102 protein-coding genes and 1 pseudogene (1 of these 103 cut by a window edge) are annotated in these 102,562 nt (G+C 40.2%); 80 read left to right on the top strand and 23 right to left on the bottom strand.

Annotated features, from left to right (window positions below; genetic code table 11):
• The first annotated feature begins 530 nt into the window (after positions 1-530).
• From B9T24_RS03830 to hisC, 7 genes are all read left to right on the top strand, one after another.
• The gene (locus tag B9T24_RS03830) at positions 531-1,991 is read left to right on the top strand and encodes an RNA polymerase factor sigma-54 (protein ID WP_086164555.1); all 1,461 of its coding nucleotides are present in this window, start codon (positions 531-533) and stop codon (positions 1,989-1,991) included.
• 174 nt (positions 1,992-2,165) lie between these two features.
• Positions 2,166-2,498 (top strand): ribosome hibernation-promoting factor, HPF/YfiA family, encoded by a 333-nt coding sequence (hpf, locus tag B9T24_RS03825; protein ID WP_086164554.1) that lies wholly within the window; start codon positions 2,166-2,168, stop codon positions 2,496-2,498.
• A gap of 136 nt (positions 2,499-2,634) precedes the next feature.
• Positions 2,635-2,886 (top strand): BolA family iron metabolism protein IbaG, encoded by a 252-nt coding sequence (ibaG, locus tag B9T24_RS03820; RefSeq protein WP_004650949.1) that lies wholly within the window; start codon positions 2,635-2,637, stop codon positions 2,884-2,886.
• Positions 2,887-2,892: 6 nt separating this feature from the next.
• The gene (gene murA, locus B9T24_RS03815; RefSeq protein WP_086164553.1) at positions 2,893-4,149 is read left to right on the top strand and encodes a UDP-N-acetylglucosamine 1-carboxyvinyltransferase; all 1,257 of its coding nucleotides are present in this window, start codon (positions 2,893-2,895) and stop codon (positions 4,147-4,149) included.
• Positions 4,149-4,844, top strand: coding sequence for an ATP phosphoribosyltransferase (gene hisG, locus B9T24_RS03810; RefSeq protein WP_086164552.1), 696 nt, complete (start codon positions 4,149-4,151; stop codon positions 4,842-4,844). Before murA ends, hisG begins: the two co-directional genes overlap by 1 nt.
• 218 nt (positions 4,845-5,062) lie before the next feature.
• Positions 5,063-6,352: a histidinol dehydrogenase gene (gene hisD, locus B9T24_RS03805; protein WP_086164551.1), complete on the top strand. Its 1,290-nt coding sequence runs from the start codon at positions 5,063-5,065 to the stop codon at positions 6,350-6,352.
• A 75-nt stretch (positions 6,353-6,427) separates the two neighbouring features.
• Complete coding sequence (gene hisC / locus B9T24_RS03800; RefSeq protein ID WP_086164550.1) at positions 6,428-7,516, top strand: histidinol-phosphate transaminase; 1,089 nt, start codon at positions 6,428-6,430, stop codon at positions 7,514-7,516.
• Between the two features lie 3 nt (positions 7,517-7,519).
• On the opposite strand, the gene pabB is transcribed toward hisC, so the two are convergent.
• Entirely contained in the window at positions 7,520-8,863 is a 1,344-nt protein-coding gene (gene pabB / locus B9T24_RS03795; RefSeq protein ID WP_086164549.1) for an aminodeoxychorismate synthase component I, read from the bottom strand.
• A gap of 259 nt (positions 8,864-9,122) precedes the next feature.
• Between pabB and B9T24_RS03790 the strand changes: the two genes are divergently transcribed.
• From B9T24_RS03790 to B9T24_RS03765, 6 genes are all read left to right on the top strand, one after another.
• Entirely contained in the window at positions 9,123-10,196 is a 1,074-nt protein-coding gene (locus B9T24_RS03790) for a DUF6160 family protein (RefSeq protein WP_086164548.1), read from the top strand.
• 208 nt (positions 10,197-10,404) lie between these two features.
• Entirely contained in the window at positions 10,405-11,238 is an 834-nt protein-coding gene (locus B9T24_RS03785) for a C39 family peptidase (RefSeq protein WP_086164547.1), read from the top strand.
• Positions 11,239-11,284: 46 nt separating this feature from the next.
• A complete protein-coding gene (locus tag B9T24_RS03780; protein ID WP_171264828.1) occupies positions 11,285-12,505 on the top strand; it encodes a hypothetical protein in 1,221 nt (406 codons plus the stop codon).
• 12 nt (positions 12,506-12,517) lie between these two features.
• Positions 12,518-14,182, top strand: coding sequence for an OmpP1/FadL family transporter (locus B9T24_RS03775; RefSeq protein WP_086164545.1), 1,665 nt, complete (start codon positions 12,518-12,520; stop codon positions 14,180-14,182).
• A gap of 14 nt (positions 14,183-14,196) precedes the next feature.
• On the top strand, positions 14,197-15,363 hold the full coding sequence (gene filE, locus B9T24_RS03770; protein ID WP_086164544.1) for a putative pilus assembly protein FilE: 1,167 nt from the start codon (positions 14,197-14,199) through the stop codon (positions 15,361-15,363).
• A gap of 22 nt (positions 15,364-15,385) precedes the next feature.
• Positions 15,386-17,338, top strand: a complete 1,953-nt coding sequence (locus B9T24_RS03765) for a hypothetical protein (RefSeq protein ID WP_086164543.1) — start codon at positions 15,386-15,388, stop codon at positions 17,336-17,338.
• 72 nt (positions 17,339-17,410) lie between these two features.
• Here B9T24_RS03765 and B9T24_RS03760 read toward each other — a convergent pair whose 3' ends face one another.
• The gene (locus B9T24_RS03760; RefSeq protein ID WP_086164593.1) at positions 17,411-17,959 is read right to left on the bottom strand and encodes an NUDIX hydrolase; all 549 of its coding nucleotides are present in this window, start codon (positions 17,957-17,959) and stop codon (positions 17,411-17,413) included.
• A 125-nt stretch (positions 17,960-18,084) separates the two neighbouring features.
• On the opposite strand from B9T24_RS03760, the gene B9T24_RS03755 reads away from it, so the two are divergent.
• The 7 genes from B9T24_RS03755 to fghA all read left to right on the top strand — a co-directional run bounded on the left by B9T24_RS03755 (position 18,085) and on the right by fghA (position 24,079).
• Positions 18,085-18,702, top strand: coding sequence for an NUDIX hydrolase (locus B9T24_RS03755; RefSeq protein ID WP_086164542.1), 618 nt, complete (start codon positions 18,085-18,087; stop codon positions 18,700-18,702).
• 17 nt (positions 18,703-18,719) lie between these two features.
• The gene (locus B9T24_RS03750) at positions 18,720-19,250 is read left to right on the top strand and encodes a gamma carbonic anhydrase family protein (RefSeq protein ID WP_086164541.1); all 531 of its coding nucleotides are present in this window, start codon (positions 18,720-18,722) and stop codon (positions 19,248-19,250) included.
• 131 nt (positions 19,251-19,381) lie between these two features.
• Positions 19,382-20,050 carry a tRNA (adenosine(37)-N6)-threonylcarbamoyltransferase complex dimerization subunit type 1 TsaB gene (tsaB, locus tag B9T24_RS03745; RefSeq protein ID WP_086164540.1) on the top strand — a complete coding sequence of 223 codons (669 nt, stop codon included), beginning with the start codon at positions 19,382-19,384 and terminating at the stop codon, positions 20,048-20,050.
• Positions 20,051-20,058: 8 nt separating this feature from the next.
• A complete protein-coding gene (locus B9T24_RS03740; RefSeq protein ID WP_004650967.1) occupies positions 20,059-20,880 on the top strand; it encodes an undecaprenyl-diphosphate phosphatase in 822 nt (273 codons plus the stop codon).
• Positions 20,880-21,686 (top strand): class I SAM-dependent methyltransferase, encoded by an 807-nt coding sequence (locus B9T24_RS03735; RefSeq protein WP_086164539.1) that lies wholly within the window; start codon positions 20,880-20,882, stop codon positions 21,684-21,686. Before B9T24_RS03740 ends, B9T24_RS03735 begins: the two co-directional genes overlap by 1 nt.
• 122 nt (positions 21,687-21,808) lie before the next feature.
• Positions 21,809-23,224, top strand: coding sequence for a C13 family peptidase (locus tag B9T24_RS03730; protein WP_086164538.1), 1,416 nt, complete (start codon positions 21,809-21,811; stop codon positions 23,222-23,224).
• Between the two features lie 18 nt (positions 23,225-23,242).
• The gene (gene fghA, locus B9T24_RS03725; protein ID WP_086164537.1) at positions 23,243-24,079 is read left to right on the top strand and encodes an S-formylglutathione hydrolase; all 837 of its coding nucleotides are present in this window, start codon (positions 23,243-23,245) and stop codon (positions 24,077-24,079) included.
• 114 nt (positions 24,080-24,193) lie between these two features.
• On the opposite strand, the gene B9T24_RS03720 is transcribed toward fghA, so the two are convergent.
• Entirely contained in the window at positions 24,194-24,469 is a 276-nt protein-coding gene (locus B9T24_RS03720) for a DUF2218 domain-containing protein (RefSeq protein ID WP_086164536.1), read from the bottom strand.
• Positions 24,470-24,658: 189 nt separating this feature from the next.
• Here B9T24_RS03720 and rpe point away from each other — a divergent pair, with 189 nt between their 5' ends.
• The 7 genes from rpe to B9T24_RS03685 all read left to right on the top strand — a co-directional run bounded on the left by rpe (position 24,659) and on the right by B9T24_RS03685 (position 30,747).
• The gene (gene rpe / locus B9T24_RS03715) at positions 24,659-25,345 is read left to right on the top strand and encodes a ribulose-phosphate 3-epimerase (RefSeq protein ID WP_004650972.1); all 687 of its coding nucleotides are present in this window, start codon (positions 24,659-24,661) and stop codon (positions 25,343-25,345) included.
• A gap of 390 nt (positions 25,346-25,735) precedes the next feature.
• Positions 25,736-26,191, top strand: a complete 456-nt coding sequence (locus B9T24_RS03710) for a hypothetical protein (RefSeq protein ID WP_086164535.1) — start codon at positions 25,736-25,738, stop codon at positions 26,189-26,191.
• A 45-nt stretch (positions 26,192-26,236) separates the two neighbouring features.
• The gene (locus B9T24_RS03705; RefSeq protein WP_086164534.1) at positions 26,237-28,060 is read left to right on the top strand and encodes a copper resistance system multicopper oxidase; all 1,824 of its coding nucleotides are present in this window, start codon (positions 26,237-26,239) and stop codon (positions 28,058-28,060) included.
• Positions 28,047-28,997 (top strand): copper resistance protein B, encoded by a 951-nt coding sequence (locus B9T24_RS03700; RefSeq protein WP_086164533.1) that lies wholly within the window; start codon positions 28,047-28,049, stop codon positions 28,995-28,997. The genes B9T24_RS03705 and B9T24_RS03700 overlap by 14 nt, the downstream gene beginning before the upstream one ends.
• A gap of 216 nt (positions 28,998-29,213) precedes the next feature.
• Positions 29,214-29,531 carry a quaternary ammonium compound efflux SMR transporter SugE gene (gene sugE / locus B9T24_RS03695; RefSeq protein ID WP_086164532.1) on the top strand — a complete coding sequence of 106 codons (318 nt, stop codon included), beginning with the start codon at positions 29,214-29,216 and terminating at the stop codon, positions 29,529-29,531.
• Positions 29,532-29,566: 35 nt separating this feature from the next.
• Positions 29,567-30,046: a methylated-DNA--[protein]-cysteine S-methyltransferase gene (locus B9T24_RS03690; protein WP_086164531.1), complete on the top strand. Its 480-nt coding sequence runs from the start codon at positions 29,567-29,569 to the stop codon at positions 30,044-30,046.
• Between the two features lie 50 nt (positions 30,047-30,096).
• Complete coding sequence (locus tag B9T24_RS03685; RefSeq protein ID WP_086164530.1) at positions 30,097-30,747, top strand: nuclease-related domain-containing protein; 651 nt, start codon at positions 30,097-30,099, stop codon at positions 30,745-30,747.
• 71 nt (positions 30,748-30,818) lie between these two features.
• Here B9T24_RS03685 and B9T24_RS03680 read toward each other — a convergent pair whose 3' ends face one another.
• The 3 genes from B9T24_RS03680 to B9T24_RS03670 all read right to left on the bottom strand — a co-directional run bounded on the left by B9T24_RS03680 (position 30,819) and on the right by B9T24_RS03670 (position 33,389).
• Positions 30,819-31,757, bottom strand: coding sequence for a tRNA dihydrouridine synthase (locus B9T24_RS03680; protein ID WP_213032945.1), 939 nt, complete (start codon positions 31,755-31,757; stop codon positions 30,819-30,821).
• A 156-nt stretch (positions 31,758-31,913) separates the two neighbouring features.
• Positions 31,914-32,375, bottom strand: a complete 462-nt coding sequence (locus B9T24_RS03675) for a hypothetical protein (protein ID WP_086164528.1) — start codon at positions 32,373-32,375, stop codon at positions 31,914-31,916.
• A 204-nt stretch (positions 32,376-32,579) separates the two neighbouring features.
• Positions 32,580-33,389: a cytochrome C assembly family protein gene (locus B9T24_RS03670; RefSeq protein WP_086164527.1), complete on the bottom strand. Its 810-nt coding sequence runs from the start codon at positions 33,387-33,389 to the stop codon at positions 32,580-32,582.
• Between the two features lie 138 nt (positions 33,390-33,527).
• Between B9T24_RS03670 and ffh the strand changes: the two genes are divergently transcribed.
• Together ffh and B9T24_RS03660 are read left to right on the top strand one after the other, a co-directional pair.
• Positions 33,528-34,937: a signal recognition particle protein gene (gene ffh / locus B9T24_RS03665; protein ID WP_086164526.1), complete on the top strand. Its 1,410-nt coding sequence runs from the start codon at positions 33,528-33,530 to the stop codon at positions 34,935-34,937.
• A gap of 210 nt (positions 34,938-35,147) precedes the next feature.
• On the top strand, positions 35,148-35,732 hold the full coding sequence (locus B9T24_RS03660) for an RBBP9/YdeN family alpha/beta hydrolase (protein ID WP_086164525.1): 585 nt from the start codon (positions 35,148-35,150) through the stop codon (positions 35,730-35,732).
• Here B9T24_RS03660 and B9T24_RS03655 read toward each other — a convergent pair.
• Both B9T24_RS03655 and B9T24_RS03650 read right to left on the bottom strand, forming a co-directional pair.
• Positions 35,708-36,454 carry a pantothenate kinase gene (locus tag B9T24_RS03655; RefSeq protein WP_086164524.1) on the bottom strand — a complete coding sequence of 249 codons (747 nt, stop codon included), beginning with the start codon at positions 36,452-36,454 and terminating at the stop codon, positions 35,708-35,710. The two genes, B9T24_RS03660 and B9T24_RS03655, sit on opposite strands and share 25 nt — an antisense overlap.
• A 9-nt stretch (positions 36,455-36,463) precedes the next feature.
• Positions 36,464-37,222: a biotin--[acetyl-CoA-carboxylase] ligase gene (locus B9T24_RS03650; protein ID WP_086164523.1), complete on the bottom strand. Its 759-nt coding sequence runs from the start codon at positions 37,220-37,222 to the stop codon at positions 36,464-36,466.
• Positions 37,223-37,252: 30 nt separating this feature from the next.
• Between B9T24_RS03650 and B9T24_RS03645 the strand changes: the two genes are divergently transcribed.
• The 6 genes from B9T24_RS03645 to B9T24_RS03620 all read left to right on the top strand — a co-directional run bounded on the left by B9T24_RS03645 (position 37,253) and on the right by B9T24_RS03620 (position 46,153).
• On the top strand, positions 37,253-38,062 hold the full coding sequence (locus tag B9T24_RS03645) for a sulfite exporter TauE/SafE family protein (RefSeq protein WP_086164522.1): 810 nt from the start codon (positions 37,253-37,255) through the stop codon (positions 38,060-38,062).
• 353 nt (positions 38,063-38,415) lie between these two features.
• A complete protein-coding gene (locus B9T24_RS03640) occupies positions 38,416-39,111 on the top strand; it encodes a GntR family transcriptional regulator (protein ID WP_086164521.1) in 696 nt (231 codons plus the stop codon).
• A 10-nt stretch (positions 39,112-39,121) separates the two neighbouring features.
• Complete coding sequence (smc, locus tag B9T24_RS03635) at positions 39,122-42,574, top strand: chromosome segregation protein SMC (RefSeq protein WP_086164520.1); 3,453 nt, start codon at positions 39,122-39,124, stop codon at positions 42,572-42,574.
• 1 nt (position 42,575) lies between these two features.
• Positions 42,576-43,502 (top strand): cell division protein ZipA C-terminal FtsZ-binding domain-containing protein, encoded by a 927-nt coding sequence (locus B9T24_RS03630; protein WP_086164519.1) that lies wholly within the window; start codon positions 42,576-42,578, stop codon positions 43,500-43,502.
• Between the two features lie 90 nt (positions 43,503-43,592).
• The gene (gene ligA, locus B9T24_RS03625) at positions 43,593-45,629 is read left to right on the top strand and encodes an NAD-dependent DNA ligase LigA (protein ID WP_086164518.1); all 2,037 of its coding nucleotides are present in this window, start codon (positions 43,593-43,595) and stop codon (positions 45,627-45,629) included.
• Entirely contained in the window at positions 45,626-46,153 is a 528-nt protein-coding gene (locus B9T24_RS03620) for a DUF6155 family protein (RefSeq protein WP_086164517.1), read from the top strand. The genes ligA and B9T24_RS03620 overlap by 4 nt, the downstream gene beginning before the upstream one ends.
• Positions 46,154-46,205: 52 nt before the next feature.
• Here B9T24_RS03620 and B9T24_RS03615 read toward each other — a convergent pair whose 3' ends face one another.
• Positions 46,206-47,270, bottom strand: coding sequence for an SDR family oxidoreductase (locus B9T24_RS03615; protein ID WP_086164516.1), 1,065 nt, complete (start codon positions 47,268-47,270; stop codon positions 46,206-46,208).
• Positions 47,271-47,610: 340 nt separating this feature from the next.
• On the opposite strand from B9T24_RS03615, the gene ftn reads away from it, so the two are divergent.
• Entirely contained in the window at positions 47,611-48,075 is a 465-nt protein-coding gene (ftn, locus tag B9T24_RS03610; protein WP_086164515.1) for a heteropolymeric bacterioferritin subunit Ftn, read from the top strand.
• 97 nt (positions 48,076-48,172) lie between these two features.
• Here the strand turns inward: ftn and B9T24_RS03605 are convergent, their stop codons facing one another.
• Positions 48,173-48,745: a peroxiredoxin gene (locus B9T24_RS03605; protein ID WP_086164514.1), complete on the bottom strand. Its 573-nt coding sequence runs from the start codon at positions 48,743-48,745 to the stop codon at positions 48,173-48,175.
• 134 nt (positions 48,746-48,879) lie between these two features.
• On the opposite strand from B9T24_RS03605, the gene B9T24_RS03600 reads away from it, so the two are divergent.
• From B9T24_RS03600 to bioD, 6 genes are all read left to right on the top strand, one after another.
• Positions 48,880-49,203, top strand: coding sequence for a DUF6176 family protein (locus B9T24_RS03600; protein ID WP_086164513.1), 324 nt, complete (start codon positions 48,880-48,882; stop codon positions 49,201-49,203).
• Positions 49,204-49,230: 27 nt separating this feature from the next.
• Positions 49,231-49,950, top strand: a complete 720-nt coding sequence (locus tag B9T24_RS03595) for a hydrolase (RefSeq protein WP_086164512.1) — start codon at positions 49,231-49,233, stop codon at positions 49,948-49,950.
• A 95-nt stretch (positions 49,951-50,045) separates the two neighbouring features.
• Positions 50,046-51,338: an adenosylmethionine--8-amino-7-oxononanoate transaminase gene (bioA, locus tag B9T24_RS03590; protein WP_086164511.1), complete on the top strand. Its 1,293-nt coding sequence runs from the start codon at positions 50,046-50,048 to the stop codon at positions 51,336-51,338.
• On the top strand, positions 51,335-52,504 hold the full coding sequence (locus B9T24_RS03585) for an 8-amino-7-oxononanoate synthase (RefSeq protein ID WP_086164510.1): 1,170 nt from the start codon (positions 51,335-51,337) through the stop codon (positions 52,502-52,504). Before bioA ends, B9T24_RS03585 begins: the two co-directional genes overlap by 4 nt.
• A gap of 24 nt (positions 52,505-52,528) precedes the next feature.
• The gene (gene bioC / locus B9T24_RS03580) at positions 52,529-53,308 is read left to right on the top strand and encodes a malonyl-ACP O-methyltransferase BioC (RefSeq protein ID WP_086164509.1); all 780 of its coding nucleotides are present in this window, start codon (positions 52,529-52,531) and stop codon (positions 53,306-53,308) included.
• Complete coding sequence (bioD, locus tag B9T24_RS03575) at positions 53,305-53,946, top strand: dethiobiotin synthase (RefSeq protein ID WP_086164508.1); 642 nt, start codon at positions 53,305-53,307, stop codon at positions 53,944-53,946. Before bioC ends, bioD begins: the two co-directional genes overlap by 4 nt.
• Positions 53,947-54,348: 402 nt before the next feature.
• On the opposite strand, the pseudogene rluB reads toward bioD, so the two are convergent.
• From rluB to B9T24_RS03560, 3 genes and pseudogenes are all read right to left on the bottom strand, one after another.
• Positions 54,349-55,245, bottom strand: a pseudogene (rluB, locus tag B9T24_RS03570) (23S rRNA pseudouridine(2605) synthase RluB); the annotation flags it as partial.
• 41 nt (positions 55,246-55,286) lie between these two features.
• The gene (gene scpB, locus B9T24_RS03565; protein WP_086164506.1) at positions 55,287-55,877 is read right to left on the bottom strand and encodes an SMC-Scp complex subunit ScpB; all 591 of its coding nucleotides are present in this window, start codon (positions 55,875-55,877) and stop codon (positions 55,287-55,289) included.
• A complete protein-coding gene (locus tag B9T24_RS03560) occupies positions 55,874-56,668 on the bottom strand; it encodes a segregation and condensation protein A (RefSeq protein ID WP_086164505.1) in 795 nt (264 codons plus the stop codon). The genes scpB and B9T24_RS03560 overlap by 4 nt, the downstream gene beginning before the upstream one ends.
• 296 nt (positions 56,669-56,964) lie before the next feature.
• Between B9T24_RS03560 and B9T24_RS03555 the strand changes: the two genes are divergently transcribed.
• Both B9T24_RS03555 and B9T24_RS17080 read left to right on the top strand, forming a co-directional pair.
• Positions 56,965-57,684: a GNAT family N-acetyltransferase gene (locus B9T24_RS03555; RefSeq protein WP_086164504.1), complete on the top strand. Its 720-nt coding sequence runs from the start codon at positions 56,965-56,967 to the stop codon at positions 57,682-57,684.
• Positions 57,685-57,787: 103 nt separating this feature from the next.
• The gene (locus B9T24_RS17080) at positions 57,788-58,336 is read left to right on the top strand and encodes a hypothetical protein (RefSeq protein ID WP_228145682.1); all 549 of its coding nucleotides are present in this window, start codon (positions 57,788-57,790) and stop codon (positions 58,334-58,336) included.
• Between the two features lie 34 nt (positions 58,337-58,370).
• Here the strand turns inward: B9T24_RS17080 and B9T24_RS03545 are convergent, their stop codons facing one another.
• Positions 58,371-58,988, bottom strand: a complete 618-nt coding sequence (locus tag B9T24_RS03545) for an L-threonylcarbamoyladenylate synthase (protein WP_086164503.1) — start codon at positions 58,986-58,988, stop codon at positions 58,371-58,373.
• A gap of 84 nt (positions 58,989-59,072) precedes the next feature.
• Positions 59,073-59,735, bottom strand: a complete 663-nt coding sequence (locus B9T24_RS03540) for an elongation factor P hydroxylase (protein WP_086164502.1) — start codon at positions 59,733-59,735, stop codon at positions 59,073-59,075.
• A gap of 97 nt (positions 59,736-59,832) precedes the next feature.
• Between B9T24_RS03540 and B9T24_RS03535 the strand changes: the two genes are divergently transcribed.
• The 13 genes from B9T24_RS03535 (at position 59,833) to B9T24_RS16775 (ending at position 70,551) form a co-directional block, all read left to right on the top strand.
• On the top strand, positions 59,833-60,390 hold the full coding sequence (locus B9T24_RS03535) for a YceD family protein (protein WP_086164501.1): 558 nt from the start codon (positions 59,833-59,835) through the stop codon (positions 60,388-60,390).
• Between the two features lie 78 nt (positions 60,391-60,468).
• On the top strand, positions 60,469-60,651 hold the full coding sequence (gene rpmF, locus B9T24_RS03530) for a 50S ribosomal protein L32 (RefSeq protein ID WP_004279227.1): 183 nt from the start codon (positions 60,469-60,471) through the stop codon (positions 60,649-60,651).
• Positions 60,652-60,809: 158 nt separating this feature from the next.
• Positions 60,810-61,796, top strand: a complete 987-nt coding sequence (gene fabD / locus B9T24_RS03525; protein ID WP_086164500.1) for an ACP S-malonyltransferase — start codon at positions 60,810-60,812, stop codon at positions 61,794-61,796.
• Positions 61,793-62,527, top strand: a complete 735-nt coding sequence (gene fabG / locus B9T24_RS03520; RefSeq protein ID WP_086164499.1) for a 3-oxoacyl-ACP reductase FabG — start codon at positions 61,793-61,795, stop codon at positions 62,525-62,527. Before fabD ends, fabG begins: the two co-directional genes overlap by 4 nt.
• An 83-nt stretch (positions 62,528-62,610) precedes the next feature.
• Positions 62,611-62,847: an acyl carrier protein gene (gene acpP / locus B9T24_RS03515; protein WP_004651013.1), complete on the top strand. Its 237-nt coding sequence runs from the start codon at positions 62,611-62,613 to the stop codon at positions 62,845-62,847.
• Positions 62,848-63,502: 655 nt separating this feature from the next.
• A complete protein-coding gene (gene rutD, locus B9T24_RS03510; protein ID WP_086164498.1) occupies positions 63,503-64,306 on the top strand; it encodes a pyrimidine utilization protein D in 804 nt (267 codons plus the stop codon).
• Between the two features lie 381 nt (positions 64,307-64,687).
• Positions 64,688-65,803, top strand: coding sequence for a pyrimidine utilization protein A (gene rutA, locus B9T24_RS03505; RefSeq protein ID WP_086164497.1), 1,116 nt, complete (start codon positions 64,688-64,690; stop codon positions 65,801-65,803).
• The gene (rutB, locus tag B9T24_RS03500) at positions 65,800-66,561 is read left to right on the top strand and encodes a pyrimidine utilization protein B (protein WP_086164496.1); all 762 of its coding nucleotides are present in this window, start codon (positions 65,800-65,802) and stop codon (positions 66,559-66,561) included. The genes rutA and rutB overlap by 4 nt, the downstream gene beginning before the upstream one ends.
• A 37-nt stretch (positions 66,562-66,598) precedes the next feature.
• Entirely contained in the window at positions 66,599-66,979 is a 381-nt protein-coding gene (rutC, locus tag B9T24_RS03495) for a pyrimidine utilization protein C (RefSeq protein ID WP_086164495.1), read from the top strand.
• A 200-nt stretch (positions 66,980-67,179) separates the two neighbouring features.
• Entirely contained in the window at positions 67,180-67,662 is a 483-nt protein-coding gene (rutF, locus tag B9T24_RS03490; RefSeq protein WP_416224346.1) for an NADH-dependent FMN reductase RutF, read from the top strand.
• A 33-nt stretch (positions 67,663-67,695) separates the two neighbouring features.
• Positions 67,696-69,051: a pyrimidine utilization transport protein G gene (gene rutG / locus B9T24_RS03485; RefSeq protein ID WP_086164494.1), complete on the top strand. Its 1,356-nt coding sequence runs from the start codon at positions 67,696-67,698 to the stop codon at positions 69,049-69,051.
• 9 nt (positions 69,052-69,060) lie between these two features.
• Positions 69,061-69,933 carry an NAD(P)-dependent oxidoreductase gene (locus tag B9T24_RS03480; protein ID WP_086164493.1) on the top strand — a complete coding sequence of 291 codons (873 nt, stop codon included), beginning with the start codon at positions 69,061-69,063 and terminating at the stop codon, positions 69,931-69,933.
• 204 nt (positions 69,934-70,137) lie between these two features.
• On the top strand, positions 70,138-70,551 hold the full coding sequence (locus tag B9T24_RS16775) for a TM2 domain-containing protein (protein WP_143223729.1): 414 nt from the start codon (positions 70,138-70,140) through the stop codon (positions 70,549-70,551).
• A 54-nt stretch (positions 70,552-70,605) separates the two neighbouring features.
• Here the strand turns inward: B9T24_RS16775 and B9T24_RS03470 are convergent, their stop codons facing one another.
• The 4 genes from B9T24_RS03470 to B9T24_RS03455 form a co-directional block, all read right to left on the bottom strand.
• Positions 70,606-71,211, bottom strand: a complete 606-nt coding sequence (locus tag B9T24_RS03470) for a DUF805 domain-containing protein (RefSeq protein ID WP_086164492.1) — start codon at positions 71,209-71,211, stop codon at positions 70,606-70,608.
• 191 nt (positions 71,212-71,402) lie between these two features.
• Entirely contained in the window at positions 71,403-72,686 is a 1,284-nt protein-coding gene (locus B9T24_RS03465) for a ribonucleotide-diphosphate reductase subunit beta (RefSeq protein ID WP_086164491.1), read from the bottom strand.
• A gap of 140 nt (positions 72,687-72,826) precedes the next feature.
• Positions 72,827-72,955 carry a preprotein translocase subunit YajC gene (locus tag B9T24_RS03460; protein WP_074945964.1) on the bottom strand — a complete coding sequence of 43 codons (129 nt, stop codon included), beginning with the start codon at positions 72,953-72,955 and terminating at the stop codon, positions 72,827-72,829.
• Between the two features lie 110 nt (positions 72,956-73,065).
• Complete coding sequence (locus B9T24_RS03455) at positions 73,066-75,900, bottom strand: ribonucleoside-diphosphate reductase subunit alpha (RefSeq protein WP_086164490.1); 2,835 nt, start codon at positions 75,898-75,900, stop codon at positions 73,066-73,068.
• A gap of 596 nt (positions 75,901-76,496) precedes the next feature.
• Between B9T24_RS03455 and bfmR the strand changes: the two genes are divergently transcribed.
• Both bfmR and bfmS read left to right on the top strand, forming a co-directional pair.
• Positions 76,497-77,213 (top strand): response regulator transcription factor BfmR, encoded by a 717-nt coding sequence (gene bfmR / locus B9T24_RS03450; protein WP_004651027.1) that lies wholly within the window; start codon positions 76,497-76,499, stop codon positions 77,211-77,213.
• A gap of 30 nt (positions 77,214-77,243) precedes the next feature.
• Positions 77,244-78,902: a sensor histidine kinase BfmS gene (gene bfmS, locus B9T24_RS03445; RefSeq protein WP_086164489.1), complete on the top strand. Its 1,659-nt coding sequence runs from the start codon at positions 77,244-77,246 to the stop codon at positions 78,900-78,902.
• Positions 78,903-78,942: 40 nt separating this feature from the next.
• Here the strand turns inward: bfmS and B9T24_RS03440 are convergent, their stop codons facing one another.
• Positions 78,943-79,299 carry a hypothetical protein gene (locus B9T24_RS03440; protein ID WP_086164488.1) on the bottom strand — a complete coding sequence of 119 codons (357 nt, stop codon included), beginning with the start codon at positions 79,297-79,299 and terminating at the stop codon, positions 78,943-78,945.
• A 641-nt stretch (positions 79,300-79,940) separates the two neighbouring features.
• Here B9T24_RS03440 and ndhC point away from each other — a divergent pair.
• The 16 genes from ndhC to B9T24_RS03360 all read left to right on the top strand — a co-directional run bounded on the left by ndhC (position 79,941) and on the right by B9T24_RS03360 (position 96,844).
• Entirely contained in the window at positions 79,941-80,489 is a 549-nt protein-coding gene (gene ndhC / locus B9T24_RS03435) for an NADH-quinone oxidoreductase subunit A (protein WP_086164487.1), read from the top strand.
• 6 nt (positions 80,490-80,495) lie between these two features.
• Positions 80,496-81,173 (top strand): NuoB/complex I 20 kDa subunit family protein, encoded by a 678-nt coding sequence (locus B9T24_RS03430; protein WP_074945961.1) that lies wholly within the window; start codon positions 80,496-80,498, stop codon positions 81,171-81,173.
• Positions 81,174-81,260: 87 nt separating this feature from the next.
• Positions 81,261-83,048: an NADH-quinone oxidoreductase subunit C/D gene (gene nuoC, locus B9T24_RS03425; RefSeq protein WP_086164486.1), complete on the top strand. Its 1,788-nt coding sequence runs from the start codon at positions 81,261-81,263 to the stop codon at positions 83,046-83,048.
• Positions 83,049-83,059: 11 nt separating this feature from the next.
• Positions 83,060-83,569, top strand: coding sequence for an NADH-quinone oxidoreductase subunit NuoE (nuoE, locus tag B9T24_RS03420; RefSeq protein WP_004651034.1), 510 nt, complete (start codon positions 83,060-83,062; stop codon positions 83,567-83,569).
• Positions 83,566-84,894: an NADH-quinone oxidoreductase subunit NuoF gene (nuoF, locus tag B9T24_RS03415; protein WP_086164485.1), complete on the top strand. Its 1,329-nt coding sequence runs from the start codon at positions 83,566-83,568 to the stop codon at positions 84,892-84,894. The genes nuoE and nuoF overlap by 4 nt, the downstream gene beginning before the upstream one ends.
• 11 nt (positions 84,895-84,905) lie before the next feature.
• Positions 84,906-87,587, top strand: coding sequence for an NADH-quinone oxidoreductase subunit NuoG (gene nuoG, locus B9T24_RS03410; protein ID WP_086164484.1), 2,682 nt, complete (start codon positions 84,906-84,908; stop codon positions 87,585-87,587).
• 3 nt (positions 87,588-87,590) lie between these two features.
• Complete coding sequence (gene nuoH, locus B9T24_RS03405; protein WP_074945959.1) at positions 87,591-88,607, top strand: NADH-quinone oxidoreductase subunit NuoH; 1,017 nt, start codon at positions 87,591-87,593, stop codon at positions 88,605-88,607.
• Between the two features lie 18 nt (positions 88,608-88,625).
• A complete protein-coding gene (gene nuoI / locus B9T24_RS03400; protein WP_086164483.1) occupies positions 88,626-89,168 on the top strand; it encodes an NADH-quinone oxidoreductase subunit NuoI in 543 nt (180 codons plus the stop codon).
• On the top strand, positions 89,168-89,686 hold the full coding sequence (gene nuoJ / locus B9T24_RS03395; RefSeq protein WP_171264842.1) for an NADH-quinone oxidoreductase subunit J: 519 nt from the start codon (positions 89,168-89,170) through the stop codon (positions 89,684-89,686). The genes nuoI and nuoJ overlap by 1 nt, the downstream gene beginning before the upstream one ends.
• Positions 89,686-89,994 (top strand): NADH-quinone oxidoreductase subunit NuoK, encoded by a 309-nt coding sequence (nuoK, locus tag B9T24_RS03390; protein WP_004651041.1) that lies wholly within the window; start codon positions 89,686-89,688, stop codon positions 89,992-89,994. Before nuoJ ends, nuoK begins: the two co-directional genes overlap by 1 nt.
• The gene (gene nuoL / locus B9T24_RS03385) at positions 89,991-91,886 is read left to right on the top strand and encodes an NADH-quinone oxidoreductase subunit L (protein ID WP_086164481.1); all 1,896 of its coding nucleotides are present in this window, start codon (positions 89,991-89,993) and stop codon (positions 91,884-91,886) included. Before nuoK ends, nuoL begins: the two co-directional genes overlap by 4 nt.
• Before the next feature lie 7 nt (positions 91,887-91,893).
• A complete protein-coding gene (gene nuoM / locus B9T24_RS03380) occupies positions 91,894-93,501 on the top strand; it encodes an NADH-quinone oxidoreductase subunit M (protein ID WP_171264841.1) in 1,608 nt (535 codons plus the stop codon).
• A 2-nt stretch (positions 93,502-93,503) separates the two neighbouring features.
• The gene (gene nuoN, locus B9T24_RS03375) at positions 93,504-94,997 is read left to right on the top strand and encodes an NADH-quinone oxidoreductase subunit NuoN (protein WP_086164479.1); all 1,494 of its coding nucleotides are present in this window, start codon (positions 93,504-93,506) and stop codon (positions 94,995-94,997) included.
• Between the two features lie 123 nt (positions 94,998-95,120).
• The gene (gene upp, locus B9T24_RS03370; RefSeq protein WP_086164478.1) at positions 95,121-95,756 is read left to right on the top strand and encodes a uracil phosphoribosyltransferase; all 636 of its coding nucleotides are present in this window, start codon (positions 95,121-95,123) and stop codon (positions 95,754-95,756) included.
• An 84-nt stretch (positions 95,757-95,840) separates the two neighbouring features.
• Positions 95,841-96,134 (top strand): cold shock domain-containing protein, encoded by a 294-nt coding sequence (locus B9T24_RS03365; protein ID WP_086164477.1) that lies wholly within the window; start codon positions 95,841-95,843, stop codon positions 96,132-96,134.
• Positions 96,135-96,250: 116 nt separating this feature from the next.
• Positions 96,251-96,844 carry a cold shock domain-containing protein gene (locus B9T24_RS03360; protein WP_086164476.1) on the top strand — a complete coding sequence of 198 codons (594 nt, stop codon included), beginning with the start codon at positions 96,251-96,253 and terminating at the stop codon, positions 96,842-96,844.
• A gap of 52 nt (positions 96,845-96,896) precedes the next feature.
• On the opposite strand, the gene gigC is transcribed toward B9T24_RS03360, so the two are convergent.
• A complete protein-coding gene (gene gigC, locus B9T24_RS03355) occupies positions 96,897-97,781 on the bottom strand; it encodes a LysR family transcriptional regulator GigC (protein ID WP_086164475.1) in 885 nt (294 codons plus the stop codon).
• A gap of 85 nt (positions 97,782-97,866) precedes the next feature.
• Here gigC and B9T24_RS03350 point away from each other — a divergent pair, with 85 nt between their 5' ends.
• Entirely contained in the window at positions 97,867-98,628 is a 762-nt protein-coding gene (locus B9T24_RS03350) for a ferredoxin--NADP reductase (RefSeq protein ID WP_086164474.1), read from the top strand.
• A 53-nt stretch (positions 98,629-98,681) separates the two neighbouring features.
• On the opposite strand, the gene B9T24_RS03345 is transcribed toward B9T24_RS03350, so the two are convergent.
• The gene (locus B9T24_RS03345) at positions 98,682-99,104 is read right to left on the bottom strand and encodes a hypothetical protein (RefSeq protein ID WP_086164590.1); all 423 of its coding nucleotides are present in this window, start codon (positions 99,102-99,104) and stop codon (positions 98,682-98,684) included.
• Between the two features lie 307 nt (positions 99,105-99,411).
• On the opposite strand from B9T24_RS03345, the gene B9T24_RS03340 reads away from it, so the two are divergent.
• From B9T24_RS03340 to B9T24_RS16865, 4 genes are all read left to right on the top strand, one after another.
• Positions 99,412-99,660 carry a hypothetical protein gene (locus B9T24_RS03340; protein ID WP_086164473.1) on the top strand — a complete coding sequence of 83 codons (249 nt, stop codon included), beginning with the start codon at positions 99,412-99,414 and terminating at the stop codon, positions 99,658-99,660.
• A gap of 232 nt (positions 99,661-99,892) precedes the next feature.
• Positions 99,893-101,590 carry a mechanosensitive ion channel gene (locus B9T24_RS03335; protein WP_086164472.1) on the top strand — a complete coding sequence of 566 codons (1,698 nt, stop codon included), beginning with the start codon at positions 99,893-99,895 and terminating at the stop codon, positions 101,588-101,590.
• Between the two features lie 75 nt (positions 101,591-101,665).
• A complete protein-coding gene (locus tag B9T24_RS03330) occupies positions 101,666-101,851 on the top strand; it encodes a hypothetical protein (protein ID WP_086164471.1) in 186 nt (61 codons plus the stop codon).
• 131 nt (positions 101,852-101,982) lie between these two features.
• Complete coding sequence (locus B9T24_RS16865) at positions 101,983-102,138, top strand: hypothetical protein (RefSeq protein WP_171264827.1); 156 nt, start codon at positions 101,983-101,985, stop codon at positions 102,136-102,138.
• 11 nt (positions 102,139-102,149) lie between these two features.
• Here B9T24_RS16865 and B9T24_RS03325 read toward each other — a convergent pair whose 3' ends face one another.
• On the bottom strand, positions 102,150-102,562 hold the end of the coding sequence (locus B9T24_RS03325) for an NAD(P)/FAD-dependent oxidoreductase (RefSeq protein WP_086164470.1). 787 nt of this gene lie beyond the right edge of the window; the window shows 413 of its 1,200 coding nt (coding positions 788-1,200); the start codon falls outside the window, past its right edge; its stop codon occupies positions 102,150-102,152.

Genomic DNA, 102,562 nt, shown 5'->3' with positions numbered 1-102,562 from the left:
CCCGAACTCAGAAGTGAAACCTCTTCGCGCTGATGGTAGTGTGGGGTTACCCATGTGAGAGTAAGTCATCGCCAGCTCATTATTCCTGAAAACACCCCAACTCAAACGAGTTGGGGTGTTTTTTTATGCGCGGAAGTTAATAAAAAAGTAGACCGGATTTAAACAGTTTAGATAAAATAGAAATAAAAATAGGCAACTGTGGGGAATGGATAATTACAGAACTTTTCTCTATTTAGTGAGTTGGGTGTGCTTCTGTAATGATTTATGCTTAAACTTATTATGATCTTTGACTGGAAAGACTTTTATTTTTTAGTGCTTTAATTATCTATCATTTTTGAAAATATAAAAAACAGGTTAGTGTTTGTAGTCTCTATATATTTTTATCAATATGGGTATCTATGTGAAAACTTATTAAATTTTTCTTTTAATCTATTTGTTAATTTATATTATTTTGAATGAAATTATGTTATAAAAATATAAAGCGGCATGAAAATTGCTTATAAGAAATATTGAAAAAGAGTAGAGGTAATATGAAGTTATCGGTTGGATTAAAAGTTGCGAACTCCTTGTCGTTGACACCGCAGTTGCAGCAGGCCATTCGTTTGCTTCAGCTCTCGAGTTTGGAACTTGAGCAAGAAATTCAGATTCAATTGGATAGTAACCCTTTATTGGAAAAAGTAGAAGAGCAGTCGAATATAGAGAGTTTATCTTCTTTGCAGGAGCAAGAAAAAGAACATGATAATAAAGATCTAACCAATGAATTGAATGCCAATACTTTACCTGATGATTTACCGGTTGATACGGATTGGGATGATATTTATAGCCATCAGCCAACAAGTCTGGGTTCACCTGAATATGAGGAGCGTGAGGATAATCGTCAAGGGCATTTGGGTTTAAAAGAGCACATGCTTGAGCAGATTAATTTATTGCATTTTTCACAAGTTGATTGCTTGATTGCGCATTGTATTGTTGATTCCTTAGATGAAAAGGGTTTTTTAGATGCAGAAATCGCTGAAATAACAACCTCAGTTCAGCATTTGCTGGAGTCTATGGATTACGATGATGAAGTTGAAGACGATGAAGTTATTGTTGTTTTAAAGCATATTCAGCATCTTGATCCGCCTGGGGTGGCATCACGTAATTTAGCCGAATGTTTGTTGGTACAATTGGAAAGTTTACCCGTACAAACAGCATGTCGTCGTGAAGCAATCATTTTATTAAACCATTATGAATTATTAATTTCTAATGAATTACCCAAACTGGTAAAACAGACTGGTTTAAATCCAGATCAATTAAAATGTGCTGTTGATTTATTGAAAACATTGAAAGCCTATCCGGGAATGGAGTTTGAAGAAAAAGATTCAGACTATCAAATTCCAGATATTGTAGTAATGAAAAAAAATGCGCATTGGCAAGTACAATTAAATCCAGACATTATGCCGAAATTACGCATTAATTCTTTTTATGCCAATATGATTAAACGTGCAGATCAAAGCAATGATAATCAATATTTACGCAATCAAATGTTAGATGCTAAAAATTTTATTAAAAGTGTGGATGAGCGACATAAGACCTTATTAAAAGTTGCCACATGTATTGTTGAGCATCAAAAGATGTTTTTAGAAATTGGTGCGGAAGGGATGAAGCCTTTGGTGCTGCGTGATGTTGCAGAAGAAGTGGATTTACATGAATCTACGGTATCACGTGTGACAACGAATAAATTTATGCTGACGCCACGTGGTTTATTTGAGCTGAAATATTTTTTCTCCAGTCATGTCGCGACAACGTCGGGTGGAGAAGCCTCCTCAATTGCAATTCGTGCGAAAATTAAAAAACTCATTTCTGAAGAAAATCCGCGTAAACCCTTGTCAGATAATATTATTGCTACTTTATTAAAAGAGGATGGGGTTGATGTCGCACGTCGAACCGTTGCTAAATATAGAGAGTCGTTACATATTCCATCATCTTCTGAACGAAAAGTGTTGATCTAAATTTTAAAGTGTGGCTATTCTAGAGATTCATTATGACAAAATAATGAATCTCTTTTTTACTTAAGGAATAGCCAGAATGATTTAATGTTGAATGTGCAGGATTTATTTTTTTGCTGTCATTAGATCGACTTGGCAATTCCTTTATTACCCTAAAAGAAGGTGAGGGATAGAACTATGCAAATAACAATCCGTGGTCATCATTTAACTATCACCCCTGCAATTGAAGAAGATATTCGGCTTAAATTTTCGCAAATGACCAAGCATCTAGATCAAATAAATAGCATGCAGGTGAAACTCTCAAAAGATCATCAAATTGATAAACATTCTAAAAAAGGCAGTGACAATCATATTGCTGAAGCGATTATACGTTTACCTGGAATAGAAATGTTTGCTCAAGCCAGTGCGGATGATATGTATACTTCGATTAAAAAATTAACAGAAAAACTAAAACGACAATTGCATAAACATCGGAAAATGCAGGTCGAGTATCAGCCTTTACTTGTATAGTTTGCTTTTTTAAATAAAAAGAGGTTTTTAGTGACCTCTTTTTTTATAGATAAAATGTTATACGTTAATGCTTTATTTTTCATATTTATAGTAAAATGGCAGGTTTACACCGTTGGTCCTATAAGAGGTCTTTGTGATGAATAGTGAACAGCTCACTGAAATTTTAAAAGCTGCTTTTCCAGAGGCTGAAGTTGCGGTTAGTGGGCAAGGCGGTAAGTTTGATCTTCGAATCGTTGATGAACAATTTGAGGGGAAACGTCCTGTCGCACGTCAACAAACGGTTTATGCTCCGTTAAATTCATATATTGCCAGCGGTGAAGTACACGCGGTAACTATTCGTGCAATGACCAAAGAAGAATGGCGTAAAGCAAGCTTATTCGGAGCTTAGAACTAAATGGATAAATTTTTAATTCAGGGCGGTGCTAAGCTCGAAGGTGAAGTACGCATCTCTGGTGCAAAAAATGCAGCATTGCCTTTACTTGCAGCCATGATTCTTGCAGATAGCCCAATCACTTTGACCAATGTGCCGAACCTTAAAGATGTCAATACTTTAGTTAAATTGATTGGCGGTTTAGGTGTTCAAATTTCTTATGAAGGTGACACAGTTAAAGCTGATGTTTCTACATTAGATAATCAGTTTGCACCCTATGAATTGGTGAAAACCATGCGTGCATCCATTTTAGTGCTTGGTCCATTATTAGCGCGTTATGGTAGTGCACAAGTGTCACTTCCAGGTGGTTGCGCGATTGGTTCACGTCCAGTGGATCAGCATTTAAAAGCATTAGAAGCTTTAGGTGCGCATATTGAAGTTGAAAATGGTTATGTGCATGCCAAAGTCGATGGTCGCTTAAAAGGTGGCGAAGTTGTCTTTGATATGGTGACTGTGGGTGGAACTGAAAATATTCTAACTGCTGCTGTATTGGCGGATGGTGTAACCACGATTCGTAATGCTGCACGTGAGCCTGAAATTACTGACCTTGCGCAAATGCTGATTAAAATGGGCGCAAAAATTGAAGGTTTAGATACAGATACACTTGTAGTAACAGGTGTGGAAAGTTTACATGGCTGTGAATATGCAGTAGTTGCTGACCGCATTGAAACGGGTTCATATCTTGCTGCTGCTGCAATTACTGGTGGTAAAGTAAAAACCACACATACGGATCCAAATCTTCTTGAAGCTGTTCTAGACAAATTCGAAGAAATGGGCGCAGAAGTGACGCGCGGTGAAGATTGGATTGAACTGGATATGATGGGCAAACGTCCGAAAGCAGTCAGCTTCCAAACGTTACCGCATCCAGAATTTCCAACCGATATGCAAGCACAGATTATGGCTGTGAATGCCATTGGTCGTGGTTTCGCAACGATTTCTGAAACGATTTTTGAAAACCGGTTTATGCATGTGCCTGAGCTTTCTCGTATGGGTGCAAATATTCAGGTTGAAGGTAATGATGCTGTTGTGACTGGTGTAGACAAACTTTCTGCAGCGCCAGTGATGGCAACCGATTTACGTGCTTCATTCTCTTTAGTTTTGGCTGCTTTAGCGGCAGAAGGAGAAACATTGATTGACCGTATTTATCATATTGATCGCGGTTATGAAGATATTGAAGCAAAGTTACAGGGTTTAGGTGCCCAAATTAAGCGAGTAAGTTAATGAGTGATATGAGAAACGATGATCCAAACTTTGACGTAATGGGCAATTTTGATCATGGTTTAACTTTAGCATTAAGCAAAGGACGTATCTTAAAAGAAACTTTACCGTTGCTTGAAACAGCAGGAATTAACTTACTGGAAGATCCAGATAAATCACGTAAGTTAATTTTTCCGACCACCCATAAACAGGTGCGTATTTTAATTTTACGTGCTTCAGATGTACCGACTTATGTAGAAAATGGTGCGGCTGATTTGGGTGTTGCGGGTAAAGATGTGTTGATGGAACATGGTGCACAAAATGTGTATGAGCCACTCGACTTGAAAATTGCCAACTGTAAACTCATGACTGCAGGTAAAGTTGGCATGGTTCGTCCGAAAGGCCGTTTAAAGATTGCCACGAAATATGTAAATCTGACGCGTCAATATTATGCGAGCTTGGGTGAACAGGTTGATGTGATCAAGCTTTATGGTTCGATGGAACTTGCACCATTGGTTGGTTTAGGTGATTATATTGTCGATGTCGTTGATACAGGTAATACACTTCGTGCCAATGGTCTTGAGCCACTTGAAGAAATTTGTACAGTTTCTTCTCGCCTCATTGTCAATAAAGCCAGCTTTAAGCGTAAGCAAATGCTGTTAAATCCAATTTTAGCACAGCTTGAAAAAGCAGTTGCTGAGCGTCAAAGCCAAAAATAAGTCTTGGTCTTGTTTGGATTATCAAAAACCGTCGTGAATCACGACGGTTTTTTTATGGTTAATGTTTGGCTGTTTAAAAATACCAATAAAATAATTTGCTGAATCATTTCAAAAGTTATTTTCTATGAAGCTTGAGCGATAGATGTGCTATTGATACCCAAAAATGCAACGAAACAAGGTAAACTAATCTTTTCTTCATTCACCTTGTAGGTAAATTGATGCGACGTTTATCGACTAAAGATCAAGACTTTCAACAAGTCTTTGCCGATTTATTGGCGTTCGAAACAGTCAACGATCCAGAATTGTTAAAAACAGTAGACCAAATCATTGCAGATGTTCGGGAACATGGTGATGAGCATGTTTTAAAACTAACACAACAATTCGATCGACATCCTGCGCATCAATTCTCAGATTTGGAACTGACTCAAGATGCATTAAAAGCGGCATTTGAGGGCTTAAATAGCGAAGTGCGTGAAGCTTTGGAGCTTGCAGCAAGTCGTATTCGTGAATTCCATCAAGTGCAAAAGCAAGAAGGCTGGACCTATGTGGATGCGTTAGGAAATACGTTAGGTCAGAAAATTACACCACTTGATCGTGTCGGAATTTATGTACCGGGTGGTTTAGCCTCGTATCCATCTTCGGTGTTGATGAACGCTGTACCTGCACATGTTGCGGGTGTGCCTGAAATTATTATGGTGGTGCCTGCGCCAAAGGGTGAGTTAAATCCATTGGTTTTAGCCGCTGCCTATTTAGCAGGTGTAAGCCGCGTCTTTACCATTGGCGGAGCGCAAGCTGTTGCGGCTTTAGCGTATGGTACAGAAACCATTCCATCGGTTGATAAAATTACTGGACCAGGGAATCGTTTCGTTGCTGCGGCAAAACGTGCGGTATTCGGTCAAGTCGGTATTGATATGATTGCTGGGCCATCTGAAATTTTGGTCTATGCGGAAGGTGAGAACAATGCGCAATGGTTGGCGATGGATCTGTTGTCACAAGCTGAACATGACACCGTTGCCCAAGCAATTTTCATCACCCCAGATGAACAACTTTTAAGTGACGTTGCACAAGCCATTGAAGCGCATTTAGCAAATTTACCCAAAGCTGAAATTGCACGTACTTCAATTGCCAATCGTGGTGCACTTATTTTGGTGAAAGATCGTGCTGAGGCAATTGAGCTGATTAACCAAGTGGCGGCTGAGCATTTAGAGCTGTGTTTAGATGAAGCTCAAGAAATGGCGGGAGATATTCGTCATGCTGGTGCGATCTTCATGGGGCGTTATACCCCTGAAGCGATTGGCGATTATTGTGCAGGGCCAAACCACGTATTACCGACATCGGGGACGGCACGCTTTTCATCGCCATTGGGTGTGTATGATTTCCAAAAACGTTCCAGCTTGATTATGTGCTCGCAAGAGGGGGTGAAAACCCTTGCGAAAACCGCGGATATTTTGGCACAAGAAGAAAACTTGGATGCACATGCACGTTCAGCACGTTATCGTTATCAATAAGCTTTGATTGATATAAAAGGCTGATTGATCAGCCTTTTTTTAAGCCTATAACAGATTTGATTGAGATATTAAAAGATGAACATTACAACAGAACAAATGCGATTTTGGAGTCCTGAAGTACGTGAATTAGAACCGTATGTACCGGGCGAGCAACCGAAAATCCAGAACTTACTTAAATTAAATACCAATGAAAATCCATATCCGCCATCACCAAGAGTAGTCGCAGCGGTACAAGCCGTTTTGGCTGATTCTGCCGATGTATTACGTTTATATCCAGATCCAGATGCTTCTGCGTTAAAGCAAGCGATTGCGATGCAGCAGAATGTTGATGTTGCAAATGTCTTTGTCGGTAATGGCTCAGATGAAGTTTTAGCTCATATTTTTAAAGCATTTTTTGTGCAACAGCAGCCTATTCTTTACCCTGATATTACCTATAGTTTCTATCCCGTTTATAGCCAATTTTTTGCAGTCAAAACCAAAATATTGCCATTGAATGATGATTTTGAAATTGTGCTAGACGATTATAAACAAGCCAATGGCGGTATCATTATTACCAATCCCAATGCACCAACCAGTATTGCGCTAGGGGTGTCTGCTATTGAAGAAGTATTACAAGCTAACCCGAATTCAGTGGTGGTGATTGATGAAGCTTATGTTGATTTTGGTGCGCAGTCTGCGGTTAGCTTAGTCGAAAAATACGAAAACTTAGTGGTGTGCCAAACCACATCGAAATCACGATCACTTGCGGGTTTGCGTGTTGGTTTTGCAATTGCGCAGCCCCATTTAATTGCAGCTCTTGAAGCGGTCAAAAATAGTTTTAATTCTTATCCAATGGATCGTTTTGCTATTGCAGCTGCGGTCGCTTCATTTGAAGATCAAGCTTACTTTGAAGCACAATGCCAAAAAGTGATCGCAAGCCGTGACAAGCTGGTGACTGAATTAGAAAGCATGGATTTTAAGGTTTTACCATCAAAAGCCAATTTTATTTTTGCATCATTACCTAGCAAAGATGCGGGTGAACTGGCTGCACAATTACGTGAACAAGGTATTATTGTGCGCTATTTCAATAAACCGCGTATCAATCAATTTCTACGTATTACCATTGGTACAGATGAGCAAAATCAACGTTTAGTAGATACTTTAAAAAATGACATCTTAGCTTAAGCGTTAAGTTTCAGATGATTTCTGCCATGTGTTGAGTAGCTCAAGCATGGCAGAAACTTTATCAAAACATTCTTGATATTCTGCGTCGCAATCTGAAGCGATTGTTACACCACCACCAGCCCATAACGACACATCTTCATGGTACTTTTGGATGGAACGAATCAAAATATTCCAAGAACCTGTACCATCAAAATTAAAATAACCAAGGCTACCGCAGTAAGCACCACGTGGAGCACCCTCTAGTTCATCAATAATTTGCATGGCACGAATTTTGGGTGCACCCGTAATTGAGCCACCAGGCAGTGCAGACATCAGGACATCAAAGGGATTGGTATCATCTTTGAGCGTGGCTGTGACTTCGCTGACCATATGATGAACTTGATTAAAAGATTCAATTTCAAAAAGTTGTGGGGTTTTTACCGAACCTGTTTCAGCATAAACACTCAGATCATTGCGTAGTAAATCGACAATCATCACATTTTCAGCTTGATCTTTTTGAGAATCAATCAAGCGTTGTTTTGATTGTTCATCTTGCTTTGGGTCAGCATAACGAGGCATTGTACCTTTGATGGGACGAGTCACAATTTTTCGATTTTCTTCAAAATCAATGAATAGTTCAGGTGAACAGCTTAACAGTTCAAAATCATCAATTTTGAGGTAGCCAGAATAGGGAGCATCGGTGAGTTTCCAAAAATCTTCAGCGATATCGAGTAAGCAACCTTGCGCTTTTGCTGTAAATTCTTGTGTTAAATTAATTTGATAGCAGTCGCCAGCTTTAATATATTCTTGCACTTGCTTAAATGCAGATCGATATTCATTTTTATTCCAACGTGCACTACATGTTTGAGTCAGTCGGAAAGACTGATGTTTTGTGTTGGTTAATGCAGCTTGAATCAATTGAAAAATTTCTTCAGCCTCATCTTCATCACTAAAAAAAGTCCAACCTTGCGGAGTCAATTTCAGATAGCTACGATAAATACCTAAAAATAAAGCCGGTTGTTTTTTTTCTTGCAGAGAGACTTGTTGTTGTGCAGCAGCATCATAACTGATGAAACCAATTATCCCCCCTTTAAAATCACTTTGATGCGTTTGAGTATTGTCTTTAAAAAAATGATTAAAATGAATAGGTGATGATTTTTCTTGATAGTGATGTAGAGAAACTCGTTTGAAACTTTGAATAATTTGATCTTGCTTCAACATATATTCGGAAGCAAAAAATGCGATCACAGGTTGGTTTACATTTTTTAAATAAACCAAATGTGTGAGATGTGATAAGGAGGAAAGTATTTGAGCGGGACTAAGCCATTGTTCAGTCAGCAATTTTTGAAAAACAATAGGATTATTCATACGGTGTTAAATTACAGCAAAGGATACAAGTGAGTACTATTCTATAACAATGTTTATGCATAAAAACTGTAAATACCGTTTGTCGGTAACATATAGATTGCGACCAACAGCAGTTGAACAAAAAATGACACAGATATAACTTAACTAGGGCAAATAGACTGCTCAAGGAAAAGATTCACTGTTGTCAGAAAACGAAAAACAATCGGTGATATCGAGTGGTTAACAATCAAAAAAATAATACTCTTGGGAGAGTACAAAGATGAAAAAATTTACTAAACTTGCTTTAGTTTCTTCATTGGCAATTAGTGCAAATGCGATGGCAATGCAAGCAATGGATGATGCTTCATTGGGCGCGACCACTGGTCAAGATGGTATTAACATCGGGATTGGTATTTCAAAAATTGAAATTGGAAAACTTTATATTCATGATAATGATGGTTTAAATAAATACTTAAATGGTGGTAGTGCAGCTGTGGGCACTGGTGATGGTAGTGCTGGTAATGATGCTGAAGTACTAGGTAGCTTAGGTGGTACAGGGACTGCCGGTGCAATTGTGATTAAGGGGAATGGTAAAACGGGTGACGTAAATAAAGATCACGGTATAGTCATTGGTGCAAACTATGACAACGCTGGTGCATATTTATTGGCATCACGTAACTTGGCAGATTTGCAAATTGATAGTGATGCGGGTACAGGCGCTAATGGTGCGTTTATCAATATTGCTGCTCAAGTGTCTGGCTTAGATATTAATATTGGTGAAATTGGTGTAACGGCATCTGGTGTAGCTGGAGCAGGGGCTAATGCGGGTACAATCCGCCGTGGTGGTAAAGATGATGCAGGTGCAGGTCAGAATTACAACGCAATCTTAAGTGGTTTATCGCTTAAAACAGGCCAAATGACTGCCAATATCCAATTGGGTGCAGCTCCTCAAGGTGCGATGATTAAATTGAATACCAAAATGGTGGGTGGTCTTGAAATTAAAAATCTAGGCATTTTGGATAATTCAACTAAACAGGGTACGGGTGATGGTACTGCTGGTAACCGTGCTGCTGGTGAAATTTTCGTTGAGAGCATTAAGGTTGCAGATGCAAATTCTACAGATTTAACAATCAAGCAAAGTGTTAGTGTGATCGGTAAAGAAGGCGCGAGTAATGGTTATATTCGTATGGTCAGTAGTTCAGGTCCAATTGATACCTATGTAAAAGGTGTTCATTTAGGTAGCCGTACTGCTGGTTCAATTGGTGACGTAGAGGTTCAAGGTCTACAAACTTACTTCAGCCCAGCTATGGGCACTTATGTTCCTGGTTCTATCATTACCATTTCTGGTCGTTAATTTTGAATCGAAAAAAGCGCGTGATTTCACGCGCTTTTTTTTACAAAAATAATGTGAAATTTTTCAAAAAAGCTTAAAAAAAGTAAAAAAAAGCTGTTTTTTTTTATAAAAAAAGGTATCTTCATTTTTACATGGATGTAGAGCATTTGCTCTAGAAAAATAATGAACATAGGCACGTCATGCCGATAACTAGAAAAGTTAAAAAGATATGTTAGAGATCGCATTAGGCTCGGCATTGATGTACTACTTTGCCACTGAAGCCTTTGAAATTAAGAAAAAACCAGCGGAAGCTGTCTATTACACAGAAACATTGGACTCTCGACAAGATTCTTTTAGTCGAATGCATCGTGAGCCTGTTCTCATCAAACCTGCTTTAGAGGATCAGTTTCGTGGCATTGTCCGTCAAGCATATGACTATAGTTGTGGGTCTGCCGCATTAACGACATTGTTAAATGGATATGTCGGTACGCAATTATCTGAACAACAAACCATGAATGGTCTGTTGAAATTTGGTGAAACTGAAAAAATTATTGAACGTCGAAGTTTCTCTCTTTTGGATATGAAGCGCTTTGTCGGTGCATTAGGTCTAGAAAGTGGTGGATATAAAGGCGAATTTTCAGATTTAGTCACACAGGCTCAGCCTGCTATTGTGCCAATTTCTTATGCAGGATTTAAGCATTTCGTTGTTTTTAAGGCTTATAAGAATGGTCGCGTCTATGTGGCTGATCCTGCATTGGGGAATATCAGCTTTGATGAACAGCGTTTTAAAGATATTTGGGAAAACAATACACTTTTTTTAATTAATGTCGCTCCTGAAAACAGAAAAAAATTCTTAGCACTTCAAGATTCAGATTTACGACATGTAGAGGATGCAACCGTGAATCGCTATGCTTTTGTTGATTTGCAATATCCACAATTTTATATGGATAAAATTGCAGATAAAGCATCAACAATTCGTTTAGATAAAAATTTAAATGAAGAATCCGAAAATTTTGGTAAACCTACCTATAATTTTTTACGTCTTTATTACAAGAGTAAATAAAGTTTAAAAGTGACAGATTAAAAAAATAAAAATGGTGAGATGGAATATGAATCGTAAATGGATGAACAAAACTTTATTGGCTTTGAGTATTCAAGTGGCAATAGGGGGGGCATATGCAGCAGAGGAACCAGCGCTGGGTGAGTATGATGTTGTTGAACAACAAGCAGATGTTGATTTAACTGCATCTCAAGCGACTCCTTCTCAATCTGAAGGGGGGGCTGTGGTAGAAGAGCCAGCACTGGGTGGGTATGACGATGTAGAGGAGCCAGCAGCAGCGGTATCTACACCTGCACCGTCTTCAGCAAATACGGCAACCCAACCTGTCAATGAACAATCACAAGCCTCTTCAGCATTACAACAGCAAGAAGGTGATGCGAGTAAGGAAGCAAGTTTACAAGAAGTTTTTACCTCAAATGAAAGACAGTATTCATTAATCAAAAAAGGTGATATTTCATCTTATTATGATATTGATTATACGTATTATCGTGATACGCAAATTGATGCTGAAATGGCCAAAGGTCAGCTTTATCAATTGCGTGTTCAAGAAAATGCAACACATTCAATGACGAATACTTTTACTGCGCAGTATGGTGTCCTCGATAATTTAACCTTTACTGCTTCTTTGCCATTAGTCGCAAAAACAGATTTATTAAAAGATACCTCTACAGCAGGTTTAGGTGATATATCTTTTGGTGCACGTTGGGAACCCTTCCCACTAAAAACGGGTCGATTACCGCTGATTTTATTTGGTAATGTATCGACTAAAACAGGTGATAGTCCGTATGAAGTAAATGCAGCCGATGACCTAGGAACAGGAAAAGGGTATTACTCAGCGGGTGTTGGTGCCAGTACACGTAAATATATAGACCCTGTCGTACTTTTTGCCTCTGTTTCAGCAAATTATGGATTTAAAGAAACGGAGCTTAATCAGAAACGTGGTTCACGTACTATTAATGAGTTTGAACCTGGGATTAGTGGCGGTTTTGCTTTTGGTTTTGCTTATTCGTTTAACTATGATGTTTCTATGACGATGTCATATCAGCAGAGTTTTAACACTGGATCAGAATTTACCTATAGTTCTGGTGAAAGTTATTCTCCCGCAGATCAGACCAGTTCTACTTTAGCAATTTCATTGGGTGTTCGTGTTTCACCAGAAACCATTGTAAATGGAACTGTGGGCATAGGTTTAACAGAAGATGCACCTGATGTCTCTTTAGGTTTGTCATTCCCACTTGATATTTTAGGTTTCGGTAAGAAACTACGCTAAGAGGGTGGTCGTATGTATAAGATTCGACTTCGCCCGTTAGCCGCAGCAATTATATTATCGGGCTGTTCAAGTGCAACATTTGCTCAGTTGGGGCAAAATTTATCGGTTGATATTCGATCACTCAGTATGGGGAATGCTGTTACGGCAGATCCTCCAGGCATTAGTGCTATTCATTTTAATCCTGCTGCTTTGACCAAGATTGAAGGTTTACAAACGGATGTGCAGGGTATTCTTGCTAATTTTGATATTAAAAGAGAGTTTTCGGTTCCAGCAGGTTACAACGTATTTGGTTACTCTGATGATCCAATGGTGTGTAATGATGGCCCTGAGGTTTCTTCAGATTTGTGTACGGACTTTAAGGGCACTGTGAATGGTGATGTAGAGTACGTCAGTTTATATGTACCAATATTGAAAAAAATGGTTGATCTGGGTGAAGGGATACCGATGGCTGCACCTACAGCAGGTATCGCCTATAAACCACCTGGTTCAAAAATGACGTTTGCGACAGCAATGTATGCACCTTTAGTTGCTGGTTTTGGTGCTGAAAATGGTAATGCTGGGAATTATATGGGGCAACAAGTTGCTCTGGAACGGATTACCTATTTATCACCATCAATTGCCTATGAAGTGAATGACGCTTTGTCGATTGGTGCTTCAGTCGGGATGTCTTATCAAGCGATTGGCTTAAAAACAGATTTGCGTTTTCCCAATGAATTGATTGGTATGCTCAGAATGATCGATGAGGTCGTTTGTACCCCTTTCAAGGAAAATCAGGACATTATTACCGACATCTTGCTTCTTGGTATGTGTAATACCGAAGAGGGGATGAATCCTTTTGGCCGTTTTGGACAAATGCAGCTGGCATTAGAGCAGTCGCTCAGTCCAAGTTATAACCTTGGTGTTTTGTGGGAACCGACCGAAGATTTTAGTTTTGGGATGGTTTATCAAAGCTCTGCAAAAATGCGTCTAAAAGGTAAATACCATATTGATAATGCTAAAGCACCGCAGGAGCTTATTAAAGGGTTAATGTCTTCGCCAACAGGACAAATTCTTGCCGCAATTTTAGGTTTCCCGAGTGTGGTTCCTGCCAGTGAGTCAGGTCTTGTTTCCATGGACTTTGAATATCCTGCACATTTTCAAGCAGGTGTAAAATATAAAGTACTACCTGATTTACAAGTTAATTTTGATGTTGGGTGGACAGATTATAAGGCTTGGGATAAGTTTAAATTTGAATTTGATCGACAAATTTCAGCATTAAAAATTGCCAAATTACTCTCGGCAAATATTGGGGATACCTCTTTAGCACTGCCGCTAGAGTTTACCTCACCATGGAATTTTGGCATAGGCTTGGAATATTCAGCGACAGATCGTTTGAAGTTGCGTGCGGGGTATGAGCCTCGTACCAGTGCAATTCCTGATAATAAACGCAATACGATGGTGCCGATTAACAATGCACAATTGTTTGGTTTAGGGGTGGGTTACCGTTTTGATGCAGATACAGATGTAGATTTGTCGATTGGTTTTCTGCGCAGTAAAGATAAAATTCCCGCAAATTCGAGTAGCCTAGCAAACCAAACAGGTGTGAATAATATTCTATTGAATCCTTATGCAGGTCTAAATGTTAAAACGGATACGAAAGTCACAATTCTAGGATTGAACTATAGAACCAGATGGTAGGTATATTGAAAATAATGAAAAAAAAATTATTGGTGAAATCGATACTGACATTATGCCTTTTAGATGTATCTTTTTCATATGCAGGTGAGTTTTATACCATTATTGGTCCAGATGGTCGACCGATGGTGGTACAACAAAGAAGTCTGCCGCCCAAAAACAAGGTTGCTGAAGTTTTAACGCAACAGCAACCACCTGCTCCAGAGCAAAAACAAGTGCCAGACATTCAGCAATCCATCGCTGTCGCTGAAATAAAGTCATCAAAGGGTTTAGGGGGGGCGGTTGATCAGCAATCATTGGCGAACATGACCGCAAAAACTTCTAATGTTGCGGATCAAGCTCTACAGCAGCATGTTGTACAGGTGGCATCTAAAAATGAAGAACAAAAGAAAGATGTTTTAAAGCCAAAGCCCGTGATTGAGAAAGTTGTACAGAAGCCAAGCCTCTCTGTTGTGGTAAAACAACCAGAAGCTGAAAATACCGACGCTTTTGTGAGTATCAATGGTGAAAAATATATTAGAAATGAATACTTAGAAGATAAGGAATTTAATCTAGAGGGTAAAAAGCGTTTTTATGCAATGCCTGAAGGGATCATTGATCTTAAGCATGGCGCAACGCGGCTGCAATTGGTAGAAAGAGAAAAAGGGGTCAGTAAATCAATCATACAGTCACTTTTTAAAAAGAATCAAAAAAAAGAGAGTGGCCCCATTACCTTATCATCGACGTACTATAGAATTTCACAAGCGGATGTGGTGGATGGCTTAGGACAACAATGTATTCAAGATAAAAAAATTAAAAATGCCAAAACCGTGAGTTTGGAGAAAGAGGTTAATTTATGGCCACGAGTACCTTTAAAAGATCAATTCGATTTTGAAATTGTGAAGGTATCCAATGCAATTCAAAACATTCAAATTAATTCTTACGCTTCACGTCAACAGGATCCTACTTTTTATTGGCCCTTTGTGGTTTTTTTAGATGCAAATGCTTGTGTCCTAGAAGGTGCAGGTGGTTTTAAAAATCATGATGCAGTGGCATCTTTTACTTCCCATGAAAAAATTGAAGGGGTGATTCATGTCCCACTTAAAAGCCAATATATATTACTCACACCTTTAGCCAGTGCCATCGACTTAGAGAACAGAGCACTGACCAATCAAGGTCAATTAAAGTTAATTGCCATTCGTTAAGAATAGAACAAGAGAATTCAGGATGAAAAATAAATATTTACTCCCTTTTACACTCACAACATTGATGGCTGCTTTGAGTGGTTGTGGTGGTGAGAGCGCTAATATTACTCCCGAGACGTATGATTCAAGTACAGCAAATGGTACATGTACGCCAAAAATGAACGGGTGTGTAGAGTTTGCTTTAGATTATCCATTGGATGGACTTAATTTTACTTGTAGTAGTGATACAACCAATAGCTTTATCTCAATATTAGATTTGAGCGATGGTGCTGCAACAGGAAGTTGTAGAACAGGTGATAAAGTTACTTTCTTTATCAAAGGTGAAAAAGATAAAAAAATTAATTTAGGTGTGGTTGATTTAAATAAAGTTGCACGACTCAGTGCTAATCAAGTCCCTCGTTTAACTATTTTAGATATGGCTGTGGGGATTACGCAACAAGATGCTCAAGCTTTAAATAAAAATGATCCCACTATCAGGGTGGCAATGAAGTTGGTGAAAATTTTCCAAGCTTTAGCTTTGCAAGAGAACAAAATTAATACGCCCACTGATATTCAAGCTTTATATATTACCGATGCAATGCGCTCAAAATTAGAACTTATTTTAAGTTCAGTCACTTCGCAACAAATTGTCAGTGATGAATATATAAATATTATTAAACCATGGGTTGATGTTTCAGTGATTGATGATGATCAAGCATTTAAAGTGGTCAGTAAATTAATGACGATTGCAACTGCCGCAGTCTATCAACCCGAGTTTTCATTATTTTCAACCAGTGGCGTATTGGGCAGTTTAATATCGGGTTCCGATGGTTTGATCGGCTGTAATAAAGAAGATTGTGATTTAAAGAAGAGTGATAGTTCGACCAAATATTTGTTCGGGCATTTTATGTTGATTACCGACCGACAGGGCTACACTTTTGGTAGCGGCTTACAATGGAAAGGTGCAGCTACAGATAATTTGGCTGCAATTAGTAGTGTCAATGCTGAATTAATTCGTAAGGTAAAACCTGTGCGTATGACCGCACTCGCACAAGGGCATTGGATTAACCCTATTAATAAAAAAATTGATCAAGATTATCAGCTAGATGTAGCAGATGTGAATTCACAGCCATTGATCATCAGTCAGGGTAAACTTTTTAATGACTATATGATGGCGGGTAGAGAACAATTTTATAAATTATTAACCAATAAGACGACAGTCAGTACGGAAGATTTAAAAGATTTAGGTCGTTGGAAGCAAAGTACCACTACAGATGAGTTTAAAGGGTCTTTAGATTTATATAAAATATTTCCAATCACTTATTTAGATAAACAAGTGTTTCAATCTGTCAGTAATGTGAGATCTGGGGATAAATATATTTTTCCAATGTATGCAGATTTAACCTTTAAATTTACAAACACTGCAGTCCCTGCTGTTAAGTTAGGGATCGTGATCGATCAAAATGGTGATATCCGTTCTAATATTAAATCAGGCTCTACCGAGACGGATATGTCTACATCCAATAATGCGTGTACTGAAAACTCATTTGATCAGAATACCTTTGTTGATCAGTATGGTGTACAACAGTATCGTTTAGGGACGGTTGCACGTGCATTTACTGCGAATAAATTACTCTCTATACGTATGATTTTAGCTCAGAACAAGTTTGCAAAAATTAATGGTGCTTTAGTTGGCATGAACTCTACCATTAGAACATCATCTGATTCATCGACTGAAAGCGTCGTTGTGGGTGGAGCATTGTTAGATTTAGCAAGTTTATTGGATCCAGCTTTAACCAGTGGACAAGCGCGTGTGACTTTTACAGATTCAGCTAAGCAGCCGGTCAGATGGGGGAACAGTTTAGCGAGTTTTCAACATGTTTATAATTTAGCGAATGCCAATACAGCAAGTGATGCAGATAAGGCACTTGCTCAGTTAGCGGGGGGAACACTCGATTTCACTTTAGCCCCGTGTTATAGCATTGCGATTAAGTAATCATTACGACCAGTATCAAAAAAGCCCATTAAGAAATGGGCTTTTTTGAGGCTTTAATTCTGTTCAAAAAAATTAGCCCGTATGATCTAAACGCGAACCCAATGTTTCTAAATGCATACTGAATGAATGGGTTTTACGATCTTCAAAATAGTGCTTTAACGTATGTTCTACACTCGGAAAAGCCAGCTCAGACCACGGGATTTCATGTTCTTCAAATAAACGGGATTCAATGGTTTCTTCACCTGCACCGAACATACCATTGACTAAATTGGCTTTGAATAAAACATAAATTTGACCAATTCGAGGAATGTTATACATACAATAGAGCTGTTCAATTTCAATTTCAGCTTCGGCTTCTTCGCGTGTTTCCCTTGCCGCACCTTGTTCCATGGTTTCAAACAATTCCATATAACCCGCTGGAAGTGTCCATAATCCATAACGTGGCTCAATGGCGCGTCGACAAAGTAAAACTTTATTTTCCCAGAGTACCAGCGCCCCACAAATAACCTTGGGATTGATGTAATGAATATTGCCACAATCTGTACAAACACGACGTAATTGATGATCGCCGAGTGGGGTTTTTACCGCTGTTTTATGTCCACAAATTACACAGAAATTCATATTCATCGTCAATGATCAAGGTGTGATCAGCATAACTGAAAAATTTAACTTTGGCATCATTTCTATCTTTTAGAATAAAAATTCAGCTATGATGAAATGAAGAAGAAATAAACAGAGAGTCGGCTATGGATGACCATTCGTTAATTCAATCATTACAGCAAAGATTACGGTTTTCCACACGAGTAAAATCTGCACAAGCGGCTGTATTAATTGCGATTACCAATGAGTCCAATCCCAAGGTTTTACTTACTCGCCGTTCACTTTATTTATCCAATCATGCTGGCGAGGTTTCCTTTCCGGGCGGTAAAAGAGATCCACAAGATACCAGTAATATTGTGGTGGCATTACGTGAAGCCTATGAAGAGACCGCGTTAAATCCATTTGATGTGCAGTTGATTGGTGATTTACCGATGCAAAAAGCACGTAATGGCATGCTGGTTAAACCTGTGGTGGGATTGATTCCGCCAGAAGTCAACTTGATTGCGCAACCGAGTGAAATTGATCGTATCTTTTTTGCATCACTGGATAGTTTAATTCAAGCACCACCGATCCCTTATGAAGTACGTTATGCACATCAGTCTTTATATTTTCCCAGTATGCGGGTGGAAAATGAAATCGTTTGGGGGCTGACTGCACGCATGTTAGTTTCATTGTTTCAGTATGGTTTGAACTATCAGAAAGAATGGCCTTTTTTATTAAATTCCCCCGCTTTTTATAGCAATAAGATTCAACGTGGTAAATAGATCAAGGAAGATAAAACATGATGTATAAATTTAATGGCTATGCACCGCAAGCAACGCATCAACCTTGGGATGGTTGGGTTGCTGAAAATGCAACCGTGCTTGGTCAAGTTGAAATGGGCAAGCAGGTCAGTGTTTGGTTTGGTGCCGTAATCCGTGGCGATAACAGTAAAATCAGCTTGGGTGATTTTACCAATGTTCAGGAAAATGCCGTTTTACATACCGATGCGGGCATTGAAATGCATATTGGCAATTATGTCACGATTGGACATCAAGCCATGTTACATGGCTGTACCATTGGTGATAACACCTTAATTGGAATTAATTCCGTCATTTTAAATCATGCTGTGATTGGTAAAAATTGCATCATTGGGGCGAATGCTTTAATTCCTGAAGGGAAGATCATTCCTGATAATTCTGTCGTGATGGGCTCACCAGGAAAAATTGTCAAAACTTTAGATCAGGCTGCTGAAGTTAAACTTAAAATGAGTGCTCTACATTACGCTGAACATTTTAAGCATTTTCAAAATTTGGAAGCTGTTGAACTTTAATTAGAATGGATTTATTGAGCCAAGTTGGTACTTGGCTTTTTTGTATCCCTCAGATGTAACATCTCGCCTAGCGTGCATGAGTGGAGTATGATAACACTCGTTTTTTATCGCCAAATAAATTAAGGTTGCGCATGAAATTGCTGGCACTGGAAACTGCCAATGAGCAGTGTTCCATCTGTATTGTAGATGAAACCCACGAATTATTTTTTCAATTAGATGCGCGAGCAAAAGCACAAACGCAAACCATTCTCCCCATGATAGATCAAGCATTTACTCAGCTTGCACTGTCTGCGTCAGAATTAACTGCAATCGCATTTAGCCGTGGTCCGGGGTCTTTTAGTGGCGTGCGAATTAATGCCGCTGTCACTCAGGCATTGGCATGGGCCAACGATCTGCCAGTTGTTCCTGTCTCGAGCTTACAAGCTTTAGCGCAGGCAGCTTATCGTATTTACGGTTTAACCGCAGTCACTGCAGTACTCGATGCACGTATGAAGGAAGTGTATATTGCAAGTTTTCAACTCGATCAACAGGGTATTATGCAAGCTGTTGATACAGAGCAATTGTTAAACTATAGTGATGCCACTGAAATCGTTAAATTTGAATTGGTCGGTTCGGGTGCAGCTTTAATTAAGCCAGAACAAATACAATACAAAGACTTAAGTGCGACTGCGCAAGATATTGCGACCATTGCGCGCACAGATGTTGAGCAAAAAAAATGGGTCAGTGCTGAACAGGCATTACCCGTGTATTTACGTGATAACGCTTGGAAAAAAATTCCAGAACAAATTAAAGCAACTTAAGGTTAGATATGGATCTTTTATTATTATTTAAAGCGGCCATAATGGGCTTGGTAGAAGGGATTACTGAATTTTTACCTATTTCCAGTACTGGGCATTTAATCTTAGCAGGTCAACTTTTAGATTTCTGGACAATTGAAAAAAGAGAAATGTTTGCAGTTGCAGTACAAATTGGTGCAATTGCGGCTGTGATTTACGAGTATTGGGGCAAACTTTGGGGCGCTTTAATTGGTGGTCTAAAAGGTCAAGAACAAGGTCGCCGTTTAAGTCTTAACTTAATTATTGCTTCAATTCCAATCGTGATTGTTGGCTTAACCTTTGGCGATATCATTAAGGCTTACTTATTTAATGCGATTACCGTCGCAATTGCGTTAATTGTCGGTGGTTTTATTATTTTGTGGGCCGAACGCCGTCCGCATAGCATTAAAACTCAAGAAGTCGATGATTTAACCTATAAACAAGCGACTTTAATTGGTCTGATTCAATGTTTAGCCTTATTTCCAGGGACTTCGCGCTCAGGCTCAACCATTATTGGGTCTTTATTTTTAGGTGTATCACGTAAAGCAGCAGCAGAGTTTTCTTTCTTTCTGGGTATTCCTGTATTAATGGGTGCTGGTTTACTCGATATGTACAAAATGCGTGCTGATTTGCATAGTAATGATATGGCTGTTCTAGCTGTGGGTATTATTGTGGCATTTATTTCTGCACTCATCGTGATTCGTGCATTAATCCGCTATGTATCGAAACATGATTTCACTGCATTTGCGTACTATCGTATAGGCTTTGGTTTGTTTATTTTGGTCACTTGGTGGACAGGTTGGGTTTCTTGGTAATGCATTTGTTTACAGAACCTCAGTTTCAAGCGCAAGCACAGCAGTATTCTGCTGTGCTTTCTTCTCGTGGGGTTCAGGTAAATTTAGAAATCATTGAAAAACTGAATGCTCGCTTTTTACGTTTTCATCCAGAATTAGCGTTGTGTGTAGATGAATTGGGTCTTTGGCTGTGCGCCAATGGCATGAAAATGCAACCTGATTGGAAAGCTGAAGTTCCACGATTAAAAAGAGCTTCACTCAAATCTGAAATGATTGCACGCGCATGTAATTTAGGCGAAAAACCCAGATTGATTGATGCTACAGCAGGCTTGGGTCATGATAGTTTATTGATGGCACATTTAGGTGCTGAAGTCACTTTGCTTGAACGACATCCTATTTTATTTACCTTGCTTGAAGACAGTAAAAACAATGCTGAACATGATCCTTTTTTAAGCTCGGTCGTGGCACGGATTGATTTAATTTTTTCTGATTCTGCTGACTATTTAATCCAGCAAGCTGAACAGCATAAGACGGTTGATGTGGTTTATTTAGACCCGATGTTTCCGCAGCGTGATCAAAATCAACAAGCGATTAAAAAACAAGCTCAAGTCAAAAAACAGATGCAATTGTTACATATGCTCTTACCTGAAGATGGTGAAATGGACTTGGGTGATAATTTATTGATTTTGGCACAAAAACTGGCAAAACGAGTAGTAGTGAAGCGTCCACGTCTGGCCGTCTATTTGGCAAATCAACAACCCAATCATCAATGGCAAGGTGATGCTTGTCGTTTTGATGCTTACTTTCAGTATCATCTTATAGAGTAGGTGGGTAATTGCTTCAATATTGTGCATTAATCTGTTATATAGTTAAAAACAGCATTGATAAAACTCCCATCAAGCATACACTTAGATTGTAAATCAGCGAGCTATAGCCAACCCGAAATCCTATGATCGACTTCAAACCCTCCATCAATTTTTGGCATGATTTTAAAAGTAACCAAACTGCAGGGATGTGGCTTTTTTTGGGGTCGCGTCGGTCTTTACAGATCGTTCGCCCCTCGATTTTGCAATTGATCTTTTGGGGAATTTTAGGCGGCAGTGCCAACAGTCTTTTTAGTTGGTTAAGTTCTGGTGAAGTCGGGGATTTCAATCCTCAAGGCTTGATTAGTTATGCGTTATGGCCTTTTATTGCTTTAATTGTTGGGATTTTCCTGTCACAACGGATTAATAACCCACGTTTAATGCTCGTACCCGCATTGTTGTGGTTGGTACTCGACACACATATCGCCTTATTACAAAGTTTCATTCAGTATTTAGGTTATATCGATGTATTGCCTTATATCTTCTATGATTATTTACCCACGATTTTCATGGTGTTGTTTGTTTGGCAAAGTTTGGCCGTGGTTTGGGTATTCTCACGTGAATTAAAGTGGCCTTGGTGGGAGCGAGCACTGATTGTTGCTGCAACCCTGTTTACCCTTGTAGTTTGGCAAATGTCAGTCAAAAGCCAACCCATTTGGAAAGTTGAAGAAATACCACCCACTTTTGCTGAAGATGCCTTTTATGCCCAAAATCAGGTACTGAATAAATCTCTGGAAGCCGTTCAGTATGGTGAGTTTGCGCAATCTCATTGGTATTTTTTAGGCGTGGCGGGCGCAGGCTATCAAGACGTGTTTAAGTCGGAAGTTGAACGCATTAAGGAACAGTTTGATACCCGTTTTGGAACTTTTGGGCGTTCATTGGTGTTAATTAATAATCCGACAACACGAACTAAAATTCCCATCGCTTCACGCACCAGTATGGATTTGGCGCTGCGTAGAATTGGACAGCAAATGAACCGAGAAAGTGATGTATTATTTTTATACATGACCTCGCATGGTTTGCCGAATCAGTTTGAAATGGAAAATGCCCCAATCGATTTAAATGATGTTGATCCGAAATGGTTAAAAGAGACGTTAGATAAGTCTGGGATTCGCTGGCGTGTGATCGTTATTTCTGCATGTTATTCAGGGAGTTTTGTTCCTGCATTACAAGATGATAACACCTTGATTATTACTGCATCTGCCGCAGATCGTGCCTCTTTTGGTTGTTCAAATGAAGCGGATTATACGTATTTTGGACGTGCTTTTTTTGATCAGGCGATGCGAGAGCAGACTTCTGTAACTGCGGCATTTGAGCAAGCGAAAGCAACAGTGGCACAGTGGGAGTCGGCTCAAGGTTTTGAAGCGTCTGAACCGCAATGGTCGATTGGTAAAAACATGGAATTTATGTTGCCGCAATTGGAACAACGCTTATTTCCAGTCGTAAGTAAGGCTGATAGCAAAACAGTAGAAACACCACAATTAAGTGTTCAAACCCAATAAAAGAAAGGAAATAAGCATATGGAATTAATTCAACATAATCGATGCTTTGATGGCGAACAGCGCATTTATGCTTTTAATTCTAAGGTGCTTAATGGTGAAGCAAAATTCGGTATTTTTTTGCCACCACAAGCTTTACTTGGACAAGCCTGTCCGACACTTTTTTATTTGGCAGGTTTAACCTGTACAGAAGACACTTTTGCGATTAAAGCCCATGCTCAACGCTTAGCCGCACAGTTGGGCTTTATTTTGATTAGTCCAGATACCTCACCAAGAGGTGAACATGTTGCACAAGGTGATTCTTGGGATTTGGGTCAAGGGGCAGGATTTTATATCAATGCCACCCAAGCACCGTGGACTGAACATTATCAAATGGAACGTTTTATTGTTGATGAACTTTATGAGTTGGTGAGCCATAATTTTCCAATTCAAGCGCATAAGGTCGGTATTTTCGGGCATTCCATGGGCGGTCATGGTGCATTGACGCTCGCATTGAAATATCCAGAAAAATTTAAATCGGTTTCTGCCTTTGCACCAATTTGTGCCCCGAGCCAATGTCCATGGGGTGAAAAAGCATTTTCTCATTATTTAGGTGCAGATCAAGCGGAATGGAAAAAACATGATGCCAGTGCTTTAATTCTAGAAAAAGGTGCTTTATTTAAAGAGATTTTGATTGATCAAGGACGGCACGATCAATTTTATGCACAATTGAATCCGGCATTATTTCAACAGGCTTGTGCGCAAGTGGGACAGCATTTAACTTTACGTGAACATGCAGGCTATGACCACGGTTATTATTTTATTCAAAGTTTTATTGATGATCATTTACAGTTTCATGCAGTGCAACTTGACGCATAGTTTTAAGATGATCGGTGACGCCGTTTAAATGTGCTGAAAATAAAGATCTTAAACGTCAGAAAAAAAGCATTTCATTCTAAGAATAAAGGGAGAATATCATTCTCCCTTTTTGATTTATTGATGTTGCCATGTCGCAGTAAATTCTTGTTGTGCCATACGGCTTAAATGATCTAGAACCACTTGTTCTAAACGACTGAGGTCTTCGAGCGTGCTGTCAATGGAGACCAATAAAGCATCGGGCTGTGGCATCAGTTGAATGGTCGCATCGGGCATAAAAATAGTGAAAACGGCTTCAGTTTCAGCCACTTCAAATTTATGTTTCCAATGATTAAGTAAACGCTTGGCAATGCGAGCGGCTTCAGCCGTGCTGATTTGAGTATGGCTTTTCATGTGTATTTACCTTGTGATGATAGGTCAAAGTAACAGATCCAGAAAATTGCTACAGTAAAAAAATAGAACACAATATTGCATATTTAGAACGCTGAATAAATCGAATCACATCAGGATTGAATCACAGTATGCAGGTTCAATTTGTTATAATGTGAAAAATCAATTTGCATACATAGTCAGGTTTTCCTTATGTCCAAGCCATATTTAATTGCACCATCAATTTTATCTGCTGATTTTGCTCGCTTAGGTGAAGAAGTCGACAATGTCCTTCTTGCAGGTGCAGATGTTGTGCATTTTGATGTGATGGATAACCATTATGTACCGAATCTGACTTTTGGTGCAGGTATCTGTAAGGCACTGAAAAAATATGGTATTCAAGCACCAATTGACGTGCATCTTATGGTTTCACCAGTCGATCGCATGATTGGTGATTTTCTGGATGCGGGTGCAGACATTATTACTTTCCATCCAGAAGCAACTCATCATATTGACCGCTCTTTGCAGCTCATCAAAGCGGGTGGTGCGAAAGCGGGTCTAGTTTTTAATCCTGCGACACCATTGCACTATCTTGATTATGTTTTGGATAAGGTCGATCAAGTGTTATTGATGAGTGTCAACCCCGGTTTTGGCGGTCAAAAATTCATTCCAATGACTTTAGATAAACTTCGTCAAGCACGTAAAATGATTGATGCCTCAGGTCGTGATATTCGCCTTGAAGTTGATGGTGGTGTCACACCTGCAAATATTCGTGAGATTGCTGAAGCTGGCGCTGATATGTTTGTTGCGGGTTCCGCTATTTTTGGTCAACCTGATTATAAAGTGGTGATTGATGAAATGCGTTCTGAACTGGCGAAAGTGGGTGCTGTGAATATCTAATTTATTTGGATAAATTGCAGTCATGCTATTGATAAAATTGTGGATAAATATATGGATATCTATGTAGATAATCATATGGATAACTTGGTTGTTTTGCAAACGATTAATGATCAATAGGTTGATAATTAGACGCTAAATGTATAAAAAGGACTCAATTGAGTTCTTTTTTACTTTGTTAAAGTACTGCTGGGTATGATTGTTTATTGATCGTTGTTTGGAAATAAGGCTGTTTGAAAAATAACTTTATTGTTTTGATGTGTATGAAATATAGCGTGCTGTTTTATTGCATTTAAATTTAAAAAATTGTGTATCACTGTATTGTTGGTTATGCTGTGCTATAGAATTCAACCATCATCTTATTATTGATCTTTGACGGAGAAGGAAGCATCTGTGTTGACTCAATTACGCAAACAAGCTTGGTTTGTGTTCCTGATTACTTTTGTGATCGGGTGGAGTAGTGCTGTCTTGGCTTCAGTCAAACCAATACATCAGCAAATGATGACTGAGTTGAGTGTTCAACAGAGTCACCGCGCAGAAATGTTGGCAATGTCCAATTGTCATGCCGCACAGACTTCACAAGCACAGGTAGAACACGATTCTTCATCGCATATTCAAATACAAGTTGATCAAGATTGTCATCCTTCAATCAAGGATCGGATGCAGCATACAAGTTGTAATGATTGCGCACAGTTGCACTGTCAGAGTGTAAGCACTTGGTTAGATGCACAAACGATAAAATTGTTCAGTGCAGCAGAAAGCCAACAATTACAACAGCTCAATTTTGAGTATTCAGCCCAGCATTTAACGGGCTTTTGGCAACAGATTTTACGTCCTCCTAAAGCTTAATCTCGATTTAAAAAACATTTTCATTTTTAAATTACAGGTTAAGTCATGTCTATTCAATTAAGTCAAAGCCTCCTTGTCGGTGTCTGTCTATTTTCATCATCTTGGGTATATGCCGCAGTTAAAGAATATCATCTGAATATTGATGAACAGATGGTCAATATTACAGGCAAGCCATTAAAACGTATTACCGTAAATGGTCAGTTTCCTGCACCCCTTTTAGAGTTTGAAGAGGGCGATGATGCTGTTATTCATGTGCATAACAAGCTAAAAAATAAAGATTCTTCTATCCACTGGCACGGTTTATTACTGCCCGGTTTAATGGATGGCGTACCCGGTTTTAACCAATTTAAAGGAATTAAGCCGCAAAGCGATTTTACCTATCGTTTTAAAGTGCGTCAGAATGGCACCTATTGGTATCACGCCCATTCAAAAGGACAGGAACAAGATGGTCTGTATGGTACTTTGGTGATTTATCCAAAAGATAAAAAGCCCGTTGCAGCGCATGAACAAACTGATCGTGATTATGTGGTGATGCTGTCCGATTTTCATGAATCGACCAGCGATCAGATTATGAAAAATCTGAAAAAATCAGCAGAATACTATCAAAACCAGCGTGAAACCGTAGCCGATGTTTTAAAGCAGGTGAAACGTGATGGTTTAAAAAGCACATGGCAGGATCGTTCCATGTGGAATCAAATGCGTATGTTAAAAACAGATTTGTCTGATGTGACCGGCTATACCTTTTTAATTAACGGTAAAACCCCTGAACAAAATTGGACAGGCATGTTTAAAGCGCATGAAAAAGTCCGATTACGTTTTGTGAATGCCTCCGCGATGTCATTTTATGATGTCAATATTCCAAATTTAAAAATGACGGTAGTGAGTGCCGATGGTCAGCCGGTTAAACCCGTTGTGGTTGATGAGTTTCGTATAGGCACTGCGGAAACTTATGATGTTGTGGTGGAGCCAAAAGCCAATCATTACCAAATTGAAGCAGAGTCGATTGACCGTAGCGGATTTGCAATTGGTACATTGCATAATGAAGCCATTGCACAGATACATGCGATTCATATGCCCAAAGCACGTCCACGTGCCGTGCTGACGATGGAAGATATGGGACATGGTTCTTCGGAGGATCATGGCAAGATGGATCATGAAAAAATGCAGCATTCCATGATGAAACATGAGCCTGTGCCAATGGATCATACGAAAATGAGCCATGCTGAAGTTACAGACCATTCACAACAGCAAGCCAAGTCTGATTCTAAGCCACAGCAGCAGATGGATCATTCAGCACATGTAGCAGCGAAACCAACAGGCGATGATAAGGGACAACTGGTCTATGGCTGGGCTAATGCTTCCACACCCGCAGGTCATAAAGCACTGCAATACAGTGACTTAAAATCTTTAACCCCGCAAAAAGACACCCGTCCAGCAGAGCGAGAGCTTGAGGTTCGTTTGGGTGGCACGATGGAGCGTTATATTTGGACCATTAATGGCAAGAAATTCACTGAAGTAGAACCTTTGCAGGTGAAATATGGTGAACGCATTCGTTTGAAATTTATCAATGACAGTATGATGGCGCATCCGATGCATTTACATGGCATGTTTATGCAGCTGGAAAATGGGCAAAGTAGCAGTGATATGCCGAATAAACATACCCTGATTGTACCACCGGGTAAAACGGTGACCGCGTTGCTCACTGCGGATGAGCTAGGCGAGTGGGCAATCCATTGTCATCTGCTTTACCACATGTCATCAGGCATGATGAGCAAAATGATTGTGGCGAATGTAGATGGAAATCAAGTAGCAACGGCACCTTCTAGCCCAAGCCCAGCAAAGCAAGGAGACTCACATGCGCAGCATTAATTTATTTGCGATGAGCACATTGAGTGCATCATTACTGGTGCTGAGCGGACAGAGTTTTGCTCACGAAGGACATCATGCCATGTCGATGTCTGAACAGCAGACACAGCCAGTAGAAGAAATCCCGAAGGATCATTCACAACATCAAAAAATGTCCGCAGCACCTCAAGTTTTTGTTGAGGAAAAGCAAGTGCAATCTATAGAACAGATGCATTCAAATTCAGATGATTTTGATCAAACTAATGATCATAAATCTGGTCATCAGTTTGATCATGCAGCGCATTTAAAAGAACATGGTGGACAGATTTATCAACAGACAACACTGGAAAGTAAATGGCTGCGTAATGACGATGGTCAGGGGGCTTTAAAGTCAGAACTTGAGACGCGAATCGGGACGGATGAAAATAAAATTTTTATCAAAGTGCATGCCGATAAAGCCGAATCACAGCAAGCTGAATATGATGCCAAACTGTTGTATAGCCGAAATATTGCTGATTTCTGGGATGTACAGGCAGGTATACGTTATCGTAATGACCCAAATCGTGAAATTGATCAAGATCAAGTCGATGCAGTATTGGGTCTTCATGGCATGGCACCGTATTTTTTTGAAACCGATGCATATTTATATATCGGACAAGACCGCCAAGTTTCTTTTAATGTAGCAACTGAACGTGACTTATTGCTGACGCAAAAATGGATTGTTAAACCTTATTTGGATATAAATATGGTGTTGAGTGATGATTCAAACTATGCCAAAAAGACCGGTTTAAACTCAGCACAAGTGGGTTTGGAAACACGTTATGAAATCAATAAAAAGATCATGCCTTTTATGGATGTGGCATATGGTTATAACAAAGGCGTTCAAGAAACGGCTTGGCAGAAATCATCGTCTTCTGAAAATGCATGGTTCTATGGTGCAGGGATTCGTTTTAAATTTTAGATAAACTTTTTGGGATTAAGAAAATACGATTGGTCAATGCCAGTCGTATTTTTTAACATGAGCAGTGAGTTAAAAGATGTAAAAATTGTCCCCATTGAAAGTCATCATTTATATAATGATCCATTGTAGGAGGAACGACCTCCCTTGGCGTATTTTTATTTAGCCAAGACAATTCGTCAGGACGACCTGACTCTAATGAACTGGAGTATAGTTGTCATGGCTTGGGTTTTACTGATATTCGCGGGACTTTTTGAAATTGTGTGGGCATATGCCATGAAACTTTCAGAAGGTTTCACCCGTCTCACGCCCAGTATTATTACCATCGTTTTTATGATTTTGAGTTTTGCTTTGCTGGCTTATGCGATGCGCACTTTACCGCTTGGCACTGCGTATACCATTTGGACAGGCATTGGTGCAGTTGGTTCATTTCTGGTCGGGATTTTTATCTTGGGTGAGCCTGCATCTGCCATGCGTATGTTGGCTGCCGTTTTGATTATTGCTGGATTAGTGCTGATGAAACTGTCATCATCATAAAATCTGAATTATTTATTGCACCGCAGGAGAAGACAATGAAACTCGCTTTTATGGAAATGCCTTCTCCTGTCGGTATTTTAAAATTAGTGGCGACAGAAAACGCATTGGTTGCGGTGCTGTGGGAAAATGAAAATCCAAAACGTGTTCGCCTAGCAGAATTGATTGAACAAGTGGATCATCCCATTTTGTTAGAAACGCAAAAGCAATTGTGTGAATATTTTGCTGGAACAAGGCAGCAATTTGATTTGCCTTTAGATTTTGAAGGGACTGTGTTTCAAAAGAAAGTGTGGCAAGCTTTACTGGGTATTCCTTTTGGTGAAACCCGAAGTTATCGTGATATTGCTGCGCAAGTGGGGAATATTAAAGCAGTTCGTGCTGTGGGTGCAGCCAACGGGAAAAATCCAATTTCAATTATTGCACCATGCCATCGCGTTGTGGGGGCGAATGGAAAACTGGTCGGCTTTGCTGGTGGTTTGAACAATAAAGAAATTTTACTTGGTTTAGAAAAACAATAATTTAAACAAAATGTTATGCTTCTGTATAAAATTTAATACGTTATAAAATTATGCAAACAATATTCGGTCAGTTATTTTCCACCTTTTGGTGGGTGATTCTTATTGCTGTTGGGCTAGGCATTTTTAAAGCTTACAAGCCTGTTCTAAAAGGAAAATTGGGTGAGTTTACTGTAAGCATCCATGCAAAGAAATATTTAACGGAAGATTATATTTTACTCAATAATTGTACGTTGCCCGATGAACAATTGGGAACTACACAAATTGATCATATTTTACTGAGTCCGTATGGCATTTTTATTATCGAAACCAAGAATTATAAAGGCTGGATTTTTGGTGGTGAACGTCAAAAAATGTGGACACAAAAAATCTTTAAAAACAGTTATAAATTTCAAAACCCACTGCATCAAAACTATAAACATCAAAAGGTTTTAGAAGTGCTACTGAGTGATATTATTGCTGCTGAATATTTACATTCTGTGATTGTATTTATGCCCGATTGCGAATTTAAAACTGTCATGCCTGTGAATGTGTTTAGAGGAAAGGCGTGGACTGAATATGTCAAAGGTTTTAAAGATGAGGTTATTCCAGCGATAAAACTGAAACAAATTCAACTGCGAATAGAGAAAGAGATTTTGGAAAAATCTTGGAAAACAGACCGCTTACATGTTGCCAATCTACAACAACGCAACGGAAAAAATTGATTGTTGAAGCATTCATCTAGCCTATTCTGAAATCTTTAAATAGGCTTTGAGTGATGGCGTCTAGGACAATCTTATTCAGTTGAAGTACTTTGAAGCAGGTGAATAATTTCACTCAGTTGCTTGATACGTTTGACTTCATTCCACAGCATTTTTGCTTCAGGGTAATGTTTGGACATCATCCCAAGCCATTGTTTATAGCGCCCCACCATATTAATTTCTTTTTTATAAGGGCCGTGTAAGAAACGAATTTGTAGTGCTAAAAGGTCATCCCATGTGATGAGTGCTTCATCTAAATTTTGGCGGATACATAGGGTTAAATCTGGGGTCGTGACTGCACCACGACCAATCATTAAATCGTCACAACCTGACTCTAAACGACATTGTTTAGCATCGTTATTGGTCCAAATTTCACCATTGGCAATGACATTGATTTTCAGTGCTTCACGAATAGGTTGTAATTGATCCCAAAATGCAGGCGGCGTATAACCTTCGGCTTTGGTGCGTGCATGTACCGTTACCCAAGCAGCACCTGCATCTTCAATTGCATGTGCATTTTCTAAAGTAAAGTTTCTGTCCATATAGCCTAACCGCATTTTTGCAGAGACTGGAATATGGCTAGGGATAGCATCCCGAACGGCTTTTACCAGTTGATGCACCACTTCAGGCTCATCCAGTAGAACTGAACCACCACGGTGACGGTTGACTGTTTTGGCAGGACAACCAAAGTTCATATCAATGGCAGGTGCGCCAAGTGCGACAGCACGAACTGCATTGGCTGCCAGCATTTCAGGATCATTACCTAGAAATTGTACATGTACGGGAGTGCCTGCTGCAGTTTTACCTTCAGTCAATAATTCAGGACAATAACTATGATAAACGTGGTCAGGTAAGACCGAATTGGTGACACGAATAAACTCAGTGACACACCAGTCAAAGCTGCCGATATGCGTCAGTACATCACGCATAATAGGATCGGTTAAGCCTTCCATGGGTGCAAGAATGAGTTTCACAGCGGTGTCACCAGTCAAATTGAAAAACGGTGTTATACGTTTTTTTAGTGGGGATGTCTAGAAAAAGGTCTTTGGAATATTGTAGCCTGAGATAGGCATGAGTATTTGGGTTCTAACATTTTCAGTTCGTATAAGTACCATTATGTTCAATAGATGCTAATCATATGTATTAGAACCAAAAATCACCTTTCCATCATGAATTACTAGTCCCCAATTTAAATTACTATCAAAAATTGATATTTCATCAGGAAAGTAATAAAAAGCATTGAAAAATTTTACGAAAATCTTCCATTTGGTTATAATCGCAGTATCAGTTTGCCAAACTATGTAAACATCTTGTTGAAAAGCTAATCCTGTATGAAATAACCACTTTTTGATAGTTTCATCTTCCACACTGATTTCTCTAAAGCGATTAAAGTTTTGTCGGAGTGTTAAGTTTTTAGTAATCTCAGAACTATACTGCCAAAGAAATTTTGCTGCTTTGGGAACAATAGGTTTTATTTGATCTAAATGTATTTGATTGAGCTTTGTATAAGACTCATCATCAAATCTCCAATGTAATGGAAATTGATCAAATGGGATTGTGCATTCTTTTAAACTTTTTAAATCCATAATCATTAAAATAATTTTTAAAGTTTTCCTAAAATTAACATAATACACTTTATATGAATTTTTATTTTTATTTTATATAAATCAATTGTTTATGTTTTTAGTCAAAGCCCTATCTTACCCGATTGGGCTTTTTTGTGCATTTTTCACGTTCCACGCCCATTATTTAACCAAAGTTCCACTTCCCCCATTAGTAAAACTGAACAAAATGGCTTATTTCCCTAAAATCATTTCTAAAACAAACTTGGAACCGATAAAACCTACGGCCAATAAGAAAAAGCCAATTAAGGTAAAGCGAATGGCTTTTTGACCACGCCAACCAAACTGGTAGTGACCAATGAGCAAGGCACCATACACAAACCATGACACAATACTAAAGGCTGTTTTATGTGCCAGATGTTGGGCAAAGAAGTTATCAATGGTAAAGAAACCAAAAACTAGCGCCACGGTCAGTAAAATAAAACCAGTATTGATCAGGTCAAACAGTAAGGATTCCATCGTTTGAAAAGAGGGCAGTAAATTGACCCAAAAGCGCTTTTTCTGTTTGTTTTTTAACTCACGGTTTTGGAACCATAAAATCACCGCCTGTATTGTTGCCATAAGTAAAACAGCATAGGCAGACAGCGATAAAATAATATGAATATCTAAACCCAAAGAGCGCTGTTCAATGAATTGGGTGGGTTGGCTCAAGGCAAAACCTAAAATCAGTCCTGTGGCTGCCACAGGAATACCAATCAAGTTCAATGCCAAAATAGGACGATAGGTACTGAACAACAAACTAAGTAACAGCATGAGCCCTGATGTAAATGACATTAAGACAAAAACATCATAGTTCACCCCCATCGGCGTGAGCATGTCATGGTATAAAACGGTTGCATGGAGCAATAAGCCTAAGCCTAAAATTATACCAATAAACCAATGGTTTGGATCATGTTTAGCCATTAATTTTATAAACAGATACCAAAAAGATGTGGTATAAGCGACTAATGCTAAGATCGTGTAAACCAAGGGGAGACTGATCATGTCAAACCTTTTTCAGGATGATGAATATTCATTTATATAAATTCTATGCGAACTACAGTATCCTATAGCATCTTATGCATAAATTTTCTATTTTAAGAAAGATTTTTTTGCAACTAGCAATTTTAAGCGGATTTTGCAATGTTTGATACCTTAACAGAACGACTCACGCAGAGTTTAAGAAATGTTACTGGCTCAGGGCAGCTAACCGAAGATAATATTAAAGATACGTTACGTGAAGTACGTATGGCACTTCTTGAAGCCGATGTTGCGTTACCTGTAACTCGTGAATTCATCGCGAAAGTTAAGGAAGAAGCATTGGGTCAAGAAGTGATGACTCAGTTATCACCGGGCCAAGCTTTCGTAAAAATCGTCCATGACGAATTAACAAAAATGATGGGCGCGGCGAATGAAAGCCTCGACCTTGCAGCAAAGCCACCTGTTGTGGTTTTGTTGGCTGGTTTACAAGGTGCGGGTAAAACCACCACTGCGGCTAAACTGGCACGCTTTTTACAAGAACGCCAAAAGAAAAAAGTTGCGATGGTTTCTGCCGACGTTTATCGTCCAGCAGCCATTAAACAGCTAGAAACTGTGGCGGGTGAAGTGGGCGCATATTTCATTGCATCATCTGCCGATGAAAAGCCAATTACCATTGTTACCCGTGCAATTGAACAGGCAAAAATTCAGTTTGCTGATGTTTTAATTGTCGATACCGCAGGTCGTTTACATGTCGATGAAGACATGATGGACGAAATTAAAGAGCTTCACGCAGCCATTAATCCAACTGAAACTTTGTTTGTGGTTGATGCCATGACGGGTCAAGATGCGGCAAATACTGCAAAAGCCTTTAATGATGCTTTACCGCTTACAGGTGTAATTTTAACCAAAACCGATGGTGATGCCCGCGGTGGTGCAGCACTTTCTGTTCGCGCAATTACTGGTAAGCCAATTAAATTCTTGGGTATGGGCGAAAAGCTCGATGCTCTAGAGCCATTCCATCCTGAGCGTATTGCACAACGTATCTTGGGTATGGGTGACGTACTTTCTTTAGTCGAAGAAGTTGAACGCAAAATCGACAAAGAAAAAGCTGAAAAAATGGCGAAAAAATTGCAAAAAGGCGGAAACTTCACTTTTGAAGATATGCTGATGCAATTTGAACAAATGAATAAAATGGGCGGCATGATGGGCTTCTTAGACAAGTTGCCGGGCATGAGTAATTCAGGTATTCAAGATGCAATTGCACAAGCGAATCCTGAAAAACAAGTGAAAAAGATGGAAGCGATTATTCAATCGATGACCGTCAAAGAGCGCCGTAACCCCGACTTGATGAATCCAAGCCGTAAAAAACGTATTGCAGCAGGTTGTGGTATGGATGTAGTTGAAGTCAATAAATTGATTAAACAGCATGCGCAAATGGCGAAAATGATGAAGAAATTTGCCAATCCGTCAGGTATGGCAAAAATGATGAAATCACTCAGTGGTATGCAAAAACAATTCGGCGGTGGTGGCGGTATGGGCCCATTGTTCGGTGGCAATGATCAGAAGAAATAATCTTTTGATTTATGCAAAGAAAGGCGCTTAATGCGCCTTTTTCTATTTGTAGTCATTGCGACTGTGATAAGACCGGTGCAGAAATTATTTTAATCGCGATTTATAGATGCAGCAGGGTAAAATTACAAAATACTCATATTTTTTGTTGGTGAAAAAGCACACTATTTTAGGCTGTTATTTCCCCAATCCTAATAAGAAAAATAATTATTTATGAATATACAGCAAAAGAAAATTTATATTATTCATGGTTATCAAGCATCTAGCAATGATCATTGGTTTCCATGGCTCAGCCAGAGCATACAACAAGCAGGGCATATTTCTAAACGTATCGTATTGCCTGAATCCAATCAACCTGAATTCCACCATTGGCAGCAGGCGCTACACATGCAAATTCGTGAGTTGGATAAAAATACGATTATTGTCGCACACGGTTTAGGTTGTATCAGTGTGTTGCATTATCTGAATCAACATTTTAAAAATAGAGGTCAGAAAATTAAAGCGGGAATTTTTATTTCTGGATTGAAGTCTAAGCTACCAAGTCGACCTGAGTTAGATGATTTTATCGCACAGGCACGCTTGGATAGTGGTTTGTTACAGACAAAAATGCCTTTGAGTTTGCAGTTGCTGTCCAGTGATGATCCTTATATTCCACCGCCATTGGCATTACAATTTGGGCATTTTATTAATGCCCAAATACATGTGGTAAAAGAAGCGGGACATTTTATGCGTCAAGATGGCTTTAGCGAATTTCCGCAATTATGGACATTGCTTCAACCAATACTGGTTTCAGGATAATGTTGAATAAAAGACTGCAAGCCTTTGAGCAACAAATCTGGCTCAATGTTTGGTTGATAGGGTGTAAGAAACTTGGCAAATAAAGCGGCATCACCACCCGTTAAGATTAATTTTCGTGGTGATTGTTGCAACACTTTTTCGATTGCACTGACCAAGCCTAAAACAATACCGTGATGCACTGCATTGATGGTATTACGTCCTGGTGTCAGCTCATCAAAAGCTGCATCAGGAATTTTAATGCCTTTGGTATTTTGAATCAGTGAATCACGTTGCAAATATAGATTCGGTAAAATATAGCCACCTAAATGCTGTAAACCATCTACAAGATCAATGGTTAAAGCCGTGCCACAACTAATGATGCAATAATTTTGCTTGGGATCATGTGCGACCGCTAAAACTTGTAGCCAACGATCAATTCCCAGTTGAGTAGTATCATCATACCCGCAACGTAGACCTGCATATTCGGCATGAACTTTGGCAAAGACCACAGGAATGTTGAGACTTTTTAAGATGCGTTGAATACGGTCATTATTCTTTTTGTCTTGTACCGAAGACACGCCGACATTGTGCAGTTTAAGGGCTTTAAAGTGTTGAATCAGCCCTAAAAGTAAATCTGCGGGAGATTGTAAATGCATTTCTGCCGCATGTTCGATCACTTGATTGTTATCGGTAATCCAATATTTAAGTCGCGTATTGCCAATATCTAACCATAAATTCTTCATTGCATTTCTCTAAAGAGAGGTTTCTAAGCGACGTAAGCGCCCTTGATAAAATTGTTGTACACCTGCGCTGGTTTCAATGTTCACCGCACCATCATCTTGAATACCGATAAAAATACCTGAACAGAGTCCTGAATGATGTTCAAATTCAACCGCTTGATTTTTAAATGCCGCATAGTGGTTAAAACGAACAGCAAGGTTATAACAATCATGATCAAACCATTCACTGGCCTGTTGAATGGCTATATATAACTCGGCAATCAGTTGAGGACGAGAAATATCGGTCAAGCCTAGTTCACTTAAGGATGTGGCATGCTGGTCAATGTTTTCTTTGGGAATGGGATCAAGATTGATGCCGACCCCGACAATGACTTGATGGGGGGAAAGCGGTTCAACTAAAATTCCGCCCCATTTGCCTTGTGGACTATAGAGATCATTCGGCCATTTGACTTGCAGATCTAAGTTTTTAAGACTCGGCATTTGTAAAATATTTAATGCAATTTCAAGGGCAAGTCGCCCATCAATGGGTGTTCGTGTATTCAGCAATGTGCTTAAATAGATATTCCCTTCAGGTGATACCCACTGTCGTTGACGTTGTCCACGACCTTGAGTTTGCTTTGTGCTACAGACTAAAACGCTGTGAACGCCTTTGAGTGCAATTTCACGGACATCATCATTGGTTGAAGTTGTGACGGGTTTCAGTATTAATACTTCAGGGCGCTGATGAGCGTCGTCGAGGATTTTTTGCAGTTGTCGAGTCTCTAAATCCATTTAAATTTAAGCAGCAGTGGAATGTGAATCATGGAGTTAATCATATATTTGTTGATTGGTGCAATGGCGGGTTTTGCTGCTGGACTATTTGGAGTCGGTGGCGGTCTCATTATTGTCCCTATTTTATATATTGTGTTTACCCAGTTACATTATGATGCTTCAGTCATTATGCATTTGGCTGTGGGTACCTCCTTAGCGACGATTATTGTGACCTCGATTAGCTCTGTTTCAGCACATCACAAACGTGGTGCTGTGATGTGGGATGTCTTTCGTAATTTAGCACCAGGTCTGGCTTTCGGCTCATTTTTAGGTGCGGGTATTGCGGATTATATCTCGGGTCAGGGGTTGCAATTGCTGATCGGTTTTTTTGCGATTTGGGTGGGATATGGTATGTTTAACGGTGCAAGCAAGCCTGTTGATTCTTCTCGGCATTTACCTGCCAAAGGTATGCAAATGCTTGCAGGTGGTGGTATTGGCATTGCATCGGCTATTTTTGGCATTGGCGGTGGCAGCCTTACCGTGCCTTATTTAAATCGTCATGGTGTGGTCATTCAAAAAGCAGTAGCAACGTCGGCAGCAGGCGGGCTACCTATTGCCATTGCGGGTGCATTAGGCTTCATGTGGTTTGGCTCGAATGCAACCGTTGACGTGCCGCATAGTATTGGTTATGTACATGTTTATGCCTTTATTGGGATTAGCGTAATGAGCTTTATTACAGCGAAACTGGGGGCTAAAGTAGCACATAAGTTATCGCCAACTATGCTGAAAAGATGCTTTGCCTGTCTGTTAACCGTCGTCGGTTTATATTTTATTTATCAAGGCTTTTCAAACTATTTTTAAGGTTGTAAATTAAACTAAAAATAGCTGGATTAAGCTGCGTGATGATGAAATTCTACACATCTTTTTTCTGTCATCCGGGATGCTGTATCGCTCAGATTTTTAATCGGCATCCTTTTTATGCCAACGTCAAACAGAAAAGTAGGACTAACAAATACAATTTAGGTCTATTTTTTAGATAGGAATGGGCTTCTCATTCAAGTGAATGATTTCATTTTTTAAAAATTGACTGTATAGACTTAAAAATTGTCTGACAATGTCATTTTCTTTATGGTTACAATTGAGTAAAAGAGAATATCAGTCAGTATTTATGACCGTTTTTCGATTGCATCTTATAAAAACAAGATAGGAATAGTATGCACGAACAGGGGAAAGAGAGTTTGTCCGAACAAATTGCCAAACATATTAGTGAGCAAATTATTCGTGGCGAGCTGGTGGAAGGTGAACGCATCCAAGAGTTGCGAATTTCGGCTGAGCTTGATGTGAGTCGAGGTTCTGTACGCGAAGCATTACTGCTATTAGAGCGAACACAGCTGATTGAAATTTACCCACGTCGTGGTGCGGTTGTGTCAGAAATGTCTGCGCAGCAAGTGCGTGCTTTGTTTGATATGAGTGCTTTGCTCTTGGGGCAAATTGTGCAGCGTATGGCAGAAGCTTGGCGTACACATGAAGCCGAAAGAATTCAAGCCTTATTGACACAATTGCATGAGGAAACGCGTCAGGGACATACTGAAAAATTTTATGATTTAATCTTTCAGGGTTTAGCACGGCAACAAGAGATGGTCGGTAATCCCTATTTAATCAAGTTTTATCAAGAGTTGCTGCCGTCATTGCGTCGCAGCTATTTTTTAACCTTAAATATCTCTCGCCGTGAGCTACAGGAATCATTTGAATTGTTTAAGTTGGTGACTGATGCAGTTTTGATCCGAAAATCACAACAAGCTACTTTATTTATGGATGATTTTTGTCGACACTTGCGTAACCTTGTGTTGGAATCTCTAACACGGATGAAACAAATCGAACTTGCATGGGCAAGACGTTCACGACGTTAATCAGGACATTATGCGTTTAAGCAGCTTAAAACTTTCCGGCTTTAAATCTTTTGCCGATAGTACGACTTTACACTTCAAGGCGAATCGTACCGCTGTGGTTGGGCCAAATGGCTGTGGTAAATCGAATGTGATTGATGCCATTCGTTGGGTCATGGGTGAATCAAGTGCACGGCAACTGCGTGGCGGTAGCATGCAGGATGTCATTTTTACGGGTACAGCGAAACGTAAACCTGTCGGTGTGGCAAGTGTTGAATTACGCTTTGATAATACCTATGGCAAGCTCGGTGGTACATACAACGCCTACAATGAATTGGCAGTACGTCGTCAGGTCAACCGTGATGGCAAGTCTGAATATTTTTTAAATGGTACTAAATGCCGTCGTCGTGATATCACTGATATTTTTCTGGGCACAGGTTTAGGACCACGTTCATATTCCATTATTGAACAAGGTATGATTAACCGTTTGGTCGATGCCAAACCTGAAGAAATGCGCGTGTTCATTGAGGAAGCCGCGGGGGTTTCACGTTATCAGGCCCGTCGTCGTGAAACGCTATTGCATTTAGATCACACCACACAAAATTTATCGCGTTTGGAAGATATTAATGCAGAATTGAAGTCACAGCTGAAAACGCTAAAACGTCAGTCTGAAACCGCTGTGCAATACAAAGAACTTGAAACCCAGATTCGTAGCATCAAAATTGAAGTATTGTCATTTCAATGTGAGCAAAGCAGCCGCTTGCAACAAGAATATACTTTGCAGATGAATAACTTGGGTGAAAGCTTTAAGTTGGTCCGCTCAGAACTGGGTACTTTAGAACATGATTTAACGGCAACCAGTGAATTATTTCAACGCCTGATTCAACAGTCCACGCCTTTACAAAATGAATGGCAACAGGCAGAGAAAAAACTGTCTGAATTGAAAATGACGCTGGAACAAAAACAGTCTTTATTTCAGCAAAATACGTCAATTTTAACGCAGTTAGAACAACAAAAATTACAGACCAAAGAGCGCTTGCAGCTGATTGAATTGCAAATTGAAACTTTGCAAGCGCAATACGAACAGCAGAGTGAGCAATTACAGCAGCAAGAACAGCAAAATCAAGATCAAAGCCAAAATGTGGGTGCTTTGAAAGCACAACAGCAACAGGTGCAACAGCAATTTGAATTGGTCAAAATTCAGGTGGAGAAGCAACAACAGCACAAGCTGCAAATGTTGGCGCAAAGTGAACAATTAGCCAAAAATATTTCCCGTATAGAACAGCAAAAACAAACTGTGCAGCTACAAGCAGTGCAAATCCAACAGCAAAATCAGCATGATGATATTGAACAGCTCGAGCAGGAAAAAGTTCAACTTAGCCAGCAGCTTGAGCAGCTAGAACAGAATATTCAAACCCATAAACAAACTTTAGAACTTGCACAGACACAATATGCGCAGCAAAAAAATGATGCTGCAAGTTTGAAGTCCGCGATTCAGGTGTTGCAATCGGAACAAAAAAACTTAACTCAATTGCTGATTAAAAACAGTCCAAAAGTGCAGAATGACGCTGTGCAGTTGATGCAGGTATTCAAGCTGAACGATCAAGCCAAACCGTATGCCAATTTAATTGAAAAATTTTTGGCAAAATGGCTTTCTGCACAGGTATTAGATGCAAATACTGATTTCATTGAAAATATTGCTCGTCAGCTTAAAAGCAATGTTTTGCAAAATCGGATTCAGTTAGCAGGTTTAGATTGTTTAGCCGATTGGATTGAGTCACCCCAGTATTCAATTTGGCAGCAGGTGGCTGTCGCAGACACGTTAACTCAGGCCTTGTCTTTGCAAAGCCAGTTGAGCTTAGGACAGTCCATCTTAAGTTTGGATGGCTATCATGTCGGTGTGGATTGGGTGATTGGTTTATTTTACGATGAAGCCAGTCAAGCAGGGCAAGGGGTACTCAGCCATCGCATTCGTTTAGATGAAATTGAAACAGCACTGGCCCAGCAGTTACCCCAGCTTGAAGCGGCTGAACAACAATTGCCAGAAGTGCTACAACACATTCAAACCTTGCAAAAAAATATTCAAGATCAGCAAGAGACGTTAAAGCAACACCAAAAGGCATTGCAACAGCTCGATGTCAAAATAGCGCAACTACAAAGTACCATTCAGGCATTTTCAGTGCAAAAGCAACAATTGCAACATCAGTTACAACAACTGGATGAGCAATTGGAAGAAGATGCCATGCAAAAAGATGATTTGGAAATTGATTTGCATGCCTTAAATTTGAAATTGGAACAGGCTTTACCGCATTATAAAACCATGCAATTTCAAGTGGAAGAACTTACCGAGCAGCTTGAAAATACGCAACAAGTTTGGCAGCAGGCCCAGCAGGAATTGGAGTTGCTGCGTCGTCAGACCGCACAAACCGGACAGCAAACTGAACTATTGGAAAAAGATGCTTCATTCTTAAAAGCGCAATATCAACAAATTATGCTGCAAATGGCACAAGCGAAAAATTTTATCGATCCTGTGCAATTGGAATTACCCGCACTGGAGTCACAATTTAATCAACAAGCCCAAGTGACAGAGAAATTGCAAAAGACTTGGCATGAATGGCAAATTGAACTGAATAATCTACAAGAAAAACAGCAGTCTTTGACCGAGCAACGTCATCAACAGCAACAACACGATGAAAAATTACGTGGTCAATTGGAAGAAAAACGTCTGGCTTGGCAAGTAGCGAAATCTGATTTGCAGCATTATTCAGAACAATTGACGGCTTTAAATAGTGAAGTCATTGCAGGTTTAAGCATTGATTTGCTGGCACATCAACAACAACTAGAAAAAGCACAACAGCGCTTTGATAAGTTGGGCGCAGTGAATTTAGCTGCCTCGGAAGAATATGAAGAAGTGTCGAAGCGTTTTGCCGAGCTGAGTCACCAAATTGAAGACTTGGAAAAAACGGTCGATCAATTAAAAAATGCCATGAAAAGTATTGATCAAGAAACCCGTAAATTGTTTATGACCACCTTTGATCGGGTCAATCTCGAGCTACAAGATTTGTTCCCTAAAGTATTTAATGGTGGGGAAGCGAGTTTAAGCCTTGAAGATGACTGGCAATCGGGTGTAAAACTAATGGCTCGTCCACCAGGTAAACGTAACAGTTCTTTAGCATTATTATCTGGTGGTGAAAAAGCACTCACGGCATTGGCATTGGTATTTGCAATCTTCCGTTTAAATCCAGCACCGTTCTGTGTTTTGGATGAAGTGGATGCGCCTTTGGATGATGCCAATGTGGGAAGATTTTGTAATTTGGTAAAAGAGCTTTCTGAACAAGTACAATTCATTTACATTACTCATAATAAAGTTGCAATGACGATGGCAACCGATTTGTTAGGTGTTACCATGCCAGAACCCGGTACATCAAAATTAGTCACTGTCGATTTGGAACAGGCAAAAGAATACGGTTTAGTCGCGGAGTCATAATATGGAAGTCACAACCGTCGTTGGTATTGTTATCGCCGTTATCATTATGTTATTCGGTTTAAGAATACTGTTTAAAAAACCTGCTGATGCAGCACCTTCATTGGATTCAGAACTGCATGTCGACTCAGATAGTCAGCAGCCTGTGATTCCTCGCCATGTACGTGATCAATTACAAAATGCCGCAGAAACGTCAAGTGCTGAACCAACTCAAGATTTAACCAGTAGCGAAGCAAAAACTGAAAATACTGAGGCTAACGCAGCTGAAACCAGTAGCAATACTGAATCAGTTGTAGATTCGCTTGAACCTGAACTGGCTAAAGCAGTCGATGTTGCAACTGAACCATCCGCTCAAGTGAAAAAAACTGAAGTAAAAGAAGCGGCAGAATTTAGTCTGAATGCCAATATCGCCAAAGCTGAAATTTCAGAGTTTGAAGAAGAAAGCAGCATTTTGGATGAACATTTACATGAACAGCAACGTGTTGATGAGGAAAGTGCATTATCCACTGCCGTTGAATTCATTGCGTTAAATATTTATCCAGAACGTCGTGTGCTTTCAGGTGAAAAAACCTTAAAAGTGCTGCTTAAATATGGTTTACGTTTTGGTGAAATGGCGTGTTTCCATCGTTATAGTCAAGATGACAGCAAATTACTCTTTTCTGTTTTACAAATCACCGATGAAGGTGCGGCAGGCTTTGACCTTGAAACCTTGTCTACTGAACAAGTCAAAGGTTTAGCATTTTTCTTAGCGTTACCACATAGTGATGTACAAAATGCCTTTGATACCATGGACAGTATTTCGCGCTTAATTGCCCGTGAAATTGATGGCACTGTTTACGATCAAAATAATCAGGAGTTTACGCCGCAGTTGCGTGAGCAATGGCGTCATCAAGCGATTGACTATCGTTCAGGACACGCGGCAGAAGTTTAGTTTGAAACAGAAGCACTCGATTTCTATAATAGCGAGTAGATAAAATTTTTTAAGGGCGGAAAATAGACCGCCCTTTTTTATGGTGAAGAAATGACTCAAGATTCAACTATCAAAGCGCAAATGCGTCAATTGATCCAAATTTTAGCCAAGCATAATCATGCTTATTATGTAATGGATCAACCGACCATTGAAGATAGTGAATATGATCAATTGTTTCATCAATTGAAAGCGTTAGAACAACAATATCCAGAATGTATACAAGCCGATACACCGACCAATAAAGTGGGCGGTAAAGCACTACCTAAATTTGAAAGTATTACCCATGTTGTACCAATGCTGTCATTGGGTAATGTATTTAATCAAGAAGATCTATTTGCATTTGCACGTCGTATTGAAGAACGCTTGCCGAATCAGAAAATTCAATATGATGTAGAGTTAAAGTTTGATGGTTTAGCCATTTCACTTTGGTATGAAAACGGGATATTGGTTCGTGGTGTGACCCGTGGCGATGGTGAAACGGGTGAAGACATTACTGAAAATGTTAAAACTATTCGTAACTTACCGAAGGTGTTAAGTTCTGATTTGGTAAAAATTCCGACACTGTTAGAAGTGCGTGGTGAAGTATTAATGCCGAAAGCAGGTTTTGAAAAACTCAATGCGGAGAATGAAGCCAAAGGTGAAAAGACTTTTGCCAATCCACGTAATGCAGCAGCAGGCAGTTTACGTCAGTTAGACCCAGCAGTCGCGGCGTCTCGTCCTTTGGCATTTTATGCCTATGGGATTGCACAATGTGAGCCAAATCATGGCTTAACGTCGATGTCCGAAAGTTTGCAGTGGTTAACCAATTTTGGTTTTGCAGTTGGTGAGCGCCATTTTGTTTGCGATAGCATTCAAGAAGTCCAAGAAAAATATGAACAGATCAATGTAGAACGTCCAAACTTAAGTGTTGAAATTGATGGCATGGTCGTCAAAGTTGATGATCTAAAACAGCAACAACAGTTGGGTTTTCTAAGTCGTGAGCCACGTTGGGCGACTGCCTATAAATTTCCAGCCGTTGCCGCGTTAACTACGGTTGAAAATATTGATTGGCAAGTGGGTCGGACGGGAACTTTAACGCCAGTTGCACGTTTAAATCCAGTTGCTGTGGGTGGGGTTACGGTATCCAATGTGACGCTGCACAACATTGGTGAAATCCATCGTTTAGATGTTCGCGTTGGCGATACTGTTAGTGTATACCGTAGTGGTGATGTGATTCCCAAAGTGGAAAAAGTTTGGCCTGAATTCCGTCCTGATGATACGGTAGAAGTTCATTTACCCGAAAATTGTCCAGTCTGTGAGTCGCCTGTGGTGATGCCCGAAGGTGAAGCATTGGCACGTTGTTCGGGTGGACTCTATTGTGCAGCGCAGCGTATTGAAGCGATTCGTCATTTTGTTTCACGTAAAGCACTGGATATTGAAGGTCTGGGTGATCGTTGGGTGGAATCTTTATTACATCTTGACCTGTTAAAAAATGTCGCTGATATTTACAGTTTACATGAGCACCGTGAGCAATTACTAACGATTGAAAAAATGGGTGAGAAGTCTGTTCAAAACCTATTTGATGCCATTGAAAAGAGTAAAAAAACCACTCTTGCTGCTTTTATTTATGCTTTAGGTATTCGCGGTGTAGGTGAAACCACAGCACGCATGTTGGCCAATACGTTTCAAACTTTGGAAGCATTACAAAATGCTGATATTGAAACATTAAAGAAAACGCCTGATGTGGGGGAGATTACCGCAGAATGGATTATTGATTTTTTCCAAGCGCCGCATAATTTGGAAGTGGTGCAGCGTTTACTTGATGCCGGTATTCACTGGGATGCGCCAATTGCACCAACACGTCAGCCGTTAAATGGCGAAAGTTGGGTGATTACAGGCACGCTCAGTCAAATGGGGCGTGATGAAGCCACACAAATGCTGCAAGCTTTAGGGGCACGGGTGAGTGGTAGTATTTCCAGTAAAACCAAATGTTTGGTTGCTGGTGAAAAAGCAGGTTCGAAACTTGAAAAAGCTGAAAAGTTAGGTGTACAAGTGATGAATGAGCAAGAGTTTTTGAATTTTGTAGCGCAGTATGGAAATATTGAATGAGTATCCAAAAGTTAAAAGCGTATCTTGCAAATAAATCAGAAAAAGAATTAACTAGAGAAATTACTGATTTATATCAACAGTTTTCTGGGGTTAAGGACTTTTATAATTTGCAGATGAGCGCAGAGGGTGCAAATGATATACTTGCTAAACATAAAACGATCATTAAAGATCAGTTTTTGCCTAAGCGTGGTTTCGGTGATGCCCGTTTATCAGTTGCCCGTAAATCAGTCATGGATTTTAAAAAATTAGTAGGGGTTCATGAGAATCTTGTTGATTTAGCTCTATATTATGTAGAAGTGGGCGTTCAATATACCAATACTTATGGTGATATTAATGAACCATTTTATAATAGTATGGAGTCAATGTTTGCCCAAGCATTGAAATGGATGAAGCAGTTGAATTTAGCACATCAGTTTCAACAAAGAGCAGCAAAAATTTGTCAGGATACTGATGGAATAGGTTGGGGGTTTCATGATGGGTTATGTGAAACTTATGATGATTATTTTGATGAAATAGATGATTAAGAGAAACTTAGTTAAAAGCCCATTCAATTGAGTTGAATGGGCTTGTTTGAGCTTAAAGGTATTTTTTCACCACACCATCATCAAGAAGTTGTTGGAAATGTTCAACCAAACTACTTTCAATATTATAGTATTCAATACCAAATTCTTGCTTGCTCTTATCGGCATTGAAGTAAATTGGATAACCCATATTTAGTTCGACAAAGTCTTTAGAAAACCCGACCAATGGACCAAAAATTTTAAAGGCAGCTTTCGGTAAATGATTACGCGGGAACGGGAACTTATGACCAAAGTTTTGACGTAAAATTTTGCCCATTTCTAATAAACTAAGTGTGCCGCCACTAATAATATAACGCCCTTGAGCATCTGCTTTAAATGCAGCATGGATATGTGCATCGGCAACATCGCGCACATCGACAATACCATTCCACATTGGCGGTACGCCTAAAAGCGTCATCCCATTGGTAAATTGTTGCAAGACTTCGACACTACCCGATTGTGTATTGGGCGTTAGAGATGGGCCAAGAACCAAAGCAGGATTGATACAGATTAAATCCCAACGGTTTTGTGCTTTTTGCATGTCCCAAGCTTTACGCTCTGCCATGACTTTAGAATAGGGATAAGGTTGATGGGTTTCAGAGCTGCTGGTATTCCAATGTGACTCATCAAAGGCATTATTTTCAGTTTTTAGAATGTCGATTGCATCGCCATAGGTAGAGGCAATACTTGAAGTCACGACCACACGTTTCACGGACTCGGTTTTATTGACACTATTAAGTACATTTTCTGTACCCAAAACAGCAGGCTCAATAATATCTTTTACAGCATCTTTAAAGTTGGTGACGACAAAAGGCGAAGCCATATGTAAAACGATTTCACAGCCTTGCATGGCTTCATCAAAAGAATTTTCTTCAAGTAAATTGGCTTTAAAGAGTTTAAGCGTGCCTGTGCTTTGCGCTGCAATTTTTTCCAAATGGGCAAAACCTGATTTTTTATTCAGATCACGGACAGTGGCATGTACCTGATGACCTTGTTCAAGCAGTTTTTGAATGACCCAACTGGCGATATAGCCAGTTGCGCCAGTCACTAAAATTGGAGCTGTGTTTTGAGTTGCTGTCATTTTTAAGCCGTTATTGTTCTCAAGTCTATATGCATGATAGTCAGAAACAAGTGGCTTGTCTTGGGCTAAAGATGAAACTTGTGAGTCAAAAAAGATAAATCTGTATAGATCGTGATTGGTTACAAAAAACTATACTTTAAAAGAGAGCAAAAAATGATTCGGATTTGAGTCATAAAAACTGCAACAGCTTGTTTTCTAAATAGGAATTTGATGGTTTAAAGTGCAAATGCGTATGTTTCTCATTTTTATTTTATAAAAATCATTAACTTACATAATTTTTGCTTTGCATTGGTGGTTCATTTTGCCCATAATATTAAAAAAAGGGTATGGAGTATTTGAAATGCGTGGCAATCCAGAAGTCGTAGACTATCTAAATATGTTGATCGGTGGCGAACTGGCTGCTCGTGATCAATATCTTATTCATTCGCGTATGTATGAAGATTGGGGTTTAACTAAAATTTTTGAACGTATCGATCATGAAATGCAAGAAGAAGCAGCGCATGCTGATTCAATTATTCGCCGTGTCCTATTTTTAGAAGGCACACCGAATATGAATCGTGATGATATTGAAACAGGCGAAGATGTGGTGAGCTGCTTAAAAGCAGATTTAAAACTGGAATATCATGTCCGTGATAAACTTGCGCAAGGTGTGAAACTCTGCGAAGAAAAAGGTGATTACGTGACGCGTGATATGCTTCGTCAGCAAATGTCAGATACTGAAGAAGATCATACCTATTGGTTAGAAAAACAAATTCGTTTGATTGAATTGATTGGTTTACAAAATTATATTCAATCACAAATGTAAGATTTTAGTTTCACATAAAAAGCTCAGTGTTTACTGGGCTTTTTTATTGCTGCTATGAAGGGTTACAACCTTGATTTAAATGATGAGTGATCTAAAATTATTTTTTAGAAAACTTTTGAATATCAGCTAAAACCTGAGCGGCATGGGACTGTGTGTTTACACTGTTGTAGTGATAAACAATGGTTCCTTTGGGATCAATTAAAAAGCTCTCTCGTTTTGCTATTTTAGTCACCCCTAAATTTCGCACAATACCGAATTGATTGGCCAGTTGGTGCTTATTGTCTGCCAAAATAGGAAACGGTAAGCCTAATTTTTCGGAAAATTTTTGATGTGATTGCACATCATCTAAACTGACGCCAAGAACAACGGCATTACTTTTTAAAAACTGTGGATACAGTGCTTTAAATTGATTGGCTTCTTGAGTACAGCCGGGTGAATTATCTTTTGGGTAAAAATAAAGCACCACCCATTTGCCTTTATATTGGCTCAATTCATGCCATTTTTGATTTTGATCCTGTAACTTAAACATCGGTGCAGGCTTGCCAACCCATTGCTTTTGTGGAGTATCAGTTTTGGTAAAAATAGAACTTTCCGCATGACTTAAAGTGGAAAATCCAATCGATGTGCTGATACAAACCAAGCCAGTGCTAAAGAATTTTGTATAATTCATATCGTTTACTTTTTATTAGACGTGAACTCAGTTTAGCAGAGTTTAGAATGCTACTGTGCTGGAAATTGTTCAGGTTTTTTGCATACAGCAGCTATGTTATAAAGATGGATCAAATTATAAAATAAGAGCAATGTATGGATGTGGGCGCAGTATTAATCAAATTAAAACCTGATACTTTAGATCATGTTGAAGCATGGAAAAAAGAACTGAATGAGCGTAAAGCTGAAGCGATAGAAACACTTCGGGCAGAAGGTGTGCATGTGGAATCGTGGTTTCACTTGGAATTAGATGGTCAAGATTATTTGTTAGCTTATATGCGGGCTGATGATATTGCACAAGCTCAGCACATCGGTCGAAATAGTCATTTCCCGATTGATCAGGTACATAAACAATTTAAAAATAATTGGGCCGAAGTTTTTCCGGCAAAGTTATTGCTAGATTTGGAAAATAATGCTTAGTTTATATTTTTTAATTTGGGGCTGATCGTGAAACAACGTATTTTACTGATTACAGGCTGGGGTGGGGGCACAAATCTCCTGCATTCATTACAACTGGCTTTGCAACAGCACGGTCATGAAGTTGAGCTGATTAATATCTTTAATGCTTTTGATCAAGATGTTTTGCAACACAAGGCTGAATGGGCGCGTCAATTTGATGTGATCATTGGTTGGTCTTTAGGTGGGCAGCTTGCCAGTCTTTTGGTGGATGAAATTGAACAACATTATGCTGAACCAAAGATTTTAATCACTCTGGCATCCAATCCTTGTTTTGTCGCCAATGACACATGGCAAACGGCTATGTCACCACAGACCTTTCAAGTTTTTAAACAATCCTTTGAACAGGATGCAATTCTGACACTAAAGAAATTTGGCTATATGGTGTGTCAGGGTGTAGAAAGTAGCAAAAAAGACTTCATCACCTTACAAAGTTTAATTCAGCCACAACAGTTTGATCTGCTTAAACAGGGTTTGGAATTGCTGGAAAATTTAAATATTGTCGATATATTAAAAAATTATCAGGGCAAGCAATATCATATTTTTGCAGAGCAGGATGTTTTAGTTGATTGCAAAGTTATCCAAAATTTCCAACAATTCGACGCAAAATTTTTGCAGGTAGAGCTTATTCAAGGTTCACATGGTTGTCCTGTCTTTAAAGCTGAACTCATAACTGACAAAATCTGCCAATATTTACAGAAAATGAATTAAACATGTTGATAAGTGGCAAATATCGCAATTTATTTTTTATCTGTGCAGGTTTAAGATCGACAAAATAGATTTTTGCTGTAGCTGTGGAGTTAAGGATGACTGAATTAAATGATCTGCAATTTGATCTTGAACACATCTGGCATCCCTATACCTCCATGACCAAGCCTTTACCGACCTTTAAGGTCAAACAGGCCTATGGTGCAACCATTGAACTAGAAGATGGTCGTCAATTGATTGATGGTATGTCATCTTGGTGGTGTGCCATTCACGGTTATAACCATCCAGAATTGAATCAGGCGGTAACGGATCAATTACACAAGATGTCGCATATTATGTTTGGTGGTTTCACCCATGAACCTGCCATTGAACTGGGTAAACTTTTACTCCAAATTACCCCACCCAGTTTAGATAAAATTTTCTATGCCGATTCAGGCTCTGTGGCGGTGGAAGTTGCCTTGAAAATGGCCGTGCAATACTGGGCTGCACAAGGAAAAAAAGAGAAAAGCAACTTTGTCACACCACGTTCGGGCTACCACGGGGATACGTGGAATGCCATGTCCGTCTGTGACCCTGTGACAGGTATGCACCAGATTTTTGGTTCAAGTTTACCGAATCGTCTTTTTGTGCCTGCACCGCAAGTCGGTTTTTATGATGAGTGGGATCAGGTCGATATTGCCGAACTGGAACAGACTTTGGCTGAGCATCATCAAAGCATTGCGGGACTTATTTTAGAGCCGATTGTGCAAGGTGCAGGCGGCATGCGTTTTTACCATCCTGAATATTTGCGTCAAGCCAAATTACTCTGTGAAAAATACAATATCTTGCTGATTTTTGATGAAATTGCGACAGGTTTTGGGCGCACAGGTAAAATGTTTGCATGGGAACATGCCCAAGTTGAACCCGATATTATGTGTATTGGTAAGGGTTTAACGGGGGGGTATATGACCTTGTCTGCCACCTTAACCAGCAAAAAAGTTGCGCAAACCATTAGTCAGGGTGAAGTAGGTGTATTTATGCATGGCCCCACTTTTATGGCGAATCCTTTGGCATGTGCTGTAGCAGTCAAAAGTACCCAAGTCTTATTGGCGCAAGACTGGCAAGCCAATATTCAGCGCATCAACCAACAATTATCCACGCATTTACAACCATTGTCGCAGCTTGAATATGTGCAGGATGTGCGTATTTTGGGCGCAATTGGCGTGGTGGAGTTGACGTTTAATGTCGATATGAAAACCTTACAACAAGAATTCGTGCGTCGAGGTATTTGGATCCGCCCATTCGGAAAATTGGTCTATGTGATGCCGCCGTACATCATCACGGAAAATGAACTTAAAACATTATTACAGCAATTGGTTGAAGTGGTTGAACAGATGGAGCATTCAGCATGAGTCAACTTGAGCAACATCTGGATCATTATGCAGTGCAACTTGAACAATTAAAACAACAAGGTAATTTACGTCAATTTACTTCGAATATTCAGCACGGTCGCACGATTCAAATTAACGGTCAAAGCATGCTGAATCTGAGTTCAAATGATTATTTGGGTTTAGCTGCGGATCTTACTTTACGTGAACAATTTTTCGATCAAACGCCCAATGATTTACGTATTATGAGTTCATCCTCATCTCGTTTATTGACAGGTAATTTTCCTGCATATGAGCAGTTGGAGCTGAGTTTAAGTCAGGCATTTTATGGACGATCAGCGCTGTTGTTTAACAGTGGTTATCACATGAATATTGGCATATTACCTGCCTTGAGTGATGCAAAAACCTTGATTCTTGCCGATAAACTGATTCATGCCAGCATGATTGATGGCATTCGTTTGTCGTCGGCTAAATATGTGCGTTATCGTCATAATGATTTAAATCATTTGAGCCAACTTTTACAAAAGTATCATACCGATGAAAGCTTTGATCGCATTATTGTGGTGACTGAATCCATCTTTAGTATGGATGGCGATGAGACTGATTTAGCTGAATTGGTACGGATTAAACAGCAATTTAGTAAAGTCATGCTCTATGTTGATGAAGCGCATGCGATCGGTGTGCGTGGCGAGCAAGGTCTGGGCTGTGCGCAACAATATGGCGTGATCGATGAGATTGATTTTTTGGTTGGCACTTTTGGTAAAGCTTTAGCTTCCGTTGGTGGCTATTTGATTTGTCATGCCATCATTCGTGATTATTTGATTAATAGCATGCGCCCCCTTATTTTTAGTACGGCACAACCCCCCATTTGTATGGCGTGGACAAATTTTATTTTCCAAAAAGTTTTAGGCTTGAAGCAGCAGCGTCAGCATTTACAACAGATCAGTCAGTATTTACAACAAGCGGTACAAAGCAAAGGTTTTGATTGCCCCTCGACCTCGCATATTGTGCCTGTGATTATGGGTGAATCGCAAAAAACAGTGAATAAAGCCAAAGCCTTACAACAGCAAGGTTTTTATATTATGCCTGTACGTCCTCCGACGGTGCCACAGCATGGTTCACGTTTGCGAATTTGCTTAACTTCGCAACTAAATCAGGCTGACCTTGATCAGTTGGTTGCGTTGTTGTGAGTACTTTGCTGTGAGTGATGTATTGTGAAAAACCTCAATATTGATAAGGCCCAAGTGGCGCAGCGTTTTGAAAAAGCGGGACAAAGCTATACGCAGCATGCGGTGGTGCAAAAGCAAATTTGTCAGCATCTTGTTCAGTTAATGCAAAATTATTTGCCAAAAACAAAGCTTGATCGTGTCTTCGAAATTGGTTGTGGTTCGGGTAATTTAAGTCATTTGTTGATACGAAATTTCCAGTTCAATCAATTAATTTTGAATGATTTATATTCTGAAGTACAACAGCATTTTTCTGAATCCAAGCAACTACAATGGCTCATTGGTGATATTGAACAGCTGTCATTTCCCCAAGAATTAGATCTGATAGTTTCTAGTTCTGCGTTGCAGTGGATGGTTGATTTAGAGGCGATTTTTAATCAATGTTCAAATGCTTTAATCGGAGAGGGCTATTTTTGTTTCTCAATTTTTGGACAGCAAAATCTTAAAGAAATTAAAGCATTAACAGGGCAGGGTTTGGATTATTTGAGTCTTGACGCGATTCAGGAAAAACTGCTTGTTCAGGGCTTTGATATTATTCATTTATCTGAAAATATCGAAACTTTAGCTTTTGAGCATCCTAAACACGTTTTACAGCATTTAAAAGCTACAGGTGTCACGGCAACAGCATCCAAGCATCGTTGGACAAAACAGTCATTACAGCAGTTTTATTTAGATTATCAACAATTTTCAAATGTGGACTCGCTGGGGCAAATAACCTATTGCCTAAGCTATCATCCTATTTATTGTATTGCACGGAGAAAGCCATGAGCGCACCTGTATATTTTATCAGCGGCATTGATACAGGCATTGGCAAAACCTATACGACGGGTTATTTGGCAAAGTTATGGAGCGAGCAGGGGCAAAAAACCATTACCCAAAAGCTGATTCAAACGGGTAATGTTGATATTTCTGAAGATATTGAACAGCACCGTGAAATTATGGGCATGGGCTGGTTTGCTGAAGATCACAGCAAACTGACCATGCCTGAGATTTTTAGCTATCCTGCATCGCCACATTTAGCCACTCAGATTGATGGTCGTGAAATTGATTTTCAAAAAATTGCCGATGCAACGCAACAGCTTGCTGAAAAATATGATCTGGTGTTGCTTGAAGGTGCTGGTGGTTTGATGGTGCCTTTAACCACAGACGTACTGACCATTGATTATATTGCGGAGAAAAAATTCCCTGTGATTTTGGTCAGTTCAGGGCGTTTAGGCAGTATTAATCATACGCTTTTAAGTCTGGAAGCCTTAAAAATTCGTGGTTTAGAACTGTATGCTTTGGCCTATAACTTAAATGATGAATCGCAAGATGCGCTGATTTCTCAAGATACAGCAGCCTATTTAAAAGCGTATTTAGTGAAGCATTTTCCAAAAGCATTGTGGATTGATGTGCCAGTACTTTAATTTTTTTCTTCTTTTTTAAGTTGAAAAAAGCGGAAGGTATAAAAAAGCCACTCATTTGAGTGGCTTTTCTTTAAAGCGATTTAAGTATTAAAACTTCTTAAAGCCTTTATTGATACCAAAAGGTTTGCGTGGAGCAAATTTGTTTTCACCGCGGTTTTCGTTAGCCATCGTGTTAGCGTTACGATCATTGTTAACACGATTGCCACGGTTGTCGTTACGTGGTTCTGAACGATCAGTACGTTGCTCTGAACGATCATTTCGGCTGTTAAAACGCTTGTCGCCAGTGCTTTCTGTACGAACAGGACGATTATTGAAACGGTTATCGCCAGTGCTTTCTGTGCGAACAGGACGATTATTAAAACGGTTGTCACTGCGCTGATCAGGACGCGCATTTTCAGTGCCCGTTTGGCGCTGGTCACGGCGTTGTTCAGGTTGTTGCGCTTCACCTTCACTGTCACGACGTTGTTGGCGTAAGTAGCCACCACGACGTGCAGCCAGTGGTTTGTCTTGCATACGTTCGTTACGGCGTTTTGCCATGCCGAAAAGCCCCGTCCCTTGACGTGGTTTTAACTCAACAGATTTGGTTAAGTTGTCGATATCATTTTTATCCAGTTCAATCCAGCGGCCCGTACGAAGTTCGCGAGGAAGAATCACCGTGCCATAACGAGTACGTAATAAACGGCTAACTTTTAAACCTTGTGATTCAAAAATACGACGAACTTCGCGGTTACGACCTTCTTTAACCACCACTTGATACCAACGGTTAATCCCTTCACCGCCAATTTCAGAGAACGACTCAAACTTAGCTGGACCATCATCTAGAACAACACCTTCAGTCATGTTCTTTTTGATTTGAGGTGTTACTTCACCCATGACACGTACAGCATATTCACGTTCAATTTCATTCGACGGATGCATTAAGCGGTTCGCTAATTCACCATCATTTGTGAACAGTAAAAGACCTGTTGAGTTGATGTCGAGACGACCCACCATGACCCAGCGATCACCAGGAATTGAAGGTAATTGTTCGAAAACTGTTGGGCGTGACTCAGGGTCATTACGTGAACAGATTTCACCTTCTGGTTTGTAGTAAATGATCACACGACGACGAATTTCATCTTCAATTTGGAATTGGACTTTACGACCATCGATGCGAAGCTCATCAGTTGGTTCAATGCGTTCACCGACTTGGGCAACACGTCCGTTGATACTGACGCGACCTGCGGCAATGACTTCTTCCATATAACGGCGAGAACCCAAACCAACACGTGCAAGCACCTTTTGTAATTTTTCACTCATGACAGCATAACCTTAGAAATTATCATCAACAGTTCACCTATTTATGACTTCGGTGCGTGAGCATCGAGAACCATAAAAGCTTCCTTGGCATCCTGTAGGGGAGGCAGCTGACCTAAAGATGCTAGGCCAAATGCATTTAAAAATTGTGGCGTTGTAACTAACAACGCAGGTCTTCCCGGAAGCTCTCTGAAACCAGATTCTTTAATCCAGTTCCAATCAAACAATGATCTTAATATTTGACTATTGTTTGAAACTCCACGAATTTGTTCAATATCTGCTCGGGTTACCGGTTGATGATAAGCAATCACAGCCATAGTTTCGAGCATTGTTGGCGATAAGCGAGTTGGTCGCTCTGGCCAAACTTGAGTAATGATATTGCGATATTTGGCACGAACTTGAAAACGGAAACCTTCAGCAGTTTCAATAAGTTCGATCGATCTGCCATGCTGTAGCATAGCCAGTTGTTGCAAGAGCTGACGCAATTCTGGTTTGCTATATTGATTTTGTAATGCTTCTTTTAAGCGTGCAAGCGAAACAGCGGTTTCACTGGCAAAAATAATCGCTTCGAGTTGCATTAAAATTTCATGTTGATTGTCAGCAACAGACAGCGGCGCAGTTTGATGATCAGTCATGCTCGCACTCCTTGAATCGCCAAAGGCGCTTCAATTCCTGTTGCAATAATATTAACTTTTTGTTGTCGTGTCAGTTCAAGAATTGCCATAAACGTCACGACCATGCCCATACGACCTTGGCTTGGTTTAAGTAAGGCATTAAAATGTAAAACTTCACCAGAGCGTAATTTATATTCAATAAAAGCAATGCGTTCTTCTAGCAGCACAGCTTCTTGTTGAATTTGGTGAATGATCGGTTCTGGTCGATTAAACACACAAAATAAGGCATCACGTAACAGATCGACATCATAACCTTCATTATTTTGTGCCACTTGACCAAGACTGATATGGGCTGGGAATGTATCACGTTCTAGAATAGGCAGTTGACCCAGACGTTCAGCGGCTTGTTTTACGCGTAAATAGGTTTCAAGGCGGTCAATTAATGCCTGTTTGGGATCTTTTTCAAGCACAATCGATGACGTTGCTTTTGGAAGTAAAAGCCGAGATTTAAGATCGGCTAATAATGCTGCCATCACCATATAATCCGCAGTCAGTTCAATATTGAGTGACTTCATGGCATCCATATAGGACAAATATTGGGCTGCAATCGGAGCAATATCAAGTTGTAATAGGTCGAAACCACTTTTTTGAATCAGATAAATTAAAAAGTCGAGTGGTCCTTCGAAATGTTCTAAAAGAATTTCAAATGCAGCTGGAGGAATGTATAAATCCTCAGGAATCGATTCTTGCCACTCATCCAGAACACGGATGTGTGAAGTTTGCTCCATAGGATCATGGATGGATTGATTCATTACAGTTATAGGCCACGCGAATTTTCAAAGGCATGAAGATGCTATTTCGGATCAGCTTTCAGGATGGATAAGTATGATGAGAAAAAGCACAGAGTTAATTTGCGTAGTCTAAAGGAAAACACGCTTCAAATAAATTACCAAATCGAACAAAAGACAAAAAAACCTGAAAATAAATAGGGAATATTGATTTAAATGACCCTCAGCAATATGATGTCATTGTTAGATATGCATTTTTTACTGGCATAAAAGAATTTTTTTGCGCAATATAAAATCAAGCTAATTTTTTGTGATGACATATGAAAAATGATCCAAAAGTACAAGAAAATGAATATGGTCAAATTGTCGGATTTCCTGTGTCTAACCCTTTACCGATTCATCTTTGGGTAGAAAACCTAGATGGAAAAAGTGTCACATTACATGCTTTATCTGCAATGACACTGAGTGAAAATCGGGTTAAACAAATTTGGCAATGTGTAGAAACGGAAGTGGATCGGCGTTGTTGGACATATTTGCCTTATTCAGGTTTTAATACCATCGATGAATTACGAATTGCTTTGACCAATTGTTTTGGTTTTAAGGGCACAGCGCATTATTTAATTGAAGTGAATCATACGATTGTGGGATGGATGGGCTTAATGAATCCACGTCCTATGGATCATGTCATAGAAATTGGCAATGTGTATTTTTCACATCAAATGAAGCAGTCTACTGCATCAACCGAAGCGATCTATCTCTTATTGAAAGCGTGTTTTGAGCAAGGCTTTCGCCGTGTGGAATGGAAGTGTGATGACTTGAATCAGCCTTCAAAACGAGCCGCTTTACGTTTGGGCTTTCAGTATGAAGGGACTTTTCGCCAAGATCGTATAGCGAAAGGTCGAAATCGAAATACGGCATGGTTTTCAATTTTGGATGAAGAATGGCCAAGCTTAGCAACTGCATATCAACAGTGGTTAAGCCCTGAAAATTTTGATGCGGATGGTGAACAGAAGAAGCGATTAAGTGATTTAACTGCTTAATGAGAAAAATAATTAAAAAAACTTTCCCTGAGTATCTGAAAAAATTAAAAAAGTGATATTTTGCACAAAAATAATTTATTCATAAATATAAATAAGGGTGGGTATGAAGATTAAATTCGTCATTGTAGGGCTTTTAATTATTGCTGGATTGTTTTGGGGAACTGAAAAATATTGGCAACACCAGTTCCAGCAACAAGCTCGTGAGACATTAAAAAACATTGGTATGAATGATGCCTTACGCCAACAAATTAGTAATACAGGATTGCCAATAGAGGGGGATATCTTAAATCAGTACCCCAATATTATTACATATCTGTATTTGACAGAATTTAATGAAAAACAAGTACCCGATTCCATAAAAAACAATGTGAATTTGTTGGGCTGTTCAATTTTAGAAAAGCTAAAAGGGCAGGAACCTGATCTGGTAGATGCATATTTAACGGTATATAAAGAAGATAAAGTGACTTCGACTTATATTATTCAGAATAAATTCAAACAAGAAATTTATCAGACTCAACAAATACTTGCGGAATGTCCAAATTTTAATGAGGTTGCCTCAATAAAAGAAAGTGTGATCAAAGATGCACCTGAAAGCATGCCAGTCTCTAAGAAAACATTAGCGCTTAATGAAAAACTGGAAAATGGTGGTTAATTTAAGCAGGATTTAAAAACATAAAATAAAGCGCTTATTCAAAAGCGCTTACATCACCAACACCGCGACGAATTACTTCAGGATGATCACCAGATAAATCAATAATACTGGTGGTGTTTAAAATACCTAAACCTCCATCAATAAACACATCAACGCGGTTACTCAATGCCATTTCAATATCATAAGGATCATCTAAAGGGTCTTCATGATTGGGAAGAATAAGTGTACTGGTTAAAAGCGGTTCACCCAGTTCTTTTAATAACATCTGGCAAATTGGGTTGCTTGGAATACGCAGACCAATGGTTTTCTTTTTAGGATGCATTAAGCGGCGTGGAACTTCACTGGTCGCAGGTAAAATAAAGGTCGTGACAGCAGGGGTGTTATTTTTCAGTAAACGATACATGGCATTGTCCACTTTTGCATAGGTGGCAATATCAGATAAATCAGCACAAAGAATCGCATATTGGTGTTTTGAACCTAAACCACGAATTTGAGAAATACGCTCCATGGCACTTTTGTTACCAATTTGGCAACCAATAGCATAAGCCGCATCGGTGGGGTAAACCACGACATCGCCAGCACGAATACGTTCTACCGCTTGGCTGATCAAACGTGGTTGAGGATTATCAGGATGTATTCTTAAATGCAGCATATTTATTCTCCCCCAACTTATTTCTAGACATTATCTGTTGAATTTACAAAGTCTTGCAATCAAGCTTTGATGGGTTTGTGTAATTTAGTCTAACATTTCTCGTTGAAACTCATCACTTTGTAATGTTTTGCCACTTCGCGTATAGGCACAGATGCAGTCAATAAAGTGTGCTGCATCGCGTGGCAGTTTAGCTTCACCAGTAAAATATTGTTGCAGTTGAGCATAAACATGATCTTTAAATGTTGCACCATTGCCGCCATCGCCAGTTAAATTATCTAAAGACACCCGAAATTTACGTCCAAATGCCTTTGAAAATAACCATTCAATTGCCTGCGGTTTAATTTCAACCTGTTCAAATAAAGCCTGTTGTTCAGCGGTTCGACCATCAGGTGCATACCAATATCCGAGGTCTGGCAATAAGCGTCTTTGCTCGCCTGCAATGCTCCAATGGCTGATTTCATGCAATGCACTATTAAAAAAACAGTGGGCAAATTGAATCCGCGCAGCTTCAGTTTCAGTTGCAGGGAAATATTCTGGTTCAAAATCTCCACGTACAAGCATCACATTTAGGTGGGAAAACCAATGATTAAAGTGTAAGATAAGCCAATCGACCTGTTGAACTTCTGTCTGTAAATTCACCCACTGTAAACGTTGCGCAGGGACTGGATTTTCAGTAAAAGCCGAAGTTGAATGCGTGTCGAACTGTAATGAAGTTGTGACTTCAGGTTGCGGCTGCAACTGATGCATGACTTGTATTACCCAAATGATCTGTCTAAATAAGTACAAAATTGTATCTTAATCTTTGACAGAGTACCCATGAATTTGTAGAATTGCCGCCTTAATTATGTCAGCAAATACCTTTCCGGCACAGATTGAGCCGTTTAAATGGGCTGAACAAGGTTATGCATGGTCAGGTAACCTGCCATTGTCTCGCTTTGTTCGAATTTCCCGTGAAGCTGTTGGATCAATTGAACATCAATTGATTAACATAGACTGTAAGCTATCAATGGATGCGTATCATCGTATCGTATGGCTAAATGGTCATGTTGAAACGAAAGTTCCGATGGAATGTCAGCGTTGTCTGAATACTGTTGAGCTTACTCTCGTTTCAGATTTTCATTTAGCGCTTGTGGATGATGAATCACTGATAGAGCGCTTGGATGAGGATGCTGATTTCATCGTTTTAGGTGAAAGTGAAGCAACGACAAAAGGTAGCATTGATGCACCTGCGTCGGCTGATTTACTCGCACTAATAGAAGATGAATTGTTATTGTTGATGCCTTTGTCTCCTAAACATGATGTTTGTGAGCATAAGCATCAACCCGCCAATGATGACATTGTCGAAGAAAAACGGGACAATCCGTTTGATATTTTGGCAGGTTTGAAGGGTAAACTTAACTAATTTTTTGTGTTATACTGCCAAGTATAAGACAACTGAATTTGTTCTGATCCATTTTTTCGATCTTTGTAAGGAGCCATCATGGCCGTTCAGCAAAACCGTAAAAGTCGCTCTCGCCGTGACATGCGCCGTTCACATGACGCTTTAACCGAGAATGCATTAACTGTAGACCAAGCTACTGGCGAGACTCACCGTCGTCACCATGTATCTAAAGATGGTATCTACCGTGGTCGTCAATTATTCGCTAAAGCATCTGCTGAATAATTAACGAAGCATTAGGCTTAAAGCTTAGTGGAAAAAATGGGAGCGAAAGCTCCCTTTTTTTGTTGCTGTTTTTTGTTGTATTTGGCAATTACCAAAACAAAAATTAAGTGCTAAATTTCGCAGCATAAACGAGCTTAGGTTCATGAAAGGATTTTTATATGTCGTCTAAACGACTCGAGCAAGCAGCTCAAGCAACAAAAACTGCATTTGTTTTTCCTGGTCAGGGTTCACAAAAAGTTGGCATGTTAGCTGAACTTGCTGAACAGTTTAGTGGGATAACGGATACTTTTGCTGAAGCGTCAGAAGCCATTGGTTTCGATTTATGGCATATTGCACAAAGTGGCGAAGGGTTAAACCAAACAGAATTTACACAGCCTGTATTGCTGACTACAAGTATCGCCTTATGGCGCGTGTGGTTGGAATTAGGTGGTGTTGCGCCAAAATATCTTGCAGGTCATTCACTTGGTGAATACAGTGCATTGGTTGCGGCTGGGGCAATGAGCCTTGGTGATGCCGTTAAACTGGTCAATTTGCGCGGTAAACTCATGCAAGATGCTGTCCCTCAAGGGCAGGGTGCAATGGCCGCAATCTTGGGTTTAGACGATACCCAAGTGCTTGAATTGTGTGAACAAGCCAATATGCAAGGTCGTGGCTCAGTAGAAGCAGCCAATTATAATGCGCAAGGTCAGGTTGTCATTGCTGGCGATAAAACTTTAGTGGAAGCCGTCATGGCAACGGCAAAAGAAAATGGGGGTAAAGCGATTGCACTTCCAGTTTCAGTGCCGTCACATTGTTCACTGATGAAACCTGCTGCTGAAAAGTTTGCAGAAGCTTTGGAACAAACTGCCATTGAGCTACCTAGCCTTCCTGTAATACAAAATGTCAACGCAGAAATTGCGACAGACGTGACGCAATTACGTCAGGCATTAACCGCTCAATTGTATCAATCTGTGCAATGGACCAAGACGATGCAGTACCTTCAAGATCAAGGTGTGCAGTATGTGGTTGAGTGTGGTCCAGGAAATGTGCTTGCCAATCTTGCGAAGCGTTTACCAAATATTGAAAAAGCCTTCCCACTCGACAGTAACAGTCGTTTGGAGGATGCATTAAATGCCATTTTAGTGGCTGAAGGGAAAATCGCATGACACAACAACGCAAAGTCGCATTGGTAACAGGTGCGAGCAGAGGAATTGGTGCAGCCATTGCTCAGCAATTAATTTTAGACGGTTATTTTGTCGTGGGTACGGCAACATCTGAAGCAGGCGCAGAAAAATTATCTGCAAGTTTTGCTGAAAATGGTGCAGGTAAAGTACTGGATGTACGTGATGCGACAGCCATTGATGCCTTAGTTACAGATATTGAACAAAAATATGGTCCAGTTCTTGTGCTGGTAAATAATGCAGGAATCACCAAAGATAATTTGTTATTACGCATGTCTGAAGATGATTGGGATGATATTCTCAATATTCATTTGAAAGCCGTTTATCGTCTATCTAAGCGTGTTTTAAAAGGTATGACCAAAGCACGTTTTGGACGCATTATTAATATTAGTTCTGTGGTTGCACACTTTGCAAACCCGGGACAAGCCAACTATTCTGCCGCTAAGGCAGGCATAGAAGCGTTCGGTCGTAGTCTTGCAAAAGAAATGGGTAGTCGCCAAATTACGGTGAATGCTGTTGCCCCTGGCTTTATTGCAACAGAAATGACTGAGCAATTAAGTGAAGAAATTCGTAAGAAAATGAGTGATCAAGTGGCATTAAACCGTTTAGGTGATCCACAAGATATCGCAAATGCAGTGAGCTTTTTAGCTAGCGAGAAAGCAAGTTATATCACTGGTACTGTTTTACATGTGAATGGTGGTCTATACATGAGCTAAGCTCAAGTATAAACTTTCCAAAAATTAGATATTCAATTAAACTAACGGCATTAAAAACGCCACAAGCAATGAGGAGAATTCCTGTGAGCGATATCGAACTACGTATCAAACAAGCGGTTGCAGAACAACTTGGTCTTAAAGCTGAAGAGATTAAAAACGAAGCATCTTTTATGGATGACTTAGGTGCTGACTCTTTAGACTTAGTTGAGCTTGTTATGTCTTTCGAAAATGATTTTGACATCACTATCCCTGATGAAGATTCTAACGAAATCACAACTGTTCAATCTGCAATTGACTATGTTTCTAAGAAACTAGGTTAATTGTTGTTTCAGCGTAGCTGAAAATGAAAGCCACCTTTTAGGTGGCTTTTTTATTGGAAAATTAAAACTGTTGTTACATAACTTTGATTAGCTACAGTTCGATTTGATTCACCAAAGGTAACTTTTTGCATAAAAATTTAAAAAAATAGCAGATTATTTATTCAGTAGGATAAATCGCAATTGTGGCTACGGGAAAATATGCAGGATCTTTTTGATGTTGTAATTAGGTTGTTAGTAAAAGAATATAGTGCCAAAATGCAGTAATAGGTGGCTTTAATCATATTGCTAGAAACATTTATATAAGAAATTGCCAATAAATTAGGTCATATTAAAGCTTGAAATTGAGCTGTACATGGCTGGAATAGACTCTAATCCAAACGGCTTTTGAGCAGATTTTTAGCTCATCTTGCCACATGTTGATGTTTAAGTTTTTATATTTAATTTAGTTTATCTATTTTTATATCTGATAAAAATCATAGATAAGCTCTTTTAAGTCAGCTTTCTTCTATCCAATGAACTCTATTTTTCTGAACATGATAGGTTATGCGTGATTATCCATAGAGCAGGCTATGTGTATAAAATCAACTGTCATGCACTTATTTTTAGGCACAAATTTTGCTGTTGATCATTCAATCTATTTTAATGAATGGTAAAAATGACTTATCAAATTAATCGTTGTACAAAAAACTTCAATGCAGATTTTTTAATTTTAGCTTCAGGCTTGGGCGGTCATGCCAGTTTTTGGCAGCCTCAGATTGCGGCACTCACCCCGTATTTTCATGTTTTAAGTTATGACCAAGAAGGTTGCCACGCCAATTCTATGGCTTTATCAGAACAATATTCAATGACTGATTTAGCCAAGCAATTGGTGCAAATTTTAACGCAAGAAAAAATTCAGCATTTTCATTTTATTGGGCATGCGATTGGTGGGTTTATTGGTGCAGAACTGGCTGTCTTACTTCGGTCATCTGAAACTACATGCTTAAGTTTAACCTGTATTAATGCATGGAATGAGTTAGATCCGCATACAAAAAAATGCTTTGAAGCTCGAATTCATTTATTAAAATCGGCAGGTTCAGAGGCTTATGTTAGAGCACAGGGATTATTTTTGTATCCACCCGCATGGATTTCAAAAAATCATGAACATTTAGATATGCTAGAAAATATTCAACTTGAAGATTTTCCACCCACTCAAAATGTGCTTAAGCGTATTGATGCTGCACAGAAATTTAGGATTAATGAGCAGCACATACAGGCGTTGCAGCATAGTCAACTGCATTTCATTGCAAATCAGGATGACTTTTTAGTACCTGTACAAAAATCTATTGATTTACAGCAACAGTTTGGGCATGGACAACTGACTGTTCTTGAAACAGGTGCACATGCTTCAACAGTGACCAGACCAGAGCTATTGAATAAAACGATTCTTCAGTTTTTCAGCCTCATTTTATGCAAATGATAGGTTCATAGTCTTTCGTCAATGAATCTACAGAGAGCATCTGTATTTTTAGATGTGTGAATACGCTGATTTTTAGTGTGTTTGATTAAACCGTGATTTTAAGCTCACGGTTTTTTTATTTATACGCTTAAAGATGTTCATGCTTTATAAAAAATAGTGATCATTTTTTTAAATTGTGCATTTTTTTGGAGCCATTGTAACTATAACGGTGCATCTGTTTTATTGATTATTTTACTGTTTGATAAAATAAATAAATTGTAAATATTTGATTAATAATAATAAATTATAATTGGCACGCCATTTGCTAAATACTTAATATGAATAATCAAGTGAAATGCCTAAAGGGTATTTTTAAACAAATGGTAAAAAAGGTACTTAAAAATGAAAATCGGTGTCTTCTGTCCAATTGGAAATAATGGCTGGTTGCTGTCTGAAAATGCACCACAATATAAGCCTAGCTTTGAAATGAACAAACAGATTGTGCAACGTGCGGAACATTACGGTTTCGATTTTGCACTATCAATGATCAAGCTACGTGGCTTCGGCGGCAAAACAGAATTTTGGGATCATAACCTTGAAACTTTTACTTTAATGGCTGGACTGGCAGCAGTCACAAGCAAAATTCAAATTTATGCCACTGCTGCAACACTGGTCATGCCACCTGCAATTGTGGCACGCATGGCATCGACCATTGATTCTATTTCAAATGGGCGTTTTGGTTTAAATGTAGTTACTGGCTGGCAAGCACCAGAATATAAACAAATGGGCATGTGGCCGGGGGATGAATATTTCGCGAAACGTTATGACTATTTGTCGGAATATGTGGGAATTTTACGTGAGCTTTGGGCGACAGGACAATCCGATTTTAAAGGTGAACATTTCCAAATGGATGATTGTCGGGTCAGTCCGCGTCCACAAGCAGAGATGAAAATCATTTGTGCAGGACAGTCCGATACAGGTTTGGAGTTCTCGGCTAAATATGCTGACTACAATTTTGTCTTTGGTAAAGGCTTAAATACACCTACAGCCTATGCCGATATTAATGACCGTTTAAAAGCGCAAACCGATAAAACAGGACGCGATGTTTCGACCTATGTTTTATTTATGCTGATTGCTGCTGAAACGGATGATGAAGCTTTTGCGAAATGGCAAAACTATAACGATGGGGCCGATGTAGAAGCCATTAACTGGTTATTAAATCAGGGCGGTAAAGACACTAAATCGGGGGCAGATACCAATATCCGTCAAATGGCTTCGAGTGTATCTCCTGTGAATATCAATATGGGCACCATAGTTGGTTCTTATGCAAATGTTGCCAAAATGCTGGATGAAATTGGTGAAATTAAAGGAACGGAAGGCATTCTTTTAACCTTTGATGATTTTATTCAGGGTGTGGAGGACTTTGGTCAGAAAATTCAACCGCTGATGAAATGTCGTGAACATATTGTGGTTGAGGGTGAAGTGACTCAAATCCCTGTTTTGGAGAAATCAGCATGAAAAGCAATGCATCATTTGAAAATGTGGTTTGTGCAGGGTTTACCCAAGCCGCAGGTACTGGAAAAATTTTAAAAGCAGAACCAGAGGCGATTCAACTTGCACCTGAGCAAACGGCGTTAATCGTGATTGATATGCAAAATGCCTATACCTCAAAAGGTGGTTATTTGGATTTAGCTGGGTTTGATGTTTCAACTACTCAGCCTGTGGTGGAGAACATTAAAAAAGCGGTGGCTGCTGCACATGCCGCGGGCATTCAAGTGATTTATTTCAAAAATGGCTGGGATGAGCAGTATGTTGAAGCCGGTGGTATCAATTCACCGAATTTTCATAAATCCAATGCCTTAAAAACCATGCGTAAGCAACCTGAGCTGCAAGGAAAATTGCTGGCAAAAGGAGGTTGGGACTTTGAGTTGATTGATGAGTTACAACCTTTAGCACAAGACATTGTGATTGAAAAACCACGTTATAGCGGTTTCTTTAATACCGCACTGGATAGCATGTTGCGTAGTCAGGGTATTCGTAACTTGGTTTTTGTCGGTATTGCGACCAATGTGTGTGTGGAATCGACGTTAAGAGATGGTTTTTTTCTTGAGTATTTTGGCGTGGCATTAAGTGATGCATGCTATCAGGCAGGGCCAGCAGAAGCACAGCAAGCCAGCCTGTATAACATTAAAACATTCTTTGGCTGGGTGTCGGATACGCAGGAATTTACCAAAACTTTTCAGTTAAATCCGCAACATTTTGACAAAACAGCTTAAGTAAACCCGTTGAATAAAATGATTAGAGAATAAAGCTATGCCTAAAAAGATCATCCTTCCAGAAGGAACGGGAAAGCCACTCGCACCTTATGTTCCAGCGACACAAGCTGACAATATTGTTTATGTTTCTGGCACTTTAGCCTTTGATGAAAATAACAATGTTGTGCATGTTGGCGATGCCGCGGCACAGACTCGGCATATTTTAGAAAGCATTAAAAAAGTGCTTGCAACCGCAGGTGGCAGCATGGATGACGTGACCTTTAATCATGTCTTTGTCAAAGACTGGGCCGATTATGCTGCGATTAATACGGTCTATGCAGAATATTTCCCGGGAGATAAACCTGCACGTTATTGCGTACAAACTGGATTGGTCAAACCAGATGCTTTGGTTGAAATTGCTTCAATTGCGCATGTCTAAGTCGTCATCGTTTTTAACAACAAGCCTATTTGGCTTTGATATTCATAAAAGATAGCACTGAAATTCAGATGAGATATTAAGCACTGAATTTCAGTGAGGAGATCGCGATGAACAGCAAAATAATGTCAGTTCAGTCGAGTCATGCTGTAGCGCAACTGGCTCAAAGTTTTCAAATTACTGCGGATGAAAAGCAGATAGAAATGGATCAGGCTGTTTTTCGACAAGGGATGTCTAATTTGGGTGCAGCAGTGAATGTGATTACGACTCATGGTGAGGCAGGACAGGCTGGTTTTACCGCTTCTGCTGTGTGTAGTGTCACGGACTCACCGCCAACATTATTGGTGTGTTTAAATCGTTCTGCATCGGTATTTGAAACCTTTAAAACCAATAAAGTCCTTTGTGTAAATACCTTGGCAGCACATCAAATTGAGTTATCAAATGTTTTTGGTGGAAAAACGCCCATGTCAGAACGATTCTTGCGTGGAACATGGTCAACCCTAAGCACACAGGCACCTGTTTTAGATGATGCGTTGGTTTCTTTTGACTGTGAAGTGGTGCAAAGCATGTCTGTGGGGAGTCACGATGTACTGATCTGTGAGGTTAAAGCGATGAAAAAAAATGAAGGTCAGAATGCACTGATGTACTTCAACCGCACCTATTGCGAGCCACAACCGATGTACTAATCCAAAATTCCTAATTTGAGGGAGGGGAAACCCATGCAAGCTAAAGAACCGTGGTTTCCGAAATTTAAGCCTTATCAAGGCGACTTAGATGTAACACCTGTACAGGTGGATGAGTATTTACCTGCGGGTAAAAGTATTGTTTTAGGTTTGCAACATGCTTTTGCAATGTTTGGTGCAACGGTACTCGCACCCTTGTTGATGGGGTTTGATCCAAACCTCACCATTTTTATTACAGGAATAGGCACAATTTTATTTTTCCTCATGACGGGCGGTCGAATGCCCAGTTATTTGGGCTCAAGTTTTGCCTTTATTGGTGCAATTGCCGCAGCAACGGGCTATGCAGGTGTGGGGTCAAATCCGAATATTGGGCTTGCATTGGGGGGAACCATGGCTTGCGGTCTGGTTTATGCGGCTATTGGTTTAATTGTCATGAAAACGGGAACAGGCTGGATTGAGAAACTCATGCCACCGCTTGTGACGGGTGCGATTGTGATGATTATTGGTCTGAATCTAGCACCAATTACCATTAAAAGTGTTTCGGCAAATAGTTTTGATACTTGGATGGCTGTGGTCACGATTTTATGTATCAGTGTTGTGGCGGTCTTTACTCGTGGCATGCTGCGTCGTTTGTTGTTGCTGGTGGGGTTGTGTAGTGCTTATTTTGTCTATTTCTTACTGACCAATATCATGGGTTTTGGCAAACCGATTGATTTCTCTTTCATCTCAAATGCCGCTTGGTTTGGTCTGCCAACTTTCCATAGTCCAGTTTTTAATGCCAATGCCATGTTATTGATTGCACCTGTAGCCATTATTTTGGTGGCAGAAAACTTAGGACACTTTAAAGCAGTTTCCGCCATGACGGGTAAAAATTTATCACCGTATATGGGACGTGCATTTTTTGCCGATGGTATTTGTACCACCATGTCGGCATCGGTAGGGGGTACAGGGATGACCACTTATGCTGAAAATATTGGGGTGATGGCAGTCACCAAAGTTTATTCAACCACAATCTTTGTGGTGGCGGGTTTATTTGCTGTTTTACTGGGATTGTCCCCAAAATTTGGAGCAGTGATTAGTACCATTCCAGTGGCTTTATTGGGCGGTGCATCAATCGTGGTTTTTGGTTTGATTACGGTGGCGGGTGCTAAAATTTGGGTAGATAACAGAATTGATTTTACCAAAAACAGTACTTTAATTATTGCCGCGGTCAGCCTGATTATGGGGGCAGGTAACTTTAGCCTACATATCGGTGCATTTGATTTGGGTGGAATTGGTACGGCAACTTTAGCCGCCATAGTACTGAATCTATTTTTAAATCGGGGTGAAGATGCAATCAGTTCGGTAAGTGCAAATGCCGAAAATTCGGTAACACCCGTGGTGCATCATTAGGAGCTTATTTTGAGTCATACAATTTCATTTATCGGACTGGGTGCAATGGGCTGGCATATGGCCTCCCATCTGCCTAAACTTGGACATGAAGTTTGGGTGTGGAATAGAACACAGGCGAAGGCAGATCACCATTCTATTTGCTTCGAAACGCACTCGGTTTCATTGCAAAAAGCATTACAGGCAGATTTTATTTTTAGCTGTTTACCCACCAGTGCCGATGTTGAACAGTTGATCGCCGCACATCTGCCAAAAAAAGGCAGCATCTGGATTGATTGCACCAGTGGTGTGCCTGAGGCAGCAAAAAAAATCGGTCAACGTCTGAATAAACTAGGCGTTGAATATCTAGATGCACCCGTTTCAGGGCAAACCATCGGTGCTGAACGTGGCACCTTAACGGTGATGATTGGCGGTGATGCGCATGCTTTTGCACAAGCCAAACCCATTATTTCAGCATTTTCAGCTTTAATTGAATATGTTGGAGAAAGTGGATCGGGTTTTGCGGTAAAAGCCATTAATAATACTTTAATGGCAACGCATTTATGGGCTTTAGCGGAAGGACTGACTGTGCTGAAATCTAAAGGGGTAAATTTAACCGCTGCTTTGAATTGTATTAATCATTCCAGTGGTAAAAGTAGCATCTCTGAGAATATTATGGCGCAGCGGGTACTAAATCGTCGTTTTGATAAAACTTTTGCATTGGATTTATTACAAAAAGATATTGGTATTGCTGTCGATTTGACTCAGCAGACAGCTTTGCAGCTGCCCAGTATGCATCTTATTCAGCAACAGTTTGCCCGTATTGAGAAAAAACAGGCGAGTCAGTTAGATTTTTCTGCTGCGGTACAGAGTTTAGAACAGATGAATCAAATTGAATTGCAATAGTGATACGTCATTGCTAAATGACGTGTTGGATTAAATATTCGAACTAAGACATTTTAGACAGGCAATTTTCAAGTTGGTTTTATCTTTATTTTTGCAATTTTAAAAGGCGCTTCATGCGCCTTGTCTGTTTAAAAAAAGCATATATAAAAAATACCAGAGCATATAAACTGAATAAGTCGTTGATAAAAAATAATTAGGTTAAAAATGAAAGGACAAATATTAGATTATTCTGTTCAGAATAATGCGGGTGTGATTAGTGGTGATGACCAGAGACGTTATTCCTTTACAGGTGCAGAGTGGCGAGGGCAAACCGTTCCGAGCCGTGGTCAGATTGTTGATTTTGAAATAGATCCATCAGGGCAGGCACTGAATGTTTATGTTCTTAGCCATCCGTCAGCATTTTCGGGGCAAGTGGGTTCAAAAAATCGAATTGTTGCCGCAATTTTGGCATTCTTTGTGGGTGGTTTTGGTGTACATAAATTTTATTTAGGTCAAATTGGCTGGGGTGTTGCTTATTTACTTTTCTGCTGGACCTTTATTCCTGCATTGGTCGCTTTTATTGAATTTATAATTTATTTATGTACTTCAGATGAAGATTTTGCACGTAAATATGGCTAGTTTATTTAAAATAGAGGGTTTTGAAAGCCCTCTATTTTTATGCTTGAACAAGGCTTATTTTGCAGGTTGTCCCCATTGGTTATTTTCTGGTTTGGTATTGGATGCCCACCAAATAATGAGTGGAATAATACCAATAATGGTCAACACCAATAATTGCCACCAGCCAGAGCGACCAGTGTCATGTAGACGACGTGCCCCGACAGCTAAGCTAGGAAGTAGTAAGACAAGGCTTTGTAGGCTATCAATTAATTTTCCTGTATGTAGTATGTTATCTAGAATTCGAGCAATAATTCCAATACCGACACAAACTAGCATAAAGAACCAAAATTCTTTACGACGTGCACGTCCATCAAAAGTGACATAATTTTTTAAACATTTCACAAACCAATCAAGCATGTTGAATTGTTCTTCAGCTTTGTTCTGATCAGAAATTTTGTCTAATTGGCTAGATAGATTTTGTACAGGGTTGCTGTGACCGAGTGCTGTAAAAATTTGAATCGCGTTACCCGTATCATCGACATCAAAATCCACACGATCACCACGAGCGGGTGGGCGTTGTCCACGCCATTCTGCACCCGTAAAATTGTAGCGGTTTTGATCATCACCACTGATAATGCCTGTGTTGCTTTGGATTGAAAAATCTAAAATATTTCCTTTCATTTTAACCTCTGTGATTTTATGTTTATTAAGTTATAAATTTAGTGTTGTTATTCAACTTTATAATAGCAGAACAGTTTGAAATTTAAACTAAATATTTATTCTTAAGTTGCTGTATTTCTATTGTTTTTTATCATGTTTTTATCTTTATATTAAAAAATCCCGCATGGTGCGGGATTTTTTAAATCGTTAAATTACCAGCTTAACGCACCACCTGTTTGGTAGTCTGTTACGCGAGTTTCAAAGAAGTTTTTCTCTTTACGTAAGTCCATCATTTCTGACATCCACTGGAATGGATTGTTCACACCAGCAAATTGTTCAGGCAGACCCAGTTGTGCTAAACGACGGTTTGCAATGAACTTCAAGTATTCTTCCATCATGGCAGCATTCATACCCAATACACCGCGTGGCATGGTGTCACGTGCATATTCAATTTCAAGCATAGTGCCTTCAAGAATCATTTGAATGATTTCTTCTTGGAATTCTGCTGTCCAAAGGGCTGGGTTTTCATTCTTGATTTGGTTAATCATGTCGATACCAAAGTTCAAGTGCATCGACTCATCACGTAAAATGTATTGGAATTGCTCAGCAACACCATTCATTTTATTACGACGACCCATTGACAAAATTTGACTGAAACCACAGTAGAAGAAAATCCCTTCAAGTACGCAGTAGAATGCGATCAAGTTGCGAAGCAAAATTTGATCATTTTCAGGCGTACCCGTTTGGAAAGTTGGGTCACATAAAGATTGCGTGTACTTCAAGCCCCAAGCTGCTTTACGTGCTACTGATGGTACTTCACGGTACATGTTGAAGACTTCGCCTTCATCCATACCTAAAGATTCAATACAGTATTGGTAAGCATGGGTATGAATGGCTTCTTCAAATGCTTGACGTAAAATGTATTGGCGGCATTCAGGGTTAGTAATGTGACGGTAAATCGCCAATACCAAGTTGTTTGCAACCAATGAATCGGCAGTCGAGAAGAAACCTAAAGAACGCATAACAATGGTACGTTCATCTTCAGTTAAGCCATTTTCAGACTTCCAAAGAGCGATGTCGTGGTTCATGTTAACTTCTTGTGGCATCCAGTGGTTTGCACAACCATCTAGATATTTCTGCCAAGCCCATTCGTATTTGAATGGTACAAGTTGGTTCAAATCTGCACGACAGTTGATCATGGCTTTATCATCAACTTGTACACGCTGTGCGCCCATTTCAAGCTCTTCTAAGCCCGGTGCAACATCAAGGGATTCTAAGGCAGCAGATGCTCTTGCCAGTGAATCGGTTGAATGTTTTGTTCCACCTTTACGGGTTGCAGCGGGTTGTGCAGTTGCCACATCCGACGATGTGTTGTGTGCATCAGATACCATCTGCGTATTAACCGCTTTTTGCGGGTCGATGGACGCAGACTTGCGTTCAGGTGCAGCCGGTTTTTGCGAATCATCTTCGAAATCGTCCCAACTTAGGATAGACATATCAATTCTCTCTTCGTTGCTTATATCTGTTTTCGGACATCTCACAAACGAAGATGTCTACTATACGCTTATTCTGTGTAAGCAAAATCAAGTTTTGTCGATGAGTGCTCTTGTTTTGTCCATAAAGAGCAATATCCCCATTACTTATTTTGCTTACGCTGTTGTTTACGGATGGCTAAAAATGCATAGCCCATCGGTACATAAAAGACAATAAAGGCAAAGACCAGAACTGCGAGTCCTAACATGTAGTTATGAGTCATATGTTGCATGGTCTTTTCCTTTATTTATATTTTAATCTCCCTAAATCTCTCTTTGAGAAAGAGGGACTTTTCCCTCCTTTTTAAAGGAGGGCTAGGGAGGATTTTTTCAACTCACCAAATTATTGACAAGCTTCACAATCAGGATTATCGATTGAACATGCAAGTGGCACTGGTGCCGCTTGAGCAAAATCATCTTCAGTTACTGCTTCAGGTTTTTTCGCAACTTCGGCAACAGGTGCGCTAGTTACGACAGGAGCGCCCATGTTTGATTTAACTGCGTTCAATGCACCCGTATTAATGGTTGATTTTTCAGCAGAAGTTGCGCCTAAAGCTCGGAGGTAATAGGTGGTTTTAAGACCGCGTAACCATGCCATTTTGTAGGTCATGTCCAATTTCTTACCATTAGCACCCGAGATGTAAAGGTTAAGCGATTGTGCTTGATCAATCCATTTTTGACGACGTGATGCAGCATCCACAATCCAACGTGGCTCAACTTCAAATGCAGTCGCGAAGATGGCTTTAAGCTCTTCAGGAATACGCGCAATTTTCTGAACAGAACCTTCGAAGTGTTTCAGGTCATTGACCATCACAGAATCCCAAAGACCACGATCTTTTAACGCACGTACTAAGTACGGGTTAATCACTGTGAATTCGCCAGAAAGGTTCGATTTCACATACAGATTTTGGAATGTTGGCTCGATTGATTGTGAAACACCACAAATGTTCGAAATGGTTGCCGTTGGCGCAATTGCCATCACATTCGAGTTACGCATACCGTCTTTTTGAACTTTATTACGTAAAGTATCCCAATCCAAACGTTGTGTACGATCTACTTCGAACATGCGTTCTGGGCGTGATTTTGCAACCAAGTCTAAAGAGTCGATTGGCAAGATACCTTGATCCCAAAGTGATCCTTTAAATGTCTCATACGTACCACGTTCAACAGCCAAATCACTTGAAGTTGTAATCGCGTAGTAGCTAATCACTTCCATTGATTCATCGGCAAACTCAACTGCGGCATCAGAACCATACGCCAAGTTCATTTCATATAGTGCATCTTGGAAGCCCATGATGCCCATACCGACTGGACGGTGTTTCAAGTTTGAAGTACGCGCTTGCGGAACTGCGTAATAGTTGATGTCAATCACGTTGTCGAGCATGCGAACGGCAGTTTTTACTGTGCGAGCAAGTTTTTCACGGTCAAGTACACCACCTTTAACGTGTTGCACAAGGTTGATTGAACCTAAGTTACACACCGCAATTTCGTCTTCATTGGTGTTTAACGTAATTTCTGTACACAAGTTAGATGAATGCACGACGCCCACGTGTTGTTGTGGTGAACGTAAGTTACATACGTCTTTGAATGTGATCCACGGATGACCCGTTTCAAACAACATCGACAGCATTTTGCGCCACAAATCTTTTGCACGAATCACTTTGTGCAACATGTTGGTTTCTTTCGCAATGCCTTCATAGTAAGCATAGCGTTCAGCGAATTCTACGCCCATCAAATCATGCAGATCTGGGGTTTCAGAAGGTGTGAACAACGTCCATTCAGCATCTTCAAAGACACGTTGCATGAACAAGTCTGGAACCCAGTTTGCAGTGTTCATGTCATGCGTACGACGACGGTCATCACCTGTGTTTTTACGTAGCTCTAGGAATTCTTCGATATCCAAATGCCAAGTTTCAAGGTAAGCACACACCGCACCTTTACGTTTACCACCTTGGTTAACCGCAACAGCAGTATCGTTGGCAACTTTTAGGAATGGTACAACACCTTGTGATTTACCATTTGTGCCTTTGATGTATGAGTTCAATGCACGAACAGGTGTCCAGTCATTGCCCAAACCGCCTGCCCATTTAGACAACATTGCGTTATCACGCATTGCGCCATAAATGTTGTACAGGTCATCACCAATGGTGGTTAAGTAACAGCTAGACAATTGTGGACGTAAAGTCCCCGAGTTGAATAGGGTCGGTGTAGATGCCATGTAGTCGAAGCTAGACAATAAGTTATAGAACTCAATCGCACGATCTTCACGGTTTTCTTCATTCAGCGTTAAACCCATGGATACGCGCATGAAGAACAATTGTGGTAGTTCAAAACGCACGCCATCTGAATGGATAAAGTAACGGTCAAATAAAGTTTGTAGACCTAGGTAGGTAAATTGGTTTGAACGTTCTGGTTGAATCGCTGCTGCCAATTTAACAAGGTCAAAGTTCAGTAGTTCAGGCGATAAAAGATCAAGCTCAATCCCTTTCTTTAAGAAGGTTTCTAAAGCCGCATTTTCTAAAGTATCTGTAGCTAGACCTAAAAACTCTAAACCTGTTGCAACCAAGTTGTCACGTAGTAAACGTGCAGTCACATAAGTATAGTTTGGTTCTTGTTCAATACGGGTACGTGTCGCCATCATCATGGTGGTTGAGATGTCAGACTCTTTTACGCCGTTATATAGGTTCTTAATGGTTTCATCGATGATCGCTTGAACATCAATGCCTTCTAAGCCTTCAGCCGCTTTTTCTATATGTGCTTTTAGCGCACCTAGGTCAAGGGGTTGCAGTTGACCATTTGCAGCAGTCACTTGTAAGGTTGGGTGATGATGTGCACCGGTTTGTTTACGTGCTTCAGAACGCTGCTCACGGTAGATGACATACGCACGGGCAACTTTTTGTTCACCTGTACGCATAAGCGCCAGCTCAACTTGATCTTGAACTTCTTCAATGTGAATGGTGCCGCCTGATGGTAAACGACGGTTAAACGTATTCATGACCATTTCAGTCAATTGCTCTATACGATCATGAATGCGGCTTGAATCAGCGCTTTGTTGACCTTCTACAGCCAAAAATGCTTTACCGATCGCGACAGAAATTTTTTCTGCATCAAAAGCGGCAACATCACCGGTGCGTTTAATCACCTGAAGTTGACCAGGGATTGAAGTGATTATGCTCATGTTGGCATAGCTCCATTGTCATCTATTGTTATGTGTGGACCATTTGAACTGGACGATAAATCGCCTCAGTGTTTGAGGGTTAAACACAAGAACTAGTGGTTTAAAATCGAATTGAACACAAGATACGGGAAAATTCAGGGTAGATCAATATTGACATTTTAGTAAAAATTTTTCTAATGCCTTGCAATATTCCTTTGCAAAAAAATCCCTATTTTTATGTTTCTGGTATAAGTCTTATGAGACAAGGATATAGCATAGCAAAGCTAAAAAAATGTGCTTATAGATAACATTGTGGATAACTTCAAAAGAGCAGGATTAATTGGTTTAATCAGTCATATTCTGAACAAGAGGTGAAACCGTGCACAAAAAGATCATTTTGTAACAAAATATATTGTAAATTAAGCTGTATGAGTAACATATTTTTAAAAGTTTAATAAATTCAACACTTAATAAAAATATAACAAAAAACTACTTTGATGTATCAGTTTGGTGAATGCTATCTTGTTTACAATGTAAACGTGTGTATATTGCTGGATATGTTGAAGCGTATCCTTTGGATTTTTAAGGATACCTTAATCCATATAAAGGGGCATTTTATGAGCCAAGAAGAAAAGTTACCAAAAATTTTAATCGTTGAAGACGATGAGCGTCTTGCGCGTTTGACTCAAGAATACCTTATCCGTAATGGATTGGAAGTTGGGGTAGAACCTGATGGTAATCGTGCAATCCGTCGCATCATTGCAGAGCAACCGGATATGGTCGTGCTTGATGTGATGCTTCCTGGTGCTGATGGTTTGACCATTTGTCGCGAAGTTCGTCCACATTATCATCAACCTATTTTGATGTTGACTGCACGTACTGAAGATATGGACCAAGTTTTGGGTCTAGAAATGGGTGCAGATGACTATGTGGCAAAACCTGTTCAACCGCGTGTTCTTTTAGCACGTATTCGTGCCTTGCTGCGTCGTACAGATAAAACACCTGAAGATGAAGTAGCTCAACGCATTGAATTTGATGACCTTGTTATTGATAATGGTGGTCGTTCAGTCACTTTAAATGGTGAGTTGGTTGATTTCACCAGTGCTGAATATGATTTGTTATGGTTGCTGGCTTCAAATGCAGGGCGTATTTTATCGCGTGAAGACATTTTTGAGCGTCTACGCGGTATTGAATATGATGGTCAAGACCGTTCAATTGATGTGCGTATTTCACGTATTCGTCCAAAAATTGGTGATGATCCTGAAAATCCAAAACGTATTAAAACAGTACGTAGTAAAGGTTATTTATTCGTTAAAGAGACCAATGGTCTTTAATGTTTGCCCTTAATTTTATAGGACAGCCGCGTGTTTAAACACAGTATATTCTTGCGTATTTATGCAGGATTAGTGATTTTAGTGGCATTGGTTGCTGTATTTGGCTACCTATTGGTACAAATTATCAACTATCAGCGCGCACAAGAATATCGTGAATCTTTGACCGATGGTGTGTCTTATATCATTAGTGAGGGAATCTCAAGACAGCCCAATGAGCAGCAGAAACGCGATTGGATTTCTGATGCGTCCGACTTACTTGAACTTCCCATTTATTATGTGGATTCAAGTAAAGTCGATTTGTCGCGTACCGAGCAAAAAAGAATTGATAACCGTAAAGCTGCGGTGCGTTATGATGCAGAAAACTCGATTGCTTATATTATTATTGGCTTGCGAGATGATCCTAAACATTTGCTTTATATTAAAGTAGATAAAATAGGGGAGCGCCAAATGAAGGCGTTGCCTATTTTTATTTTAGATTATCTGGTGTATTACCCAGGACAAGAAAAAGAATATCTTGCAAAAATTCAGTCGAATTTTTCCTATCCGATTCAAATTGAAAAAGTTCAAAATTTACCGCTTGATTCTGAACAAATCGGTCGACTTCGATTGGATCACAGTATTATTTTATACCGTGATAATGCCACCGTGCGCGGCACCACGATTTCTATTGTTTCCCCAATGCCAAGCTCGCCTTCTGAGGTGCTGGTTTTAGGTCCTGTACCGCTCTTTAATTGGATGCCTTTTCAGCTCGCGGCAGGTATTACCTTACTTAGCCTATTCGTATTGAGTTTAGGTGTGTATGGCTTGCTGGTGCCTATGCAGCGTCGTTTACGTGAAGTGAATTATGCATTACATCGGATGAAATCTGGTGACATGACATTACGTTTACCAGTTGATGGTACGGATGAAATGGCAAGTTTAGCGATCAATTACAATAGTATGTCTGATCATATTCAGCGTTTGATTGAGGCGCAGCGTGAATTGATGCGTGCAGTTTCGCATGAGCTTAGAACGCCTGTGGCACGTATCCGGTTTGGTATGGAAATGCTCGCAGAAGAGGATGATTACGACTACCGTCTACAGCAAGTTGATATGATTGATAAGGATATTGAGGCACTCAATACTTTGATTGATGAAATCATGACCTATGCAAAATTAGAACAGGGCACGCCTTCTTTAGATTTTGAAAAAATTGTTTTGTTTGAAGTATTAGATCAAGTAATTGTTGAAACTGAGGCATTGAAAACGCAAAAAGAAATTGAACTGCTGCCTCTTCCGATTAATTTGGTTGTGGATGCAGAACGTCGTTACCTACACCGTGTGGTGCAAAACTTAGTGGGGAACGCGGTTCGTTACTGCGATCATAAAGTGATTGTGAGTGGTGGCATAGATGATGCAGGAATGGCCTATGTTCAAGTTGAGGATGATGGGGCGGGTGTGCCAGAAGAAGAGCGTCAGCGGATTTTTGAGGCTTTTGCCCGTTTAGATGATAGCCGAACTCGGGCATCGGGTGGTTATGGTTTGGGTCTATCTATTGTGAGTCGGATTGCGTATTGGTTTGGTGGTAAAATAGCCGTCGATCAAAGTCCTATTTTGGGCGGGGCGCGTTTTACTATGTCATGGCCTGCACGACGATTTAATCGAGCCAAAAATAAAATGAATATGACAAAAAACGATATAGAGTCTTAAATACGATAAAAGCACCGATTTCGGTGCTTTTTATATTGCGTTATTCGTGGCTGGTGGGGTCGGGTTCAATGAGTTTTTTGCCTTGTTTAAGATTTTCTAGGGCATCAGCATTGAAGTCGAGAAGCAAAGAATTGTTTTTGGGATCTATGGCGTAACGGCTAATGAGTTTTTGATCACCGTTTAAGGTCTCTACTTTGTATTCATCGGCAATATGTAGAATGGCATCCAGATTGGTGGTTGCAGAAGCAAAGTCTTGGCGGAAAAGTTCGTAAATATCACGAAGGTCAAAAATGGCATTTTGGGCATCTGGATGTTTTTCAATATAGCCTTCCACATGATGCACCAATAATTGTGCAAAGAAAAAATAATCAGGTTGGTGTGTGTATTCTAAGCTCATGTGTTTGTTCCTTATTCTTTGTTCTAGAGTTGCCTATAGGAATAGCATAAATAGGGGGCAGAGAGCATTAGGAGATGCATGCGAGTTGCAAAAAAACACACAAAATATGTATTCGATAATTTATGTATTGGGCAATTATGGTCATGCCTTTTTATATCAGTCACAGAGTTTAAAAAATTACATTAAAAGCATTTTTATGTTTTTTCAGCATAATGAGCAAAATTTTGCTGTTATGAAAAGTCTGTAATAAAAATGATTTGGGTTGGTATGGCTTACTCTTTGGTACAGCACATAAATATTTGATCATTTGCGCCTGATGATAAAGCCTATGCTATAAGCGAATGATGTGGTGATTAAAATTTTACTCTAAAAAGATAAAGGTCGATTTAATGGATTTGAAAAAAATAATCACTTTTCTTTTTTTGATTTGATAAAGCGATTGCTTGGGAAGTAATGGGGCTTAAGCTTTGAAAAAAATGCAAAATGATTAAAATATCATCCAAAAGACTAAGGCTGATAAGCTAGCAAGTGAAATCATAAATCAGGTACAATTGGCGGGATTAATTTTGTGTTTGGTGTATTTGAAGGCCAATACATACATTCTTTGTTAATAAATTAGGCCTGCCAGGAGTTATCCCCGCATGAGTGCCATTACTCCATACGATTGGGCAATTATTGCCTTCGTGATCGGCGTTACATTTCTTTGCGTCTTTATGCTCACAGTTCCTTTACTCCTTGGGGGTAAGTCATGGGGCCGTGCGAAGCAAGAGCAATTTGAGTCAGGTGTGGTAGGTGCTGGTGGAGCACGCATCCGCTTGTCTGCTAAATTCTATTTGGTTGCAATTTTCTTTGTAGTCTTCGACCTAGAAGCACTTTATCTTTACGCATGGGCAACATCGGTTCGTGAAGTCGGTTGGTTTGGTTTTACCACTGTGGTGATTTTTGTTGTCGACTTGTTGATTGCTTTAATTTATGCAATTTCTGTCGGTGCTTTAAATTGGGCACCAGTAGATCGTCGCAAATCAGCAGGTATACCACTGAAAATTGGTTCGCCAAATATGAATCTTGCGGATATTACTCGCTTTAATTCTATCGAAGAGTTGGTAATGGACCCTACAGGTCAAATTCCAGCTCAATCTTCTGGTCGTGTGAAAGCAAAAACACCGGCTACATCATCTATTAAGGAGTAACTCGGGATGAAATACACATTAACCCGTGCGAATCCGGATGCTGATCAATATCCACTTCAAGAGCGTCAGATTGTTGCCGATCCGCTTGAAGAAGAAGTGAATAAAAATGTATTCATGACTCGTTTAGAGGACGTGGTACATACAGCTGTAAACTGGGGCCGTAAAAATTCGGTATGGCCTTTTAACTTTGGTACATCGTGCTGTTACGTAGAATATGCAACAACCTTAACGGGTGTGCATGATATGTCACGTTTCGGTGCCGAAGTTATTCGTGCTTCACCGCGTCAGGCGGATTTAATGATCGTTGCAGGGACTTGCTTCGTGAAAATGGCACCTGTAATTCAGCGTTTATATGAGCAAATGTTAGAGCCTAAATGGGTGATTTCAATGGGTGCTTGTGCAAACTCTGGTGGTATGTATGACATCTATTCAGTTGTACAAGGTGTGGATAAAATCATTCCTGTCGATGTGTACATCCCAGGTTGCCCACCGCGTCCTGAAGCATTATTGCAAGCATTAATGTTGTTGCAAGACCAAATTCAACTTGAGCGCCGTCCACTTTCAGCGGTGATTGGTGATGATCTTCAGCCAGTATATAAGCCAAAGATGCAGCCAGAACGTGACCGTAAGAATGCTGAACGTATTGCAGTGAAAAACTTACGCTCTATGGATGAAATTAAATAATTTTAACGATGAAATATTGATGCACCCGATCTGGGTGTAATTGTCGTTAAAGTTGACTGAATTTGTATTAAATAGGAAGCCAAGCCAATGGCTGAAACTGACATTGCTATGCCAGAATCAACGCCTGTTGATTCACGCCCAGCATTTGCAATTGTAGAAGAGCTCAAAGCCAAATTTGGTGAGAACTTCTATGTGCAAGCGACTTTTGAAGATTTTCCAACGGTCTGGGTTGAGCGCACGCGCGTACAAGATGTTCTAATGTTCTTGCGGAAAGTCGAACGTCCATACGTGATGTTGTTCGATTTGTCTGCGGTAGATGAGCGTTTACGTACCTATCGTGACGGTTTGCCTGCATCAGACTTTACTGTGTTTTATCATTTGTTATCGCTAGAGCGTAACAGTGATATTCGTATTAAAGTTGCGTTGAGTGAGAGTGATCTCAATCTTCCAACCGCAACCAACATTTGGCCAAATGCCAACTGGTACGAACGTGAAGCTTACGATATGTTCGGGATCAATTTCGAAGGGCATCCAATGCTCCGTCGTATTTTGTTGCCAACGTATTGGGAAGGTCACCCACTGCGTAAAGAATATTCTGCACGTGCCACTGAATATACGCCGTATATGCAGAACCAAGCGAAGCAGGATTTCGAGCAAGAACACTTACGTTTTGTTCCTGAAGATTGGGGTCTATCACGCGGTAATGCCGATGAAGATTTCATGTTCTTGAACTTAGGTCCAAACCATCCATCTGCGCACGGTGCATTCCGTATCATTTTGCAGTTAGATGGCGAAGAAGTGAAAGACTGTGTGCCTGATATTGGCTATCACCACCGTGGTGTGGAAAAGATGGCTGAACGTCAAACTTGGCATTCATTCATTCCTTATACCGACCGTGTGGACTACTTGGGTGGTTGTGCGCAAAACATGCCTTATGTGATGGGTGTAGAGCAAATGGCGGGAATTACTGTTCCTGACCGTGCGCAATGTATCCGTGTCATGATGTCTGAATTATTCCGTATCAATAACCATTTGTTATTCATTGGTACTGCAATTCAAGATGCCGGTGGTATGACCCCTGTATTCTATATGTTTGCTGACCGTCAAAAGATCTATGACGCGATTGAAGCCATTACAGGTTACCGTATGCATCCAGCATGGTTCCGTATTGGTGGTACTGCGCATGACTTGCCAAACAATTGGCAACATCTGATTCGTGAAATTCTCGAATGGATGCCGAAGCGTATGAATGAATACTATACAGCTGCACTACGCAACTCAGTATTTATTGGCCGTACCCGTAATGTTGCGCAATACGATGCAAAATCTGCATTGGCTTGGGGTGTAACAGGTACAGGTTTACGTGCGACAGGTATCGATTTTGATGTGCGTAAATATCGTCCTTATAGTGGTTATGAAAATTACGACTTTGAAGTGCCTTTAGAGTATGAAGGTGATGCTTACGCGCGTGTGATGGTGCATTTTCATGAAATTAATGAATCATTAAAGATTGTGAAGCAGTGCTTGGATAACATGCCTTCTGGTCCATATAAGGCGGATCATCCTTTGGCTGTTCCACCGCCAAAAGACAAGACATTACAAGATATTGAAACTTTGATTACGCACTTCTTGAGCGTGTCATGGGGTCCTGTGATGCCTGCTGGTGAAGCGTCTGTAATGGCGGAAGTGGTGAAAGGTGCATCGAACTACTACTTGACTTCAGATAAGTCAACCATGAGTTATCGTACTCGTATTCGTACACCAACTTTCACTCATTTACAGCAAATGCCTTCTGTGATTAATGGCAGCTTAATGTCTGACTTAATCATTTATTTAGCGACCATTGACGTCGTAATGGCTGACGTGGATCGCTAGGGGAACGCATTATGATGATTTTGACTGATAAAAAGCCACGTGTGAATGTTGAAGGGATTTTGACTGCGGACGAAATCCATGAAATTGAACATCACATTGGTCACTATCCATACCCACGTGCTGCATCACTGGATGCTTTAAAGTGTGTACAACGCCGTAATGGCTGGGTAGATGACGCACAGATGAATGCTATTGCTCAGCTTTTGACAATCAGTGTTGCTGATTTAGAAGGTGTAGCGACGTTCTATAACCGTATTTACCGTCAACCTGTTGGTCGTCACGTGATTTTACTTTGTGACTCAATTGCTTGCTTCTTGATGGGTGCGGAAACTTTGGCAGAAGCATTCCAGCGCGAACTTGGCATCCAGTTTGGTCAAACGACTGCGGATGGTCGTTTTACTTTGCTGCCAATTTGCTGTCTAGGCAACTGTGACAAAGGGCCAACCTTAATGATTGATGAAGACACTCATGGATTGGTTGAAGTGACTTCAATTAAACAGTTATTGGAGAAGTATGTATGAATACTGAACCAAAACCAATTTATGGTGACGGTAACCCAGAAACTCATCCATTGACTTGGCGTTTGAGTCAGCGTGACGAAGTTCGTAATGCTGATGACTACGAAGCGCTTGAAGGTTATGCAGGTTTTAAAAAGGCGATTGAGCTGAAACCTGCCGAAGTACTTGATGTCATTAAAGCTGCGACGGTAAAAGGTCGTGGTGGTGCAGGTTTCCCAGCAGGGATTAAATGGTCATTGATGGCACCCAATGATGGTGGCCCTCGTTACCTGATTTGTAATGCTGATGAAATGGAACCGGGCACCTTTAAAGACCGTTTGTTGATGGAAAAACTTCCACATCAATTGATTGAAGGTATGTTGATTGCGGCTTATACATTAGAAGCAACGCAAGGTTATATCTTCATCCGTGGTGAGTATATCGAAGCTGCTGGTTTCTTGAATGAAGCTTTAGAGCAAATTCGTGCCAAAGGTTACTTGGGTGAAAACATCTTAGGTACAGGTTGGAACTTTGATTTACACGTGCATACAGGTGCGGGTCGTTATATTTGTGGTGAAGAAACTGCATTGATTAACTCGCTTGAAGGTCGCCGTGCAAATCCACGTACTAAACCACCATTTCCACAGGTTGCAGGTGCTTGGGGGCGTCCTACTATTGTCAACAACGTAGAGACTTTCAATAACTTACCTGCCATTATTTTACGTGGTCCTGAATGGTATGTGGGTTTATCTGCGGGTAAATCGAAAGATCCAGGCACTAAAATTTATGGCGCATCAGGCAAAGTGAAATTCCCTGGTTTATGGGAACTGCCATTTGGTACGACTGCGCGTGAAGTGATTGAAGACCATGCGGGCGGTATGCGCGATGGCTTAACACTAAAAGCTTGGTTACCGGGCGGTGCATCAACGGATTTCTTGGCTGCTGAACATATTGATTTGCCTATGGATGCAGAAAGCATCATGAAGGCAGGTTCACGTTTAGGCACCTGTTTGTTGATGGTCGTTGATGAAACGCAATGTATGGTTTCAGCAACTCGTAACTTAGAAGAATTCTTTGCACGTGAGTCATGTGGTTTCTGTACCCCATGTCGTGATGGTCTACCTTGGGCAGTCAAAGCGCTAAAAGCACTTGAGAATGGCGAAGGTAAGAAAGAAGATATCGATCACTTACAAGAGCTTACGCGTAAGCTCTGGATTGGTAAAACTTTCTGTGCCCACGCACCAGGTGCAATGGAACCACTTATGGGTGCACTCAAATATTTCCGCGGCGAATTTGAAGCAAAAGTAGTGAATGCTGCTGCTCAAGTTAGTCACGTAGAACAAGCTTAAGGAATTCGACTATGGCTACAATTCATGTCGATGGAAAATCGTATGAAGTCAACGGCTCGGAAAACTTGCTACAAGCATGTTTGAGTCTGGGCATCGACATCCCATATTTTTGTTGGCATCCATCCTTAGGTTCTGTCGGTTCCTGCCGTCAATGTGCTGTGACTCAATATGCGAATGCGGAAGATACCCGTGGTCGCTTAGTCATGTCGTGTATGACGCCTGCATCTGACAATACCTATATCTCGATTGAAGACAAAGAAGCGAAAGATTTTCGTGCCTCTATTGTTGAATTCTTGATGACCAATCACCCACACGACTGTCCAGTGTGTGAAGAGGGTGGTCACTGTCATTTACAAGACATGACCGTGATGACACAGCATGACCGTCGTCGTTATCGCTTCACTAAACGTACGCATTACAACCAAGAGCTAGGCTCATTCATTTCACATGAAATGAACCGTTGTATCGCGTGTTATCGTTGTGTGCGTTACTACAACGATTACGCAGGTGGTACGGACTTTGGCGTGTATGCAAGTGCATCACGTGTTTACTTTGGTCGTCCAGAATCAGGCACTTTAGAGTCTGAATTCTCGGGTAACTTAACTGAAGTTTGTCCAACGGGTGTATTCACTGACAAAACCCATTCTGAGCGTTATAACCGTAAATGGGACATGCAGTATGCGCCAAGCGTATGCCAAGGCTGTTCGTCAGGTTGTAATATTTCTCCGGGTGAACGTTATGGTGAACTGCGTCGTGTCGAAAACCGTTTCAATGGTGACGTGAACCAATACTTCCTTTGCGATAAAGGTCGTTTCGGTACTGGTTATGTGAACCGTGCAGATCGTCCACGTCAACCACAATTCCGTGATGGTGAAAACGTCGCAACGGTTTCAGTTGATCAAGCACTGGATAGCGTGATTGCAAATATCCAAGGCAAAAAAGTATTGGGTATTGGTTCACCACGTGCATCAATTGAATCAAACTTTGCATTACGTGAATTGGTCGGTCAAGACAACTTCTCTACAGGTCTTTCTCAGAAAGAGCAAAACTTGGTTGAGTTGGCTGCATCGATCATGCAAACCGAGGGTGTTTACAACCCGAGTATGCGTGAAATTGAAAGTTATGATGCAGTACTCATCTTAGGTGAAGACTTAACCCAAACTGCGCCACGTATGGCATTGTCTGTTCGCCAAGCTGCGAAAAACAAAGCCAAAGAAATGGCGGCAGAGCGTCGTACGCAAGAATGGTTAGCTGAACCAGTACAGCGTATTGCTCAAGATGAAAAATCTCCGATTTACATTTTGGCTGCAACGCAAACACGTCTTTCTGATGTTGCAACAGGTGAAGTGGTTGCTTCTCCAAATGATATTGCCCGTTTAGGTTTTGCGGTTGCTGCGGCACTGCAAGGCGAAACGGTAAATGGTTTAGATGACGATGCCAAAGCATTTGCACAAACCATTGCGGATACCTTAAAAGCTGCGAAAAAACCTTTGATCATTTCAGGTACTAGCTTGCAAGATCCAGCGATCATGGAAGCGGCTGCACAAATTGCACAGAACCTTGGTAATGCAGGTTTAACCTTGACAGTTCCTGAAGTGAACTCAATGGGCTTGGCAATTTTTGGTGGTCAAAGTTTAGAGCAAGCATTTGCGCAAGACTATGATGCCATTATCGTGGTTGAAAATGACTTATACCGTCGTTTACCAACAGCTCAAGTCGATGCTGCACTTGCTAAAGTGAACGATGTGATCGTACTTGATCATTCTGAAACTGAAACCGTGAAGAAAGCCTCTGTGGTACTTTCTGCGGCAAGTTTCGCTGAAGGTGATGGTACTGTGGTGAGTCAAGAAGGCCGTGCACAGCGTTTCTATCAAGTGTATGACCCGAGCTACTACAAACCAGAATTGGCGATTAAAGAATCATGGCGCTGGTTACATGCCCTTGAAACAGGTCTGAAAGGTCAGGCTATTTCTTGGACATTACTAGATGACGTGATTGAATCTGTTGCCAAGAATGTTCCAGCATTGGAAGGCATTCAAGATGTTGCACCAGATGCAGGCTACCGTGTACATGGTCTGAAAATTGCGCGTGAACCACGTCGTTATTCAGGTCGTACTTCTATGCGTGCGCCGTTATCTGTGCATGAGCCTAAACAACCGCTTGATATTGATTCTGCATTAACATTCTCTATGGAAGGTTATGTGGGGAATGAAACGCCAGCGGCATTGGTTCCATTTGCATGGTCTGCGGGTTGGAACTCTCCACAAGCTTGGAATAAATTCCAAGACAATGTGGGTGGTCACTTAAAAGGTGGTGATTCAGGCATTCGTTTATTCGACCGTCTGAAAAAACGTCCTGTACGTACTTTTGTTGCGCCAACACCTGTTGTAGTAAATGCAGAAAGCTTCCGTTTAGTGCCGATGCATCACATCTTTGCTTCAGGTGAATTTACGCTAAAAACACCAGCGATGGAGTCTCGTATTCCAAACGCGATGTTTGCGGTAGGTGAGCAAGATGCTGCACGTCTAAATGTGCAAGATGGTCAAAAAATTACTGTGCAAGCAGGTGAAGCAACCATTAGTCTTCCAGTTCAAGTGATTGAATATTTGCCGACAGGTTATATTGGTTATCCAATTGGTCGTGCACCAACGATTTCACTTGCAGAGCCTGTATCAGTCGCGGTAGGAGTGTAATTCATGAATCAAGAAATTATACGTCAAACACCGCTTTGGGCTGAGAACTGGCCAATCGCTTACTCGGTTATTCAAGCGATTGTGATCTTGCTTGTGGTGGTGCTTGTCGCTGCGTTGATGTCATTTATCGAACGTCGTTTACTTGCATTATGGCAAGACCGTTACGGTCCAAACCGTGTTGGTCCTGGGGGGATGTTCCAAATCGTTGCTGACATGTTGAAAATCATGTTTAAAGAAGATTGGACACCAAAGTTTGCGGATAAATTGACTTTCCGTTTAGCACCAGCAGTTGCCATGGCAACTGCGGTACTGTCATTTATGGTGATTCCTGTCAGCCCAACGCTTGGCGTTGCGGACATGAGCATTGGCTTATTGTTCTTTATGGCAATGGCAGGTATTGCAGTGTATGCCGTACTGTTTGGTGGTTGGGCGTCTAATAACAAATATGCGTTATTGGGTGGTCTACGTTCTGCAGCACAAACCATTTCTTATGAAGTGTTTTTGGGTATTTCATTGATGGGTGTGGTCGCAATTGCGGGTTCATTCAACATGCGTGAAATTGTAGAAGCACAACGTGATGTGTGGTTCGTAATTCCTCAATTTTTAGGTTTCTTAATCTTTGTTGTTGCAGGTGTTGCAGTAACGCATCGTCACCCATTTGACCAACCAGAAGCTGAACAAGAATTGGCCGAAGGTTATCACGTTGAATATGGTGGTATGAAGTGGGGGATGTTCTTCGTTGCAGAATATGTCAACGTGGTTCTTATTTCAGCACTGATCGTTACTTTATTCTTCGGTGGATGGCTCGCACCATTCAACTTAGAAATTCCATTTATTCCACCCGTATTCTGGTTCATTATTAAAACAGCATTCTTTGTAATGATGTTTGTCTTGGCTCGTGGCTCATTAATGCGTCCACGTTATGACCAAGTCATGAACTTTGGTTGGAAGATTTGTTTGCCATTGGCGTTGGTCAACTTGTTGGTGACTGGTGCTGTGATTCTGATGAATCAGGCCTAGGACAGCAAGGAGTACAAAATGTATAAAATTCTAGCTGGATTCGGGTCAATTGTACGTTCATTGTGGATGGTTTTTAGCCACGTGACACGTAAACGTGACACCATTTTATATCCAGAAGTGCCAGCTGAACAAATTGTTCCGCCGCGTTTCCGTGGTCGTATTGTATTGACTCGTGATCCAGATGGTGAAGAGCGCTGCGTTGCATGTAACCTATGTGCGGTAGCATGTCCAGTGGGTTGTATCTCTTTACAAAAAGCTGAAAAAGAAGATGGCCGTTGGTATCCGGAGTTTTTCCGTATCAACTTCTCGCGTTGTATTTTCTGCGGTATGTGCGAAGAAGCATGTCCAACGACTGCAATTCAGATGACACCTGATTTCGAGTTAGGTGAATACGTTCGTCAAGATTTGGTTTATGAGAAAGAAAACTTACTCATTTCAGGTCCTGGTAAATATCCTGACTATAACTTCTACCGTGTAACGGGTATGGCTGTTACAGGTAAAGAGAAAGGTCAAGCACAACGTGAAAGTGCGCCTGTTGACGTACGGAGCTTATTACCATGATGTGGCCATTTTATTTGATGGCACTTGTGGCCATTATCTCTACGGTTCGTGTTGTCACCAATGCGAATCCTGTACATGCATTGCTGAGCTTGATCGTATCACTTCTTGCCGTGGCAGGAATGTTTATGATCGTGGGTGCACCATTTGCTGGTGCGCTTGAAATTATTGTTTATGCAGGCGCGATCATGGTGTTGTTCGTGTTTGTGGTGATGATGCTGAATCTGGGTCAACATACTGTTGAGCAAGAACGTAAGTGGCTCACTTCATCTGCATGGGCGTATCCAGCGTTAATGAGTTTCCTGATGGGCCTCGTGCTTGTATGGATGCTTGGTTCAGATTACACCACGGCTGGTCCTGTGATGGGCACCGAAGTGATTGGACCTAAAGCCGTTGGTCAAACGCTCTTTACTCACTATTTACTATTGGTTGAAGTTGCCGCGATGTTATTGCTTGCAGCCCTTGTTGCAGCATTCCATTTAGGCAAACGTGAACCAAGTGCAGAAAAGGAAAAAGAATAATGGGCAACATCCCTTTAGAACATGGTTTGATCGTTGCAACCATTCTTTTTGCACTTGGTTTTTACGGTGTAATGGTGCGACGCAACCTCTTATTTATGTTAATGAGCCTTGAAATTATGATGAACGCAGCTGCACTTGCGTTTGTTTTAGCGGGGAGTGCTTGGTTACAACCAGATGGACAAATTATGTTTATCTTGATTTTAACCCTTGCTGCTGCTGAGGCATGTATTGGTCTTGCGATCGTCCTTCAGTTCTACCATCGCTTCCATCATTTGGATGTGGATGCTGCTAGTGAGATGCGCGGATGAGTTATTTATATTTAACAGTATTATTTCCGCTCATTGGTTTTATCCTTTTAGCGGCAGGGCGTAACAAGCTTCCTGAAAATGTTGCAGCCATGATTGGGGTCGGTTCAGTCGGTTTATCTGCTTTATTTGCATTGATAGCTGGCATGGGCTTTGTTGCAAATGGCTCAGTGGCACAAGTTCAACATCTGTGGACTTGGTTCAATGTCGGTGGTTTTGCACCGGGCATGAGCTTACATTTAGATGGTTTATCATTACTTATGATGGGTATGGTGACGGGTGTGGGTTTCCTTATCCACATCTTTGCATCATGGTACATGCGTGGTGAAGAAGATTTCGCGCGTTTCTTCTCTTATTTTAACCTGTTTGTAGCAAGCATGTTGTTGCTCGTATTGGGCGATAACTTAGCGTTATTGTTCTTGGGTTGGGAAGGTGTAGGTCTTTGCTCTTACCTTTTGATTGGTTACTACTACCAAAACCCTGAAAATGGTTTTGCTGCAATCAAAGCATTTACTGTAACGCGTGTCGGTGACGTATTCTTGCTGATCGCATTGTTCTTGCTTTACCAACAATTTGGTACTTTGCATATTGGAACAATCGTTGCCAATGCACCTCAAGTATTAGCGGGTGATCATTCACTGGCAATCTGGACATCTTTAATGTTGTTCTTGGGTGCGGCAGGTAAATCTGCACAAATTCCATTACAAACATGGCTGGCCGATGCGATGGCAGGTCCTACACCTGTTTCTGCATTAATCCATGCTGCAACAATGGTAACCGCAGGTATTTATCTGTGCTGCCGTATGTTCTCTGTGTTTGAAATGACCCCTGAAGTGATGATGTTTATCTCAATCACGGGTGCGGTAACATTGATTGTGGCTGGTTTTGCTGCATTGGTACAAACAGACATCAAACGTATTTTGGCTTACTCAACCATGAGTCAGCTGGGTTATATGTTTATGGCTGTTGGTGCTGAAGCTTACCAAGCAGGTTTGTTCCACATGCTTGCTCACGCATTCTTTAAAGCGTTATTGTTCCTTTCTTCAGGTGCAGTGATTCTGGCTTACCATCACGAACAAAACATCTTCAAAATGGGTGGTTTGTTTAAACATAACAAATTCTTGTTTGCTTGCTTCGCCATTGGTGGCGGTGCATTGGCAGCGATTCCATTCTTAACCGTTGGTTTCTTCTCAAAAGATGCCATTCTTGGCGCAGTTTGGGCGCAAAGTCATATTGCAAATCTTCCAGTATATAACTGTTTATATTGGACGGGTGTTGCAGGTGCATTCTTAACCTCAATTTATACATTCCGCTTAATTTGGGTGGTATTCTTTGGTAAAGAAAATATGCCATATCACGCAATTAAAGGTGCGACTTATTGGGCTCCTTTAGCGATTTTGGCCGTACTTTCAACAGGTTTAGCGTACTTCTTAAAAGCACCAGTCGAAGCGATTCTAAACGCTGCAAAAATTCCAGCATTTGTTATTCCTGAAGCGCTTGAAGCAGGGGTACATGGTGCAGAGCACACAGCAGTCGGTATTGCACTGGCAGGTCTGGTGGTTGGCGTAATCTTATTTGTATTTGCTTATAATGCAGTGAAAGGTTTTGCTCAAACTTCATTGGGTGCTGGTCTTGTTAATATCTGTCGTAATGCACTTGGTTTCGATGCCTTGTATAACATCGTATTTGTGAAACCATATTTGCTGATTGCGAAAATTCTAGGTCGTGATCCGATTGATGGTTTGTGGTTAGTGCTTCCTGCCATTGTTAAAAGTGGTCATAGCTTCACCAGCTCGCGTCAAACAGGTTCATTGCGTGAATACGCATCAAGTATGTCACTTGGTGTCGTAGTATTACTGATGATCTTGATCGTGATTCAGGTCGTGGGGAAATAAGATGGAAATCACAAACAATTGGATTTTACCCGCGCTGATCCTCGTACCGTTCATTGCAGGTTTTATTTGCTGGTTGGTTGATAAATTTGACCAGTATTTACCACGCTATATCGCATTATTCGGTATGCTCATTACTTTGGGCTTAACGGTTGCGCTTTGGCAAACAGGTACATTTACGTATGAATTAGGCGCTAAAGTTCCGACTTGGTCTGCTGAATTCATGTTGCCTTGGATTCAAACTCTCGGCATTAATATTCACTTAGCGGTGGATGGTCTTTCACTGCTTATGGTTGGCTTGACTGCATTACTGGGTGTACTTGCAGTAGGCTGTTCATGGGGTGAAATTCAAAAGAATGTTGGCTTCTTCCACCTGAACCTTTTATGGTCTTTAGGTGGGGTGATCGGTGTATTCTTAGCGATTGATTTGTTCTTGTTCTTCTTCTTCTGGGAGATGATGCTGGTTCCAATCTATTTCTTGATTGCACTTTGGGGTCATAAAGGCGCAGATGGTAAATCTCGTGTTTATGCTGCAACCAAATTCTTTATCTATACCCAAGTCGCTGGTTTAATCATGCTGATCGGTATCCTAGGCCTTGTGGTTTACGGTTACATGATGACAGGCATGATTGGATTCGATTACAACTACTTGTTAGGTGTGGCGAATACGCTTGATGCGCAACTACCATCAGTGGCGTATGCCTTGATGCTGTGTATGTTCATTGGTTTCGCTGTGAAACTTCCAGTGTTTCCATTGCATGGCTGGTTACCAGATGCGCATGCTCAAGCACCAACAGCAGGTTCTGTTGACTTAGCAGGTATCTTGATTAAGACCGCTGCATACGGTTTACTGCGTTTCGTTATTCCGTTCTTCCCAGCGGCTTCTGCACAATTTGCAGACATCGCGATCATCTTAGGTTTAATTGGTGTTTTCTACGGTGCTTGGTGTGCTTTCCAACAAACCGATATGAAACGCTTACTTGCTTACACTTCTATTTCGCACATGGGCTTTGTTTTACTTGCGCTTTACGCAGGTAATATTCTGACGTTCCAAGGCTTAATGATTATGATGTTGGCTCATGGTTTATCCTCTGCTGCATTGTTCATTATGTGTGGTCAAGTGTATGAACGTTTACATACACGTGACTTACGTCAAATGGGCGGTATTCGTGGTCAATTCCAATACCTTTCATTCTTCCTCATGTTCTTTGTCGCTGCGCTTGTTGGTATTCCAGGCTTAGGTAACTTTATTGGTGAATTCCTCATTTTGATGGGTTCATTTGGTAAATTCCCGACCTTTACCATTTTGGCTGCAATCAGTTTGGTTATGGCAGGTCTTTACGGCTTAATCCTGATTCATAAAGCCTTGTTTGGTACGCCAAATGAAGAGCAAAAACAGCATTATACAAACCCATTGAAAGACTTAAATGCACGCGAAATTGTTATTTTGCTCATTTGTGCGTTTGGTCTACTTTGGCTTGGTATTTTCCCACAAAGCTTCCTTGATATTTCAAATTCAAGCATGGCGTGGTTGGCAAATAGCTATATCCCAGTTCAAGAGACAGTTGAGGTTGTACAACAAGCAACCACTCAACTCGAAAATGTGGAGATCCAATAAGCATGAACTTCACAATGTCATTTTCTGAACTTATGCCATTAGCTCCTGTGATGATCGTAGCTTTAACTGCGGTCGTTGTGATGATTCTCACTTCAATTAAACGTAACCACGATTTAATTGCAACAGCATCTGTGGTGGGGTTAAACCTTGCTGCGGCTTATATTCTGTTGGCCATGTTCGGTGGTGCTTTTGCACCGGCGAACGTGATGGGCATGTTTATGGTCGATCCATTTAGCTTGCTTTATCAATTGGTCATTTTAGTTGCAGCACTTGCTTGCTGTACGTTGTCGCATGCTTATATTGAAAGCTATAAAGATAACCGTGAAGAACTTTACATCTTAATGTTGTGTTCGGTTGCGGGTGCGATGTTAATGGTTTCAAGCTCTCACTATGCATCGTTCTTCATTAGCCTTGAGTTAATGTCGATTCCTATCTACGGTTTGTTAGCATATACGCATCAACGTTCGCAATCTTTAGAAGCAGGTATTAAATACCTTGTGCTTTCAGCCACGGCTTCGGCAATGTTGTTGATGGGCATGGCATATATTTATGCTTATACTGGTTCGTTGTCTTTCTATGATAACGTTCAAGCACTAATGCAAGCGATTCACCAACCAATGGTGGTTTTAGGTTTAGGCTTAATCATCTGTGCCGTAGCATTTAAATTATCTCTTGCGCCATTTCATAAATGGACACCAGACGTTTATGCTGGTGCACCAGCGCCAATCGCAACATTCCTTGCAACTGCGGCTAAAGTGGCAACCATTGGTTTGTTTGTACGTTATTTATTAACGTCAGGTGCAATCTTGGTCGATTCCATCGTAACCATCATCACGATTCTTGCAGTGCTTTCAATCTTGGTGGGTAACTTCCTTGCAGTACGTCAAGTCAACTTGAAACGTATTTTGGGTTACTCTTCAATTGCACATTTTGGTTATTTGTTGATTGGTTTAATCAGCATGACTTATGCAAGCCTCGGTAACGTAACGGTATATGTGATTACCTATGTGCTTACAACCATCGGTGCTTTTGGTGCTGTAGCCTTAATGTCGAGTCCGTATAACAATGCGGATGAAGCACAAAGTTTAGCGGATTACCGTGGTTTGTTCTGGCGTCGTCCAGTATTGACTGCAACGTTGACGGTGATGATGTTGTCTCTTGCAGGTATTCCATTGACTGCGGGCTTTATTGGTAAGTTCTTGGTGGTGATGGCTGCGGTTACAACGCAACATTGGTTCCTTGCTGCAATGATTGTGGTGGGTTCGGGTATTGGTTTGTACTATTACCTTCGTGTAATGATTGTAATGTACATGACTGCACCAGAAATACCACGTATTGATGCTGATAAACATTGGGGTCAAAAAGTGGGCGGTATTATGGTACTTGCTGCGGCATTGGCAGTATTGGTGATCGGTATTTATCCAGATCCAATCATTAAGTTAGCGCTTCAAGCAGAAATTTTATCTCCATTACATTTTATGCTCTCGCAACAGTAATCTAAAAAAAAGATTATTTTTTATTAAAAAGCCTCCTTACTTAGGGGGCTTTTTAGTTTATAAGCACTATAAAAAACATTTATACTAGGAGGAATTTTTATTTCATCTTTTAGGTGTTCTCCCGTGGCTATTCATGAAATCCGACATCCGCTTATTCGACATAAACTTGGTTTGCTACGCCGTGCAGACATTAGTACAAAAAATTTCCGCGAATTAGCACAAGAAGTTACCATGCTTCTGACGTATGAAGCCACTAAAGATTTACCCGTATGTGACCATGAAATTGATGGTTGGAATGGTAAAGTAACTGTAGATCGCATTGTGGGTAAAAAGATTACTGTTGTACCTATTTTACGTGCGGGTATTGGTATGTTGGATGGTTTCTTAAACCTGATTCCAAGTGCAAAAGTATCTGTCTTGGGTCTAGAGCGTGACGAAAAAACCTTAGAAGCACGTACTTATTATAAAAAATTAGTGCCTGATGTTCAAAACCGTCTTGCGATGATTATCGATCCAATGTTAGCAACAGGTTCGTCACTGGTTGCCGCGATTGATGTATTAAAAGCAAGTGGCTGTAAAGATATTCGTGTGATGGTATTGGTTGCCGCACCTGAAGGTATTAAACGTGTCGAAACTGCGCATCCTGATGTCACTATTTTTACTGCATCGATTGATGATGGTTTGAATGAACATGGTTATATCGTTCCAGGTCTGGGTGATGCTGGCGATAAAATCTTTGGTTCAGTTCAAAAAGACTAATTTTTGAATTTGATCAAAAAGGAGGCTTTGAAAGCCTCTTTTTTATATACTGTACATATAGTACTTTTGGAATAGGGCAGCAGCATGAAAGATGAATTACAACAGGGCAAGATCAAACAGTACGACCCTGAAAAAGGCTTTGGTTTTATTGGCACAACTGAAGGGGATGTATTCTTCCACATTTCAGATTTTCCTGCGGCAGAAGGTGAACCTAAACGTAATGAACGTGTGCAATTCGTGGCTGTTGAAAATGGAGAAAAGTTTAAGGCGGTTCGTATAGAACGTGTTGAAGACAAATCTGCAAAAGCAAAAAAATCAAAAGTATCTACACATAATAAGTCGATCACATCAGCATTATTATCCAATTTACGAGGCTAATTTTGTTGTACTTTTACATTGTTTGATTTAGATTTAAGTTTGAATATCATTCTAAAAGAGGCTCTTAGCCTCTTTTTTTATGACAATATAGTCCATATAAAAATGAAGAGTTCATTATGTTTCAAGAGGGGAAAATCAAAACCTATAATGAAGAACGCGGTTTTGGTTTTATCGAGATTGAAGGGCAGAGAAAAGATTTATTTTTTCATATTAAAGATTTTCCAAATAAAAATCTGCCACCCAAAGTTGGGGAACAATTAAAGTTTAGCGTTGTGGAAGAGGGTGGAAAACTTAAAGCCGATAATATTGTTCGTTTAGAGGTCAAAATTGAGTCGGTTACGCATACGCCACAAAGTCGAGCTCAAGCTAATCGTTCATATCGAGATCGTTCAAAGGCTAAACAAGCAAAGCAGGGTAGCGGATTATTCACGACGATCATTGGCTTCGTAATCATCGTGGGTTTAGCGTATATGGTGTATGGTAAATATCAGCGTTGGCAGCTTGCTCAACAGCCCGCTATTGCTCCTGCACAGACCTTAGTTACACAGCCTATTGATTCAAATCCGAATGGTTATCGTTGTGATGGGCGAATCCATTGTGGTCAAATGAACTCTAGAGAAGAAGCCCGTTGGTTTGTAAGTAATTGTTCAGGAACAAAAATGGATGGTAATAATGATGGAGAGCCTTGTGAAAATGATTCACGTTGGTAATTCTTAAAATGAAAAAAAGCGCCATCTAGGCGCTTTTTAAAATCATAAATTATTATTTTTCACAGAATTTTATAAAAGCTTTTAACCCCGGCCCTTGATACTTTTGGCGATGTACTAACATAAATAAAGGACGAGCTAATTGCCAAAAAGGCGTTTCTAAAATAACCAATTGCCCTTTTTCAAGTAAAGGTTCAATGGCAAGTTTAGAAATACAGGACATGCCAATCCCACCCGCGACAATTTTCAAAATCGCCTCATTATGACCAAGGGTTAGACGGATATTGGCATCGGGTAAATCTTTTAGAATCGCATTATCAAAAACTTCACGCGTACCTGAACCTTCTTCACGTAAAATCCACTGTATAGCCACAGATTCAAAGTCAGCAGGGGTCAGTGGACGTCCGAGTTGTGCCAGTGGATGATTGGGTGAACAACACACCGCAAGTTCATCATCGCGCCAGTGAATACACTGCAACTGCGGTAAATGGCATGAACCTTCAATCAGTGCTAAATCCAACTGGAATTGATTTACCGCTTCAATCATTTGGCGAGTATTGCCGACTTGAAGTTGCAAATGTGCTTGCGGTTGCACCTGTAAGAAGTCTGCCATGAGATCAGGCATTAGGTAATCACTGATGGTCAGCGTTGCACCCAGTCTTAAGTCGATACTTTGTAACTCGCCTTTAGCTGCTTGTTCAAAAGCATCACAACGACCTAAAATCTCTAATGCTTGTGGCAGTAGAAAACGTCCTAAGTCATTAAGTTGTAGACGCTTACCCAAGCGGTCAAACAGTGGAGCACCTAAGCCATCTTCTAAGTCTGCTAAAGCCATACTTGCAGCACTTTGAGTGAGTTTTACGGCATCACTGGCTTTGGTTACTGTGCCTTCTTGGGCGACTGCTACAAAAACAGCCAACTGGCGTAAAGTCATGCGCATGAATAGAGCCTTAACATTTAAAAAATATTAATAAATTATGTTGGCATGCTACCATGAGCGCAGTCTTTCATGCCACGTTGAAATCATGTCAATTGAAAAATTTAGCTTAGAAAAAGTCTTATCTGTACATCGTTGGACCAATACCTTATTCAGTTTTACCCTGACACGACCTGCACATTTTAAATTTACCGCAGGACAGTTTGCGCGTATTGGTTTAAAAGTGGGAGATGAACTGGTGGTTCGGGCTTATTCCGTAGTGTCATCACCTTTCGATGAAACCTTGGAATTCTTTTCAATTGTAGTGCCTGAAGGTGCATTCACCTCGAATTTGCAGCACTTACAGGTTGGCGATGAACTGTACCTAGAAAAAATTCCATATGGATTTTTAACACTGACGCGTTATCAATTACCTTTACCACATGATTTATGGTTATTGGCAACGGGGACAGGTTTAGCACCTTTTATTTCCATGCTGCAAGATTTTGACACGTGGTCAAAATATAAAAAAATCAATCTGGTCTATAGTGTTCGTACTGCATCCGAATTGGCTTATGCAACACGTATTGAAGAAATTGCAGCAACTTTTGGTGAAGGGCATAGCGGCTTTAAATTTGTACCGATTATCACCCGTGATCCCCATGCAGCATTACATGATCGCCTACCTGTGCTGATTGAAAATGGTGAATTAGAAAAAGCAGTTGGATTACAATTCAATACCGAAAGCAGTCATGTGATGCTATGTGGTAATCCGCAAATGGTGGAGGACACCAAAGAAGCCTTGAAAGCTCGCGGTTTAATGATGAACCGACGTGGTGAAGGCAATATTGCGGTTGAAAATTATTGGTAAAAATATTGATCAAAAAAATCCCTCTATATAGTGAGGGATTTTTTTATTCATTTTTAATGCACGAACATATCGATATATTCACGGATTTCTTGAATGGCAGTTTCGACATCGGCTGTGAGCCATGTTGGTTCAAATAGCCCTGAATAATGCTCAAGACGATCTTGCGGAACAACCAAACGAATTGGACATTCTTCTTCTAATAAGCGCCAAGGGATGATCGGAACTTCATTGTCTAAAAAGGGTACAATATTACGAATATCAATCACCATTGCATTGATGCATTCGGGAAAAGGCATCACTGAAAATTCTTCAGTACGGCGGCGAAAATATTCTAAGTCACCCCATTTGAGTACATAGCTTGGTTTGTTAAATTCAATAATACCAATTAGATGTTCATCACGAGTGTAATGCAAGCAACATTGATGAGTGACATCAGTGTCCAAATCAAGCGTTACAGATTGTTGACGATACGCCATAAAGTTAAGCAGCATGAAAAACAAGGTGCATAATTATAGCTCATTTTCGCTTTTTCAGCAGCAAAAGCATTGTTCATCTTTATTCCTTATAAAAGATCAGCCTTTACTTGATTTATTTTTCTTGGCGTAGAGTCTGAAACCGTTTTTGAATATTCGTTTTAAACGCAATGAGGATTTCTGTTTTCCGCATCACTTTAAAAATTTACATGTATTCACCATCTCACTATGCTTTTATACACAACAGCGCAATAATTGTTGTTAGCATAAAATTACGAGGGAGAATATTTAAAAATAGAGGGGAAAACTTATGACACATGATTTTAATAAACCACCTCATGTCATTAGTGCAGAAGAAAAAACGCACAAGAAAAGAGTACCTGTATATATTTTAATTCTTATCGGTATTTTCTTTATTGCATTACTTGCCTATATGTTTGCAGATAGAGCGCCATCAGCCAATGATGCGGCTCCTAATCCTTCAGCTCAGCCTGCAACACCGAACAATACAACCACAGGTATGTCAGGTGGCGATAAAGATACCGCAAAAGGTTATTAACTGACTGGCTATTTAATTTAGCTTTTTATTCAAGCCCTAGTCTGCAAAGACTGGGGTTTTTTGCAATCTAATGTGCCATTTTGTTGTATTTGTGATGGTTAGTGTTGCTTAAAAAACAAGCAAAACCTAATGTATTTTGAATTGCATCATTTTAGGCTGAGTTCACTCAAGAGAACAGCATGATTTATACACAGTAAAAATTCAATAAGTAATAACAAGAGGAAATGACAACATGAATGAGTATTTTTCTGGAGCTCCTAGAGGCGCAGAGTTTGATGCCATGTACTATTGGAATCAATTTCATCCCATTTTAGCGGCTGTTGCTATTTTATTGATTGGTTGGATTGTTGCACTTGTTATTGCAGCAGGTGTTAAGAAAGTTTTAGAAAAATTGGGAACAAACCAAAAACTTTCTACTGCCACTGGGCATCGTTCCAATATAGAAAGTATTGTCTCACGTGTGGTGTTTTGGCTGGTGATGATCATTGCTGTGATTGGTGCATTAAATGTGCTGAATCTCACCAGTGTTAGTGGTCCATTTAGTAATATGATTCAACAGTTCCTGCTCTTTATTCCTCAACTTTTAGCGGCTTTGGCTGTTGGGTTTATTGGCTGGATTGTGGCAAATTTGGTCAAAGTTGGCTTGCAAAAGTTACTTGATCGAACACAATTGGATGAAAAACTCAGTGCGGATGTGGGTGTTAGTCCAATTAGCCAAAATATTAGCAATATTGTGTATTGGCTGATTTTGTTGTTATTTCTTCCGATTGTTTTATCTATTTTAGGTCTAAATGGATTGTTGTTCCCAATCCAAAATATGCTTAATGAAATGGTTTCATTCTTACCCAATATCTTTATTGCTGCTGTTATTGTTTTTGTGGGTTATATCTTGGCAAAAATTGTACGCGGTATTATTGAAGGTTTGGTGAATAGTTTAAATTTACAACAACAAGCACAGAAAATTGGTCTATTTAAAAATTCCAATTTGCCACAAGTACTCGGTTCATTTGTCTTTGCAATGGTCATTATTACGGCATTGATTATTGCGTTTGAAACTTTAGGCATAGAAGCCATTTCTCAACCGGCTACAGCGATGTTGTATGAAATTATGAATGCTATACCGCATATTATTGCGGCAGGGCTAATTTTAATTTTGGCTTATGTGGTTTCACGCTTTGTTGCCAATCTGGTGGTCGAAGTGATCGCTGGAACAGGTGTCGATGAAATACCTGCTAAGTTAGATGTGCAGCGCTTTTTAGGCACCACCAAAGTGTCTTGCATAGTCGGTTACTTGATAGTCTTCTTTACCATGTTGTTTGCTGTTTCTGAAGCCGCAAACCGACTGGGCTTTGGACAAGTCAGTGGACTGATTTCCATGTTTATCCAATTCGGTGCCGATATTTTATTGGGTGCTGTCATTTTATTGGTCGGTTTTTGGCTTGCCAATCTGGTGGCAAAAGTCATTGGGCGCGGTGAGTATAATAGTTCACGTTGGTTAGCCAATTTAGTGCGTATATTGATTATGGGCTTGGTGGTGGCTATGGGCTTACGTGCCATGGGTATTGCAGACTCTATTGTCAATTTGGCATTTGGTTTAACACTAGGCGCAGTTGCAGTCGCATTTGCTCTGGCTTTTGGTTTAGGCGGTCGTCAACCTGCGGAGCGTTTACTGTCAGAGTTAATGGATAAAGCCAAAAAACAAGCCTGCAAACCTAACCCGTTACATGATTCATCCGAACCAGATGAACACATTGCCTCTTTGACTGAACAAGTCGATTCAAGCGTAATGGCAGACGAATATCAAAGTACAGATGTCCCTGTCACCGAAGTTGATGTTGATCCAGCCCATAAACCCTTAAATAAACCTTTTGGCTCTACAGGAGAGGCAGAAGCAGATGTTGATCTTCATCCCAAAGATGATCCGAAATAACCGTTAAATTTTGCTCGGGATCGATCACCGTGATGTGGTCGATCCTTAATTTTATGCTCAATTGAGGAAAGGGTGATGTTAAAAAAACAACCGAATAAATTTATAGCACCAATTGTCATTGCAGGAATTACAGCAGGATTCTTGATTAGTGCATATAAATTTGTATTTGCCAAACCTAAGCAAACAATGGATCAGATAGAACATGATTATTCAGTAAATAAATCACCAGATACGAAAGATGAAAAAATAATGAATAAATGATTGTTTTTTTAATTTTTTATGCTATTTATAAATGACTATTTCATAAAAAATAAACATTTAGATTAATGTGAATGAAATATTTATAAATCATACTCGGATGAATGATTAGCAATAATAAAGGGGAAAATATTATGTTATTGAATAAAGTTTTAAAGACATTTTCGATGATGCTAGATGCCAATAAATCTGCTCATGCAGCAGAAGCAATGGTTAAAATGGAGATCACCATTGCTCGCTTGCAGCAGGCTAAACAGCTTGATTTATTGCGTACTGATTATTTAGAATAATTCAGTAGTGATTAAACATATTGCGATGCGGCATGTGCAGACGACCATGCCCATTGGAAATTAAACCCGCCTAAATGTCCTGAAACATCTAAAATTTCACCAACAAAGTACAAGCTTTTTTGCTTCTTACTTTCCATAGTTTTTGAAGATACTTCTGTGGTATCCACACCGCCCAAAGTCACTTCCGCAGTACGATAGCCTTCAGTTCCTGATGGTTTGACATCAAAAGCATGTAAACGATTGGCAATTTGTTCTAATTTATCATCGCTTAAATTACCAATTGCTATATCGGCTGATTCAGCCCAAATTAGGGTTTGTAATTCTAAAACGACACTTTTCGGTAAATGTTCAATCAATAAAGTACGCAACAAAACTTTTGGTTGGCTTTGTTTCTTGGCTTTAAAGAAGTCGATTAAATCCAGAT

The sequence above is a fragment of the Acinetobacter sp. ANC 4654 genome, from assembly GCF_002135425.1.
Taxonomy (GTDB): domain Bacteria; phylum Pseudomonadota; class Gammaproteobacteria; order Pseudomonadales; family Moraxellaceae; genus Acinetobacter; species Acinetobacter kyonggiensis.
Note: the sequence above shows the minus strand (reverse complement) of the source record. Positions and strands in the feature narration are given on the sequence as shown.

Bases quoted from the DNA above. Each gene is read 5' to 3' on its own strand.
- B9T24_RS03830 (WP_086164555.1), top strand. From the start codon at position 531: ATGAAGTTATCGGTTGGATTAAAAGTTGCGAACTCCTTGTCGTTGACA.
- hpf (WP_086164554.1), top strand. From the start codon at position 2,166: ATGCAAATAACAATCCGTGGTCATCATTTAACTATCACCCCTGCAATT.
- ibaG (WP_004650949.1), top strand. From the start codon at position 2,635: ATGAATAGTGAACAGCTCACTGAAATTTTAAAAGCTGCTTTTCCAGAG.
- murA (WP_086164553.1), top strand. From the start codon at position 2,893: ATGGATAAATTTTTAATTCAGGGCGGTGCTAAGCTCGAAGGTGAAGTA.
- hisG (WP_086164552.1), top strand. From the start codon at position 4,149: ATGAGTGATATGAGAAACGATGATCCAAACTTTGACGTAATGGGCAAT.
- hisD (WP_086164551.1), top strand. From the start codon at position 5,063: ATGCGACGTTTATCGACTAAAGATCAAGACTTTCAACAAGTCTTTGCC.
- hisC (WP_086164550.1), top strand. From the start codon at position 6,428: ATGAACATTACAACAGAACAAATGCGATTTTGGAGTCCTGAAGTACGT.
- pabB (WP_086164549.1), bottom strand. From the start codon at position 8,863: ATGAATAATCCTATTGTTTTTCAAAAATTGCTGACTGAACAATGGCTT.
- B9T24_RS03790 (WP_086164548.1), top strand. From the start codon at position 9,123: ATGAAAAAATTTACTAAACTTGCTTTAGTTTCTTCATTGGCAATTAGT.
- B9T24_RS03785 (WP_086164547.1), top strand. From the start codon at position 10,405: ATGTTAGAGATCGCATTAGGCTCGGCATTGATGTACTACTTTGCCACT.
- B9T24_RS03780 (WP_171264828.1), top strand. From the start codon at position 11,285: ATGAATCGTAAATGGATGAACAAAACTTTATTGGCTTTGAGTATTCAA.
- B9T24_RS03775 (WP_086164545.1), top strand. From the start codon at position 12,518: ATGTATAAGATTCGACTTCGCCCGTTAGCCGCAGCAATTATATTATCG.
- filE (WP_086164544.1), top strand. From the start codon at position 14,197: ATGAAAAAAAAATTATTGGTGAAATCGATACTGACATTATGCCTTTTA.
- B9T24_RS03765 (WP_086164543.1), top strand. From the start codon at position 15,386: ATGAAAAATAAATATTTACTCCCTTTTACACTCACAACATTGATGGCT.
- B9T24_RS03760 (WP_086164593.1), bottom strand. From the start codon at position 17,959: ATGAATTTCTGTGTAATTTGTGGACATAAAACAGCGGTAAAAACCCCA.
- B9T24_RS03755 (WP_086164542.1), top strand. From the start codon at position 18,085: ATGGATGACCATTCGTTAATTCAATCATTACAGCAAAGATTACGGTTT.
- B9T24_RS03750 (WP_086164541.1), top strand. From the start codon at position 18,720: ATGATGTATAAATTTAATGGCTATGCACCGCAAGCAACGCATCAACCT.
- tsaB (WP_086164540.1), top strand. From the start codon at position 19,382: ATGAAATTGCTGGCACTGGAAACTGCCAATGAGCAGTGTTCCATCTGT.
- B9T24_RS03740 (WP_004650967.1), top strand. From the start codon at position 20,059: ATGGATCTTTTATTATTATTTAAAGCGGCCATAATGGGCTTGGTAGAA.
- B9T24_RS03735 (WP_086164539.1), top strand. From the start codon at position 20,880: ATGCATTTGTTTACAGAACCTCAGTTTCAAGCGCAAGCACAGCAGTAT.
- B9T24_RS03730 (WP_086164538.1), top strand. From the start codon at position 21,809: ATGATCGACTTCAAACCCTCCATCAATTTTTGGCATGATTTTAAAAGT.
- fghA (WP_086164537.1), top strand. From the start codon at position 23,243: ATGGAATTAATTCAACATAATCGATGCTTTGATGGCGAACAGCGCATT.
- B9T24_RS03720 (WP_086164536.1), bottom strand. From the start codon at position 24,469: ATGAAAAGCCATACTCAAATCAGCACGGCTGAAGCCGCTCGCATTGCC.
- rpe (WP_004650972.1), top strand. From the start codon at position 24,659: ATGTCCAAGCCATATTTAATTGCACCATCAATTTTATCTGCTGATTTT.
- B9T24_RS03705 (WP_086164534.1), top strand. From the start codon at position 26,237: ATGTCTATTCAATTAAGTCAAAGCCTCCTTGTCGGTGTCTGTCTATTT.
- B9T24_RS03700 (WP_086164533.1), top strand. From the start codon at position 28,047: ATGCGCAGCATTAATTTATTTGCGATGAGCACATTGAGTGCATCATTA.
- sugE (WP_086164532.1), top strand. From the start codon at position 29,214: ATGGCTTGGGTTTTACTGATATTCGCGGGACTTTTTGAAATTGTGTGG.
- B9T24_RS03690 (WP_086164531.1), top strand. From the start codon at position 29,567: ATGAAACTCGCTTTTATGGAAATGCCTTCTCCTGTCGGTATTTTAAAA.
- B9T24_RS03685 (WP_086164530.1), top strand. From the start codon at position 30,097: ATGCAAACAATATTCGGTCAGTTATTTTCCACCTTTTGGTGGGTGATT.
- B9T24_RS03675 (WP_086164528.1), bottom strand. From the start codon at position 32,375: ATGATTATGGATTTAAAAAGTTTAAAAGAATGCACAATCCCATTTGAT.
- B9T24_RS03670 (WP_086164527.1), bottom strand. From the start codon at position 33,389: ATGATCAGTCTCCCCTTGGTTTACACGATCTTAGCATTAGTCGCTTAT.
- ffh (WP_086164526.1), top strand. From the start codon at position 33,528: ATGTTTGATACCTTAACAGAACGACTCACGCAGAGTTTAAGAAATGTT.
- B9T24_RS03660 (WP_086164525.1), top strand. From the start codon at position 35,148: ATGAATATACAGCAAAAGAAAATTTATATTATTCATGGTTATCAAGCA.
- B9T24_RS03655 (WP_086164524.1), bottom strand. From the start codon at position 36,454: ATGAAGAATTTATGGTTAGATATTGGCAATACGCGACTTAAATATTGG.
- B9T24_RS03650 (WP_086164523.1), bottom strand. From the start codon at position 37,222: ATGGATTTAGAGACTCGACAACTGCAAAAAATCCTCGACGACGCTCAT.
- B9T24_RS03645 (WP_086164522.1), top strand. From the start codon at position 37,253: ATGGAGTTAATCATATATTTGTTGATTGGTGCAATGGCGGGTTTTGCT.
- B9T24_RS03640 (WP_086164521.1), top strand. From the start codon at position 38,416: ATGCACGAACAGGGGAAAGAGAGTTTGTCCGAACAAATTGCCAAACAT.
- smc (WP_086164520.1), top strand. From the start codon at position 39,122: ATGCGTTTAAGCAGCTTAAAACTTTCCGGCTTTAAATCTTTTGCCGAT.
- B9T24_RS03630 (WP_086164519.1), top strand. From the start codon at position 42,576: ATGGAAGTCACAACCGTCGTTGGTATTGTTATCGCCGTTATCATTATG.
- ligA (WP_086164518.1), top strand. From the start codon at position 43,593: ATGACTCAAGATTCAACTATCAAAGCGCAAATGCGTCAATTGATCCAA.
- B9T24_RS03620 (WP_086164517.1), top strand. From the start codon at position 45,626: ATGAGTATCCAAAAGTTAAAAGCGTATCTTGCAAATAAATCAGAAAAA.
- B9T24_RS03615 (WP_086164516.1), bottom strand. From the start codon at position 47,270: ATGACAGCAACTCAAAACACAGCTCCAATTTTAGTGACTGGCGCAACT.
- ftn (WP_086164515.1), top strand. From the start codon at position 47,611: ATGCGTGGCAATCCAGAAGTCGTAGACTATCTAAATATGTTGATCGGT.
- B9T24_RS03605 (WP_086164514.1), bottom strand. From the start codon at position 48,745: ATGAATTATACAAAATTCTTTAGCACTGGCTTGGTTTGTATCAGCACA.
- B9T24_RS03600 (WP_086164513.1), top strand. From the start codon at position 48,880: ATGGATGTGGGCGCAGTATTAATCAAATTAAAACCTGATACTTTAGAT.
- bioA (WP_086164511.1), top strand. From the start codon at position 50,046: ATGACTGAATTAAATGATCTGCAATTTGATCTTGAACACATCTGGCAT.
- B9T24_RS03585 (WP_086164510.1), top strand. From the start codon at position 51,335: ATGAGTCAACTTGAGCAACATCTGGATCATTATGCAGTGCAACTTGAA.
- bioD (WP_086164508.1), top strand. From the start codon at position 53,305: ATGAGCGCACCTGTATATTTTATCAGCGGCATTGATACAGGCATTGGC.
- scpB (WP_086164506.1), bottom strand. From the start codon at position 55,877: ATGACTGATCATCAAACTGCGCCGCTGTCTGTTGCTGACAATCAACAT.
- B9T24_RS03560 (WP_086164505.1), bottom strand. From the start codon at position 56,668: ATGAATCAATCCATCCATGATCCTATGGAGCAAACTTCACACATCCGT.
- B9T24_RS03555 (WP_086164504.1), top strand. From the start codon at position 56,965: ATGAAAAATGATCCAAAAGTACAAGAAAATGAATATGGTCAAATTGTC.
- B9T24_RS17080 (WP_228145682.1), top strand. From the start codon at position 57,788: ATGAAGATTAAATTCGTCATTGTAGGGCTTTTAATTATTGCTGGATTG.
- B9T24_RS03545 (WP_086164503.1), bottom strand. From the start codon at position 58,988: ATGCTGCATTTAAGAATACATCCTGATAATCCTCAACCACGTTTGATC.
- B9T24_RS03540 (WP_086164502.1), bottom strand. From the start codon at position 59,735: ATGCATCAGTTGCAGCCGCAACCTGAAGTCACAACTTCATTACAGTTC.
- B9T24_RS03535 (WP_086164501.1), top strand. From the start codon at position 59,833: ATGTCAGCAAATACCTTTCCGGCACAGATTGAGCCGTTTAAATGGGCT.
- rpmF (WP_004279227.1), top strand. From the start codon at position 60,469: ATGGCCGTTCAGCAAAACCGTAAAAGTCGCTCTCGCCGTGACATGCGC.
- fabD (WP_086164500.1), top strand. From the start codon at position 60,810: ATGTCGTCTAAACGACTCGAGCAAGCAGCTCAAGCAACAAAAACTGCA.
- fabG (WP_086164499.1), top strand. From the start codon at position 61,793: ATGACACAACAACGCAAAGTCGCATTGGTAACAGGTGCGAGCAGAGGA.
- rutD (WP_086164498.1), top strand. From the start codon at position 63,503: ATGACTTATCAAATTAATCGTTGTACAAAAAACTTCAATGCAGATTTT.
- rutA (WP_086164497.1), top strand. From the start codon at position 64,688: ATGAAAATCGGTGTCTTCTGTCCAATTGGAAATAATGGCTGGTTGCTG.
- rutB (WP_086164496.1), top strand. From the start codon at position 65,800: ATGAAAAGCAATGCATCATTTGAAAATGTGGTTTGTGCAGGGTTTACC.
- rutC (WP_086164495.1), top strand. From the start codon at position 66,599: ATGCCTAAAAAGATCATCCTTCCAGAAGGAACGGGAAAGCCACTCGCA.
- rutF (WP_416224346.1), top strand. From the start codon at position 67,180: ATGGATCAGGCTGTTTTTCGACAAGGGATGTCTAATTTGGGTGCAGCA.
- rutG (WP_086164494.1), top strand. From the start codon at position 67,696: ATGCAAGCTAAAGAACCGTGGTTTCCGAAATTTAAGCCTTATCAAGGC.
- B9T24_RS16775 (WP_143223729.1), top strand. From the start codon at position 70,138: ATGAAAGGACAAATATTAGATTATTCTGTTCAGAATAATGCGGGTGTG.
- B9T24_RS03470 (WP_086164492.1), bottom strand. From the start codon at position 71,211: ATGAAAGGAAATATTTTAGATTTTTCAATCCAAAGCAACACAGGCATT.
- B9T24_RS03465 (WP_086164491.1), bottom strand. From the start codon at position 72,686: ATGTCTATCCTAAGTTGGGACGATTTCGAAGATGATTCGCAAAAACCG.
- B9T24_RS03460 (WP_074945964.1), bottom strand. From the start codon at position 72,955: ATGCAACATATGACTCATAACTACATGTTAGGACTCGCAGTTCTGGTC.
- B9T24_RS03455 (WP_086164490.1), bottom strand. From the start codon at position 75,900: ATGAGCATAATCACTTCAATCCCTGGTCAACTTCAGGTGATTAAACGC.
- bfmR (WP_004651027.1), top strand. From the start codon at position 76,497: ATGAGCCAAGAAGAAAAGTTACCAAAAATTTTAATCGTTGAAGACGAT.
- B9T24_RS03440 (WP_086164488.1), bottom strand. From the start codon at position 79,299: ATGAGCTTAGAATACACACACCAACCTGATTATTTTTTCTTTGCACAA.
- ndhC (WP_086164487.1), top strand. From the start codon at position 79,941: ATGAGTGCCATTACTCCATACGATTGGGCAATTATTGCCTTCGTGATC.
- B9T24_RS03430 (WP_074945961.1), top strand. From the start codon at position 80,496: ATGAAATACACATTAACCCGTGCGAATCCGGATGCTGATCAATATCCA.
- nuoC (WP_086164486.1), top strand. From the start codon at position 81,261: ATGGCTGAAACTGACATTGCTATGCCAGAATCAACGCCTGTTGATTCA.
- nuoE (WP_004651034.1), top strand. From the start codon at position 83,060: ATGATGATTTTGACTGATAAAAAGCCACGTGTGAATGTTGAAGGGATT.
- nuoF (WP_086164485.1), top strand. From the start codon at position 83,566: ATGAATACTGAACCAAAACCAATTTATGGTGACGGTAACCCAGAAACT.
- nuoG (WP_086164484.1), top strand. From the start codon at position 84,906: ATGGCTACAATTCATGTCGATGGAAAATCGTATGAAGTCAACGGCTCG.
- nuoH (WP_074945959.1), top strand. From the start codon at position 87,591: ATGAATCAAGAAATTATACGTCAAACACCGCTTTGGGCTGAGAACTGG.
- nuoI (WP_086164483.1), top strand. From the start codon at position 88,626: ATGTATAAAATTCTAGCTGGATTCGGGTCAATTGTACGTTCATTGTGG.
- nuoJ (WP_171264842.1), top strand. From the start codon at position 89,168: ATGTGGCCATTTTATTTGATGGCACTTGTGGCCATTATCTCTACGGTT.
- nuoK (WP_004651041.1), top strand. From the start codon at position 89,686: ATGGGCAACATCCCTTTAGAACATGGTTTGATCGTTGCAACCATTCTT.
- nuoL (WP_086164481.1), top strand. From the start codon at position 89,991: ATGAGTTATTTATATTTAACAGTATTATTTCCGCTCATTGGTTTTATC.
- nuoN (WP_086164479.1), top strand. From the start codon at position 93,504: ATGAACTTCACAATGTCATTTTCTGAACTTATGCCATTAGCTCCTGTG.
- B9T24_RS03365 (WP_086164477.1), top strand. From the start codon at position 95,841: ATGAAAGATGAATTACAACAGGGCAAGATCAAACAGTACGACCCTGAA.
- B9T24_RS03360 (WP_086164476.1), top strand. From the start codon at position 96,251: ATGTTTCAAGAGGGGAAAATCAAAACCTATAATGAAGAACGCGGTTTT.
- gigC (WP_086164475.1), bottom strand. From the start codon at position 97,781: ATGCGCATGACTTTACGCCAGTTGGCTGTTTTTGTAGCAGTCGCCCAA.
- B9T24_RS03350 (WP_086164474.1), top strand. From the start codon at position 97,867: ATGTCAATTGAAAAATTTAGCTTAGAAAAAGTCTTATCTGTACATCGT.
- B9T24_RS03345 (WP_086164590.1), bottom strand. From the start codon at position 99,104: ATGGCGTATCGTCAACAATCTGTAACGCTTGATTTGGACACTGATGTC.
- B9T24_RS03340 (WP_086164473.1), top strand. From the start codon at position 99,412: ATGACACATGATTTTAATAAACCACCTCATGTCATTAGTGCAGAAGAA.
- B9T24_RS03335 (WP_086164472.1), top strand. From the start codon at position 99,893: ATGAATGAGTATTTTTCTGGAGCTCCTAGAGGCGCAGAGTTTGATGCC.
- B9T24_RS03330 (WP_086164471.1), top strand. From the start codon at position 101,666: ATGTTAAAAAAACAACCGAATAAATTTATAGCACCAATTGTCATTGCA.
- B9T24_RS16865 (WP_171264827.1), top strand. From the start codon at position 101,983: ATGTTATTGAATAAAGTTTTAAAGACATTTTCGATGATGCTAGATGCC.